The organism is Acidithiobacillus thiooxidans ATCC 19377, assembly GCF_009662475.1.
Lineage (GTDB): Bacteria > Pseudomonadota > Gammaproteobacteria > Acidithiobacillales > Acidithiobacillaceae > Acidithiobacillus > Acidithiobacillus thiooxidans.
Genome location: NZ_CP045571.1, coordinates 1 through 115343, shown reverse-complemented (window position 1 = coordinate 115343; position 115343 = coordinate 1). Strand labels below are relative to the sequence as shown.

Annotated in this window: 113 protein-coding genes and 3 pseudogenes (1 of these 116 running past the window's edge); 30 read left to right on the top strand and 86 right to left on the bottom strand. The window is 54.4% G+C overall.

The features are described 5' to 3' along the window. On the bottom strand, positions 1-1448 hold the 5' portion of the coding sequence (polA, locus tag GCD22_RS00570) for a DNA polymerase I (protein ID WP_024894521.1). 1279 nt of this gene lie to the left of the window's left edge; only the first 1448 of its 2727 coding nucleotides appear in the window; it begins with the start codon at positions 1446-1448; the stop codon falls past the left edge of the window. Positions 1449-1517: 69 nt separating this feature from the next. Here polA and GCD22_RS00565 point away from each other — a divergent pair, with 69 nt between their 5' ends. Genes GCD22_RS00565 through GCD22_RS00555 form a run of 3 tightly spaced genes read left to right on the top strand, consistent with a single transcriptional unit; the run spans position 1518 to position 3577 of the window. Beyond that, complete coding sequence (locus GCD22_RS00565; protein ID WP_024894520.1) at positions 1518-2237, top strand: LOG family protein; 720 nt, start codon at positions 1518-1520, stop codon at positions 2235-2237. Positions 2238-2254: 17 nt separating this feature from the next. Continuing rightward, positions 2255-2617 (top strand): DUF2782 domain-containing protein, encoded by a 363-nt coding sequence (locus GCD22_RS00560; protein ID WP_024894519.1) that lies wholly within the window; start codon positions 2255-2257, stop codon positions 2615-2617. A gap of 27 nt (positions 2618-2644) precedes the next feature. Then, positions 2645-3577, top strand: a complete 933-nt coding sequence (locus tag GCD22_RS00555) for a homoserine kinase (RefSeq protein ID WP_024894518.1) — start codon at positions 2645-2647, stop codon at positions 3575-3577. Positions 3578-3593: 16 nt separating this feature from the next. Here GCD22_RS00555 and GCD22_RS00550 read toward each other — a convergent pair whose 3' ends face one another. Both GCD22_RS00550 and GCD22_RS00545 read right to left on the bottom strand, forming a co-directional pair. Continuing rightward, positions 3594-4034, bottom strand: a complete 441-nt coding sequence (locus GCD22_RS00550) for a ComEA family DNA-binding protein (RefSeq protein WP_024894517.1) — start codon at positions 4032-4034, stop codon at positions 3594-3596. A gap of 79 nt (positions 4035-4113) precedes the next feature. After that, positions 4114-6243, bottom strand: a complete 2130-nt coding sequence (locus GCD22_RS00545) for a UvrD-helicase domain-containing protein (protein WP_031575890.1) — start codon at positions 6241-6243, stop codon at positions 4114-4116. 116 nt (positions 6244-6359) lie between these two features. Here GCD22_RS00545 and GCD22_RS00540 point away from each other — a divergent pair, with 116 nt between their 5' ends. The 6 genes and pseudogenes from GCD22_RS00540 to GCD22_RS00520 all read left to right on the top strand — a co-directional run. Further along, positions 6360-7322 (top strand): DnaJ C-terminal domain-containing protein, encoded by a 963-nt coding sequence (locus GCD22_RS00540; protein ID WP_024894515.1) that lies wholly within the window; start codon positions 6360-6362, stop codon positions 7320-7322. A 15-nt stretch (positions 7323-7337) separates the two neighbouring features. Next, positions 7338-7625 (top strand): chaperone modulator CbpM, encoded by a 288-nt coding sequence (locus tag GCD22_RS00535; RefSeq protein ID WP_010640796.1) that lies wholly within the window; start codon positions 7338-7340, stop codon positions 7623-7625. Between the two features lie 22 nt (positions 7626-7647). Beyond that, a complete protein-coding gene (locus GCD22_RS00530) occupies positions 7648-8178 on the top strand; it encodes a methylated-DNA--[protein]-cysteine S-methyltransferase (protein WP_024894514.1) in 531 nt (176 codons plus the stop codon). Between the two features lie 27 nt (positions 8179-8205). Next, positions 8206-8421, top strand: coding sequence for a nitroreductase family protein (locus GCD22_RS18680; protein WP_280527711.1), 216 nt, complete (start codon positions 8206-8208; stop codon positions 8419-8421). A gap of 516 nt (positions 8422-8937) precedes the next feature. Next, positions 8938-9060, top strand: coding sequence for a hypothetical protein (locus GCD22_RS18675; RefSeq protein ID WP_272945094.1), 123 nt, complete (start codon positions 8938-8940; stop codon positions 9058-9060). A gap of 60 nt (positions 9061-9120) precedes the next feature. Beyond that, a pseudogene (locus GCD22_RS00520) lies at positions 9121-10902 on the top strand (diguanylate cyclase domain-containing protein); the annotation flags it as partial. 37 nt (positions 10903-10939) lie between these two features. Here GCD22_RS00520 and GCD22_RS18300 read toward each other — a convergent pair. The 6 genes and pseudogenes from GCD22_RS18300 to GCD22_RS18110 form a co-directional block, all read right to left on the bottom strand. After that, positions 10940-11455, bottom strand: a pseudogene (locus GCD22_RS18300) (IS110 family RNA-guided transposase); the annotation flags it as partial. A 182-nt stretch (positions 11456-11637) separates the two neighbouring features. After that, a complete protein-coding gene (locus tag GCD22_RS00510) occupies positions 11638-12195 on the bottom strand; it encodes a hypothetical protein (protein ID WP_172437567.1) in 558 nt (185 codons plus the stop codon). A gap of 22 nt (positions 12196-12217) precedes the next feature. Continuing rightward, complete coding sequence (locus GCD22_RS00505) at positions 12218-15328, bottom strand: efflux RND transporter permease subunit (RefSeq protein WP_153940355.1); 3111 nt, start codon at positions 15326-15328, stop codon at positions 12218-12220. Then, on the bottom strand, positions 15321-16700 hold the full coding sequence (locus GCD22_RS00500) for an efflux RND transporter periplasmic adaptor subunit (protein WP_153940354.1): 1380 nt from the start codon (positions 16698-16700) through the stop codon (positions 15321-15323). Before GCD22_RS00500 ends, GCD22_RS00505 begins: the two co-directional genes overlap by 8 nt. Next, positions 16697-17974 (bottom strand): TolC family protein, encoded by a 1278-nt coding sequence (locus GCD22_RS00495; RefSeq protein WP_153940353.1) that lies wholly within the window; start codon positions 17972-17974, stop codon positions 16697-16699. The genes GCD22_RS00500 and GCD22_RS00495 overlap by 4 nt, the downstream gene beginning before the upstream one ends. A gap of 70 nt (positions 17975-18044) precedes the next feature. Continuing rightward, positions 18045-18419, bottom strand: a complete 375-nt coding sequence (locus GCD22_RS18110; RefSeq protein ID WP_153940352.1) for a hypothetical protein — start codon at positions 18417-18419, stop codon at positions 18045-18047. 384 nt (positions 18420-18803) lie between these two features. On the opposite strand from GCD22_RS18110, the gene GCD22_RS00485 reads away from it, so the two are divergent. The 5 genes from GCD22_RS00485 (at position 18804) to GCD22_RS00465 (ending at position 22596) form a co-directional block, all read left to right on the top strand. After that, positions 18804-21314, top strand: a complete 2511-nt coding sequence (locus tag GCD22_RS00485; protein ID WP_153940351.1) for a heavy metal translocating P-type ATPase — start codon at positions 18804-18806, stop codon at positions 21312-21314. Between the two features lie 230 nt (positions 21315-21544). Continuing rightward, positions 21545-21733 carry a DUF302 domain-containing protein gene (locus GCD22_RS18295; RefSeq protein ID WP_244947552.1) on the top strand — a complete coding sequence of 63 codons (189 nt, stop codon included), beginning with the start codon at positions 21545-21547 and terminating at the stop codon, positions 21731-21733. Positions 21734-21794: 61 nt separating this feature from the next. Then, positions 21795-22001 (top strand): CopZ family metallochaperone, encoded by a 207-nt coding sequence (locus tag GCD22_RS00475; protein WP_153940350.1) that lies wholly within the window; start codon positions 21795-21797, stop codon positions 21999-22001. A gap of 21 nt (positions 22002-22022) precedes the next feature. Next, on the top strand, positions 22023-22268 hold the full coding sequence (locus GCD22_RS00470; protein ID WP_153940349.1) for a glutaredoxin family protein: 246 nt from the start codon (positions 22023-22025) through the stop codon (positions 22266-22268). Positions 22269-22431: 163 nt separating this feature from the next. Beyond that, positions 22432-22596, top strand: a complete 165-nt coding sequence (locus GCD22_RS00465) for a hypothetical protein (protein WP_153940348.1) — start codon at positions 22432-22434, stop codon at positions 22594-22596. 54 nt (positions 22597-22650) lie between these two features. Here the strand turns inward: GCD22_RS00465 and GCD22_RS00460 are convergent, their stop codons facing one another. The 9 genes from GCD22_RS00460 to dsbD all read right to left on the bottom strand — a co-directional run bounded on the left by GCD22_RS00460 (position 22651) and on the right by dsbD (position 28673). Beyond that, positions 22651-23352, bottom strand: a complete 702-nt coding sequence (locus tag GCD22_RS00460) for a hypothetical protein (protein ID WP_081577668.1) — start codon at positions 23350-23352, stop codon at positions 22651-22653. Then, positions 23349-23867: a MerR family transcriptional regulator gene (locus tag GCD22_RS00455; RefSeq protein WP_244947551.1), complete on the bottom strand. Its 519-nt coding sequence runs from the start codon at positions 23865-23867 to the stop codon at positions 23349-23351. The genes GCD22_RS00460 and GCD22_RS00455 overlap by 4 nt, the downstream gene beginning before the upstream one ends. A 4-nt stretch (positions 23868-23871) precedes the next feature. Next, positions 23872-24105 (bottom strand): ATP-binding protein, encoded by a 234-nt coding sequence (locus GCD22_RS00450; protein WP_153940347.1) that lies wholly within the window; start codon positions 24103-24105, stop codon positions 23872-23874. 236 nt (positions 24106-24341) lie between these two features. Continuing rightward, a complete protein-coding gene (locus GCD22_RS18670; RefSeq protein ID WP_280527710.1) occupies positions 24342-24476 on the bottom strand; it encodes a hypothetical protein in 135 nt (44 codons plus the stop codon). Beyond that, a complete protein-coding gene (locus GCD22_RS00445; protein WP_211371681.1) occupies positions 24473-24769 on the bottom strand; it encodes a zf-HC2 domain-containing protein in 297 nt (98 codons plus the stop codon). Before GCD22_RS00445 ends, GCD22_RS18670 begins: the two co-directional genes overlap by 4 nt. Beyond that, on the bottom strand, positions 24766-25449 hold the full coding sequence (locus GCD22_RS00440) for a sigma-70 family RNA polymerase sigma factor (RefSeq protein ID WP_244947550.1): 684 nt from the start codon (positions 25447-25449) through the stop codon (positions 24766-24768). Before GCD22_RS00440 ends, GCD22_RS00445 begins: the two co-directional genes overlap by 4 nt. A 112-nt stretch (positions 25450-25561) precedes the next feature. Continuing rightward, positions 25562-26194 (bottom strand): thioredoxin fold domain-containing protein, encoded by a 633-nt coding sequence (locus GCD22_RS00435; RefSeq protein ID WP_153940346.1) that lies wholly within the window; start codon positions 26192-26194, stop codon positions 25562-25564. A gap of 26 nt (positions 26195-26220) precedes the next feature. Beyond that, positions 26221-26826 (bottom strand): thioredoxin fold domain-containing protein, encoded by a 606-nt coding sequence (locus GCD22_RS00430; RefSeq protein WP_244947549.1) that lies wholly within the window; start codon positions 26824-26826, stop codon positions 26221-26223. Positions 26827-26855: 29 nt separating this feature from the next. Further along, a complete protein-coding gene (dsbD, locus tag GCD22_RS00425; RefSeq protein ID WP_483396366.1) occupies positions 26856-28673 on the bottom strand; it encodes a protein-disulfide reductase DsbD in 1818 nt (605 codons plus the stop codon). 39 nt (positions 28674-28712) lie between these two features. Here dsbD and GCD22_RS00420 point away from each other — a divergent pair, with 39 nt between their 5' ends. Then, a complete protein-coding gene (locus GCD22_RS00420; RefSeq protein ID WP_065972780.1) occupies positions 28713-29798 on the top strand; it encodes an IS630 family transposase in 1086 nt (361 codons plus the stop codon). Between the two features lie 227 nt (positions 29799-30025). Here the strand turns inward: GCD22_RS00420 and GCD22_RS00415 are convergent, their stop codons facing one another. The 12 genes from GCD22_RS00415 to merT all read right to left on the bottom strand — a co-directional run bounded on the left by GCD22_RS00415 (position 30026) and on the right by merT (position 38351). Beyond that, positions 30026-30742 carry an HvfC/BufC N-terminal domain-containing protein gene (locus GCD22_RS00415; RefSeq protein WP_153940344.1) on the bottom strand — a complete coding sequence of 239 codons (717 nt, stop codon included), beginning with the start codon at positions 30740-30742 and terminating at the stop codon, positions 30026-30028. After that, entirely contained in the window at positions 30735-31613 is an 879-nt protein-coding gene (bufB, locus tag GCD22_RS00410) for an MNIO family bufferin maturase (protein ID WP_153940343.1), read from the bottom strand. The genes GCD22_RS00415 and bufB overlap by 8 nt, the downstream gene beginning before the upstream one ends. A gap of 92 nt (positions 31614-31705) precedes the next feature. Then, positions 31706-31843, bottom strand: coding sequence for a BufA1 family periplasmic bufferin-type metallophore (gene bufA1, locus GCD22_RS18865; protein ID WP_404812587.1), 138 nt, complete (start codon positions 31841-31843; stop codon positions 31706-31708). A 250-nt stretch (positions 31844-32093) separates the two neighbouring features. After that, positions 32094-32582, bottom strand: a complete 489-nt coding sequence (locus GCD22_RS00400) for a DoxX family protein (protein ID WP_153940341.1) — start codon at positions 32580-32582, stop codon at positions 32094-32096. 110 nt (positions 32583-32692) lie between these two features. Next, the gene (gene bufA1, locus GCD22_RS18665; RefSeq protein WP_226852311.1) at positions 32693-32920 is read right to left on the bottom strand and encodes a BufA1 family periplasmic bufferin-type metallophore; all 228 of its coding nucleotides are present in this window, start codon (positions 32918-32920) and stop codon (positions 32693-32695) included. A 198-nt stretch (positions 32921-33118) separates the two neighbouring features. After that, positions 33119-33457, bottom strand: a complete 339-nt coding sequence (locus GCD22_RS00390; protein WP_153940340.1) for a DsrE family protein — start codon at positions 33455-33457, stop codon at positions 33119-33121. A gap of 15 nt (positions 33458-33472) precedes the next feature. Next, a complete protein-coding gene (locus tag GCD22_RS00385) occupies positions 33473-34738 on the bottom strand; it encodes an MFS transporter (RefSeq protein WP_153940339.1) in 1266 nt (421 codons plus the stop codon). After that, on the bottom strand, positions 34735-35097 hold the full coding sequence (locus GCD22_RS00380) for an ArsR/SmtB family transcription factor (RefSeq protein WP_153940338.1): 363 nt from the start codon (positions 35095-35097) through the stop codon (positions 34735-34737). The genes GCD22_RS00385 and GCD22_RS00380 overlap by 4 nt, the downstream gene beginning before the upstream one ends. Then, entirely contained in the window at positions 35094-35831 is a 738-nt protein-coding gene (locus GCD22_RS00375; protein ID WP_153940337.1) for an MBL fold metallo-hydrolase, read from the bottom strand. The genes GCD22_RS00380 and GCD22_RS00375 overlap by 4 nt, the downstream gene beginning before the upstream one ends. Positions 35832-36010: 179 nt before the next feature. Further along, positions 36011-37699, bottom strand: a complete 1689-nt coding sequence (merA, locus tag GCD22_RS00370) for a mercury(II) reductase (RefSeq protein WP_153940336.1) — start codon at positions 37697-37699, stop codon at positions 36011-36013. Continuing rightward, complete coding sequence (merP, locus tag GCD22_RS00365; protein WP_153940335.1) at positions 37692-37988, bottom strand: mercury resistance system periplasmic binding protein MerP; 297 nt, start codon at positions 37986-37988, stop codon at positions 37692-37694. Before merP ends, merA begins: the two co-directional genes overlap by 8 nt. Positions 37989-38000: 12 nt before the next feature. After that, positions 38001-38351, bottom strand: coding sequence for a mercuric ion transporter MerT (gene merT / locus GCD22_RS00360; protein ID WP_153940334.1), 351 nt, complete (start codon positions 38349-38351; stop codon positions 38001-38003). Positions 38352-38428: 77 nt separating this feature from the next. Here merT and merR point away from each other — a divergent pair, with 77 nt between their 5' ends. Further along, positions 38429-38854 carry a mercury resistance transcriptional regulator MerR gene (gene merR, locus GCD22_RS00355; RefSeq protein WP_024895062.1) on the top strand — a complete coding sequence of 142 codons (426 nt, stop codon included), beginning with the start codon at positions 38429-38431 and terminating at the stop codon, positions 38852-38854. Positions 38855-39152: 298 nt separating this feature from the next. Here the strand turns inward: merR and GCD22_RS00350 are convergent, their stop codons facing one another. From GCD22_RS00350 to GCD22_RS00330, 5 genes are read right to left on the bottom strand one after another with little or no spacing between them, the layout of a single operon-like run. Continuing rightward, complete coding sequence (locus GCD22_RS00350; RefSeq protein ID WP_153940333.1) at positions 39153-40745, bottom strand: Tn7-like element transposition protein TnsE; 1593 nt, start codon at positions 40743-40745, stop codon at positions 39153-39155. Further along, the gene (locus GCD22_RS00345; protein WP_211371680.1) at positions 40720-42267 is read right to left on the bottom strand and encodes a TnsD family Tn7-like transposition protein; all 1548 of its coding nucleotides are present in this window, start codon (positions 42265-42267) and stop codon (positions 40720-40722) included. The genes GCD22_RS00350 and GCD22_RS00345 overlap by 26 nt, the downstream gene beginning before the upstream one ends. 5 nt (positions 42268-42272) lie before the next feature. After that, positions 42273-43928, bottom strand: a complete 1656-nt coding sequence (locus tag GCD22_RS00340; RefSeq protein ID WP_153940331.1) for an AAA family ATPase — start codon at positions 43926-43928, stop codon at positions 42273-42275. After that, positions 43925-46000, bottom strand: coding sequence for a TnsB C-terminal domain-containing protein (locus GCD22_RS00335; protein WP_153940330.1), 2076 nt, complete (start codon positions 45998-46000; stop codon positions 43925-43927). The genes GCD22_RS00340 and GCD22_RS00335 overlap by 4 nt, the downstream gene beginning before the upstream one ends. After that, entirely contained in the window at positions 45984-46802 is an 819-nt protein-coding gene (locus GCD22_RS00330) for a TnsA endonuclease N-terminal domain-containing protein (RefSeq protein ID WP_081577512.1), read from the bottom strand. Before GCD22_RS00330 ends, GCD22_RS00335 begins: the two co-directional genes overlap by 17 nt. Between GCD22_RS00330 and nfsA the strand changes: the two genes are divergently transcribed. After that, positions 46759-47514: an oxygen-insensitive NADPH nitroreductase gene (gene nfsA / locus GCD22_RS00325; RefSeq protein ID WP_342353864.1), complete on the top strand. Its 756-nt coding sequence runs from the start codon at positions 46759-46761 to the stop codon at positions 47512-47514. The two genes, GCD22_RS00330 and nfsA, sit on opposite strands and share 44 nt — an antisense overlap. Before the next feature lie 130 nt (positions 47515-47644). Here the strand turns inward: nfsA and GCD22_RS00320 are convergent, their stop codons facing one another. From GCD22_RS00320 to moaB, 35 genes and pseudogenes are all read right to left on the bottom strand, one after another. Continuing rightward, the gene (locus tag GCD22_RS00320; protein WP_024894512.1) at positions 47645-48928 is read right to left on the bottom strand and encodes an alpha/beta hydrolase family protein; all 1284 of its coding nucleotides are present in this window, start codon (positions 48926-48928) and stop codon (positions 47645-47647) included. A gap of 241 nt (positions 48929-49169) precedes the next feature. Continuing rightward, entirely contained in the window at positions 49170-49760 is a 591-nt protein-coding gene (locus GCD22_RS00315; RefSeq protein WP_081577511.1) for an SDR family NAD(P)-dependent oxidoreductase, read from the bottom strand. Beyond that, positions 49760-50155: a VOC family protein gene (locus GCD22_RS00310; RefSeq protein ID WP_024894510.1), complete on the bottom strand. Its 396-nt coding sequence runs from the start codon at positions 50153-50155 to the stop codon at positions 49760-49762. The genes GCD22_RS00315 and GCD22_RS00310 overlap by 1 nt, the downstream gene beginning before the upstream one ends. Positions 50156-50281: 126 nt before the next feature. Next, complete coding sequence (locus GCD22_RS00305; RefSeq protein WP_024894509.1) at positions 50282-50710, bottom strand: type II toxin-antitoxin system VapC family toxin; 429 nt, start codon at positions 50708-50710, stop codon at positions 50282-50284. Further along, complete coding sequence (locus GCD22_RS00300; protein WP_024894508.1) at positions 50707-50961, bottom strand: type II toxin-antitoxin system Phd/YefM family antitoxin; 255 nt, start codon at positions 50959-50961, stop codon at positions 50707-50709. Before GCD22_RS00300 ends, GCD22_RS00305 begins: the two co-directional genes overlap by 4 nt. Before the next feature lie 174 nt (positions 50962-51135). After that, entirely contained in the window at positions 51136-51468 is a 333-nt protein-coding gene (locus tag GCD22_RS00295; RefSeq protein WP_010640808.1) for a helix-turn-helix domain-containing protein, read from the bottom strand. Beyond that, positions 51465-52394, bottom strand: a complete 930-nt coding sequence (locus tag GCD22_RS18105; protein ID WP_198926363.1) for a type II toxin-antitoxin system RelE/ParE family toxin — start codon at positions 52392-52394, stop codon at positions 51465-51467. Before GCD22_RS18105 ends, GCD22_RS00295 begins: the two co-directional genes overlap by 4 nt. Positions 52395-52398: 4 nt before the next feature. Beyond that, positions 52399-52773, bottom strand: coding sequence for a VOC family protein (locus GCD22_RS00280; protein ID WP_010640811.1), 375 nt, complete (start codon positions 52771-52773; stop codon positions 52399-52401). A 150-nt stretch (positions 52774-52923) separates the two neighbouring features. Beyond that, complete coding sequence (locus GCD22_RS00275; protein ID WP_211371678.1) at positions 52924-53577, bottom strand: helix-turn-helix transcriptional regulator; 654 nt, start codon at positions 53575-53577, stop codon at positions 52924-52926. 31 nt (positions 53578-53608) lie between these two features. After that, a pseudogene (locus GCD22_RS00270) lies at positions 53609-53755 on the bottom strand (GNAT family N-acetyltransferase); the annotation flags it as partial. Positions 53756-54074: 319 nt separating this feature from the next. Further along, positions 54075-55922: a glutamine--fructose-6-phosphate transaminase (isomerizing) gene (glmS, locus tag GCD22_RS00265; protein WP_024894410.1), complete on the bottom strand. Its 1848-nt coding sequence runs from the start codon at positions 55920-55922 to the stop codon at positions 54075-54077. 156 nt (positions 55923-56078) lie between these two features. Beyond that, positions 56079-57452, bottom strand: coding sequence for a bifunctional UDP-N-acetylglucosamine diphosphorylase/glucosamine-1-phosphate N-acetyltransferase GlmU (glmU, locus tag GCD22_RS00260; RefSeq protein WP_153940891.1), 1374 nt, complete (start codon positions 57450-57452; stop codon positions 56079-56081). A 102-nt stretch (positions 57453-57554) separates the two neighbouring features. After that, positions 57555-57980 (bottom strand): F0F1 ATP synthase subunit epsilon, encoded by a 426-nt coding sequence (locus tag GCD22_RS00255; RefSeq protein ID WP_010640819.1) that lies wholly within the window; start codon positions 57978-57980, stop codon positions 57555-57557. A 3-nt stretch (positions 57981-57983) separates the two neighbouring features. Continuing rightward, complete coding sequence (atpD, locus tag GCD22_RS00250) at positions 57984-59393, bottom strand: F0F1 ATP synthase subunit beta (RefSeq protein WP_010640820.1); 1410 nt, start codon at positions 59391-59393, stop codon at positions 57984-57986. A gap of 41 nt (positions 59394-59434) precedes the next feature. After that, complete coding sequence (atpG, locus tag GCD22_RS00245; RefSeq protein ID WP_024894408.1) at positions 59435-60301, bottom strand: F0F1 ATP synthase subunit gamma; 867 nt, start codon at positions 60299-60301, stop codon at positions 59435-59437. Between the two features lie 9 nt (positions 60302-60310). Next, on the bottom strand, positions 60311-61855 hold the full coding sequence (atpA, locus tag GCD22_RS00240; RefSeq protein ID WP_031572784.1) for a F0F1 ATP synthase subunit alpha: 1545 nt from the start codon (positions 61853-61855) through the stop codon (positions 60311-60313). Between the two features lie 18 nt (positions 61856-61873). Next, positions 61874-62413 carry a F0F1 ATP synthase subunit delta gene (locus tag GCD22_RS00235; protein WP_024894406.1) on the bottom strand — a complete coding sequence of 180 codons (540 nt, stop codon included), beginning with the start codon at positions 62411-62413 and terminating at the stop codon, positions 61874-61876. Between the two features lie 9 nt (positions 62414-62422). Next, entirely contained in the window at positions 62423-62902 is a 480-nt protein-coding gene (atpF, locus tag GCD22_RS00230; protein WP_081577509.1) for a F0F1 ATP synthase subunit B, read from the bottom strand. A 42-nt stretch (positions 62903-62944) separates the two neighbouring features. Next, positions 62945-63199 (bottom strand): F0F1 ATP synthase subunit C, encoded by a 255-nt coding sequence (atpE, locus tag GCD22_RS00225; protein WP_009561114.1) that lies wholly within the window; start codon positions 63197-63199, stop codon positions 62945-62947. Positions 63200-63244: 45 nt separating this feature from the next. Continuing rightward, a complete protein-coding gene (gene atpB, locus GCD22_RS00220; protein ID WP_024894404.1) occupies positions 63245-63994 on the bottom strand; it encodes a F0F1 ATP synthase subunit A in 750 nt (249 codons plus the stop codon). 2 nt (positions 63995-63996) lie between these two features. Continuing rightward, positions 63997-64395 (bottom strand): hypothetical protein, encoded by a 399-nt coding sequence (locus GCD22_RS00215; RefSeq protein ID WP_244947546.1) that lies wholly within the window; start codon positions 64393-64395, stop codon positions 63997-63999. Between the two features lie 63 nt (positions 64396-64458). After that, positions 64459-65307: a ParB/RepB/Spo0J family partition protein gene (locus GCD22_RS00210; protein WP_024894402.1), complete on the bottom strand. Its 849-nt coding sequence runs from the start codon at positions 65305-65307 to the stop codon at positions 64459-64461. Then, positions 65304-66065, bottom strand: a complete 762-nt coding sequence (locus GCD22_RS00205) for a ParA family protein (protein WP_153940329.1) — start codon at positions 66063-66065, stop codon at positions 65304-65306. Before GCD22_RS00205 ends, GCD22_RS00210 begins: the two co-directional genes overlap by 4 nt. Positions 66066-66130: 65 nt before the next feature. Further along, positions 66131-66793 (bottom strand): 16S rRNA (guanine(527)-N(7))-methyltransferase RsmG, encoded by a 663-nt coding sequence (gene rsmG, locus GCD22_RS00200; protein ID WP_065974962.1) that lies wholly within the window; start codon positions 66791-66793, stop codon positions 66131-66133. Continuing rightward, positions 66793-68667: a tRNA uridine-5-carboxymethylaminomethyl(34) synthesis enzyme MnmG gene (mnmG, locus tag GCD22_RS00195; protein WP_065974966.1), complete on the bottom strand. Its 1875-nt coding sequence runs from the start codon at positions 68665-68667 to the stop codon at positions 66793-66795. Before mnmG ends, rsmG begins: the two co-directional genes overlap by 1 nt. Before the next feature lie 50 nt (positions 68668-68717). After that, entirely contained in the window at positions 68718-70433 is a 1716-nt protein-coding gene (locus GCD22_RS18100) for a type I restriction endonuclease subunit R, EcoR124 family (protein ID WP_211371677.1), read from the bottom strand. Then, positions 70430-71815 carry an HsdR family type I site-specific deoxyribonuclease gene (locus GCD22_RS18095; RefSeq protein ID WP_211371676.1) on the bottom strand — a complete coding sequence of 462 codons (1386 nt, stop codon included), beginning with the start codon at positions 71813-71815 and terminating at the stop codon, positions 70430-70432. The genes GCD22_RS18100 and GCD22_RS18095 overlap by 4 nt, the downstream gene beginning before the upstream one ends. After that, positions 71812-72357, bottom strand: coding sequence for a Fic family protein (locus GCD22_RS00185; protein WP_065974964.1), 546 nt, complete (start codon positions 72355-72357; stop codon positions 71812-71814). The genes GCD22_RS18095 and GCD22_RS00185 overlap by 4 nt, the downstream gene beginning before the upstream one ends. Further along, complete coding sequence (locus GCD22_RS00180; RefSeq protein ID WP_065974965.1) at positions 72347-73354, bottom strand: virulence RhuM family protein/type II toxin-antitoxin system death-on-curing family toxin; 1008 nt, start codon at positions 73352-73354, stop codon at positions 72347-72349. The genes GCD22_RS00185 and GCD22_RS00180 overlap by 11 nt, the downstream gene beginning before the upstream one ends. Then, positions 73351-74583, bottom strand: coding sequence for a restriction endonuclease subunit S (locus tag GCD22_RS00175; RefSeq protein ID WP_153940328.1), 1233 nt, complete (start codon positions 74581-74583; stop codon positions 73351-73353). Before GCD22_RS00175 ends, GCD22_RS00180 begins: the two co-directional genes overlap by 4 nt. Further along, positions 74580-75620 carry a PDDEXK nuclease domain-containing protein gene (locus GCD22_RS00170; RefSeq protein WP_081577507.1) on the bottom strand — a complete coding sequence of 347 codons (1041 nt, stop codon included), beginning with the start codon at positions 75618-75620 and terminating at the stop codon, positions 74580-74582. Before GCD22_RS00170 ends, GCD22_RS00175 begins: the two co-directional genes overlap by 4 nt. Beyond that, positions 75617-77173 carry a type I restriction-modification system subunit M gene (locus tag GCD22_RS00165; protein WP_065974751.1) on the bottom strand — a complete coding sequence of 519 codons (1557 nt, stop codon included), beginning with the start codon at positions 77171-77173 and terminating at the stop codon, positions 75617-75619. Before GCD22_RS00165 ends, GCD22_RS00170 begins: the two co-directional genes overlap by 4 nt. Next, the gene (locus GCD22_RS00160) at positions 77170-77646 is read right to left on the bottom strand and encodes a copper resistance protein NlpE (protein WP_065974750.1); all 477 of its coding nucleotides are present in this window, start codon (positions 77644-77646) and stop codon (positions 77170-77172) included. The genes GCD22_RS00165 and GCD22_RS00160 overlap by 4 nt, the downstream gene beginning before the upstream one ends. 30 nt (positions 77647-77676) lie before the next feature. Beyond that, positions 77677-78246, bottom strand: coding sequence for a class I SAM-dependent methyltransferase (locus tag GCD22_RS00155; protein WP_065974749.1), 570 nt, complete (start codon positions 78244-78246; stop codon positions 77677-77679). Positions 78247-78254: 8 nt separating this feature from the next. Then, positions 78255-78797, bottom strand: a complete 543-nt coding sequence (gene moaB / locus GCD22_RS00150; protein ID WP_065974748.1) for a molybdenum cofactor biosynthesis protein B — start codon at positions 78795-78797, stop codon at positions 78255-78257. A 143-nt stretch (positions 78798-78940) separates the two neighbouring features. Here moaB and GCD22_RS00145 point away from each other — a divergent pair, with 143 nt between their 5' ends. From GCD22_RS00145 to GCD22_RS00130, 4 genes are read left to right on the top strand one after another with little or no spacing between them, the layout of a single operon-like run. After that, positions 78941-79876: a magnesium transporter CorA family protein gene (locus tag GCD22_RS00145; protein WP_065974747.1), complete on the top strand. Its 936-nt coding sequence runs from the start codon at positions 78941-78943 to the stop codon at positions 79874-79876. Between the two features lie 30 nt (positions 79877-79906). Beyond that, positions 79907-80848: a magnesium transporter CorA family protein gene (locus tag GCD22_RS00140; protein ID WP_024894364.1), complete on the top strand. Its 942-nt coding sequence runs from the start codon at positions 79907-79909 to the stop codon at positions 80846-80848. 7 nt (positions 80849-80855) lie between these two features. Next, on the top strand, positions 80856-81758 hold the full coding sequence (locus tag GCD22_RS00135; RefSeq protein ID WP_065974746.1) for a CorA family divalent cation transporter: 903 nt from the start codon (positions 80856-80858) through the stop codon (positions 81756-81758). A gap of 13 nt (positions 81759-81771) precedes the next feature. Then, the gene (locus tag GCD22_RS00130; RefSeq protein ID WP_081577506.1) at positions 81772-82686 is read left to right on the top strand and encodes a CorA family divalent cation transporter; all 915 of its coding nucleotides are present in this window, start codon (positions 81772-81774) and stop codon (positions 82684-82686) included. Here the strand turns inward: GCD22_RS00130 and glcF are convergent. The 11 genes from glcF to def all read right to left on the bottom strand — a co-directional run bounded on the left by glcF (position 82683) and on the right by def (position 97062). Beyond that, entirely contained in the window at positions 82683-83933 is a 1251-nt protein-coding gene (gene glcF / locus GCD22_RS00125) for a glycolate oxidase subunit GlcF (protein ID WP_081577505.1), read from the bottom strand. The two genes, GCD22_RS00130 and glcF, sit on opposite strands and share 4 nt — an antisense overlap. An 8-nt stretch (positions 83934-83941) precedes the next feature. Then, positions 83942-85006, bottom strand: a complete 1065-nt coding sequence (glcE, locus tag GCD22_RS00120) for a glycolate oxidase subunit GlcE (protein ID WP_176212036.1) — start codon at positions 85004-85006, stop codon at positions 83942-83944. A 1-nt stretch (position 85007) separates the two neighbouring features. After that, entirely contained in the window at positions 85008-86480 is a 1473-nt protein-coding gene (locus tag GCD22_RS00115) for an FAD-linked oxidase C-terminal domain-containing protein (RefSeq protein WP_081577504.1), read from the bottom strand. Positions 86481-86492: 12 nt separating this feature from the next. Next, positions 86493-87833: a four-carbon acid sugar kinase family protein gene (locus GCD22_RS00110; protein WP_241781508.1), complete on the bottom strand. Its 1341-nt coding sequence runs from the start codon at positions 87831-87833 to the stop codon at positions 86493-86495. After that, positions 87823-90042 (bottom strand): phosphoketolase family protein, encoded by a 2220-nt coding sequence (locus tag GCD22_RS00105; protein ID WP_065974740.1) that lies wholly within the window; start codon positions 90040-90042, stop codon positions 87823-87825. Before GCD22_RS00105 ends, GCD22_RS00110 begins: the two co-directional genes overlap by 11 nt. A gap of 86 nt (positions 90043-90128) precedes the next feature. Beyond that, a complete protein-coding gene (locus tag GCD22_RS00100; RefSeq protein WP_010640895.1) occupies positions 90129-91532 on the bottom strand; it encodes a sigma-54-dependent transcriptional regulator in 1404 nt (467 codons plus the stop codon). Between the two features lie 21 nt (positions 91533-91553). Continuing rightward, the gene (locus tag GCD22_RS00095; protein WP_065974739.1) at positions 91554-93764 is read right to left on the bottom strand and encodes a sensor histidine kinase; all 2211 of its coding nucleotides are present in this window, start codon (positions 93762-93764) and stop codon (positions 91554-91556) included. Beyond that, on the bottom strand, positions 93734-94339 hold the full coding sequence (locus tag GCD22_RS00090) for a DUF4390 domain-containing protein (protein ID WP_065974738.1): 606 nt from the start codon (positions 94337-94339) through the stop codon (positions 93734-93736). Before GCD22_RS00090 ends, GCD22_RS00095 begins: the two co-directional genes overlap by 31 nt. Then, a complete protein-coding gene (rsmB, locus tag GCD22_RS00085) occupies positions 94336-95634 on the bottom strand; it encodes a 16S rRNA (cytosine(967)-C(5))-methyltransferase RsmB (protein WP_065974737.1) in 1299 nt (432 codons plus the stop codon). Before rsmB ends, GCD22_RS00090 begins: the two co-directional genes overlap by 4 nt. After that, entirely contained in the window at positions 95631-96566 is a 936-nt protein-coding gene (fmt, locus tag GCD22_RS00080; protein WP_065974736.1) for a methionyl-tRNA formyltransferase, read from the bottom strand. Before fmt ends, rsmB begins: the two co-directional genes overlap by 4 nt. Next, positions 96559-97062 (bottom strand): peptide deformylase, encoded by a 504-nt coding sequence (gene def / locus GCD22_RS00075; protein WP_010640902.1) that lies wholly within the window; start codon positions 97060-97062, stop codon positions 96559-96561. Before def ends, fmt begins: the two co-directional genes overlap by 8 nt. Positions 97063-97152: 90 nt before the next feature. Between def and GCD22_RS00070 the strand changes: the two genes are divergently transcribed. The 8 genes from GCD22_RS00070 to minE are packed head-to-tail and all read left to right on the top strand — an operon-like array spanning position 97153 to position 104467. Continuing rightward, the gene (locus tag GCD22_RS00070) at positions 97153-98220 is read left to right on the top strand and encodes a LysM peptidoglycan-binding domain-containing protein (protein ID WP_065974735.1); all 1068 of its coding nucleotides are present in this window, start codon (positions 97153-97155) and stop codon (positions 98218-98220) included. After that, on the top strand, positions 98220-99317 hold the full coding sequence (dprA, locus tag GCD22_RS00065; protein ID WP_024894352.1) for a DNA-processing protein DprA: 1098 nt from the start codon (positions 98220-98222) through the stop codon (positions 99315-99317). The genes GCD22_RS00070 and dprA overlap by 1 nt, the downstream gene beginning before the upstream one ends. A gap of 10 nt (positions 99318-99327) precedes the next feature. Continuing rightward, positions 99328-99765: a Smg family protein gene (locus GCD22_RS00060; protein WP_024894351.1), complete on the top strand. Its 438-nt coding sequence runs from the start codon at positions 99328-99330 to the stop codon at positions 99763-99765. Positions 99766-99768: 3 nt separating this feature from the next. Further along, complete coding sequence (gene topA, locus GCD22_RS00055; RefSeq protein WP_081577503.1) at positions 99769-102288, top strand: type I DNA topoisomerase; 2520 nt, start codon at positions 99769-99771, stop codon at positions 102286-102288. Further along, positions 102285-102611 (top strand): ferredoxin FdxA, encoded by a 327-nt coding sequence (gene fdxA / locus GCD22_RS00050; protein ID WP_081577502.1) that lies wholly within the window; start codon positions 102285-102287, stop codon positions 102609-102611. Before topA ends, fdxA begins: the two co-directional genes overlap by 4 nt. Positions 102612-102641: 30 nt before the next feature. Next, entirely contained in the window at positions 102642-103385 is a 744-nt protein-coding gene (gene minC / locus GCD22_RS00045) for a septum site-determining protein MinC (protein WP_081577501.1), read from the top strand. Positions 103386-103404: 19 nt separating this feature from the next. Further along, complete coding sequence (gene minD, locus GCD22_RS00040) at positions 103405-104214, top strand: septum site-determining protein MinD (RefSeq protein ID WP_010640913.1); 810 nt, start codon at positions 103405-103407, stop codon at positions 104212-104214. A gap of 1 nt (position 104215) precedes the next feature. Then, positions 104216-104467, top strand: a complete 252-nt coding sequence (gene minE, locus GCD22_RS00035; RefSeq protein WP_010640915.1) for a cell division topological specificity factor MinE — start codon at positions 104216-104218, stop codon at positions 104465-104467. Positions 104468-104748: 281 nt separating this feature from the next. Here minE and GCD22_RS00030 read toward each other — a convergent pair whose 3' ends face one another. Beyond that, positions 104749-108237: an FAD-dependent oxidoreductase gene (locus GCD22_RS00030; RefSeq protein ID WP_153940327.1), complete on the bottom strand. Its 3489-nt coding sequence runs from the start codon at positions 108235-108237 to the stop codon at positions 104749-104751. Between the two features lie 104 nt (positions 108238-108341). Here GCD22_RS00030 and GCD22_RS00025 point away from each other — a divergent pair, with 104 nt between their 5' ends. Then, positions 108342-109133 carry a UDP-2,3-diacylglucosamine diphosphatase gene (locus tag GCD22_RS00025; RefSeq protein ID WP_226852382.1) on the top strand — a complete coding sequence of 264 codons (792 nt, stop codon included), beginning with the start codon at positions 108342-108344 and terminating at the stop codon, positions 109131-109133. 14 nt (positions 109134-109147) lie between these two features. Here GCD22_RS00025 and gyrB read toward each other — a convergent pair whose 3' ends face one another. From gyrB to dnaA, 4 genes are all read right to left on the bottom strand, one after another. Beyond that, positions 109148-111550 carry a DNA topoisomerase (ATP-hydrolyzing) subunit B gene (gene gyrB / locus GCD22_RS00020; RefSeq protein WP_065974730.1) on the bottom strand — a complete coding sequence of 801 codons (2403 nt, stop codon included), beginning with the start codon at positions 111548-111550 and terminating at the stop codon, positions 109148-109150. Continuing rightward, positions 111547-112602, bottom strand: a complete 1056-nt coding sequence (gene recF / locus GCD22_RS00015) for a DNA replication/repair protein RecF (protein ID WP_065974729.1) — start codon at positions 112600-112602, stop codon at positions 111547-111549. Before recF ends, gyrB begins: the two co-directional genes overlap by 4 nt. Before the next feature lie 24 nt (positions 112603-112626). Continuing rightward, positions 112627-113724, bottom strand: a complete 1098-nt coding sequence (gene dnaN, locus GCD22_RS00010) for a DNA polymerase III subunit beta (RefSeq protein ID WP_065974728.1) — start codon at positions 113722-113724, stop codon at positions 112627-112629. Between the two features lie 253 nt (positions 113725-113977). Beyond that, on the bottom strand, positions 113978-115336 hold the full coding sequence (dnaA, locus tag GCD22_RS00005) for a chromosomal replication initiator protein DnaA (protein ID WP_010640941.1): 1359 nt from the start codon (positions 115334-115336) through the stop codon (positions 113978-113980). Between the last annotated feature and the right edge of the window lie 7 nt (positions 115337-115343).

The window sequence follows — 115343 nt, the reverse complement described above, 5'->3', positions numbered from 1 at the left end:
ACGTCCGCATCTTCAGCCGCATAGGGTAAGGCCTCAGATACGGGCACGTCGGCAAAATTGCGTGCCGCTTTGCCTTTGCCCGCGACTTCTTCGTAGGTAATGTTCTGGTGCTGCAGATGGCGCTGCGCCAGAGTATCCAGATCGTGGTTATTCTGGCTGCTGTCCAGGATGTAACTTTCCAGCAGGGTATCCCGGCACAAGCCTGCCGGATGAATGTCGTAACGCCAGAACACCCGCCAGTCATACTTGGCATTTTGCGCCAGCTTGGCGGCCTGCGGATTTTCCAGCCAGGGGCGCAACGTGGCTAAAACATGATCCAGCACCAACTGTGTACTGTCATCCCGATGTCCTACCGGAATATACACTGCTTCAATCTGATCGCCTTCCTGCCAGGCACAGGAAATACCCACCAAATCAGCATTCAGTGGGTCCAATGCCGTCGTTTCCGTGTCCAGTGCCACCAAGTCCGCCTGCTGCAGCTTTTGCAGCAGGTTTTCCAGTGCTGCGGGGGTCGTAATCGCCCGATAACGGCTGCGATCAATGGGCATCAATCCCCCCGCAGCGCTTTCATTTACCGAAACCTCGGTATTATTCTCGGTACCCGGTTCGGCTGGATATTCCTTGAGCCAGGCATGAAAGCCCAGGCGTAGGGCGAGGCTGCGCAATTTTTGGGTGTTTTCGGGAACACGTTGATAAGATTGCTCCGGCAAATGGAGATTGCGGCGAATCGTGGTCAGATCCAGGCTGAGGGGCAGATAATCCAGAGAGGCCCGCAGTGCCTCGCCTATTTTGCCACCGATTTCATCGGCGTGGGCCAGAACGCCATCCAGACTGCCATATTGCTGAATCCATTTGGCCGCTGTTTTCGGCCCCGCTCCGGGCACCCCTGGAATGTTATCGACCTTGTCACCCGTAAGCGCCAGTAAATCGGCGATACGTTCCGGGGCCACGCCATAACGTTCCCATACCCCGGCCACGTCGGTTTTGACGCCCTTCATGGTATCCAGCAGGGTGACCTGATCATTGACCAACTGGGCCATATCCTTGTCACCCGTCACGATAATCACCTGCTGGCCCGCCTGCGCCGAGCCCGCGAGCGTCCCGATGACATCATCGGCTTCCACATCCGGTACCAGCACCAGCGGCAGACCGGTTGCCTGAATCCATTCATGCAGGAGCGGAATCTGGGCGCGCAAATCCTCCGGCATAGCTGGACGCTGGGCTTTGTATTCCGGATAAAGCCGGTCACGAAAAGTCCCTCCGGGAGCATCAAAAACCACAATGATTTCATCACTGGGATATTCTTTCGCCAGGCGCCGCAGCATGTTGGCCACCCCGAATATCGCCCCGGTAGGCAGATTATCCGGCGCGCGCAAGTCCGGCAGGGCATGAAATGCCCGGTACAGGAAACTGGAGGCGTCAACGAGAATACGAGGGTCTTGGGGCATGATCTGGGACTTGTTAGCGAATTTCCGTCATAATACGGAAAATCTCCATCATTGACACGGGAATGAGACATGCGGGCGCATCTTGAGGAAGAAAAACTACGGGACGGGGGAGAAGGACGACTCACCCGCGAGGCCTGGAAAATCTTCCAGATCATGGCGGAATTTGTGCGCGGCTATGAAAAACTGGTGGACGTGGATCCCTGCGTCAGCATTTTCGGTTCCGCCCGCCTGGGTCCCGACAATCCCTGGTATCTGAAAACCGAGGAAATTGCTGAAAAACTCTCCAATGCGGGCTTTTCGGTTTTGAGTGGCGGCGGCCCCGGCATCATGGAAGCGGCCAACAAGGGGGCTTTCCACGGCACCGGCTACAGCATCGGGCTGAATATTGAGCTTCCCCATGAGCAGCACAGCAATCCTTATCAGGACATTGCCATTTCCTTTGAGCATTTTTATTCCCGCAAGGTCATGTTCATGAAATATGCGGTCGCCTATGTCGTCATGCCCGGCGGCTTCGGGACATTGGACGAGCTGGCAGAGTGTCTGACCCTGGTGCAAACCGGCAAAACCCGGCGCATGCCCATTATTCTGGTAGGCTCGGATTTCTGGAACGGGCTGATTGTCTGGTGGCAGGAGGCCATGCTCGGCCTTGGCACTATCAACCCTGAAGATCTGCATCTGATTACCGTCATTGATGATCCTGACGAAGTCGTATCGGCTATATTTAATCATTATGAAAAGCGCGGTTTTGCCCCATCGGCCGCCGAAACAGAAGCCCTTCTCAACCTTTAGATATTCAGGGAGTTCCCATGTCTACTCGTATCATGATTACCACCATGGTTGCCGCCCTTGCGCTGGGTGTCGCCGCCACTGCCCTGGCAGATACGGATGCTGCACTACCCAATTCGGCACAACAAAACATCCAAAAACTGCATCTGCCCAAACTTGCCCCGCAAAAAATCGGTCCCAATGCCGAGATCAAGGCACCGACCGGATCCAAAATCGAGGAATACAAGGTCAACGGCAAGGTTTACATGGTCAAGGTCATTCCACCCAAACCCTTCCCGCCCTACTATCTGGAAGACAAGGGCGGCACCGGGCGTTTCACGGAAGTTCCGCAAACCGCTGCGGAGCACCTGAGTGTTCCGCAGTGGATTATATTTCGCTGGTGAAGCGCCTGTTAGAGTAAAACTGCATCTATGTCTGTTTACACCAATGTCTCCGATCAGGAGCTCGCGCAATTTCTGGAAGACTATGATCTGGGAAAAGCGATCTCCCTGACCGGCATTTCTGCGGGCGTCGAAAATAGTAATTATTTTCTGGATACGGACCAGGGCCGTTTTGTGCTGACCCTGTTTGAGCGCCTTTCCGCCGCCAAAATTCCCTATTTTCTGGATCTTACCGACTGGTTGAGCACCCATGGCATTCCCTGTCCGCGCCCTATGCACGCCCGTAGCGGGAAAAGCCTGAATAGCTTATGTGGCAAACCTGCCGCCATTGTGCAGTGCCTTCAGGGCCGGTCCATTGAAGGGCGAGCCCCCACGCTAACGGAAATTCGTGCTTTGGGGCAATTACTGGGGCAAATGCATCTGGCAGGCGAAGACTTTCCCCAGCGTCAACCCAACCCTGCGGGACTGGCCTGGATGCAGGAGACCGCCCGTCATCTGGTGCCGCATCTGGATCCTGCCGACAACCAGATAATTGCCGATGAACTGGCATATCAAAGTCACATTCAGCGGGAAAAACTACCGGGAGGAGTCATTCATGCAGATCTTTTCCCCGACAACGTGCTCTTCGCAGAACAACAGATTTCCGGCACCATCGACTTCTATTACGCAGGCGATGATGCCTGGCTTTATGATCTGGCGGTCGTCGCAAACAGCTGGTGCGCACGCCCTGACGGCCAGCTGGATCCTTCTCTCAGTGTGGCACTGTGGGAGGCTTATGTGGCGACCCGTCCGCTGCGGGATGACGAAGCCCCCCTGTGGTTTGCCATGCTCCGGATAGCCGCCTTGCGTTTCTGGCTGCTCCGGCTGGATGCGGTGCACTTCCGCCGCCCCGGCGCCATCACTTTCTGCAAGGATCCTGAAGAATATCACCGGATTTTGTTACAACGCCGTCAAGGGCTATAGCCACTCGTTTGCGGGTTCAGGACGATTCCTGCAGGGAAAAATGCCGGTAATGAAAGGCATTACTGTCGGGGCCACCATCGAGAATATACCCGTGACTGCCTTGTCGTATGGCCCGTTCTTCTCCTGCTGGTATCGGTTTTTTTCGCGAAGCCGCTTTCCCGGACGAACAACCCGCAACGGACGATAGAGCCGTCGTTTGACCATCCAGTGCCAGAGAGGGGCGCAATCTTTCCAGCAGCTTGCTGCCAATGCCATGCACCCGGGCAAGATCATCGAGAGTTTTGAAAGATCCGTGCGCCTTGCGATATTCCACAATAGCCTGTGCCTTGGCGGGACCAATACCCGGCAAACTATCCAGTGCAGCAACATCTGCGGTATTGATGTTGACAGATGCCCACAATGGCAGGGCAAACAAGGACAAAATCACACCCAGCAGCATACCCATCCATATTTTCATCACGCTCCTCCCATTCTCCTAAAAACGACTGTTGCTTTGACGGCTTTGCAGTGACTTTGGCAGTTTTTGCTTTTGAATGTCAGGGTAACTGCTGTAATTGCACAACACCCAAAGCCAGCCACTTGGCCCCCGAACTGAACTGCACCTGGATTCGACCCTGACGACCGCCTGCCTCGTAATCCAGCACCGTCCCCTCGCCAAATACCGGGTGCTGTAAACGGGAGCCCAGCGGATACGGCATTTCCGGGGCTGCAGGTCGTAGCGCCATGGCGGGACGACTGATGCGCGCGCGCGGACGCAAATCCTGCAAAAGCTCCTGGGGGATTTCCCGCAGAAAACGGGAGGGCATGCTCATTCTTTCACTGCCGTGCAAACGCCGGCTTTCAGCATGACTGAGCACCAGCAGGCGCATGGCCCGGGTCATGCCCACGTAACAAAGGCGGCGTTCTTCCGCGAGACCCTGACCATCTTCCAAAGAACGTTGGTGGGGAAACAGACCCTCTTCCAACCCCACCAGAAAAACCAGAGGAAACTCCAGGCCTTTGGCGCTGTGCAAACTCATCAGCTGGACGCAGTCTTCCCAGGCATCTCCGGCCCCATCGCCCGCTTCCAGCGCGGCATGGGTGAGAAACTCGGAGAGCATGTTGCCGGGTTGCGGTGCCAGCTCACCCAGTTGCGGATCAGCATGCCAATCCTGGCCGTACGCACGCGCGGCATTGATGAGTTCATCGAGGTTTTCGAGGCGGCCTTCAGCCCGGTCGCCCTCACGACTGTGCCATTCGCGCAGGGCGGTATGCTGCAAAATAATTTCCACGCGCTTGTCGAGGTCCTGCTCTTGGGTCTGCTCGGCAAGCGTATCGACCAGATTCAAAAATCCATTGATTTTTGCCTGATTCAGCGCTCCGGCCGCCTGCCAGAGCGATAGACCCTTTTCGCGGGCAAGATTGCGCAGCCGTTCGACACTGACCGCCCCGATGCCACGCGAAGGGACATTCACAACCCGTTCGAAGGAAGCATCATCATGACGATTGGCAGTCAGACGCAAATAGGCGAGGGTATCCTTGATTTCCGCCCGCTCAAAAAAGCGCAGGCCACCATAAACCCGATAAGGCAAACCTTCACGCACCAGAACTTCTTCAAAAGCGCGGGACTGGGCATTGGAACGATAAAGAATGGCGCAATCAGAGCGACGCCCGCCCTGATCCTGCCACTGCTGAATCCGCCCAATCACATAACGGGCCTCATCAAATTCATTGTACGCCGTGTACAGGTGCACCGCTTCGCCACCGGACTCGGCGGTCCATAGGGTTTTACCCATGCGCTCGGGATTGTTGGCAATTACGGCATTGGCTGCCTGGAGAATGGCAGCGGTAGATCGATAATTCTGCTCCAGACGCACCACCCGGGCACCCGCAAAGTCTTCCCCGAAACGCAACAGGTTCTCGACCCGCGCACCGCGCCAGGCATAAATGGACTGGTCATCATCCCCAACCACAAAAATCTGGCCATGCCGCGCCAGCCCTTTCAGCCAGGCATATTGCACCGCATTGGTATCCTGAAACTCGTCCACCAGAATATGTTGAAAACGCCGCTGATAATGATCCAGAATCTCGGGAGACGCCCAAAGCTTCAGGGCATACAGAAGTAAATCACCAAAATCGAGTAGCCCGGAGCGTTGCTTGGCGACTTCATAGGCCTGATAAATCGGCACAAAAGCCGCAGCCGCCGGTCCTTCGTAGCGCAACACCTGCTCCGGTCCCCAGCCTTCGTCCTTCCAGCGGCCAATGCGCCCCGCCATCGCCCGGGGTGGCCACTGCTTTTCGTCCATCTGCGCCTCGCGCATGAGGCGGCGCAACAAACGCTGACTGTCTTCGGAATCCAGCACCTGAAAATCAGCGGGCAACTTCAGTGCTTCATGATGCAGGCGAATCAGGCGATGTGCGAGGCCGTGAAATGTCCCCATCCACAGGCCGCGCAGTTCCATGGCGACCATTTTATCAAGGCGTTCGCGCATGGATCGTGCCGCCTTGTTGGTGAAGGTGACGGCCAGAATTTCTCCGGGATGCACCCCCTCTTCGAGCAGATGCGCGATGCGGCTGGTAAGCACCCGGGTTTTACCGGAACCGGCACCAGCCAGCACCAGTGCCGGACCAGGGGGAAGCGTCACCGCCTCCAGCTGGCGAGGATTCAGGGTTGACCAATCAGACAAAAAACATTCCTCCCACCCGACCTGGCGGGCTTGAAAACACGGTATAATGGCCGCATTGTGAGAGCAGACTTACAGGCTTGGCCCTGTCTGCTATAACCCATGATAAGGGGGAACCATTGGAATACAAAGACTACTACAAAATTCTCGGGGTGGAACGCGGGGCCGATGCCGATGCCATCAAGGCCGCGTATCGCAAAATGGCCCGGAAATATCACCCTGACGTCAGCAAGGAAGCCAACGCTGAAGACCGCTTCAAGGATTTGCAGGAAGCCTATGAGGTTTTGAAAGATCCGGAAAAACGGACGGCCTACGACCAGCTGGGCAGCAACTGGCGCGCCGGGCAGGATTTCCGTCCACCGCCCGGCTGGGGTGGGCAGCCTGGCGGTTTTGGAGGTGGTGGATTTGGCGGCGCAGATTTTGGGGGCAATGGCGGCTTCAGCGACTTTTTTGAATCCCTGTTTCGCCAGCAACATGGCGGCGCTGGTGGTTTTCATGGCGGCGGCGGAGGATTTCGCAGCCAGGGCGAAGACAGTGAAGCCAGCATCCAGATCAGTCTGGAGGATGCCGCTCAAGGAGCGCAACGCGACATCAACCTGGAAATGCCCACGCTTGGACCCGATGGCCGGATGCGCCGGGAAGCGCGGCGCCTTACCGTCAAAATCCCCAAGGGCATTCGCGAAGGCCAGCGATTGCGCATGGCAGGACAAGGCTCACCGGGCATGGGCGGCGGACCCAATGGCGATCTTTATCTGCAGGTCCATTTTCAACCCCATTCCAAATTCCGGGTAGAGGGGGCCGACCTGTATCACGACCTGCACATCACCCCCTGGGAAGCAGTGCTGGGTGCCAGCGTTGAGGTTCCCACTCTGGAAGGCAGTGTCCGGATGAAAATCCCGGCGGGCAGCAGCAGCGGCCAAAAACTGCGTCTCTCCCAAAAAGGACTGCCAGGAACCAGCAGCAAACCAGCGGGTGATCTTTACGCTATTATTCAAATAGTCGTCCCCAAAAATATCAGCGATGATGAAAAGGCTTTGTGGACCCAGTTAGGAGAAATATCCAGCTATCATCCCCGCCGTTAGAGAGGAGAGTGCACGATGGTCTCAACACCCATTCAGGTTATTGAAGCGGAACTGCTGGAGGAGGGGGCTTTCTGCTTTGATTTGTCGCGCTTCTGCACCTTGCTGCATTGTGCCGAAGGCGAAGCCGTGCAACTGGTCCACTATGGCGTCATTCATCCCGAAGGCAGCGGTCCCCAGCACTGGCGCTTCCGCAGCCTGGATCTTTATCGGGCCAGGCTGAGCCGCCGTCTCGCCCGTGATCTGGAAATTGATCTGGCCGGAGCCGCCCTGGCGGTGGATTTACTGGAACGCTTGCGGCATTAGTGGCTCTTGCAGGGCTGAAAGCATGTCTCTCAACGAATCCTTGGACTGGCATATTCATAGGTGCAATACCCCTTTGGGGGAAATGCTCCTGGTAACTGATCCGCAAGGCACTTTGCGGGCGTTGGATTACTGGGAAGACAGCCAGCACAGTATCCTTGCAGATCTCGGTCGATTGTACGGCACGGACCGGATCACGCTGACCAGCGGACCCCTGCCCACGTTGATACGTCATAGTCTGGAGGCTTACTGGGCGGGAGATTTGCAGGCACTGACGGTCATTCCTACAAAATCTGCCGGAACGCCCTTTCAACAGGCAGCCTGGGCATGGTTACGCACCATTCCCGCCGGAGAAACCCGCAGCTACAAGGAACAGGCTCAGGGCATGAACCTTCCTGCGGCTGTTCGCGCGGTAGGACACGCCAACAGCAAGAATCCCATTGGTATTGTCGTACCCTGCCACCGGGTCATTGGCAGCAATGGCACCCTGACTGGCTATGCGGGCGGCATAGATCGCAAACGCTGGTTATTGCAACATGAAGGCGCCCTATCCTGATTCGCACCATTCATTTGGAGATTGAATATGAACGACACACTCAACGTGTTAAAGCAACATCGATCCATACGGCGCTTTAGCGGGCAACCCGTTGAACAAACCCTGGTTCAGGATATCGTACGCTGTGGTCAACATGCTGCAAGTTCCAGTCATATCCAGGCCTGTTGTAGCATACAAATAAAGTTGGTAACTTTTTCAAGTCCTGGGCCCCTAAAATTGGCGCATCGAGATTTTCAAAAATAAATAAAGTTGGTAACTTTTCATCCGCTCAAGATCAAAGCCCCTAAATTTTGTGCAAATAAAGTTGGTAACAATCGTCATGACTATCCTCCACGAATAAAAGGTCGTTGTGAAACAACTATGACCTATAGTTGATTATTTCAATAGGGTATTCCTTGAGCTCGATCAAGAAACAATGAATTTTTCCATTAGACATCATCCGGTTTGGAGGGTATTCGCTTTGGTATTTGCTGAAAGCTGAACGATCTCAAGCTCTGACAATGCACCGACCCGGTGTCAGTCATGGGTAGGCTAGCTCGGCATCCACTACCAGAAGAAATATGTTCCCAGATTTGACCGGAGTTAGACGCAGTCATAACATACTGATTAGGCGGTTAGCCTGACAGGAACTGACCATGAATACCGACAGTACCCATAAAACGACCCCCTGCGTCCGTAAAAAAACGCTACCGAATCGGAACCATCGGGTCAGTGTGCGGGTGTCCGATGCCGCATGGCAAGCCTTGCAGGCTGCAAGCCTTGCAACAGTTGAATATTCACTTTGGGACCGCTCTGAATGACACCATTGAGACTCTGGCGATGGATGCGGAGTTCCGTATTTTGCTGGAGGAAGGGCGGGAAGATGATCTCGAAACCGGATAACTCCCCGTATGGCGCAGCCAAACCCGCGCACAGCTTCCATCCAGGTCCGGACCGCATCTGGTGACGACGACATCCGCAGGACCCGAAGGTGCCGCAACAGTTGCATTCTCCGAACAGGACACGCTGCGCCTGAAACAGCTTGGGACTACCCTCCGCCCGCGTCTGGCGCAACTGACCGAAGATCTGTACAACCACATACAAAGCCAACTCGAAACATCAAACCTGCCCGGCGACGCAGATCAGGCTGCCCGTTTGCGGGCCATGCAAAAAGACTGGCTGGAGAAACTGCTTGCCGGTCCCTATGATGGCGCTTTTTGGGATACCCAGCGGCATATGGGAGAGCGGCATATCGAGTTGACCATCCCTTTGCCACAAATCTGGGCTACTTTCACTTTTCTGCGCACGTCTCTTACCGGTGAAGCCATTCGTGCGGCGGTGACGGAACAGACCGACCCGGTAGCCGGGATCACGCCCCTGCTACGTTTGCTGGACGCCTGCCAATATGTGATGAGCACGGCCTATGAACGCAAACGCCTACACGATGCCATTCTGGCGCTGCGTCAACTGGCCCGGGTCTATGATCTGGAGGCATTTTTCCATGAAGCCGCGAAACAGGCCATTATGGAGGCCCAGGCCGACGGTGCCGGTCTACTCTGTCAAGAGGACGGGCACCAACTCCAGTATCGTTTTTTTCACGGTCTGCCAGCCTCCTACCAGGCTTTTGCCCGCTGGTCATTCCCGGATCACCTGGGCACATCCGGTGCCGCCTTGCAGCGGGGAGAGCCGGTTTATGTCTCCGACTACCCCCAGTCCATTTACGCCATGCCCGAATTTGTTGATGCCGGTCTGCAGGGTAGTCTGGCCATCCCCATACCCGGCCCAGAAGGCCTTCAGGGCGTTTTGGCGATCTCCTGGTTTCAGAGCCAACCGCCAGTACGTATTCCGGAAGATCGCTGGGATCACCTGCGCCTCATCACCGACCTGCTGGGGGCCAATCTGCACCGCGAAAAACTCGAAATGCGCATGGAAGGACTCGCCACCCGGGATATGCTGACGGGTCTACCCAACCGCCGCGTGGTCACTGAACGGATCACGACCGCCATGGCCCGCGCGGAACGCCACCAGTGTTTATTTGCCCTGCTCTTTCTGGATCTGGATGGCTTCAAACCTATCAATGATCGCCTCGGGCATCATGTCGGCGATGAAACCCTCCAGCAGGTCGCGCACGATTTACGCAGCGCCTTGCGCGGCGAAGACAGTGTCTTGCGCTATGCGGGCGATGAATTCATGGTGCTCGCGCAAGATATGACCCACATCAGCGAAGTGGAGGCCATCGCCCAAAGAATGGTGGAAACCGTACACCGGGATGTCCATAAGGGGGAACTCACTCTGCCGCTCAGCGCGAGCATCGGGGTCAGCGTCTATCCTTTCGATGACGGAAGTGCCGAAGAAATCGTCCATCATGCCGATCTCGCCATGTATGCCGCCAAGCAGGCCGGCGGCGATCAATGGCAGTTTTACGATAATGATATTGGCGAGGCTCTGGCCGAAAGGCAAGCGCTCGTCCATGATTTACGGCATGCCCTTGACCGGGGGGAATTCCGCTTGCACTGGCAACCCATTGTCACTCTGTCCCCGCGCCAGATCAGCGGGGCTGAAGCGCTGTTGCGCTGGCAACATCCGACCCGAGGCTTGCTGAGTCCCGGGGAATTTCTGGAAATCCTGGAGTCTCTGCCCCTGATGCAGGCGGTCGGGCACTGGATCATCGAGACGGCCTGCGCTCAGGCCGCACAATGGCATCGCCAGGGGCACTGCCTGGATGTGCACATCAACCTCGCAGCCACACAACTCGAAGACAAGGCCTTACTGGGTTTTCTCAAAGACACTCTTCCAAGTCGGCCAAAGCATCCGGCACTTCTTTCAGGCCCTTCTGGCGATCTTGCGGCAGATCGGCGCCAAATTCATAGAGCAAGCCTCGGATCTGGTTCACCTGCATCGTGCGGACCTTGATGAGTTGCTCCCGGATACGGTGGAGCGACAGGATGGATTGCTGCTCTTCACTCTTGACCGCCACAAAGCGCATATCGGGCCGCTGTACGGTTTCCCAGATGGCTGCTGCATCCGCTGCATCGGTCTTGTTGGTCTTCACGAAAGGCCGCACAAATTGCGCCGCTACCAGACGGACCTCATGACCGAGCTTGCGTAATTCCCGGCCCCAATAATGCGCACTGCCACAGGCTTCCATGGCCACGATACTCGGTTGCCGATTGGCAAAAAACTCCAGAAGTGCCCGACGCTTCATCTGTTTGCGATGAATCTCACCGGTCTCCATGTCTATCCAGTGCAGCTGCATGACCCTTTTTGCCAAATCCAGTCCATAAGTTGTAATCTGCATGACGAGCCCTCCTTGTCCTTACCGTGGATAAATTTCCACCTTGGCACCTTGATGCCGTCCGGATCAAGCGGGGACTCCCTTCCGAAGCACCCCGCTGCCGGTCCTGTAGGGGGAGGCATCCATGCCATCTATAAGGGTCTACCAGACACGCCTGATCCCGCGTCAATCAGCATCCCTGCATCTCATGAGGACATCATTCCCCGCATCATCGCAGGCATGCCCTCTTTGACAAAGCGCGTAATTTCACGCGCGTGGGCATGAATCACCTGGATCATTTCCGGATCTGATGATGTTTCTGTCACCGCCACCCCATCCTTGAGATAGTCCAGTTTTCGCTGGTATAGCGTTGGATGAGCAAACATGACGGGAACGCTTCGACTGGCCGGATAGGGAAAAGGTTGGTCTTCCGCCAGGCGCTGATACATCTGGGTCACATGTGCCTGGAGTAATGCAACCGTATGTGGCACGGCTGAAATCGTGACCGCGTGTATCCCATTGGGCAAAAAAGTTACTTTGCGATGCACCTCTGCATGCACCTGGAACAACTCCATCCCGGTACGCATGGGTCCACGATTCTCCGGTGACATCATGGCACGCATGCCTTCGTGGTCATGGTCATTACCCTCCATCATGTTTCCCATCATGCTGCCCATACCAGAAGCATTAGCCCGGTCTGCCTGTACATAACCTGCTATAGCCAGTGCCGACAATATCGACTTCAACAACTGTCTTCTGTCCATGACATTTCTCCTTTTCTGAGTATTACCGCAATCTTAGACGACGCCGTTGCCATAAGGCATATAGAGCAGGGATAACGAGCAAGGCTAGCAGCGTTGCGCTCAACATGCCGCCGATAATAGGTGCTGCAATCCGTTTCATCATATCAGCGCCTGTGCCCTCGCTGAGCATGATGGGCAGCAGTCCCACAACGACCAAGGTAAACGTCATGACCAGCGGACGCAGGCGAAGCATACTCCCCTCCATAATCGCCAGCTGCAGATCGTGCCAGTTTTGCAAGGCATCGCGGGCCCGCCGATGCTGCAGAGCCTGGTCCAGATAAAGGAGCATGACTACCCCAAATTCGACGGCCACACCGGCGAGAGCGATGAAGCCCACGACCACCGCTACCGAGAGCTTGTAATGAAGTACATAAACCAGCCAGAGGCCACCTACCAGAGAGAATGGTAAAGTGACCAGGACAATAGCCACCTCGACCACATTACGAAAATTGAGATAGAGCAGTAAGGCAATCAGTAACAAAACCATCGGCACGACAATCTGCAAACGCTGATTGGCGCGATGCATACTCTGATATTCGCCGACCCAGTTTATGGTATATCCCGGTGGCAGATGGACCTGATGCGCGAGCATCCGTTTCGCCCTGGCCACATAAGTGCCAATACTCGTCCCCGGTTTCAGATCAATGGTGACCCAACTGTTCAGTTGGCTATCATCACTGGTGAGCATGGCTGGCCCATTGACCATGTCTACCTGCGCCAACTGTGCGAGGGGAATCTGCGCACCATTGGGCGCTGTCACACGACTGTCCATCAGCGCTGAAAGTGATTGCCGACGATCGCGAGGATAGCGCAAATCCACCGGAAAACGTTGCACACCCTCTACGGCCGTAGTCAGAACTTTACCGCCGATAGCCGTTTCCACCAGCCGGTTCACGTCGGCCACTGAAATGCCATAGCGGGCGGCGGCGGCCCGATCCGTATGGACGACGATATAACGGCCGCCGGTTACTCTGGCGGCATATGCGGTCTGGGTACCGGACACTTTTTGGAGCACTGCTTGGACTTTCTGCCCCAGAAGACTCAAGGTGGCCAAATTCTGTCCCGTAATCTTGAGGCCGAGAGGGGTTTGCAGTCCGGTCGTCAACATGTCCACCCGCCCCTTGATGGGTTGTGTCCAGTTATTACTCAGACCGGGAATCTGCAAGGCCTGATTCAGCTGGTCACGCAGTTTGTTCATGCTGATGTGAGCGGGCCAATGATCGGGCTGTTTAAGGGTGACCACGGTATCAAACATGGAAATGGGTGACTGATCGGTGGCGGTCTGCGCCCGTCCCGCTTCTCCAAAAACGGTTTTCACTTCTGGAAAGGTTTTGATAATGCGATCCGTCAACTGCAAAAGCGCCGCAGATTCACCGTAAGAAATGGCAGGATTCTGGGCAACGGGCATATACAGCAGCGTCCCTTCATCCAGGGGCGGCATGAGCTGGGTACCCAGTCTTTGCCAGGGATAAACGAGCGTCGCAGCCACCAGTACGGCCCCGATAACGACCATCCAAGGGGCTTGCAATACGCCGTGTATGACAGGACGATACCACCTCGCCAACACCCGGTTTAAAGGATTCTTTCGTTCAACGGGAATCTTCCCCCGAATAAACCAGGCCATCAGGACGGGCACCAGTGTGATAGCGAGAATGGCGGCGGCGGCAATTGCAAAGGTTTTGGTAAAAGCGAGCGGCGCAAACAATTTACCTTCCTGTCCACTCAGCGCAAAGATGGGCAGAAAGGAAACCGCGATAATCAGTAAGGAAAAAAACAGCGCGGGGCCAACTTCCATCGCCGCTATCCCGGCAGTCTGCCAAGGATTGAGGGCTTCTCCTTTCTCCATATGTTTATGCATGTTCTCGATCATTACCACGGGCGCATCGACCATAATGCCAATCGCAATGGCGATTCCCCCAAGAGACATGATATTCGCCGGTATATCGAGAGCATACATCACGATAAAAGCGCCAAGTATACCGATCGGCAATGCAATCAGGACCACCAGCGCCGAACGGATCCGTAATAAAAACAGCAAAGTCACCAGCAGGACGGCTACACACTCTTCCAGCAGTTTGCCACTGAGCGTCTGAATGCTGCGTTGAATCAGGGGGCGCTGGCTGTAAGTGGTCACTACCTTCACTCCAGCCGGCAGCGAGGCCTGCAAGCTTTTAAGTTTTTGTTGAATCTTTTGTATCAGGGCATTGGCGTTTCCCCCCTGATTCATCATGACAATGCCACCGACCACTTGACTCTGACCATTCAGTTCGGCAATACCACTGGGTAGAACCGGGCCTAATTGTACCCGTGCCACTTGCTGCAGTGTCACGGGCACGCCGTCGCGCACACCAAGCGGGGTCTGTTGTAAATCTTTCAATGAGTGAATGTAGCCGGAGGTGCGCACTATGTAGCGCGACTCTCCCATGTCCACAACGGAACCACTGGTTTCGCCATTGGCCGCACGAATAGCCGCTTCGACCTGTGGCAGGGTGAGGTTGTAGGCCAGCAGACGATTAGGGAAGACAACCACCTGATACTCCTGCTCCATCCCGCCCACCGTCGCGACCTGGGCCACACCGGGAATACCTTGCAAGGCAAATTTCAGAAACCAGTTTTGCAAGGTAGTAAGTTGTGCAAGGTTCAGTGAACCACCGGGATCAGTGAGGGCATATTCATAAATCCAATCCACCCCCGAGCTATTCGGCCCCAGAGCTGGGGTTACCCCGGCTGGTAACTGACCCTGGGCCTGGTTGAGATATTGCAGGACCAGATTCCGTGCCTGATAAATCGGGGTCCCCCCTTTGAACAGCACGTAAACATAGGAATCCCCGAACATGGAATAGCCACGTACGGCTTTGGTACCGGGCACTTCCTGCAAAGTCGTTTCGAGGGGATAGGTGATTTGATCCTGAATGATTTGTGGAGCCTGTCCCGGATAAGAGGTTTTGACAATGACCTGGGTCGGCGAAATATCAGGAAGCGCTTCCAGTGGAATGCTCAGGATGGAGAGGACGCCTGCAACGATCACGACCAAGCTGGCAATGACCACCAACAATGGGTTGTTGAGACACCAACGCATCACGGCCTTAATCATGGCTTTTGCCTCCCATATTCATGTTGGTCATGGACGCTGGAGTAGATTTTTTGGGTTTTTTCGATACAGGCGTTGACCGGTTCTTTGCCACAACGGGCGACGCAGAATCCACTCGGGCAGTATTAGCGCCCAACATGCGCGCCCGTACGGATTGGAATTGAGATTCGGAATAGAGCAGGAACTGCGCACTTTCCACAACCCGATCGCCTGGTCGGAGGCCCTTTGGGATAGCTACCCATCCCCGGTACGCTGGCCCTAAGCGGACTTGTACCGGTAGGAAATGCCCATGACCCTCGCCGAGCATCACGAAATCGCCCTGAGAGCTATGCAGTACGGCGCTGCTTGGTACGGCCAGCGACTTCTCAGGGCGGGCTAAAATAGTGGCATCCGCGTAGGTGCCGGGGCGGAGCTTCCCCTCCGGATTGGGAACGCTCAGGCGTGCTGTAACCGTCCGGTTTTGGGCATTCAGCGTCGGATACAGGAAGCTCAAAGACCCTTTCCAGCGCTCCTCCGGGTAAGCAGGTAAATGCAGGCGGGCAGAGTCACCCGTCTGTATCCAGGGTAACTGATAGGTGTAGAGCGCCACGTTCACCCAAACCCGGTCGAGATTGGCAATTTGATAAAGTTCGGTCTGCGGTGCGATATAGCTGCCCTGATGCACGTTGAGCTTCTCGATGACGCCAGAAGCCGGCGCCCTTAATGCGACATCCCGCTCAGCATGACCGTGCAGGGCGAGTGCAGTAATCTCGTTTCTGGACATCCCGAGTAATTGCAATTTCGTCCGAGCAGCCGCCAGCAGGGCGGGATCTGCCGTTCGTCCCTGTTGGCGCCGCGCAATGAGATACTCCTGCTGGGCACTGTATAATGCCGGAGAATAAATCTCGGCAAGCACCTGACCGCGTTGCACCGTGTCCCCCACCGCCCTGACACGCAACTGTTCCACCCAACCGGAGAAGCGCGGGTTCACTGAATATACCCGGTTTTCGTCTACGGCCACGGTTCCTACGGTGTGAATGGTATGACCCATCTGCCGTTCCTGAACCTGCACAAGACGGACCCCCAGGTTTTGCGCCATCTGTGAATTGATATGCAATCCCGAGGGCTTTTGTGCATTGGTACCGGGAGCGTAGACCGGGATATAGGCCATGCCCATGTTGTCTTTCATCGGGTGATTCGAATGAATCTTGGGATTCATGGGGGAAGCCCAATAGAGAATATGGCGCTGGTCGGTGCTGTTGTTCGGGGAAGGCCGTTGGCTTTTGGTGAGATTCGGCACGGCACTGGGCGTTCGTAACCACCAAGCCCCGCCGGCACCCAAGGCTACACCCAGCGCAAGGAGACCCACAGGGAGGGTCCATTGACGGAATTTCATGACGTTGTCCTCCCTTGCGTGGTGAGGAAATCCAGCTCCGCGACGCTCAGAGCGAGATCACGGCGGTACTGCAGACGGGTCAGCGCATAGCGCAATACCGCATTTTGGGTGCGCAACACTGCATCCATGTGGGCCTGTCCCGAGGTGTAAGCAGCGAGTGTCGCTGAAAATGCCTGCTGTGCCCTGGGCACTAGACGCTCATCGGTCCGTGTCCATTCTTTTTTCAGCGCAGTATAACGGGCGAATGTGCTGCGCAGCTGCTGGATCAGCGCTAAATGCTGGTCGTCAAAACGATATTGGGCCTGCAGCGCCCGCGCTCGGGCGGCGTCCACATTCTGATCCTGCCGGTCTTCCGGAAAGATGGGCAGGCTCAGGTTGACGCCCACAGACAACCAGTTCGGACTGCCCGGATAGAAATCCTGACCATAGGCAGCACTGACGGTAACATTGGGCCAATAGCTCCGTTGAGCGACTTGTACCCCGATTTGCGCAGCGCGCGATTGCGCCTGTGCAGAGCGCAAGAGAGGCTGCCCCAAAAGACGGGTTTCTGCGGTTCGCAAGGTTTTGGGCGACGGGAGATGCGGCCATCGGTTTTGTATGGAAGGTGGCTGCGATAGATTCAGGATCTGGGCAATTTGTGCAAGATAGTGCGTTCGTTCGGCTTGTAATTTGCTGATGTCATTCGCTAGATCGTCTCGTGCCAGTTGGGCCCGGAGGACATTGGCCTCCGATCCCCGTGCGGATCGATAGAGCGCTAGTGCGGCCCGCACGCTCTCGGCTTGCAACTGTTCCTGATGCCGGACCGTCATTATGGCTTTGTCGGTATAGAGCGCTTGCAGCCAGGCGCGGCGTAACAACAACACCAATTCGGCGGACTGGCCTTGCAGGGTGTCAGTGGCTGCTGCAGCTTCCACGCGCGTTTGCCGGCCTTCCAGCCCCAGTTTACCGAAAGAGGGAAAAGTCTGACTCAACCCCACACTCAGCATACTCATCTGCTGCTGGTTCATGGAGAAACTGTTGAGGGGTAAATTTTCAGCACCCAGAGACAGATGCGGATCAGGCAACTGGGCTACGGATACGGCCTGATGTTTTAGTTCTACAATTTTTTGGGTCAGTGCGCCGAGCCCCGGGTTCTGACGCAAGGCAATGGTTTGCGCGTTCTGCAAACTTAACGGATCAGCGCAGGCTGTGGTCGTTGAACAGCAAAGCACTATCCCGGCCAAGAGCCTTATTCTGTTTTTGGCTAATAATCGCTCGAATAGATTGACATCCATGAAAATCTCCATAGCAAATCAATGACATTATCTCCTTTGAAAAAAGGAGTGCCCACTTGCTGAGGAGAACTTAAAGGGTCAATCGTATGTGAAGAAGCGGTGGAGGATGGTAAGAGGATTCAGGGAGGAAAAAACTGGGACGATCCTTCGCGACAAACTGAGAGCGGGTCCATGTCACAGAACCAATCCACATGGGAGTCTGCACAGAGATTCCAGAAAAGCGCAATCCGCCTGGCGCATGCGTCTCTGCGCAGAGCGCCATGCACTGACTACTCATCGCTTCGGAATGGGGATTCATCAGCATCATGCCCATGCCCATGCCCATGCCCATGCCAGGATTACCCTGGCAACAAGGCATGTTCGCCATCGACATGCCCATCATGGACATCCCGTGCATTTCAACACAGGATATACCCTGTGGCATCGCCACCGCAGCATTGCTCATCCAGGTTCCAATAAGGAACAAGGACAATATTGCCAGCGAACGAAAGTAGCGGCGAAGTTTTAACATAACTCGACCAGAAGATCTCAATCAGAGTAACTACTCTGACAACATTTTTTAAAAATGTAAAACAGAGCGCATGGAGGGCGTTGTGAGGAAATGGTCAAACTCGCTTCTCCTCAGTTTTAAGTCGAAAATGTTTTCGGAATTGTATTGGTCAGTCAGTGACAGAACGTGCAGTCCTAAACACAAAAAACACTCTTGACCTTGTAGTTGGCCTTAACGTTTATCATGGACCGATGGCGGTGGTAGATAGCTTTTACAGGAACCCCCTGTAATGAGGTAATCCACTAAACGTTGCGGGTATCACCGTGAGGGGGCATGTTTATGGATGAAAAAACTCGTGGACAGCTTGAGATTGGCATAGACGGGATGACCTGCGCCTCTTGTAGCGCTAGGGTGGAGCGGGCATTGGGAAAGCTGCCCGGAGTCACCTCGGCCAGTGTAAACCTGGCGACCGAGCGCGCCGAAGTATTTTTCGACCCACAGCAACTCAATGCCGCCCGCATTGCCGGAGCGATCCGCGAGACCGGCTACACACCGGTGACCGATGAGATTGATCTTGTGGTGGAGGGCATGACCTGCGCTTCCTGTGTGGGTCGCGTAGAGCGTGCACTCAGAAAGCAATCTGGTGTGCTGGAGGCTGTGGTGAATCTGGCTACCGAGCGTGCGCATGTACGCTACATCCCAGCCATGATCAGTACGGAGGAGTTAGCCAGCATTGTAAGCGCGGCGGGTTACGCCGCGCATCCTGTTCAGGAAGACGAGGGACAGGATGGCAATGAGACAGACCAGCGCCGTGCGAGTTTGCGCGCCATGGGCCGTGATGTCATCGTCGCTGCAGTGCTGGCTATGGCGATTCTGGTGTTGTCCATGGGTGCCTCCTTCTTCCCCGCTTTTGACCGCGCCCTAATGGTCACCAGCCCTTTTGCACATTTCTGGGAGTGGGTGCAGTTTGTGCTTGCCAGTATCGTGTTGTTCGGTCCCGGTAGGCGGTTTTTTAGGCCAGGACTGATCGCCTACCGTCACCTGTCGCCAGACATGAATTCCCTGGTGGCCACCGGCACGGGTGCCGCGTGGGCTTACAGCGCATTGGTGTTAGTAGCACCCGCGTGGTTTCCGCTCGATGCACGACATGTGTATTTCGATTCAGCCGCAGTCGTTATCGCAGCCGTACTCGCTGGCAAGTACCTGGAGGGGTTAGCCAAGGGCCGCACCTCATCGGCCATTCGCAAGTTGGCTGGCTTGCAGGCAAAGACCGCGCATAGGTTGGATACAAACGGTATTGAGCACGAGGTACCAATATCGCGACTGCGCACTGGCGAGCGCATCGTAGTGCGCCCTGGCGAACGCATTCCAGTGGACGGACGCGTAGTCGAGAGGCGCGCACATGTAGACGAGGCTATGCTGACCGGCGAACCACTGCCTTCGGTCAAGACCATGGATGACAACGTAGTGGGTGGCACCATCTGCCAGGATGGGCGATTGGTCGTAGAGGCCACCTCCGTCGGGCATGATACGGTTCTGGCCCATATCATCCATCTGGTTGAGAGCGCCCAGACTGGCAAACTTCCAATTCAGGGGCTGACCGATCGCGCGGTCCGGGTGTTCACTCCGGTCGTATTGGCCATTGCGCTGGCAACTTTTGGCGTCTGGATCGTCTTGACAGGCAATGTCAGCATCGCACTGGTCGCGGCAGTCGCCGTGCTGGTGGTGGCTTGCCCCTGTGCCATGGGATTGGCAACACCAGCGGCGATCATGGTGGGCACCGGACGCGCGGCGGAACTCGGCGTGCTGTTTCGCAAAGGCGAGGCTCTGGAGACGCTATCGCATGTCGACACACTGCTATTTGACAAGACCGGCACGTTGACCGAAGGTCGTCCTGCCCTCGTTGATCAGGGTGGTTCCGATCCCGCTAAAGCACTGCGTCTGGCTGCAGCGCTGGAATTGGCTTCCGAACATCCGCTCGGGCGGGCTATTGTCACTGCGGCCGACGAGCGCGATATGCACTTGCCTACGGGCAAAAATTTCCGCTCTATTGCCGGCTATGGGATCGAAGGTGAAGTGGAAGGCCGTATGGTGCGTGTTGGCGCCCGACGTTTTATGGAGCGCGAAAATGTGCTGTTGGGGGATAGTGCCGAGACTGCGGCACAAAGAGAGAATGGCGGGCGCACAGTGGTGTTCGTCGCGATCGACGCAACGCTGATCGGGTGGCTCGCCATTGCCGATCGCATCAAACCGGAGGCGTATGCGGTTGTACAGGCATTACGCGCGCGTGGGCTGCAGGTGGCCATGGTCACTGGCGATGGGCGGGCTACCGCTCAGTCTGTTGCCAGGCAATTACATATCGAGCAGGTGCATGCCGAGGTGCTGCCTCAGGATAAGGCGAAAGTCGTCTCCCAATTGCAGGAACAGGGCCGCCGGGTCGCCTTCGTCGGCGATGGTATCAATGACGCTCCAGCTCTTGCACAGGCCCATGTCGGTATTGCACTGGCTTCAGGCACGGACATCGCTATCGAAGCCGCAGACGTGACCCTCACGCGCGGGCAACTCGGCGAAGTGGTCACGGCACTGACGGCAGCACGACGCACCCTGAGTAATATCCGTGGCAATCTGTTCTGGGCCTTTTTCTACAATATTCTACTGATCCCTGTCGCGGCTGGCGTGGCCGTGCCTATCGGCATTCATCTGAATCCGATGGTAGCTGGCGTAGCCATGGGGCTGTCCTCCATCTTCGTGCTCAGCAACAGCTTACGCCTTAAACGGCTCAAGGCTTATGTACCAACGGTAACGCCGGGTGCTGTACAGAATACCGCACTCAAACCTGCTCATTCCTGAGCGATTTGTTCAAACGAGGAGAAACCATATGGGTCAGTTCGTTTTCAGCGTACCCGCCAAGGGCGATTTTGATACCACCGTAGAGCTGGTTGAACCGAGGCCCTCAAGGTGGAAGGCTTTGGTGTGCTCACCACGATTGACGTCGCCGCGACGCTCAAGGCCAAACTGGGCATTGATGAGCGGCCTTTGTCATTCTCGGTGCTTGCAACCCGTCCTACGCTCATCAGGCGTTGGAGGCCGATCCCGACATCGGTGCCTTGCTGCCCTGCAACGTGGTGGTGCGCACCGAAGCCGATGGCAGCGTGGTATTCATGGATCCCGCCGCCGTACTTGGCATGGTGGACAAGCCGCAAATTGCCAAGCTCGGCATCGAGGTGCGCGACAAACTCCAGCGTGTAGCTGATGCTATGCGCGGTTGAATAATATCTATACGAGTTTATTGAATAGCCCTTTTACCTCATTTCCAACAGGAGAAAACCCATGAGCGATATCCATCTGAAGATCACTGGCATGACTTGTGAACACTGCGTGCGTGCCGTAGCGAAGGCGCTGGAAGGCGTGCCCGGCGTGGAAAAGGCGGATGTCACGCTGGAGCCAGGAGAAGCCGTAGTGCACGGTAAGGCCGACACTACCGCATTGACCGCAGCGGTCAAGGAAGAAGGCTATGTTGCGGAGGTGCAGGGCTGAAGCCCTGCACGCCGATCCGCAATGTATGATCCCGTGTTGCTTTACACGAGTCCCGGCTGCCCCGACTGCGCTGCCGTGCGCCGTTACCTCGAAGAACACCATGTCGCATATGAGGAACGTGACGTGACGGCTCCCGGCGTGGCTGAGGAAGCCAAATCACGCTATGGGGTGCGGGTCGCGCCAATCACGGTGATCGGCTGCGAGGCTGTATGGGGAACATTTGCTCATCAAAAGCCACGACTTGATGAGCTGCTGACCAAGCCCTAACGAATAAGATTAGATCGTGCGAAACCACGATCTAACCCGTTTGTTTGTCGATCAGCGTCATTGGTTAACCATCTTTCAGCATCAGGTTTACCACCCCATATCGTGGAATATGAATCTTTATCTCTTTGAAATGTTTTGCATATTATCAAAATACTGATGTTTTATGGATGAGCAATCCAGCCGATTTCTGCTGAAAACTGATAAATCTCAGGCGCAGTTGGAGGATACAAATAAAGTTGGCAAGAGGGCACCACACCCTCCAAAGTTCTTTTTGATTATGCCGCAAATAGAGGTGATCTTTGCAGCCAACCATTCAAACAGCGCTTGACAATCTCGTATAACATCAATGCGATCTGTGCACTAAAAAACATGGTAGCTCCCTTTACACAAGCTTGCTAAACATGATGTTGATGGGCTTGTCCAAGGTGATCTGGCAGGCATGGTTGCCGATCTGAAAAAATCCAGTAGCGAAAGAAAAGGATCCGTTCACAAGAATTCGATCGGCTTCCTTAAGAAGCCATTGTAGGCAAATCCCGATGGCAGTATTGCGATCGTAACCCAGGCCACGCCTGTTCCAACTTGCTTGCGCCAATGGAACACCCCGATATCCCAGATCGAAGAAGCGTTCTAAAAAAAGAGTACGCAGCGAGTCATGGCCCATAATGTTTACAAGAAAACTAATAATTTCTTTTCCAGACAAGACCGCTGGTGGAAGCAGCCGCACCGCACACGGCGGCAAAAACGACCGCATGGATTCGCCATAAACTACCCCGTGTATCAGATCCTCATCGATCATTTGTTCGTAATCCGACCGGGGATCGGATCCAGTGCGAGTACTCAGCTGAATAAGCGCCATCGCCTCGTTTCGATGACCGCTCGGGGGAAAGCCGGAGACATAGTGATCCAGAATGTCATGTACCAGCACAGAAGTGTTTATCCTCTCACCAGGGCTGGGGGTGGAAGCAATTATTTCTGGATCGTCGAGCGCTATGTCCAGCTTCCAGCCCCGCGCGCCAAATCCATCCGGCCATTCACTTCGATAGGTGACGCGGACAACAACATTGGGGCTCTGGAAGAGTCTCATGACACCCTCCTGTCCTTATCCCAAATCAGCTGTAGTAAGCGTGAATCACCGACGTTGCTGGCGACCGGGCATTGCGCGCAGCCAAGATATGTCGGCGGATTTTCGCAACCAAAACATTGTTTCACGAGTCGAGTTGTCTTGGCAATTTCTTCCAGCACGAGCTCGCATTCCTTCTTTTTCCATTCCGTACTTCGCTGCAATGCTTCAAGCAAGTCGAATACTTTATGACTCGCCTGATGCCCGGTCTGACTGCAGGAACGAATGGTTGCTAGTTCGGCGATGTCCCGCAGCGCGACACCCAGAGCAGCCAAGCGCTGAACTACGCGGATGATCTGAATATCATCATTTGTGTACAGACGCACACCTTTTGCCGTCTTCACCGGTGCCAGGATTCCCTGCTCCTCATAGAAACGAAGCGTACGGGTTGAGGTGCTGAGCAGACTTGCTGCCTCACCAATCTTCAAAGGCTTCATCTTCTTAGCCTGAGTTAAATCTTGACTGTTGCCCAGCTTCATTGGCCTACAATCCTATCAACTGAGCCTGATGACCGCTCTTCAAAACACCTTGCAGCAGATCCTTTGACGATGTGATGTTCGGTTGATACTGCACAACAACCAGATGTTCCTGTTTGGGATCGAAGCTCACTTGGATAACCCCTGGAATTTCACGCAGACAAGTCAATAGAGGACCTGAAGCGCCTTCATCCAATGCGCTGTTAACGTGGATCACGACTTCAACTTGGGATGCAATCATCGGTATAACTCCTATTATTGTGTGAAGCTAATAACATCACATGCGCCGCTCTAGCAGCCCGTCGCAGCTCTTTTTTGAGATTATGCAATTTATTAACGTTAACGTTAACGTTAACATATTATAATCAGGTGCCATCAGTCAACTGCAAATAACTGTCCAAATCCACCGTGAAGAGTCGTGACTAAAAAGTTGCTTAGCGCCCTTTCACAAGGACGGGCACTCCCTGCATTCAATATTTATTGGTGCTGAAAGGCCAGATCCGGGTGCAACGGATTTCTGCAGGCGGGCACGAAATCGTCTTGTACCGCATTGGCCCCGGAGAATCTTGCATTCTCATTACTGCTTGCCTGTTCAGTTATCGTCCCGTTCATAGGTGGTCCTCCTCTTTGCTGTGATCACAACCCAATCCTGGCTCGGCTTTTTTTAACGACTCACGAATACGTTCTTTAGCCTCGTGGCTCAGGTGATAGGTGTTCCATTGATGAGCGACCAGGTGAAAAACTTGGTCTATCCAACCGATTTGTCGGGCATAGTTGCGACAGGAGACACAGAAAAAAAGATGTATTTTGAGTGCCCAGCGTTCGCGAAAGGGCAATGTGTGTTCCTGACCTTTAGACAGGAGTCTTGAGGCATCCTGGCAAGTCAGCATAAAACGCTTTTTCAATGTTGTTCTCCTCCTGCAAATCGAAATTCCAGGCAGCGACTGATTTGGAGTCGTGCGCGATGGAGTAAAACAGAGAGATGATTGGCGGTGACAGCCAGCGTTTTTGCACAAAGTGCAATCTCTTCGCCATACCATTCGCGCAACATAAATGCAGAACGCTGCTGCTCTGGAAGCTCATTTAAACAGCCTTGAATAATGCGCATAAAGTCTTTAGATTCCGCAGCCTCTTGTGGGTCACGACCCCATGCGCCGGGTTTGCTGGCCCAAGTACCATTACTTTGAAACGCCGATGCCTCAATGTCCGAATCCTGATCATCGACTTCCAGATTACTGATTTTCGGGGTCCGCGCGTTCCGACGATAATAATCCTGAATTTTATGTTCCAAAATACCATAGAGCCAAGTGCGCTCCTGCGCTTCCCCGGAAAATTTTTCACGACATTGCCATGCCGCCAATAGAGCTTCTTGCACAAGATCTTCTGCCACTTCGGCACTGCTTGTTCTAAAAAGTGCCCGTCGGTAGAGGCCGTCACCATATTGATCCAACCATTGTTCAGGATGACAGGCGCGGGGCGACTGATCTTCTGGGGTATTTTTTTGGGTATTCACATTGTTTTTGTCATTCAAGACCAGACCCCGTCCATAGAAATCATCCATGCCCAAATGGGCACAAGCAAACAAAAGCGCTCTTTACATTGCCATTTCCTGAAAAAGCATTCTCTACCCCGGCAACAAATTTTCGGTGGCCATTTCTGGTGAGGAATAACCCAGCGTCCCAGCGTCCCTGTAATACTCACCGTAAATGCGGTAGCAGTCCGGAAAGCTGTTTTTCAGAAATCATTCCGGGGATGCTGCCAATATGGCCATTTTTGAGACGATACAACATGGCGGGCGTGCCATTGAAACCCAATGCACCCATCATTTCCAGATTATGCTTGAGATCTTCAGTTGTTTTTGCTGTGGGCGTGGCTTTGGGAAGGCTGCGATAGTCACCGCTCTGTAACGCCGGACCAACAATGGATTCAAAATGTTTCAACGTTGCCAGAGGATGGGAAGATTGCAGCCAAGCGGCGGCTTCTGCCGGGCTTTGCGGCGTCAGGAAGGCCACGGGGACATAACGGACGGTCAATTTTCCGGCCTTGATCAAGGGGGCCTCATGATTGTACATCACATGGCAGTAAGGACAATTGGGATCCTGAAAATCATAAATGATGGGACCGTGGTGGCCTTCCTGAATATAAGTGAGGTGATGCGCCAGAATATGCTTCCAAAGAACATTCGCCGTCAGTTTTTTGGGCGGTACCGCTGTAGCCGTTCCCGTGGCTGTCTGAGCTTCAGCGAAAGTCATGCCAAAAAGTAATAGACTACTGCCGAATAGCCCGATTCCCAGCCATTTCAGCCAGCGGGTTCTCATCCTGTTTTCCATGTCGCGCTATTCTCCTGGTAGATTGATTATTTCAGATTCGGAATAATTGTCAGCAGTTCCCCGCGAGACACCATGCCGGGCATTAATCCCGTCGTGCCATTTTTGCGTTCATACAAAATGGCGGGCACGCCCATGGAGTGGGCACTTTGCAGTACAGCCATGTTCACTTTTAAAGCGTGAAGCGTCTGTGGAAGTGCTTTGGCTTGCGGCAGACCAACAGGCCCCTGGGGTCCCATAGGTGCCGCGAAACTCTTGGCAGCCAATCCCTCAAAATGTTGCAGCGCCTGGACCCGATGCGGGGATTGCAGAATCGCGGCAGCTTCAGATGTGCTACTGGGCAGCAGATAGGCGACCGGCACATAACGCACGGAGAGTTTTCCGGCTTTGATTAGCGGTTGTTCCTCATCGTACATACCGTGGCAATAAGGACAATTCGGATCAAAAAAATCATAAATGACCGGTCCTTTATGCCCTTCCTGGATATAGGTCAGTCGCTGGCCGATGTCCTTCCAATAATTGTTCTGAGCCATTTTGGGTAAAGGCGGAAGTTCTGTGGCTGCCAGGGCAGATCCTATGCCCAAGATGCCGATCAGCATGCCGGTTAAAACGGTCAGTCTTGTGTTGCAGTTCATAGCGATCTCCTCAATTATTTTCTATAACATCAACGATCAGGCATCGTATGGCCCAGCTTCTGCCGCAGGTGCTGCAGGAGCGTTTCGGGTCCTTCATAGCCTTCATATTGGGCAACCAGATGCCCTTGCGCATTGACCAGCAATACTGCCGGTGGCCCAAATAACTGGAAACGATGAAGCAGGTGGCGCGATGCGGCATCACTTGCTGTCACATTCACCCGAATCAGCATGAGTGGTTGCAAGGCCTTTTCTACACGGGGATTGTCATAGGTTTCGACATCCATACGCTGGCACTCTACACACCAGGTTGCCCAGAAATCCACCAATACCGGGTGCCCTTTTGCTGCGGCCAAAGCCGATTGCAGCTGGGGAAGGCTGCGAACCACGGTAAACTGGAGGGGATGATGCTTTTGAAGTGCATGGTTCTGTAGAGGGGCGACTGAAACCTCTTTTGCCACGAAAGGTGCCAAAGGTTCAAGCACCAGGGAAGCACCCGCCGAGGCACCGACTCCGAGAACCACACCATAGACAACAGCCAGTATGCCGAGTCCCTGGAAGAATCGGGGCCATCCCCCGGAATTGGCTGCAAACGCCCCCAGAAAAATACCTGAGAGGATGGCGAGCGCTGACCATAAGGCCAGCGTAACCGGTCCCGGCACAATTCGTGATAGGAACCAGATGGCCACTCCCAGCAGAACCACGCCAAAGACGGCCTTTACGCCATTCATCCATGTGCCGGCTTTGGGCAGAAAATGTCCGGCAGAAGTCCCGATGATCAGCAGGGGGACGCCCATGCCCAACCCCAGAAGGAACAGGGCCAGTCCCCCCAGAACTACGTTGCCGGTGTGGGCAATGAACAGCAGAGCCCCCGCTAAAGGGGCCGCGACACAAGGGCCGACGATCAGGGCGGACAGCACACCCATCACGAAGGCGCTGAAAAAGTGTCCACCCTTCCCGTAACGGGACAGGCGCGATTGTAAGGCATTGGGCATCTGCAATTCGTAGAAGCCGAACATGGAGAGCGCCAGTACGACAAACAATGCACTGAATCCACTGAGCACCCAGGGATTTTGAAAAAAGGCCTGCAGATAGGATCCGGTGATCGCTGCAAGAACCCCGGCAACCGTATAGGCCAATGACATACCCAGCACGTAGGCCAGAGAAATCCAGAATGCATGCCTTCTGGACTGCTTCACGGTCAACTGAGTGTTCCCCTGACCGACCACCAGGGAGGACAGAATGGGAATCATGGGGAAAATGCAGGGTGTGAAGGCTAGTCCAAGGCCCGCCAGAAAGAAAAGCAGTAGCGTTAAGAGGACTTGTCCACCGGCTAATCCTGCTGCGAACTGCCCATATTGACCGGCCACCACTGAAGGTTGAACCGGCTTCTGCAGAGCAGGATGCGTGTCGGCCAAAGCCGGAGCATGCCGTACGGTGCTGGCAATAATTCCCGTCGGGCTTAGCGTATAGCTTTTCGTGATGATCGGGTAGCAGACACCGGCATTGGCACATCCCTGAAAACTGCTGGTGACTCGAAGTTGCTTGGGGGGCGTGCCCGTAAAATGTACGGGCACCCGAATCGTGGTGGTATCTCCCTCATAAACAGCCAGGGTTCCGACCCCTGGTATGTTCATCGGTTTGCCCGGTGGCAGGGTATAAGGTGCCAAATGGGCAGAACGGGGGCTCACCTGTAAAGTGATCCGATTGCGGTAGAGGTGATAATGAGGCGCGGCGATCCACTGGAGGACCAGGGTGTCGTTTGGGGCCATGCGCGCCTTAAAGCGGAAGGCTTTGGCCGGTGCTAGTGTAGTGTTGCATTCTTGGTGAACCTTAAGGTTAATGATGATAAAATAGCTCCATGTTGAGGGTATGAATGGAGTCGAGCCTTGCGAGTTGCGCCCACAGTCACTTTAACCAGCGAAGAGCGGTCCGAGTTGTCCCGTATAGTCGCCTCCCGATTAAGCAGTGTCCGCTTGTCATTACGGGCACGGATGATATTGCTGGCGGCAGAGGGCTTGCAGAACAAAGAAATTGCGGAGCGCCTGGGGGTGGATCGCCTGCAAGTCGCACGTTGGCGCAAGCGTTATCTGGAACACCGCTTGTCGGGCATTGAACGCGATTTACCGCGCGGCGCCCCTCCGGTGAAAGTGGATGTGGCCCGTCTGGTAGAATTGACCACGCAGAGTAAGCCGGAAGCGATGACGCATTGGAGTACGCGTAGGATGGCGGCAGAACTGGGTGTCAGTGCCGCCAGTGTGTCACGGCATTGGCGCAAGCATGGCCTCAAGCCTCATCTGCTGCGTGGTTTCAAGGTGTCACGTGACCCGCATTTTGTGGAAAAGCTGGAAGATATTGTGGGGTTGTATATGTCTCCCCCGGAGCATGCCTTGGTGCTCTGCGTGGATGAAAAAAGTCAGGTACAGGCCCTGGACCGGACCCAACCGGGACTCCCCCTCAAAAAGGGCCGCGCAGAAACGATGACCCACGACTACAAACGTAATGGCACTACGACCTTGTTTGCCGCCCTCAACGTGCTGGATGGTCAGGTCATCGGACAGTGTCAACAGCGCCATACCCATGTGGAATGGCTGAAGTTCCTGAAGAAAATTGATCGGCAGACGCCCAGGGACAAGGCTCTGCATCTGATTGCCGACAACTATGCGACCCATAAACACCCGGTAGTACAGGCGTGGCTCGACAAGCACCCGCGTATTCACATGCACTTCACGCCCACTTCGGCATCCTGGCTCAACATGGTCGAGCGTTTCTTTCGGGATATCACGACCCAGCGGTTACGTCGTGGGGTGTTCACCAGTGTGCCTGAACTCATCCAGGCCATTGAGGGGTACATCGACCACCACAACACCCATCCCAAACCTTTCATCTGGACCAAAACCGCCCGCGACATCCTGCAAAAAGTCATTCGCGCCAACAGCCATTTAAGCAGCAAACAGAATGCAACACTACACTAGAAATGGTGAGCGATGCACGCTATTGGTGGACGACATCAATGACGAAGCGCTGAGGCTTGTCACTGGAACCACTGTACCGGCAAAGGCAGAAGTAGATAGCATCAGCAGCAATGCGATGAGCGGTGCCCACAGCCCAAAAAAGGAATTTCCCGCTAGTCTGATGAGATGATCTCCTCGTTCCTGATAAGTGCGGCGTAAAACTGGATGCTTCATTCGTGTTCGCTACCTCAGTGCTGTTGTTGTAAAACCCCATCACCGACTGCTGTTTCCCAGTACAACATGGGGTCACAGTCCGGTTCAACTGTTCGGGCGGCAGCAGCGGCCTGATCGGGTGGATGTCCTTCCAGTAAGGCCCGATACCAGGCCGCCTCGCTTGGGGACAAGCTGCGCATTAGTACGTTTTCCTGTGGGCGCACAACCAGGACGCTATCACCACCAAGTGCATCCAAATCCAGCGTACCTTCCGCATCGGGGTGCTGGCACAGTTGCCAGAGCGCCATTAACGGATAGCTCGACTCCACCAAGCGCAGGGAAGCATGTAATCCATGACCAAGAAAGTATTCTGCTGTAGAGTAAGCTTCATGACTGGCCCATTCCAGCCGTGCCATATCGGGTAAATAGACTATCTCCCGGGTGAGTGGATGGTGGGCGAGAAAGGCAGGCATGTGCTCGCCATAGGCATTGCGGTCGCCAGACAAAGAGGGAATGGAGCGGCCGTAGGAATAGGCGATTTCACGAAAACAATCCTCTCCAATCAGCACGAAGATCGCACCGTAAACATTTTTGAGGCTTTCGTTGAAGCCTTCCAGAATATTGTTGCGATAAATGGCAGTTGCAACAGCCGCAGAAATTGATCCGCTCAGTCCGGAAATAACACGGCCCTCTTCCGGTGACATGACGGCATTTACAAAGGATTTTTGCCAGTCCAGTGCGTCATCATTCATGGATATTCTCCAGGATATACTGGGCTTTCTGTGCCTCGCTCAACAAGACGTCAAGTGGCGGAATATTGGTATCCCATTCAATTAAAGTAGGCACCCTGCGTCCGAGGATGTGCAAGGCACGACGATAAAGAGACCAGACCTCAGGCCAGACTGCCTGACTGTGGGTATCAATGAGTACTTCCTGACCCAACGCGGTTTCCACCGAAAACCCGGCCAGATGAATCTCCTGGACCGCATCCGCTTTGAGGTTTACCAAATACTCATCACTGTGGATTCCAAGATTCCGGCTGCTGACGTACAGATTATTGATATCCAGCAATAACCCGCATCCCGTACGCCGTACCAGGGCATTTAAAAAAGCCCATTCCGTCATCTGATCATCGGCAAAATGTAGATAGGCCGAAACATTTTCGATCAGAATTTGTCGTCGAAGAACATTTTGCACTTGATCAATCCGATCACTGACATGCTGCAGCATATCTTCGGTATAAGGTATGGGTAATAAATCGTGAAGATAACGCCCCTCCGATGCCACCCAGCAGAGATGTTCGGAAACCAGTCCCGGTTCATAACGGCTGATCACTTGCTGCAGTTGTTGGAGATGTTCCTTATTCAAAGGGTCCATACTCCCCAAAGACAGGCCGACGCCATGAAGGCTCAAGGGATAATGACGGCGCACCTGCTGCATCACCCGATGGGGCAAGCCTCCCGCAGCAAACAGATTTTCACTATGTGCCTCGACCCAGGCTGTTGGCGGTTTGCCGCTTTGGAAATCGGGATAATGGCAGGCACGTAGACCAATTCCTGCATCTACAGGAATCTCTCCATTGGATAAGCTGCTCGTGTGATTTGCCGTAGTGTCCTGGATCATGAACTTGTTCTCCTGGCTACCAAAATGCTCAAAAATGGTTTTTTCAGCATTCTGCATATATGCCGAGGCCAGAAAGACCTCGGCACCCCTAGTTATTTCTTAGCGGGGGTCTTTCCGGGGGTCAGGCTGCTACCCACGATTTTCAGGCAAACCCCTTTGGGTACGGCCAGCCAGGCATCCGGATTACCATTGGTTTTTGCGGAACCACGCGTAACACCACCTATGGACATGCACTGGTTTTGATGCGCACGGGCAATGCCGTAACACTTGACATAGCCCTGTGGCATCATTCCGGCCATCGCAGTCCCGGCAAAACCCACTCCAGCCATAGCGACAGCCCCAGCAAATAGTGCGCGCTGGAAAGTATGTTTGCGATTTATCATTTCCTTACTCATGATTAACTCCTTTTTCATAACAACCATGTGGTTTTCCCCAAAGGGAAATATGTCTTACACCCCAATGGTGCGAGACAATGCTTGATCAGACAGCTTTATGGACGGCAGGTGGCGTACGTTTCCAGATATGACTCAAACCATAATCCAAAGAAAAGAGGCCAGGACCATAAACCGTCGTAAAAAGCAGGAAAATGCCCCAAGGCACCTGATCCATCATTCCGGCAGCACCCATTTGCGGATAAGAAAGCACCGTAATGATGTTGTAGATGAATAAAAAACCGGCAGCAAAACGACCCGCCAGACCCAACGCCAACAGTATGGGAAAAAAGATTTCAATGCCCGTACCCAGATAGGCTGCCCACACGGGAGGAAGCAATGGCACGTGATACATATATCTGAATAGGGCGACAGTAGCTGTCATGCTTTGCAGTTTGACCATGCCTGCCATCCAGAATATCCGCGCCACCCAAAGTCGTGCCGCCAGATCTGCCACGGGTGCGAGATAATGCAACCAGTGCACAATACTTTCGTACCATTTTTCCATTTTATGGAAAGCAATAGAGCAAGTAGCCATGCAAATTCCTCCTGATGAAAACTGATCGTTTTTCATAGCTCACCCGCTGCTTGTTGATCCATTAGCGCAAAAGCGGAATGCATGAATAGCTAGCGGTGGGTGATCTGGTCTTATTTGCCAGGCGTCAGACTACCTCCGACTATTTTTTGACATAGTCCCTGTGGGATCAGCAGAAAGGAATACTTGCCCCCATTATGGATAGATTGGCCTGCACAGGAATGGGTGGTGGTGGCGCAATCATTCATGTGTGCTCGGGCAATACCGTAACATTTGACCCATGGGGCATGGCTCGCGAATGCTGGAGTTGTCGCCCCGACAGTCCCGGCAAGAGCTAACATGCCAGCCAAAATCAGTTGCTTAGACAGATGATGATCGTTATTTGTGGATTTCATTGTAGCCTCCTCTTAGAGATTGAAATAATGGCCCTCAATCACTTAGTCGTGGCTGTGCTGAAATTCTTACAGAGTTGCGGAATTAAATTTGTTCGGCTAGAGATCGGCGCCCCTTTATTTTTGCAGCCTTCGAGTCATTCACCGTCAAAAACACACGACTTCATCTGCCATACTGATCCAGCTGGACAGACCTTTCATGGAACTCCGGTTGACCCCAGCCAGTAATGTTTCTATGGCCTGTGCCTTTAAAGAGCTACCGCAGCACTGGACCTCCAGGCCCAATTCCAACAGTTCACCCAACAAAATGCGTACATTGTCGCGGGTTTTACCCCAGTCTCTCAGGATCAGCACGCCCTGACCGGCAAGAAACAAGCGAACGTCTTTGTTGTCTGCCAACATGGCGCCAGCGAGACGAACGGCCGTATCGGCACGAGGGTTCGCCTCATCAGGACCTGCATGCAGAATGATTAATGCTTGGCTCATGGGAGATATTCCTATTCAGATACTTCGGGGATGCGTTTCTTTCACCGCAAAAGCAATCCATAAACCCGACAAGGCAACAATGCCAGCAGTCAGCCAGATCGCGGGGAGGATCTTGTCACTCCATTGGGCCACCAGACCCAGAATGACCCCGCCGATGGCGTAACCCGTGTCGCGCCAATAACGATACGTGCCCAGTATCCGACCCCGTTGCATGGCTGGAGCAATATCCGACATGGCGGCAATCAAATTGGGATAAAGCAGTGCCATGCCGAGCCCCATCAGCGCAGCGGTGACCATCCATGCAGCAAAGTGGTTCACCAATGCGGTTCCTGCCAATCCTGCGGATAACAGGGCAAAGCCCAACAAAACCGGTGGCTTGCGACCAATGTGATCGGCCAGATGCCCGGTCCAGAACTGGCAGAGCCCCCAGACCATGGCATAAACGCCGGTAATCCAGCCGATATAAATAATGCCGAGGCCGTGGAATTTGAAAAACAACGGGAACAGCACCCAGACCAGAGTGTCCGCAATCTTGTTGGTGACACCGCCCTGGCAAAGCGCCCGGTAGGTCCGATCCTGAAAGGAAACTTGCAGGAAAGTGCTAAACATACTTTGTGCGGGTACCGCTGCCGGGGTAGCCGCCTCTTGCTGTATATGCTCGGCACGTACCCAGTGAATGGTGTCTTTTATCCACAGCAGCAACACCAACGCCAGCGCAATGACCACTAGCCCAAAGAGCAGCAAGGACCAGCGGGGACCATACAAAACGGCCAGATACCCCGTGGCCAGACCCGCTGCACCGACGGCAATGTAACCCATGGCCTCATTGATGCCGACCGCCAGACCGCGCTGATGGTTGGCTGACAAATCAATCTGGCTGGTGACGGTCATAGTCCAGGTGAAGGCCTGGTTGAAGCCCAGGAAGACGTTGGCACCGATAATCCACCACCAGTTGGGGGCAAAGAAAATCAGAATCGGAATGGGAATGCCGGCTATCCAGCCGAGCAGCAAAACCCGCTTGCGGCCGATGCGATCAGAAAGTCCACCCGCCACAAAGTTCAGGGCACCCTTGACCAGGCCAAAGGAAATCACAAAAGAAGCCAGGAAGAAAAAGGCGTGGCTATCTACACCAAAGTGCGCTGCCATGGTGGGCAACACATTGCGTTCCATGCCGATGATCAGACCCACAAAAAAGACCTGAACTGTCTGCAGCAGAAACTGTCCACGGTTACAGCCAATGCCTCGGATGTAAGCGCTTGCATGGTCCGCCGTGACGTTCATGCGGTGCCTTTTTTGTGGAGAGGGACCACGGTACTCAGTACCTCATGGTTATGCGCGGTAATCTGCATCTGGTCGAGAATGAGCTCCCGAACAATCTCGCAGACTTCCAAAACCTTGGGGCTGGTGAGGCGGTAATGACAGAAAGTACCGCACTTGTCGCAGTGCACCAGACCTCTCGCCTTGAGAATATTCATGTGCTGTGAAACATTGGCTTTCGACATGCCCGTCAGTTCGGTGAGCTCGCTGGCAGTTTTTTGCCCTTCACCCAAATAGTGAATGATCTCCAGACGCTTGGGGTGGGCAATGGCCGCAAACACTTCCGAAAACAGCGCAAAGCGAATAGTTTCCTGATTTTTCATGCCACCCGCCCCAGATTGCTGGCGACAATGCGCGCCATCTCCGCCGGTCGTTCCGGAATGTTGGCGGTCAGCTCGTGCATGAAGGTCATCCGGTCCATACTCAAATACGGGTCCCAGCGCTTTTCGAAGCCGATCGTCGACGAGGGTTTTCCCGAAAGGCCGGCCCCGCAGACACTGCCGGCAGCATGACCCGGAAAGATTTCCAGATCATCCGGAAGGGGTAGCAGTTTCTGCTGGAGGCTGTCATAGAGTTTCGCTGCCATTTCCTCTGGCGTACCCCCCAGATCCGGTCGTCCCACGCCGCCCACAAAAAGGGTATCGCCCGTCAGGGCAAACCAGGGCGCCTTGCTGCGCCGGATATCGCTGACCAAAAGACAAAGGCTGTCAGGGGTATGACCAGGAGTATGCAGCACTTGGGTGATCACATTGCCGGTCTCCAGTATTTCGCCGTCTTTGAGACCCCGGATCGGGAATTGTACCTGATCCTCGTCACTTTCGTGCATGCAGTAAGGCGCTTCTGCCAGCGCCGCCAAGGCTCGCCCGCCCGAAAGATGGTCGGCATGAATATGCGTATCAATGACAAAGCTGATGCGCACGGCCGCTTTCCGGGCCTCGGCCATAAACCACTCCTCATCACCAGCCACCACATCTACCGCGACGGCAAAACCTTTACCACCACAGCCGTAGAAGTAAGACAGGGTTCCATCGTCACCACGTCTTTGCTGGAAAAACATGAGGCACCTCCATATGTATAATAGTTAATAAGTCTGTTAACTATCTCACCGTGGAATCTGCCAGTCAAGATTGACATTCCATGGGTGGATAATCTTGAAGCTTACTAATGAAACTTGAATAGTCATAAGCGCTGATTAACAACGTAGTTATAAACAAAACTTTGCTGCACTCCCCCTCTCTACCCCGCGCAACAGGACAATTCACGAACATCCCTGGTGAAAGTCTGGGCGCAGAGTTTGATCCCTTCCACCATAGTGAGATAGGGGAAGAGCTGGTCAGCAAGCTCTTGGACAGTCATGCGGGCACGCAGGGCCAGGGCCGCCACCTGGATGACCTCGCCGCCCTCCGGGGCCACGACCTGCGCACCCAACAACCGGCCAGAACCCTTCTCGGCGATCAGCTTGATGAAGCCACGGGTGTCGAAATTGGCCAGCGCCCTCGGCACGTTGTCGAGCGTCAGCGTGCGGCTGTCGGTTTTGATACCGTCGTGGTGCGCTTCCGCTTCGCTGTAGCCCACGGTCGCCACTTGCGGATCGGTGAACACCACGGCAGGCATTGCCGTCAGGTTGAGAATCGTATCGCCGCCGGTCATGTTGATGGCGGCACGGGTGCCGGCCGCTGCCGCCACGTAGACGAATTGCGGCTGGTCGGTGCAGTCGCCAGCGGCGTAAATGTTCGGGCTATTCGTGCGCATACCCTGGTCGATGACGATGGCCCCTTGCGCATTTATGGCCACGCCCGCCGCTTCCAGATTCAGGCTGCGTGCGTTCGGTGCGCGACCAGTGGCGATCAGCAACTTGTCGACACGCAGTTCGCCGTGCCCGGTGGTCAGCACGAATTCGCCGTCCGCATAAGCGATATGGCTGGCTTGCGTGTGCTCCAGCACCTCGATGCCTTCGGCGCGAAACGCGGCCGTGATGGCTACGCCAATGGCCTGGTCTTCCCGGAGGAACAAGGTGCCGCGTGCCAGAATCGTCACCTGGCTGCCGAGCCGGGCGAAGGCTTGCGCCAGTTCCAGCGCGACCACCGACGAACCGATCACGGCCAGCCGCTCAGGAATCGTGTCGCTGATCAGCGCCTCGGTGGAAGTCCAGTAGGCTGTGTCCTTCAAGCCGGGAATCGGCGGAATCGCCGGGCTGGCACCGGTGGCGATCAGGCAGCGATCGAAGGCCACTTCGCACTCGCCGCCATCGTTCAATTGGACGTTGAGGCTATGACCGCTCATGAAACGAGCCTCGCCGTGCAGCACGGTGATGGCGGGATTGCCGTCCAGGATGCCTTCGTATTTGGCGTGGCGCAGCTCATCGACGCGAGCCTGTTGCTGGGCCAGCAGTTTGCCCCGGTCAATCACAGGCACCGCCGATGAGATGCCGCCATCGAATGGGCTTTCCCGGCGCATATGCGCGATGTGCGCCGCTCGGATCATGATCTTGGACGGCACGCAGCCTACATTGACGCAGGTGCCGCCAATGGTGCCGCGCTCAATCAGCGTCACGCGAGCGCCCTGCTCAACGGCTTTAAGTGCCGCCGCCATCGCCGCGCCGCCGCTGCCGATCACGGCGATATGCAGCGCCTCTCCATCGCCAGTACGCCTCGTTTCACTGTCCTGTCCGTCCAGCGACTTGTCCAACAAACCAGTGGGCTTATTCGGCGTGTCAGGAAGCCGAGCGCGGTAGCCCAGCGCTGCCACTGCGGCAACCAGCGGGTCCAGGCCCACGCTGGCGTCCACCTCGATCTCCGCTCGCCGCTGGGGATAAAATACTGAGGCCGAGCGCACGCCGGGCACCCTCTCCAGCGCCTGCTGCGCATGCACCGCGCACGAGTCGCAGGTCATGCCCTCGATTTGAAGAGTGATCGTGTCAGCCATGATCTCGCTCTCCCTGCTTGATGCTGGAAGGGTAGCCAGCATCCTTGGTTGCCCGGGTCAGGGCCTGCACGTTGGTTTTACTGTAGTCGTAGGTTATGGTGACCTGTTTTTTTGCTTCGTCGATGCCGACCTTTTCCACTCCAGGTACTCGCTGGAGTGCAGTGCGAACGGTAATTGGACAGACACCACATGTCATACCAGAAATCGAGAGTGTGACAGCCTTGGTTGCGGCCCAGGCGGGCGCGCTCAGGGCAACGGACAGAGCAAGAAGGATCGCGATTTTTTTCATGACAATCTCCTTTCAATAGAACAGCCGCAGGACGTAGGGAAAAGCAATGGCAACCAGGATCAAGGCGACAACAATCCAGAAAACAGGCTTGTAGGTTCTGCGAACCTGCGGCATCGAACAGACTGCACCCTGTGTGTAGGCGTGTACCGGGCGGTAGATGCGCCGCCAGGCGAAGAACAGCGCTACGAGTGCCGCAGCGATGAAAAACGGACGGTATGGTTCCAGCGCAGCCAGGTTGCCAATCCATGCCCCACTGATTCCCAAGGTGACCAGAATCAACGGTCCGAGACAACAGGTCGAAGCAAGTATGGCGGCTAGCCCACCAGCGAAGAGCGCGCCGCGCACGGTTTTTGGTTCAGACATAGGCTTAGGCTTACCCTTTCGGATCTATATGCGTTAACATAACCTTACTCCCGTAGTTGTATACGGAATCAAGTGATATGAAAAACTATTTGGAGAACTTGACCATCGGCGTTTTCGCCAAGGTAGCCGGGGTCAACGTGGAGACGATCCGGTTCTATCAGCGCAGGGGCTTGTTGCCGGAACCGGACAAGCCCTATGGCAGCATCCGCCGCTATGGCGAGGTGGATGTAACACGGTTGCGCTTTGTGAAATCAGCCCAGCGGCTGGGCTTCAGCCTGGACGAAATTGCCGAGCTGTTGCAGATCGACGATGGCACCCATTGCGAGGAAGCCAGCAGTCTGGCCGAGTACAAGCTCCAAGACGTGCGCGAAAAGATGGCCGATCTAGCGCGCATGGAGGCCGTCCTTTCCGAGCTTGTATGTGCCTGCCAAGCCCGAAAGGATAATATTTCCTGTCCGCTGATTGCGTCGCTAAAAAATTGCGCAGAGTGTCCGGGTGACTGAGCCGCTTGCAATCCACGAACGACGCCACGGCCGACGTGTCGTCGGGTTCGCTGACCACCGCTATGTTCAGGTGTCCTCCCAAGCGGTTTATACAATGTGGGCACTAGAGTTTACGAATCAACCCAAGTTCAGGTGACTGATATCAGCTTAGACAGTACAGCAAGTGTTCGTCTACAGGTAATGAGGATAAACAAAGCACTGACACTGCTATGGAAGAAAACGGCAGCGCAAATCAGTGGATAGGTAAAAGGATTATTGCAAACAACGCGTTCAGGCGCGACGAAAAATGCTGCTGAAATTATTCCATATCCTCGTAAACTCTCTCTGCCCAACGCACTATGGCGTCCTGATCCAAAAGCAATTTGTTTTCAGGCGAGGACATCGGATGGGAAATGCGCCTTCCTCCATTACCAAAGATTTTTTTAATAAATTTGCTTGGCCAGACTAAAGAACCCTTTATTAATCGTATTTCTAGTTCTCGAATAGTCCGCTCCCAGTCAAACTGCATATCCTGATGCCTCAAGAGCAGAGTTGATAAACTGTTTTTATTATCAGAAGTATCAACCTCCATCAATGCGTACACCTGGTCATCTTTTCTGATTATATGGAAGGTAAGATAACGCGGATTACCATCCGCAAGCATGTGTTTCGAGTATCCGTCAATAGCAGGAAGTTTTCTGGTCTCCCTATGGATATGGTGGCAATTTGGCTTACTAACCAGTTGCAATATCATTGTATTAAAGGCTTTAAACTTGCCTACGTAGAAATCCGTATCATCGCTCCTATCCCTGAGACCATCATAGTCTGCTGACGGTAGAATACCTTGTGTACTGGCTTCGTCAGTGCTCACCAGTAATCTCTTATTTTCTGGAAAGGCTGACTGAGTTCCTCCTTGTCCTCGGCCAGTGGCCTGACCTTTACCCTTGGCTATGCGCGTGGTCTGAATGGGATTAACAAACTCAAATGTAACGGCGGGTGTTTCAATCCGGAATTCAGTTTTATCCGTTTTCGGTTCTTGTTCGTCATCGATTTCCAATTCCGGGCCTGTTTGTAGGCCGGATAGAACAGCTCGGCCCTGGCCTGGTCGCTTCACGGCAAATCGGGGATCAACAAAATCGACGCTGGCGGGGCAATGGCAAGTTAAATTGGAAACACCATGAATTTCATACACAAAAAACGCTTCCAGTTCATGACGGTAGTGGCCTCGAAGTGTCAGTGCAACACCGGCGAGCGGCGGCGGTTCAAACTGAAATTGCCACAGACGATACTTGTCTGTATCGTATCCGTTCTGCAGTTGGTAACGGGCAATACTTTCAAATGATTGCCGTGCATCATCATCCAGCAATATCCAGGCTAACGCCCGCCTTAACTCATGGTCTCCTCTGACATACAGTGGCAGAGTGCAGTTTGGCAAAATATTGATAAGCGCTCTGCTCAAGTTATCGATGCGCTGAACATCGAACTCATGCGAGAGTCCGCCGGGAATTAATGCTAAACGCGTTATATAAGCATGATGCAAAAACAATGCTCGCGCCAATTCAAGCTGGGGAAGATAATACCGTGTTCCGCCAAATTCAAAATTAAAACACCATTGCCGTCCATCCCCCTGCCGACTCACCACGGGAATCGGACAGGCATCGATAGGTTCCGCAAGCCAAAGGCGCGTATTTTCTATCACTACACGTTTCAGGAATCCGGCAGGCAGTGGTTGTTCGGTTGCATTCACCACCCTGCGTCTAGCTAAAATCGGAATTTGAGAGACACCCACATGTTGTTTCTTCTGCCCAGGCTCCAGTTTAACATTGATATGCCAACCAGAATCGTCATGACGACGGAATAAAGAACCAATCTCCCGAATAACGCTATTATTTTCCACTCCTTTTAACTTCATATTCTGTACTCCGACTCACTAAAACTTCCAAATATTGTCTGGCAGATCCTGTCATTCGTTCTTCACTTAATTTGGCGTTTCGCAGCAATCGCCACTTCGGTTGTGACTCAAACAGATTTCGCAACTCCGCATAGGCATTTTGCAAACGTCGGATCTGGTACTGGGAGATGCTTTCCGAATTCACTGCCAGAAACGCCGAAGTACGTGGCATTTGATGAAGGTTCTTTTCAAGAGTCGAAAGATTGCCGAGAAGCCGAAGATAGAAGGTTCTTGAGCGTCTGGGCCCTTGTTCGTTTGCCTTCAAAAAAGTAGCCAGTTGTCGAAGTGCTTGCAAATATTCCCGGTCCCGTTTGTCCCAATCGATGCGTGGTACGTTAGTATTTGTCTTACCTTCTGCATGACGATAATTTATGTCCAATAGCCAGTCACGATGATTTCGATATAGCCTGGCATACAAGGCTGATGCAGTTTTTCTGGCTTTCTGGGGTGGATGGGAGGACAACAATTCGCGCCAGGCCTCCTGATCTGACGTTTGGCTGCTGGACTTTTGTATAGCCACCTGAACTTGCGAGGACTTTTCGCAGATTGGCGTCCTGCTTACCTCATTGAGCACGTCATCTATCTGCCAGTGACGACCCAACAGCGCCTGATGAACTACAATATGCTGAAGATAATTGAAGCTTTTTCGATGCTTGCGGAAGATTGCTTTCAGCCAGTCTGATTCATCAACAAACGAAGATCGTGGCATCAGACGATTTCTGGTTAACCAAGTAGCGGGCCAAGCCATTAATACCCTATCTCTTATCGACGAGTGGTCAATTTGAGCCTTTCCTCGGGAAAAGCACAGACGGCAAGCAAGGTTACGGTAGTAGGCTGTCCATTGCTCCAAACTTGGGGACACTTGCGCAGGCCGAACCAACAACTGACGCACCTGAGTTGTTATCCAGTCAGAATCCCTCATTCCCGTTTGCTGTTTAATCAAATGGCAATATTCAGGTGCGGCAGCGATAAAACGATGTCTTTCAATCAGTGGGCGAGCTATTCGCGTATCGATCAACGTACCATGTTGGGAGCAAGATTCCACCCCGGCGACCTGCCATTCTCTCAGCCAAAAATACTCACCATATTGTTCACGCTGAGCGGTTATGCAACCTGGACAGTATCGGACAAAACGTGGAGACTTAATGCGAGAGGCTACAATCCCCAATACCAGATGTACGGCTCCCTGAGTTCCTTGATGCAACCCGCTCATGCACTGACGCCGTCGATCCTCTGAAATAAAAGGGGCATAAAGCGGAAATAAGGTATGGCTATAGATGAGTTTCTCAGGCGTATATTCATCAGGAAGCCAGCGTGAGACCATAGCGATATGGTTCGGCAAGTCTATCGTTGCAATAATACTACGAGATTCGAAAACTTCATTCAACAGTTGTTTGGGGCTAGTATGCCCTAGCCGAACACCCGCTCTTGCGACGGTGCTATACAGCAATTCCTCTGCGTAAGGTATAGGAAAATTCAACATGACCATCACTCAAAGGAATTGATCCAGTTCTGGGCATCGAAAAGCAACTCTTCGCGACTCAGTGATTCTAGGAAGGCTTTCTCATTGGCGGACTGCGAAAATAAAAAACGCAAATCGTTTGAGTCCAGGGTATGCCAGTCAGCTCTTTTCATCGTCTTCATTTTCGGCTTTGATGATGCCGTCTTTTCTATCTCTGCGCTTTGATACCAAGAGAGAATCAGCGGCATAAGATCCTTCATCACAAGGCCCGGGTGATCTTCAAAAGCCCTATTGATCAGAGGTTCAAGCAACTCAGAGACATACCCCATATCGACCAGCATATTGTGTAAGCGAATGGCTTGTTCATTTCCCCCATACTTGATGACAGTATCAATGCGTTCATGATTGGAACGCAGCAGATGGCCTAGTTCGAGTATTTTTCTATCCACGTCGGGAATGGTCAGGTCGGAGTAACGGGCTATTTTTGTGACATCACCGGACCGCAATGCATCGATCATAGGATGGATGGGCTTTAGCTCATCCTGATAAACTTTTTTCATCAAGCTCTGGGTAATGCGTTCAACGCCTGTGACAACAGCCCGGATTTGTGACAGAACAAATAGCTTGATGACGACATCCATAATGCCTTGAGAAAGATCATACCAGGTATCACGAATTTCATCGGTCACATCAGGTGATGCTTTGGTCAGCCACTGATACTTCCACAAACGGCTGGTGAAGGCTCCCCATTCGGTCCGTGATATTACTTGCTCACTTGAAGGCTTGCTCAATGGCTCCCACAGAATTGCACCAAAACCAGCACCGCGACGCGCGGATCGCAGGTCCAGCTCAAAGACAGATCTGGCTTTTGGTGTCCCCACCATGACAACCGGGACTGAAATTTCATTCACCAGAGTGACAAAAAAATTGAGCATACGCTCTGCACCACCGGAATGTTTAACACTCAAATGCTGGATTTCATCAATCACCAACAGGCCAATCGCGTGCGTATTAGCAATATGCGCCATTACCGCAATCAGGGTTTCCACACTGTGCCGTTTTTCCACATAGCGACGCACGTAATTGGTGGCGAGCACCGCGTCGATTTCACGAAAAAAGTTATGACAAAGGCTTTTCAGGGAGCCGTCATGCGGGCAGTCAATTTTGAGGAAAACAATCTGGGTGAAGTTGTACGTTTCGTGATAAATCGATTGCGGATAGGTGGCCAAAATACGATTCAACGAACTTGTCTTGCCTGACCCGGAACAGCCAATGAAAGCCAGACTTTTAGCCGTAGACTCCACATGCTCGAACCGGAAAACGGCTAAATCACCCTGCATGACACGCTCATAACCATTCTGGATGTGAGCATTCAGTTCGCCGGTTGCCAGGTTTCTGCCAACATACCCTTGTCGAAGCATGACCGACAATTTCGACTCCAGCTCGATGTGACGGGATAGCGGCTGGAAAAAATTATCGAGTAATTGGGAGATAACATGAATGCGGGTCGGACCATCAAGATAAATATCCGTTGGACGAAACGCAATTTGGCCTGATAACCCCTCCTTTAACTGACGCCTGTCCAAGATCGGCGGCAGCGCTTCAATGAGTGGATTCCCTTGGTATTGACTGATCCCGGTATCCTTGTAAATAGCCTGAACCATACCTTTGGGTAGTGTCATACATCCTCTCCAAACAGATCATCCAGAAAATCTGGGAAAGCAACATTTTCGGGTTGTTCAGTCAAATACCTGGCCTCTGCTTTGGGTTTCGGCTTCGTTGACTGGCTATCCACGCGTCGTTGCTGGCGTTCCTGCTCACGGACATCCCGGCGGTTTTGGTTGATGCCAGCCAAAGTTTCTGTTTTCGATTCGCCAAAATAAGAAGGACGTAATTTTTCCGCTCGTTGGATCGTTTCCTGAATCACATTTTCCAGCGCCCTTTTACTTTCTGCTTCCTCTAATTTAGCTGTCGCTGTTGATTTTCGTTGTTGCTGCTGACTATCCCATAGCTCCCACATCGTTCGGCCCCTGAATTCCCTTGAGCGATCGGTGAGCGAGCATTCCCAATAATCCGATTTGGATACATCAGGGAAGACATAAATGATATCGGTTACTGAAGGATCGTAAGCAGCCACAAATGGGCCAGGCCGCTTTCGCCCGCTTCTATGTAACCAACCGGATGCCAGCAACTCATTACAGGTGTAATAGGCACCAAAACACCGAATACCAAAATCGGAAACAGTCGCCTTTTGACGCGGCAGCATTGCCAGCCTCAGTGCCGCCTCAGACGTGTTACGCAGTCGTCCACTGCGATTTTGAATACCCCAGCGCCAGATATTGAGTGGCACCGGAGCGAGGGTGTCAGGCATATCCGGATCGCGATCATATTTGACCAATACCGAACTCTGATTGCGATGCAGAATGGAGCCGATAATGATTTTGGTGAAATCTGTCAAGGTGAGTGTTGCGTCCAATCGATAATCTTTCCCGCCCCGCTTCTTAATGATAGTGCCCGCAACTACTCCTGGTGCAAATGGTTTGAAGTCCGCTTGAATGGTCCGGAAGTGCCGTTCAACGATACCCTTTGCATCCCCACGATACGGCGGCGTATTCTCAATTCGGACTCCAAAGGACTGCTCCAGGTATTCAATCTGATGACCAAGCAGCTCTCCGCGATCTGCCAAAATGGCGTCCGGTAGCCCCATGGATGGCCAATCTTCTGACTCTATGTCATAGCCGAAAGAATGGCATAGCTGAGACTTATCAGTCATGGCCGTCACCAGTGCCAACATGGCGGTAACATAAGAGGGATTTTCAAGCCCCACATAAAAACCGGCGATCAATCTGCTGTAAACATCGACAACTACATACAAGGTTGGTCGGCCAATGATCTTTTGTCGGTCAGCGGAAAGCAGATAAATATCCGCAATAGTAGCGTCGATTTCGTATCGCGCACCAGGACCGTGAACTTCGGCTGTAGCTGTTCCCTGTAACGGCCTGATGTCCTTCTGATACTCGATCTTATTGACCCTCAGCCGGATACGTTCAGGCCGGACATATTCCCGTTCATAGAAATATCGCAGTTGGGCGACGGTCGGGAAATTCTCTTTCGATATATCCGGGTGAGCTGTTTCGAACATATCCTCGAAGCGCCGATGAGCATAAGGCAGAGAATGGCTTTTTTCAGTCAGATAATGCCGATCAAGCACAATGCGAAACATGCGTTCAATGCTGTCATCTATTATTGCCCCCGTACCGTGCGCTATACGTCTCGGACGCCCTAATTTTTTCTTCGTGGCTGTTCTTTTTTTTCCGCGCCCACCTGATTTATAATAATCTGGCAAAAGTGCGTTTGGTGTGCAACCTCGCTGCCAATATTGGCGAAGATAGGCATATATTGTTTTTTTAGCCGTCCCGGAGTCATTTGCGACCTGCTGAATCAGTGCGCCTCGGCCACTTCGAAAACAGATGTCCGGCTGATGTATTAAAGGCTCGATAATCGCGAAACGTTTGTCGCGGGTTTGCTGTGCTCCCGAGCCATGCTCCGGAAGCTGAACTGCAAGATGCGAAAAGGGATCGTCAATTTTTTTTAGTGCCTCAGCATGGATAAGCTCATCTACTTCCGCCAGTGAAATCCGTTCCGGCAAAGACTTATCGGAGTCGATATTAATCCAGGTATATCGAATTTTCGATACATCAAGAATGCGATACCGGGTTCCTTCGAATGTTACGACATCATTGATTCGCAACATAAGAGTTCCTCAGTGAATCGAGATCTGAAGATGCTTGTAGATCTCCAACAGCCAGCTTTGACCAAGGTTTTCTGAGGTCGAACAAGAAAACTCTCAGAGCTAAAAGCGAGCGGATCCTTTGCAAGGACTCTCCTGGAGACAGTGCATAAGCTTGATCAAGCATCATTGCAGCCTGAGAAATCTGTAACATCGGATGCTTTGTAAAGAAGCCTAAATAAATTGGTGCCATATTCAGAGTATTTTCGATCTCATCCAGAACCAGTTGGGCGGGATACAGCCAGGCAATGTTCTTGGTGACGGTCTTGGGTATTTGTTTTTCCGTCAGCAGATACCATGGAACTCCCTTTAATGCCCAATATTGTCGTTCAAGTTCCAGTTTTTCTATGGTTCTAGGGTTGGAAAGATCTGAAGATGTTTTTACCTGAATGGCCATTCTTGGAAGATCTGGCTTGTTGGTGTCCACTAGAAAATCCGATGACATGATCTGAACTTGTCCTTGTACCTCTGGATGGCGAATGTGTGCTTGCGTGGCAAGCTCACTGGTATCCTCTAAGCGGAGAGGATATTGCTCGCGGATATCAGCGACAGATGGATTCCAGTCAAATAGAAAAAAAGCTGCCAGTTCGAGATCCGACAGCAGATGGTGGGTTCGTTGAGTCAGGACTCCCCAGATTCTATGAGATCGTCCTGCAGAAGGCAGGTCTCTGACGGTCAACCAGGGTTGGTAATCTTTTCCTGAACCAATTCCCCGACCTTGTTTGATCCATTTCAGTGAACGAGGGTCAAGAGGTAAGCAGGTCAAGATCCGTACCTCCAACTTTGGGCATAAGTATACGGAGCAAAGTTACCATCTTTATTTGAAAGTTACCAACTTTATTTCGTTGTTACCAACTTTATTTGCATCCTACACCTGTACGGTCATTCAGATAAGCGATCCGCATTTGCGGGATAAAATCGCACATCTGGCTGGCGACCAGGAATATATCCGCAGTGCTGGCGCTTTCCTGGTATTTTGCGCAGATTTACATCGTGCAGCCCGTATTGGCAGCCGGGAAAATCAAACATTTGTGGCGGGCATGACCGAGCACTTCATTATTGCCACCGTTGATGTCAGCTTGTTCGCCCAAAATTGTGTAACAGCGGCTGAATCAATGGGATTGGGCACTTGCTACATTGGCGCCGTACGCAACCATCCGCAGGAAATCAGTGATCTGCTGCATTTGCCTGAACAGGTTTACCCTGTTTTTGGACTCTGCATCGGTTATCCCGACCAGAATCCTGATCTGAAACCACGACTGCCCCTGTCCGTAGTGCTTAAGGAAAATAGTTACGATGAAACCCGTGATGAAGCGGAAATCAGCCAGTACGATCAGCAGATGGCCGAGTACTATCGCAATCGCAATGCTTCGCAAAAAAACAGTCGCTGGACCCAGGAAATTGCTGCTCTGGTAGGCCGGGAAGCACGGCCCCACATGCGCGGCTTTTTGGAACGGCGCGGCATGAATACCCGTTAAAAAATCTTTGCTGCCTGGCCTTGCGAAAGGCTCTCGTTTTATGTCTTGATGATGAGGTGCGCTGTGCAGTCCGCTGCTTCCTTGCGTCAGACTTTGCGGGGTATTTATGCTCTATCCGTCAGGCTGCCAGTCAGGCTGATTCCCCCATCTCTTTGAACCAGTTACTCCATCCTAAAACTGCACGGGCGAATGTTCCCCGATGCGTCGCATCGCTTCCGGCAGAAATTGCCAGGACTTTTCTATTGCCCATCCCTGTTTGATAGGACATGGCCAATTTTCCCAGACCGACAGTAATTGCTTCGTCTGCCTCACCATAATAATTGCGCGTAGGGGTTTCGATCACCCACCGATAGACCTGATTCCTATGGACAAGACGACCGAACTCCGACTGCATGAAATAATTGGGATTAAAATATTCTGAGCGGATCAAACGATGTAGATCGGTTGGTATCTTATTAAGATCACTTAGCTGCCTAGAATATAGCGCACTACAAAGATCGTAATACTTCGGATTAAAGAAAGATCTTGCCAAGCCAGGCACATCGTAATAACTTTCGTAGGCAAATGCTGACAATACAAAAATAGAATTAAGCCAGGGAGCATCATTAGGACGTGGAAAATTTAAATACCCACTCATTCCGGCAAAGAGATCAAGAGGTGCAGACGCCGTGGCTGCCGCTTTTACCGCTAGGTTTTCACGTTGCAAAAACTCGAGTAGAGCCATAGTAACAAAGCCACCTTCAGACCAACCACTCAAAAATAAATCGTTAGTCTGAACGCCACGATCAGCGAGTACGGCCTGCCCAGCACGGATCATGTCGGCACAGGCCTGTTGCTGGCTTTCCAAAACCAGGTAGCTCTCCGGCTCCTTAGATAGTCCCATGCCGAAATAATCTGCACCTATTAAAACATCACCACGACCAGCAAAAGCAGCGATCATCAACTGGGTTTCTGGTGACTGATCGGGAAACGAAGGAACCTCCTGCCTCCCATAAACGGTTCCATGCTGATATGAGATCAGTCTTGGAGTTGTTTCGGCGTTGACAGGAATTGCGACCAGGCCGGAGGCTGTCGTTGGACGATTATTTCGCTCAGGAATAACTGACGGATAAGTAACACGAAACAAATCTACCGCATTCAGTGCCGGTTTATAGTCTACTTTGAATCCAGTGAAAGCTGGTGCCTCAACGCTTAAAATATGATTAAGACGGGATACTTCCCACCGACCTATATGCTGATAAGTTATCCCCGATACTACCGGGGTCATCCTTGAATTCAATAATTCAGGCCCTTCTTGCGCCGCAGCCTGAGATATGGAAATGGTATTCGCCGCGACCGTGGCACCAACTAATGTTGCAGTTTTCATTAAAAATGAACGACGACTAAGAGAGCTTTCTTGAATTGTTTTCGGCATCAGAGTATTCCTTTATATTAAAGTTTAGTAACTATAAGACTTACGAGCCATCGCTTGTAAAAAAGCGTCATTCGTTTCGCATCTGTTAGCACCAGATGTCTATCATCCCGTATGGCGTATATAGGCTACTCTTGACTCTTTGCCACCTCAGCCCATTCACTAATCACGCCTTCCGCATGCTTACCGTATCTTGATAAGCCATGGTAGCCTCCCTTCACGCGAAGCATAAATCCAAGCCTATCTAATGCAGAGGCGGCGTATCCACCAATCCTGGAGCAATGGCGTTTACCCGAATATCGGGTCCCAGGGTTTTTGCCAGTAAACGGGTAACATGATTCAGCGCGGCTTTGCTGGCAGCGTAAGGAATAGAAGCACCTTTGGGCCGCACCCCGGCATGAGAGCTGATGTTTAACACGGATGCCGGTTGTTCATCTGTCGATGCAGCGCGCAGGTAAGGCTCGCCAAGCGCAATAAGCTGCCAGGGTGCGACCACATGGAGCTCGTAGAGGTGATGCCAGATATCCGGGGTTGCGGCCCATAAATCATCATGCGGAATCACGCTGGACGCACCCGCATTATTGACCAACACATCCAGCCGACCATAGTGCGCAACCACTTGATGGATCAGTTCACGGCGTGCGGCCTCGTCCAGAAGATCCGCCTGAAAATAATGGGCGCCCGCCAATGTCGCTGCTGCTTGAAGGCCTGCAGCTGAGGAAGCGCGGGAATGCAGGGCCACCCGATATCCGGCCTGAGTCAAACGCTGTGCAATGGCGAGACCAATGCCGGAACTCGCACCGGTGACCAGTGCGACACGCGCCCGATCAGTCATTATCGTTTAATTCCCGAGTCATAAATGGACACCTCCAGCAGATTCCCATCGGGATCCCGAAAATAGACCGAAGTAATCGGACCTGCGGCCCCAGTGCGGAGCACGGGACCCGCTTCAAGGGCAACACCACAGTTCCGGAGATGGGCGAGCAACTCGTGAATGTCTCCCTGAGCGATGAAGCACAAATCTGCTGATCCAGGAACAGGATGAGCCGCATGCGGAGCAATGGGACATTCTGCCGGATGCAGATTAATTTTCTGCTGCCCAAAAACCAGGGCGTTGCGCCCCTCGCCAAAAGTGACAGCCTGCATACCTAACACCTGCGAATAAAAGTCTATGGTTGCAGACATATCCTGCACGGTCAGCACCAGATGATCCAGTCGGTCGATTTGCATGGGGGAGTCTCGGGCAACAAAGATGGACAACTAATTTAGCAGCTGGAAACGTTGCAATATAGCGCTGGAATCACCAATACTGCATTAGTAGGCGTTTTTGCAGATGGAACGCCCATGGCCTGACCATCACTGCGACCGATCCCACGGATTGATGAGGGGCACACCCGTAGACTTAAAATCCGCGACGTTGCGCGTAAACACCGTCATGCCATGCACCAAGGCGGTTGCCGCGATGAGTGCATCGCGCTCTCCACGCTTGTCGGGTACATGCAGCCTGGCGCAGCGTTGTGCCACAGCGGTATCGACTGACAACGTGCGCCTGGAGAACTCAGGCAATACGTGCTGCTCCAGCCATGTGCGCAACAAGGCCCCCTGCGTAGCGTCCTTTCGCTCAATCGACAGCACGCCAAGCTCAAGTTCCATGATGGTGATGGCCGACACAAAGAGGTCGGTGGCATCCACACTTTCCGCCCATGCCGTCACGTTCATATCGGCCTTACCAAACCGCACCTTGCGCAATTCAGAAACCACGTTGGTATCGAGAAGCAACATCATGAAAAATCAGCCGGACGCCTTTCAATAGCCACGCGCGGCGGATCAAACTCGATGTCAGCAATACCCGGCATAGCGAGTGCATCGGCAATGTTGCGGCGCTGCTGCGTGAGCCGCTGATAATCCTCAAAGCTCATCAGCACATGGGCCGGTCGGCCTCGATCCGTGATGAACACCGGCCCGTTGTTGGCGGCCCGTTTGGCCTCGCTCGCCCTTTGGTTGAACTCGCGACTGGTTAAGGTGGTAATGGTCATGATGACACCCCGCACGCTGGATGAATGTAGAAACGTTACTACGCCGATCCAGCGGGTGCAAGCGTTTCAGAAGTTGTAACCAGTAAGCAATTAATCCACGCTCGGCAAACCGGTTCGGGTTTCGTGGGGATTTTTTGCCTCAAAGGAGTATCACTTGTTGGGCATTGCTGAGCGTTACTGAACAGACAACTGGACGTGTTTGCCTGCTCTCGCCAGCATATCCACCAACGCGTCAATGGTGAATTTGATGGCCTTCTTGTTGACTACGTCAGAAACACGCGGACGGGTCACGCCCAGGATTTCCGCCGCTTCAGCTTGCTTGAGCTGCTTCGCTTCAATCCATTCTGCCAGCTCTGTCATCAGTGAATCCTTGATGGCCAGCTTTTCAGAGATGATGCGTTGTGATTCGGCCTTCAGGGCTGCCGCTTCTTCTGGTGCAAATCCCAAGTCCGCGAACACGTTGCCGCCGACAGGGGTGATGTGCATGGATTTGGTTTCGATGCTCATTGCTTACTCCTTTCCTGGATAACAGACTTGTAACGCGCAGCCGTGATGTCCTTGTCGTGTTTGCTGGTTGAACTCGTCTTCTTCTTGAAGCAGTGCAACACATAAACCGCCTCCGGAAACTTGGCGACGTACATCACGCGGAACCAACCATCGTCGAGATTGATGCGAATTTCTTTGGTTCCCGCGCCTACCACGTCAAAGGGCTTCCAGTCATCAGGTTCAAGTCCTGCCTGCACCTGACTAAGCTGGTGTCCAGCCTCCTTGCGCGCATTAGGGGTGAAGATGTCGTCGTCCTTGATGTCTCGCAGCGAAGATCCTCGCCAGTCAATCGGTTTTTCGCTCATACACCTCCCCAACAATAATGTATCATATTTTATACACAGCGCAAGATAACTGTCTACTTGCCCACCATCAAGGCTCAGTGGCGGCTGGGCAGAGGGACGGTCATTTGGCGGATTGACTACCTGTTTGGTCTGTCGGTCCGTCATCGATAGAGCGAAATCAGCCCCCATTGCCGCAGCGATTACATTCATATCGTGCTCGCTAATGACGAAAACCCCAAAGCGGAATTGGTAGCCCCAGTTTTGTTTTTCGGCGGAGAACTCCAGCATCCCAAGGATGGGCCGAATGGGGGCTTCTTCAGCAGGGAGCCAGTACACGCCCCGTCGATAGGGTTGGAATCCTCCTCCCATATCCACCTGGTATGGATCACCGCCCAGCACGAACCCGATTGCCGTGAAAGCCTGTAATTTATTCTTACTGCCGAATTCAACAGTAGGGGAATAATAGGCAACACGATCACCGGGTTTTATGCGGCGAAGGCGTGCCGCTTTACCGTGGCAGACTTGCATAAATCCGGCGGCGCGTCCGATTCGTACATGCTCGGCGGAGACCACCGCAATCCAGTTGCGACGCATGGCTGACATTGGTTCAGGCGCTATGAAAAGTAATGTTGCGCCCATCGGGTTCCCGGATAACCACCATACGGCCAAACGGACCGTCCTGAGCAGGTGACACCACGATTGCGCCGGCCTCACGCACACTGTGCTCCAGTGCATCGACATCCTTGCACCGAAACCATATTGCGATGCCGCAGTTTTTTATAGAAGCGGATGTTGCCAAATCGGGCATCCATCGCAGCGCAAAAGCACCCAGATTCTCTTCGGTCTGCATGACAACAGCGTTGGGCCTGGCGATAGGTGCGACCTGAAAACCCAGAATGTTTTCAAAAAAGGTTTTCGATTTTTCGAGGTCTCGGACCTCCAGTGATGCAAAGCTTAACCCCAGCACTTCGTTACCAGCCATAATGTGTACCTCCTGTCAGACGTTGAGTGACCGCAGCGCCACAATAGTGGTAGCCGCTGTCAGTTTCTGTCAGTAGTGTTGCTACTGCGGAGGGATACTTTCGATTGCGCGCCATTCCTTGAGCAGAGATTGCCTACGTCGCGGGTAGCGCTAATCTTCCACGCTCAAGGCAAAGATGCGATCTGTTCGGAAGTGCCGAAATCCCTGGCGAAATTCGCACCAGGCTATGAGTATCCGGACATGATCAAAATACCCCAGTGCAAATGGCCAGACAGTCCGTTTGGTTTCTCTGTCCTTGAGATCCCGATAATGGATGGTGACCTTGTGTTCGGCGCGGATCGCCAGGCGGAGCTCAGACAAGTCAACGGCAACCGTAGGGATGGTCTTCCCCGGTCCAATCAGTAGCGCAGAAGCATCCAGCATTTCCCGCAAATCACCGGGTAAAACCGCTGCAATTTTGCTGACAGCACTCCGGGCAGCAGCACCAAGCCGTTCATCACCACGATCAGCCACCCAGCGAGCCCCAAGGACCAGTGCCTCAATTTCCTCTTTCGAAAACATCAACGGCGGAAGCATGAAGCCAGGCCATAGCACATAGCCGATTCCAGGTTCTCCCTCTATGTTCGCCCCCTGTTCCTGCAATGTCGCAATGTCGCGATAGAGCGTGCGCACACTGATCCCGAGCTCTTCAGCGAGACTCGTCCCGGTAACTGCAAATCGGTGTCGGCGCAAAATTTGAATCAGGGTAAGGAGGCGTTGGGCGCGTGACATAGGGGAAATTTCCGTCAGAAAAGTGAGATTCACGAGCGCCTTTGGGAGGCCGTGTTCCTATGCTTTACGCTACAATTGACTGGTAAATTTTCGCTGCATGGGTCGGGGTGTCAAGCACCTGATAACCCATTCGCTCATAAAACCGGCGTGCCGAATGGTTGGTGACATACGCATCCAACACCATGATTTCGCAGCCTTGCTGACGGGCATATTGTTCTACCCAGTGTTCAGTGACAAAAAAGTATCATCCTGATTGGCATGCAACTTATTGATTATGGGTCGCCGTTTGGTTGGCCTAGTGGGGTAAGTATCATCCTGAGTTGCCTATCAAACACGCCACTGACGGGGGCGCAGAACAATAAAGTGTCATCCTGATAGCAACTTAACTCGTTGATTCTTTGTCCGATACATACTTTCTTTCACGTTTTTGCTGTACTCTAGGATGATACTTTATTGTTCAGGATGAAACTATTTTGTTCGGGATGATACTTTTTTGTCCTTTAACAACATCCGTAACAGCACCTACCCGATCATTCCACCGTAACCGCCTTGGCCAGATTGCGGGGACGGTCCACATCGGTGCCTTTTACCAGCGCGGCATGATAGGCTAGGAGCTGTACCGGAATGACGTGTACCACCGGTGAAAGCAGACCGGTGTGGCGGGGCAGACGCATGACGTGAATACCCGCGCTGGCGCTGAAGTGACTGTCTGCATCAGCGAACACATACAACTCTCCGCCTCGGGCATGCACTTCCTGCATGTTTGCGGCCACTTTTTCCAGCAAACGGTCATTGGGGGCAATAACCACGACGGGCATATTGCTGTCCACCAAAGCCAGTGGGCCATGTTTGAGCTCCCCTGCGGGATAGGCTTCGGCGTGAATGTAGGAGATTTCCTTGAGCTTGAGGGCGCCTTCCAGGGCGATGGGATAATGCAGTCCACGTCCCAGAAAAAGCGCATGTTCCTTGCCCGCAAAACGTGCTGCCCAACCCTGGATTTGTGGTTCCAGATTCAGGGCATGCTGGACGCTGCCGGGAAGCTGGCGGAGAGCCTCCAGATGGGTAGCCTGGGTATCCGCATCCAGTTTGCCCTGCGCCTTGGCCAGAGAAATCGCCAGCAAATACAAAGCGACCAGTTGGGTCGTAAACGCCTTGGTGGACGCCACCCCGATTTCGGGGCCGGCGCGGGTCAGAAAACGCAGTGCCGAGGCTCTGGGGATGGCACTTTCCGCGACATTGCAAATGGACAGGGTATAGTCGTGACCCAGCTCCTTGGCCCGTTTCAGGGCTTCAAACGTATCCAGCGTTTCGCCCGACTGGGAGAGGGTCACAATGAGCTGACGCGGGTTGGGAATGGAGTCGCGGTAGCGGTATTCATGACCGAGCTCTGCCTGAGCGGGAATCCCGGCAATGCTCTCCAGCCATTGCCGTCCCACCAGGGTCGCGTAATGACTGGTGCCGGAAGCCAGAAACAGCACGCTGTTCACATCCTTGAAAATGGCTTCCGCCTGCGCTCCCCACAAATCGCCCAGATTCAACTGGCTGTTCAACGCCCCTTCCAGGGTATCCGCCAAGGCCCGGGGCTGCTCGTGGATTTCCTTTTGCATAAAGTGCCGGTACGGTCCCAAATCGACAGCGGCAGCACTGAGTTCACTCCAATGTTCTTCACGTTTCTGGGGCTGCCCCGCCTGATCGGTAATGGACAGCTTGTCCCGCTCCAACAAGGCTACGTCGCCATCATCCAGATACAGCACCCGACGGGTTACGGGCAACAGGGCGGCCACGTCCGAGGCGAAATAATGGCCTTCATCCGCAATCCCCAGCAACAGAGGGCAACCCATCCGCGCCACACAAAGCCGGTCCGGGTCTGCAAGCGACAAAACGGCAATGGCATAAGCGCCGCGCAATTCCGCCACGGTTTGCCGTACCGCTGTAAACAAATCAGGCGCTGTCTGTCGATAAAAATGGACCAGATGGGCAATGACTTCCGTATCTGTTTCGGAAGTGAATACATAACCTGCCTGTTCCAGACGGGCACGCAGGGCATGAAAATTTTCGATAATACCGTTGTGCACCACCGCAATTTGTTCATGAGACAACATGGGATGGGCATTACATTCTGCCACCCCCCCATGGGTCGCCCAACGGGTGTGACCAATGCCCAGCATGCCTTGCAAAGCCCGCTCGCTGGTTGCCGCCGTCAATTCCGCCACCCGACCCACGCTCCGCACGCGCTCCAGGCTTGGCTGCTGTCCTGGAACCTGTTGGAGCATCGCCAAACCCGCCGAATCGTAGCCGCGATATTCCAGGCGCCGCAAACCTTCCAGAATCATGGGCACCAAATCCGTCTTACTGACACCACCGACAATACCGCACATAAGCTCTGTCTCCCGAAGACGAGGGGCATCCTGCCCGCACTGAATTTATCCTGACATCAGCCCACCGGCTGGATGGTTTCCTCTTGGACCCGTTGTGCTGCCTTAGGCTACGCGCCGACTTAGCCCTTTCGTCAGGAACAGGCACACCTGCTGCCGTCAGCTTTCCTTGATTTTTCGTTGCGGGCGCTGCCAATCCGGAATGGAACGCTGGGGGCTGCGGCTGAGGGTCAACCCACCGGCGGGCACATCCTTGGTGATCGTGCTTCCGGCACCAATAGTCGCGCCGTCACCCACACTGACTGGCGCAATCAACTGCGTCGCCGAACCGACAAACACATCATTTCCGATCACGGTCTTGTGCTTGTTCACCCCATCATAATTGCAGGTGATGCTCCCTGCGCCCACATTTACTCCGGAACCGATTTCCGAGTCACCAATATAGGTCAGATGATTAGCCTTGGAACCATTGCCAATGGTCGAGGCTTTCACTTCCACATAATTACCGATATGTGCCGCCACGCCAATATCACTACCCGGACGAACTCTGGCGAATGGGCCGATCCGTGCACTAGCGCCTATACGGGCGCCTTCGAGTACACTGTAGGGCAGTACTTCTGCATCATCGCCAATTTCCACATCCTGCAGAACCACGCCCATACCGATGCGCACCCGATCTCCCAGACGCACCTTGCCGATACACAGAACATTGGGGTCCATCCAGCAATCCTGACCGCATTCCAGAGTTCCGCGAATATCCACACGCTCCGGATCCGCCAGGCGCAGCCCCTGAACCTGCAAATGACGCAGCTGCCGGCGCTGATAAATTCTCTCCAGCGTCGCCAGCTGAACCGGGTCATTGACGCCCAGGGCTTCGCTGGCATCGCTAAAAGTAAAAGGCCAGACCTCGTGATGACTGCTCCGGGCGATGGCAACCACATCCGTCAGATATAACTCACCCTGGGCATTATTGGCTGACAAGTCCGATAACCAGCCCTGAAGTGAAGCGACTGGCAATATCATCATGCCTAGATTCACTTCCCGGATAGCATGCTCTGTGCTGCTGCAGTCTTTCTGTTCACGAATGGCCTGTACCTGGCCTTGGGCGTCGCGGACAATACGACCGTAACCCTGGGCCTGTTCAAGAATGGCGGTACTCAGTCCCAGAGCGTTTTGCGGAGTTTTTGCCTGAAATGCGCGCAAGGTGTCAGCGGTGAGCAAGGGAACATCCCCATACAGCACTAGTACCCGGTCAGCACCCCGCAGACCGGGTAAAGCCGCTTTCAGGGCATCGCCGGTGCCACGTTGCTCCTGCTGATGCCACCACTGCACGGGCCACTGACTGAAATGCTCTTGAACAAGCTCAGCGCCATTGCCAATCACCACATGCAAGTGTCGCGGTTGCAAGGCCTGCGCCGTATCCAGCACATGCTCCAGTAAAGGCTTGCCGCCCAAAGCCTGCAACACTTTGGGCCGGGCAGAACGCATGCGGGTACCCTGACCGGCCGCCAACACGACAATATCGGTAATCACCTGATCCATGATCTCTTCCTCAAAACGCACAAACCCCAGTCACCATGAGCGACCGGGGTTTATGAAACCTGCCCAAAGACAGGAGCATCGCTGCTTTCGAAACTAGCGCAGCAGGCCTTGCTCGCGCAAGCGCTGAACGGCTTTCAAACGGGCAATCTGAGCCAATAGTTCACCCTGAGCTGCAGCATAATCCATCTGATCCAGATTACCGGCCAGACGCGCCTCAGCCGCCTGTTTGGCAGCAAGCGCCTTGGCTTCGTCAATATCCGTAGCCCGTTCTGCTGAATCTGCCAGAACCGTGACCACGTCCGGCTGGATTTCGAGCATGCCGCCGTTTACGAACAAATATTCGGTGTTTTCACCGTTGATAATCCGTAACTCGCCGGGACGTAATCCGGTCAGCAAGGGAGCGTGGCGCGGCAAAATACCCAACTCACCCATTTCACCGGGGGCTACCACCATGGTGGCAACGCCTTCGTAAATACTCCCTTCAGCACTGACGACCCGCACATCAATGGTCATGGCCATACCTTATCCCTGCTGCAGCTTTTGCGCCTTGGCAATCGCTTCATCAATAGTACCTACCATGTAAAAAGCCTGTTCCGGCAGATGATCATATTCACCGGCAACAATGGCTTTGAACCCGCGAATGGTATCTTTCAGTGAAGCATAGGTACCGGGGCTACCCGTGAATACTTCTGCCACGAAGAAGGGCTGGGACAGGAAGCGCTGAATTTTACGGGCTCGTGAGACCAGTAACTTGTCATCTTCGGAAAGTTCATCCATACCCAGAATGGCGATAATGTCCTGCAATTCCTTGTAGCGCTGCAGGGTCTTCTGACAGGAACGTGCCACATCATAGTGTTCCTGACCGACAATCGCCGGATCCAACTGACGACTGAAGGAATCCAGAGGATCCAGAGCGGGGTAAATACCCAGTTCAGCAATCTGACGGGACAACACCACCGTTGCGTCCAAGTGGGCAAAGGTCGTGGCCGGTGACGGATCGGTGAGATCGTCAGCAGGCACATAAACCGCCTGTACCGAGGTGATGGAACCCACCTTGGTAGAGGTGATGCGTTCCTGCAACTTGCCCATTTCTTCAGCCAGCGTCGGCTGATAACCCACTGCCGAAGGCATACGCCCGAGCAGAGCGGATACTTCCGTACCCGCCAGGGTGTAACGGAAGATGTTATCAATGAACATCAGAATATCGCGGCCTTCATCACGGAAATGTTCCGCCATGGTCAAACCGGTCAGACCGACGCGCAAACGGTTGCCGGGTGGCTCATTCATCTGGCCATAGCACAGCGCCACTTTGTCGAGCACGCCGGAATCGGTCATTTCGTGATAGAAGTCATTACCTTCGCGGGTCCTTTCACCCACACCGGCAAACACCGAATAACCGGTATGCTCAATGGCGATATTCCGGATCAGTTCCATCATGAGCACGGTTTTACCAACACCTGCACCACCGAAGAGACCGACCTTGCCGCCCTTGGCGAAAGGACAGACCAGATCGATAACCTTGATACCGGTTTCCAGCACTTCGGTGCTGGCCGCCAGTTCATCAAAGCTGGGGGCGGGGCGGTGAATGGCCTTGCGCTCTTCCGTCTGTACCGGACCCTTGCCATCGACAGGATCACCCAGGACGTCCATGATCCGTCCCAAAGTACCGTGACCAACGGGGACGCTGATGGGGGCACCCGTACGGGCAACCGCCAGACCCCGCTTCAAACCTTCGCTGGGGCCCATGGCAATACCGCGTGCCACGCCGTCACCCAACTGCGCCTGAATTTCAATGGTAAGATTTTTTTCCGTGATGACCACGGCTTCCATGATCTCCGGGACCTGCCCGCGAGGAAAGGCGACATCGATCACCGGTCCGATCACCTGGACAATGTGGCCGACGGCATTATCTTTAGCTACCGCTTCGCTCATGATTTAACCCTCAAAAAATCCAAAAATGCTGTGCTTAATCGTCAAACCGCCGCCGCACCGGCGCTGATTTCGGCGATTTCCTGTGTAATGGCTGCCTGACGGGCCTTGTTGTAAGCCAACTGCAGATCGCCCACCATCCGTTTGGCGTTGTCCGAGGCATTTTTCATGGCCACCATGCGCGCACTTTGCTCGCAGGCCAGATGCTCAATGACCGCCTGATAAACGACAGACTCCACATAGCGATGCATCAGCTTGTCGAGAACCGGGCGAGCCTCCGGCTCGTAAATGTAATCCCACATCTCCGCCGGTTTTTCGGCAGGCACTTCCGGCTTGGCTACGGGTAGCAACTGCTCCAGAGTGGCGCGTTGCAGCATGGTATTGACGAAGCGGGAAGAGACCATATAAACCACATCGACCTCACCCTTGGCGTAAGCATCGGCCATGGCCTTGATGGGTCCGATCATGTCCGCCAGATTGGGCTTGTCGCCCAGTCCATTCAGTTCAGCGACCAGATGGGCGCCATGCCGACGCAAAAAACCCAGCCCCTTGTTCCCCATGACCGCGAGATCCGAACTGACGCCCTGTTCGTGCAGGTCGTGCATTTTATGGACAACCTGCCGAAGCACATTGACATTCAGCGCACCGCAAAGGCCACGATCGGTAGTGATGACCAGAAAACCCGCTTTTTTAACGGGCCGAACCTGCATCAAAGGATGTTCATACTCCGGGTGTGCCAGCGCCAGATGGCCCAGTACTTCGCGAATTTTCTCCGCATAGGGCCGGGCAGCGCGCATCCGTTCCTGCGCGCGCCGCATCTTGCTTGCAGCCACCATTTCCATGGCGCGGGTGATCTTGCGCGTATTTTTTACGCTCTTGATCTGACCGCGAATTTCCTTGGCATTGGCCATGCTGCTCTCCTAGTACGTCGAACTGGACTTGAACTGCTTGACTGCCGCGTCGAGCTGCTTTTTGAAGTCATCGGTGAGCTCTTTTTTGTCTTCGAGCCCAGCCATCAGATCCTTGTTATTGCTGTGCAGATAAGCCAGCAAGGCCTTCTCAAAAGGCCGCACCTTGGCCACTTCCACGTCATCCAGGGCACCGCTGCTGGCGGCGAACAGGGCAACAGCCTGTTCTGCGACCGACATGGGTGAGAACTGATCCTGTTTCAGCAGTTCAGTAACCCGTTTGCCCCGTTCAATTTGTTTGCGGGTTATTTCATCCAGATCAGAAGCAAACTGGGCGAAAGCCGCCAGTTCACGATACTGCGCCAGATCCAGACGAATACCCCCACCCAACTTCTTGATGATCTTGGTCTGGGCAGCGCCACCGACGCGCGACACGGACAAACCGGCGTTAATGGCGGGACGGATACCGGAGTTGAACAAATCGGTTTCGAGATAAATCTGGCCGTCGGTGATGGAAATCACGTTGGTCGGCACGAAGGCAGAAACGTCGCCGGCCTGGGTTTCAATGATGGGCAGGGCGGTCAATGAACCGGTCTTACCCTTCACTTCACCATGGGTGAATTTTTCTACAAAATCCGTATTGACACGCGCAGCGCGCTCCAGCAAACGGGAGTGCAGGTAAAACACATCGCCCGGATACGCTTCGCGACCCGGAGGACGCCGCAGCAACAGGGAAATCTGCCGGTAGGCCCAGGCCTGCTTGGTCAGATCGTCATACACAATCAGCGCGTCCATGCCGCGATCGCGGAAGAATTCACCCATTGTGCAGCCGGAATAAGGCGCCAGATACTGCATGGCCGCTGATTCGGAAGCGTTGGCGGCGATGACCGTGGTGTATTCCATGGCGCCGTATTCTTCCAGCTTGCGGACCACTCCAGCCACGGTTGAAGCCTTCTGGCCCACCGCAACGTAAATGCAGTAAACACCCTTGCCTTTCTGGTTGATGATGGCATCCACTGCCACAGCAGTCTTGCCGGTCTGGCGGTCACCAATGATCAGTTCGCGCTGTCCGCGTCCCACCGGTACCATGGCATCAATGGATTTGACGCCGGTCTGCATGGGCTCGTCCACACTTTGACGATCCACCACGCCGGGCGCGATTTTTTCGAGAACGTCAAATTCCTTGGCATCTACCGGGCCTTTGCCATCAATGGGCTGTCCCAGGGCATTGACCACACGACCCAGTAATTCCTTGCCGATAGGAACCTGCATGACCTTGCCGGTGCATTTAACAATGCCACCTTCTTCAAGGCCGGAGAATTCTCCCAGTACCACGGCACCGACATTGTCCTGCTCCAGATTCATGGCCAGCGCATAGCGCCCGCCGGGAAGTTCAAGCATCTCGCCATACATGACGTCTTCCAGACCGTGAATGCGCAGGATACCGTCGCTCAGGCTGATGATAGTGCCCTGGGAGCGCGTCTCGACACGGCCTTCAAAGCCAGCGATGCGTGCGCGGATCAGGTCACTGATTTCCGATGGATTCAGTTGTTGCATACTTTGTTCCTCAAGACTTTAGCTGCGAAGGGTTCGGGCAAGTTGCTGCACTTGTCCACGCACGGAAGCATCTATGGTGAGATCACCCGTATGAATTACGAGACCGCCAATCAGCGAGGCATCTACCGACTCACGAAAAGCGACTTTGCGACCGCTGAAACGCTGTTCAAGCGCCGCCTGAACCGAGCTTTTCTGCTGCGCGTCCATAGCCACCGCACTGGTTACCAGAACGTCGACAATGCCTTCGTCATGGCGCAGAGCCTCAGCGAAGAGGACGGCAATTTCTGCTGCCGCTGCCCAGCGATCGTTATGCACCAGAAGAGTCAGAAAGGCCTGCCAGCCCGACTGTTCCAGAGTAACAGGAGCGGCGGCGAGCAAGGCCACCTTGTCCGCTTCCGGGCGTTCAGGGTCATTCAAAAATGCCTGGGCCTGGTCGTCTGCAACCATGGCGGTAAGCACCTGCAAAGCGTCTGCCCAAGCCTGTTGCTGACCAGACTCTTTGGCCAGCCCGTAAAGCGCCTCGGCGTAGGGTCGCGCCACCGTGATCAGATCTGCCATTTCAGATCCTCACAGTTGGCCGACCATACGGTCGATGATGTCGCGATGGGCATTCTGATCAATTTCACGATGCAGAATACGCTGGGTGCCGTCGACCACCAGCTCCACCACCTGACCACGCAGGACTTCACGGGCCCGGTTGGTTTCCACATCAATTTCTGCACGGGCTCCGGCAATAATCCGGTCGGCTTCCTCACGGGCCTTGACCTGAGCTTCTTCACGCAGCTCCACACCACGACGCTCGGCGTTGGCAATAATCTCTGCCGCCTTGTCCTTGGCCTCCCGCAGCATTTCTGCAGCGCGTTTCTGGGCCAGGGCCATTTCTTCCTTACCACGTTCAGCAGCGGCCAGCCCGTCAGCGATTTTCGCGCGGCGGGCGTCCATTACCTTACGCAGGGGACCATACATATACTTGTACAACAACACCACCAAAATGACGAAGGTGATCAGCTGTATGATCAGTGTTCCATTGATACCTACTGGATTCATGACTACCTCACTTGCAAGAGGGCCGGATCAACCGGGCCCGCATCAGCCCAGGAACGGGTTGGCGAAGAGGAACCAGAAACCGAAGGCCAGAATGATGAAGGGGAAAGATTCCATCAAGCCGGCAAAAATGAAGGTATTCACCAACAACTGGGGACGCATTTCGGGTTGACGGGTAATGCCTTCAATGGTCTTGGAGGTAATCAGACCCCAGCCAATGGCGGAACCCAGTCCAGCGGCGCCAAAAATAATACCCACAGCAATGGCTGTAGCAGCTACGATAATGGTGTGTGCGTCCATGATAACTCCTTACAAGTGTCGCAAAAGTGAAATATAAAAACTGTATTAATGATCCTGCATATTCGCCATGCCGAGGTAAACCACGGTCAACACGGTGAAAATAAACGCCTGCAGGACAATGATCAAACTTTCAAACAGGGACCAGACCGTACCCATCACCAGTTCGCCCCACCAGGGCAACATGGCCAGCAGCAAAAATACCAGCTCGCCGGCAAACATGTTGCCGAAAAGTCGCAGCCCCAGGCTTAACGGCTTGGTGATTTCTTCGATCAGGGACATGATGATGTTCATCGGAAACAGCCAGATACCGAAGGGATGGGTCAGGTAGGTCTTGAAGTAGCCGAAACCCTTCACCCGCAAATTGGTGGCAATCATCACCAGAAATACCGTGATGGAAACGCCGAGGGTGGTGTTGAGGTTGACGGTCGGGGTTATCCGAAATTCTGGAATACCAAACCAGTGCGCAATAATGCCGGGCAAGTAGGCAGGGATGACGTCCAGGCTGTTCATCAGCAGTATCCACAAAAATACCGTGATGGCCATGGGTGCAATCAAGGGGTCCTTGACCGGGAAACTGCCCTGGACCAGATCATCAATAAAATCGACGACGCCTTCCAGCCAGTTTTGCATGCCGCTGGGGGTACTGGTCTGCAATTTTGCGCCGACTACCATGCCGGTAATGACCAGAATGGCCGCCATGATCCAGCCCATGACAATGGTGTCCAGATCAAACGTCCAGAAACCGGAACCGATAGTCCAGTTGACGAGATGATGGGCGATATCGCCTGAAGCCACACTTAACTCCTTTGCCTGATACGTTCCCGCATCAGAAATGCCAAAAATACGAAATGGGCCAGCAAAAACCCGGCAACCAACCCGATAACAGGCAGATGCAGCCAGAAAATTGCCAAGATGAGACCCAGAATGGTGATGATCCAGCGCTGCAACACCGCCCCACCCAGCCGCCGTGCGGCAAGATGCGTAGAAGCGGGGAGCGCGATCAGGCGACCACCCAGGATGAGCATGTTGATTACGCCCAAAAATGCCGCAAAAAGCAGTGCGTAGGCTTCTTGTCGTCCCCAGAGCCATGCCAGCAAGGCAGCCAGGAACAGGGCCAACGTCAACACTGTCGCAGTGACTCGCCCTACATAGGACGAGAAGTTCACCATGCCCATTTGTTTTTCTTGCTCTTTCAATGGGCAAAACTCAAATACAGGCGGAGTCTAAACACGCAGATGCCCAGCGTCAAGAGTGATCCATCAGCTTTCGTCGTCATTGAGCGATACGCCCAGACGTTTCAGGAGCATGGCCTCCTGCTCCGGACTTTCCCAGCGAATACGCAGTTCCCCCCCCTGGCCACGGGCGCGCAAATCCACACCAAGTCCCAGACTGGATTGAATCAGTGCTTTGAGAGCGGCCGTGTTGGGGTCCGGTTCCGGCAGGGGTGCTGGCGGATTCAGGTCTTTTTGAGCCAGCTTTTCGGTGGCGCGGACGCTCAGGTTTTCCTGGACCACTTTTTCGGCCAGAACCTGTTGCCGCTCGTCACTGAGGGTCAACAGGGCGCGGGCATGTCCGGCACTGAGGGCACCACTTTCCACGTGCGGATGCAACGCGGGACAAAGGCGCAAGAGCCGGAGCTGGTTACTGATGGCCGCCCGCGAACGTCCCAGCGTTCCGGCCAGCGCTTCGTGGCTGAGGCCAAATTCATCCAGCAAGCGCTGCAGAGCCTGGGCTTCTTCCAGCGGATTCAGATCCTGACGTTGTATATTTTCGATGATGCCGATGGCCAGGGCCTGCTCATCGCCACAATCGCGGACTACCGCAGGTATTTGGGTCAAACCCGCCAGTTGTGCGGCACGCCAGCGGCGCTCGCCGGCAATGATTTCATAGCGACCGCCGCCCACGGCGCGCACCACGATGGGTTGCACCACTCCCTGATGGCGTATGGACTCCGCCAATTCCTGCAGGGATTCCTCGGCAATCACGCCGCGCGGTTGGTAACGACCACGCTGGAGCAGATCGACCGGGATTTCCCGCATGGATCCGGTACCCGAATCTTCATTGGCAAACAGTGCATCGAGACCCCGACCCAAACCCACTCGCTTCATTTTGGCCCCTCCCGTTGCAGGAATTCTTTGGCCAAACCCTGATAGGCCAGGGAACCCGCGCAGGAAGGATCGTATTCCAGAGCAGCGCGGCCAAAGCTGGGGGCTTCGGCAAGGCGAATATTGCGGGGGATAACCGTTTGATAGAGCTTATCCGGAAAATGCCGTTCCAACTCCTGACCGACCTCCGAGGAAAGACGGTTGCGGTTGTCGAACATAGTCCGCAACAGGCCATCCACTTCCAGATGAGGGTTCAGCTGGGCGCGCACCCGCCGGACGGTATTCAGCAACTGCGTGAGGCCTTCCAGGGCATAATATTCGCATTGCATGGGAATCAGCACACGGTTTGCCGCTACCAGGGCATTGATGGTCAGCATATTCAGGGCTGGCGGGCAATCAATGAGGACATAATCAAAGCCCGACGCCTCGGCCAAAGCTCTTTTCAGATGCTGTTCACGATCTGCGCGCGGGTAGATTTCCACTTCGGCCCCGGCCAGATCGGGGCTGGAGGGTGCGAGAAAAAGTCCGGCAGGGGATACTGCATGCAGCACCGCGCAGAGCGGTAATTCCCCCAGCAATACGTGATAAATGCTGCTCGCCGTATTACCCACCTGGCCCAACCCGGTGCTGGCATTGGCTTGCGGATCCAGATCAACCAGCAGCACCCGCTTGCCCGTCTGGACAAGTCCGGCAGCCAGATTGACGGCAGTCGTGGTTTTTCCCACGCCACCTTTCTGATTGGCAACAGCAACGATGCGCATGTTTTGGGGTGATTTCCCGATGAAGTCTACAATCGCGCAAGAATACCCTGTCAGCTCGCGGGGGGCTAGGGCATCTGCAGCGGATTCGTCCAAATCAAGAGCTTGCGCAGGGGTGAACCCGGTACCTGCAAGTCGTGACAACGCAGCTCCAGCGCAGCCGCGCGGGGCCAATCGGCCAGCTCTTCTTCGACACCGGGCCCCTTCATAGCCAGCACCCTGCTCTGCGGACCCTGCAGATGGATGGTCATTGCATCCAGGCGCGCGAGAGGGGCGGTAGCGCGGCTGATGAGGATGTCTGGCAACTTTTCAGGCTCGTATTTTTCGCTGGTCGTGGGGACCACCTGCACATGGCTCAGGCCGAGCTCGGCCAGCACACTGCGCAAAAAAGCCACGCGCTTGCTGGCGGGCTCCACCAGCGTAAAGGCCTGAGTGGATCGGCAAATGGCCAAGGGGATTCCCGGCAAACCCGCACCACTGCCAATATCTGCCACCCGCCCGGCATCCAGAAAAGGCAGCACGGCAAGACTGTCCAGCAGATGACGGGAGATCATTTCGAGCGGGTCGCGCACGGCGGTCAGATTGTGGGTACTGTTCCAGCGCTGAAGGAGTAACACATACTGAATCAGCAACTGGCGCTGATCGGGATGAACTGAATCCAGTTGCATGAGCGCAAGACCGGCGTCCAGAGCCTCGGCCAGTGGTTCTGGCAGGGCAGAAGCGGACGGCATCAGCCTGCCTGCAGCAAGCTGCGGCGTTTCACGTGAATCAACAACAGCGACACGGCTGCCGGAGTGACGCCCGGAATGCGGCTGGCCAGACCAATGGTTTGCGGACGCTGGCGACTCAGGCGTTGCCTGACTTCCGTGGACAACCCGCGCACCGAGGCATAATCCATGTCCTCAGGAATGGCCATGCCCTCCCAGCGGACGGCCCGCTCAATTTCGTCCTGCTGCCTGGCAATGTAACCCGAATATTTGCACTCAATCTCCAACTGTTCGCTGACACGTGGGTCCGCACAAACCGGGATGTCCAGAGCCGTCGTCAGGCTGGCGTAATCCCAATCCGGACGGCGCAACAATTCCAGCGCGGTTACGTCCCGGTTCAGGGCCTGACCCACATGCGCGGCAACCCGCTGCGCTGCTGCATCTTCGGGGCGAATGCGCACACTCTGGAAACGCCCGCGCTCGGCTTCCAGATCATCCTGTTTGCGGCTGAAGCCCGCCCAGCGTGCATCATCCACCAACCCAAGTTCGCGACCCTGCGGGGTCAGGCGAATATCGGCATTATCTTCACGCAATTGCAGGCGATATTCGGCCCGGCTGGTAAACATCCGATAGGGTTCATCCAGCCCCCGGGTGACCAGATCGTCCACCATTACGCCCAGATACGCCTCATGACGCCCCGGCACCCAGGCAGACTGTGACCGCGCCCGCCGTGCGGCATTAAGGCCCGCCAGCAGGCCCTGTGCGGCGGCTTCTTCATAGCCGGTGGTGCCGTTGATCTGGCCGGCACAAAAAAGTCCGGGCAGGCGCTGGCTTTCCAGACTGGCGTGCAAATCACGCGGATCGAGAAAATCGTATTCAATGGCATAACCCGGACGCAGCAAAACGGCATTTTCCAGACCGCGCATGCTCCGCACCAAATCCACCTGCACGGGAAAAGGCAAACTGGTGGAAATGCCGTTGGGATAGACTTCGTGCGTATCCAGTCCTTCAGGTTCGAGAAATATCTGGTGCGAGGTTTTTTCGGCAAAGCGCACCACTTTGTCCTCAATGGAAGGACAGTAGCGCGGCCCTACGGACTGAATGTGCCCGCCATACATGGCCGACTGGTGCAAGTTGGCGGCAATGATTTCATGGGTGCGCGCATTGGTGTGGGTGATATGGCAAGCGCGCTGGGGGATATCCACCTGCCGGGTCATGAAGGAAAATGCGGGGAGTGGATCATCTCCGGGCTGGGCTTCGAGCACGCTATAGTCGATGCTGCGTCCATCAATGCGGGGCGGCGTGCCGGTTTTCAGACGGGCAACCGGAAAAGCCATTTCCCGCAGGCGCAGGGACAGGGCGTTGGATGGCGGATCGCCTGCCCGTCCGGCCGCATAATTCTGGTCACCCATGTGCACGCGCCCGCCGAGAAAAGTCCCGGTAGTCAAAATCACCTGACCCGCACGCAGCTCCAGGCCGGTTTCCGTGCGCACACCGGCCAGATGCCCGTTTTCCATTAACAAGTCGCCCGCCATGCCCTGAAACAATTGCAAATTGGTAATGTTTTCGAGAAGACGACGCACTGCGCGTTTATACAAACTCCGGTCGGCCTGGGCGCGGGTCGCCCGCACCGCTGGCCCTTTGCTGGCGTTCAGGGTCCGAAACTGGATGCCCGCCTGATCAATGGCGAGGGCCATGATGCCCCCCAGGGCGTCGATTTCCTTGACCAGATGCCCTTTGCCAATACCGCCAATGGCCGGATTACAGGACATCTGCCCAATGGTATCGAGATTCTGGGTCAGAAGCAGAGTACGCACACCCAAACGGGCTGCGGCAGCGGCAGCCTCGGTGCCGGCATGACCTCCACCGACAACAATGACATCAAATTCGTTTTGCATCCGCTGATTATCCGCGCCCGGGGGTGGTTTTTGCAATATCCAAAAAAGTGTTAAACCTGTCCGCCCACGCCTTTGAACTTCTCGACAAAGGCTGCGATTTTCTGGAACACACTCTGCTTTTTACTCAGGTACTGAGGATTCAGTGGGCTCATTTTGGGGAGCAGGGCATTGAGCTCGGTGCCATTATCGCTGGCAAACTCCCGTTTCAGGGAAACGCTGATATAGCGGCGCGCGGCTTCGACATTCAGGTTTTCGTCAGCGATAAGCGCATCGGCTTCGCGCCGCTGTTCGCCCTGGGCAAAGGTAAAAAAGGCCTCAATCAGGCTGGTTTTGTCACCAAGCTGATCCAGATCGGTTTGATTGATGAAATCCACCAGGAGCGTTTCTTTGGCACGATTCCCGAGGCTGGCACGGATCACCCGGCGCACATCTTCCACCAGGGCCACCTTGTCTTTGATTTTTTTGTTGTTCTCAAAAATCAGCTCGAGAATGTAATCCAGATTGATTTCCTGAGATTTGAGCAAATCTACCTCAAACACCACGTCATCCCAATCGATGCTGGACTCTGCTTTTTCCGAAGCGGATTTTTCCCGCCGCAACCAATCGCGCACATCATTGTAGGTAGAACGGTAGTCCTGGGTTTTGCGTTCGGATGGGATTTGAACAGCCTGCAACGCAGGCAACTCCTCATCCGTCACATAATACTTGGCCTTGAAGGCTTCTAAGGCTGCGGGGTCATCCATATCGACATTTTGCAAAGCTTTCAGGCTGGCGAATTCATCAAAGTTTTGCAGCACATTTTCCACGCGCAAAAATTCGCCAAACAACTTCACAAAGGCTTTTTTATCCGATTCTTTTTCAATGGCAGCAGGATCAGGAAAACGCTGCTCCAGTTCTTTCACCACATCCACAAAGCCGCGCCGCGCTTCGCCAGTGACCACATCGGTAAAGCCTTCCATGTACTCCCTGAAGCTTTTTTCGAGCACGACATTTTTGGTGTTTTTGTCCCCAAACAGGGTGATGGCGTCGATAGTCGCCTGTTCGAGATTGCGGAACGTGATGATATTGCCAAAGGTTTTGGTCGCATCATAAATGCGGTTGGTGCGTGAGTAAGCCTGAATCAAGCCGTGATAACGCAGGTTTTTGTCGACAAACAAGGTGTTGAGCGTCGGCGCATCAAAACCGGTCAGAAACATGCCCACCACAATCAGCAGATCAACTTCCCCGGCCTTCATTTGCTTGGCCAAATCGCGGTAGTAGTTCTGAAAACCGTCGCTATCCAATCTGAAGCTGGTTTTGAACAGTGCGTTATAGTCGGCAATTGCTGCCGCCAAAAACTCCTTGGCACTGCTGTTCATGGCCGAAACATCAAAGCTTTCATCAATAATATCGCCCACGGCATCTTGTTCTTCGTTGGCTGCAAAGGAGAAAATGGTGGCGACCTTCAAGGGTTTTTCGCGGTCTTTTTGCACGGTTTTGAAGGACTCATAATACCACTTGGCGGCTTCTACGCTGCTGACGGCCAGCATGGCATTAAAGCCTTTACCACCGGCCTGCAAACGATGGGTTTTTTGCCGGAAGTTATTCAAAATGTACTGGGTAATTTCGCGGATACGGTCGGGATGCAACAAGGCCTGGCGATTTTCGGCGGCACTGAGTTTTTTCGCATCCTGCTCGGCTTCCAGCGCCTTGAACTGGGGACGGACATCGTTGTAGTCCACCTTGAACTTCAGCACTTTTTCGTCGCGGATAGCATCGGTAATCACATAGGCATGCAGTTCGCGGCCAAATAGCTGGCCGTGGTATCGGCTCCCAGGGCGTTTTGCGGAAAAATGGGGGTGCCGGTAAAACCGAACTGATAGAACTTTCTGAAGCGTTTTTTCAGGTTTTTCTGGGCTTCGCCAAACTGGCTGCGATGGCATTCATCAAAAATAAACACCACCTGCTGGTTATACACCGGCAGGTCATTTTCGCTTTTGATCAGCCGGTTGAGCTTCTGGATGGTGGTGACGATGATTTTGTTATCATTTTTATCCAGATTGCGTTTGAGTCCGGCGGTGCTATCCGAGCCATTGACGCTATCGGGCGAAAAACGCTGATATTCCTTCATGGTCTGATAATCCAGATCCTTGCGGTCCACCACAAAAAATACCTTGTCGATAAAGTCCAGCCCGGTGGCCAGACGCGCCGCCTTGAAACTGGTCAGGGTTTTGCCGGAACCGGTGGTATGCCATACATAACCGCCACTTTCCGTGCTGCGCCAGTTTTTCGCCTGATACGCGCTGTTGATTTTCCACATGATGCGTTCGGTGGCGGCAATCTGGTAAGGGCGCATCACCAGCAGGGTATTGTTTACATCAAATACCGAATAATGCAGGAGCACATGCAGCAGGGTGTTTTTCTGAAAGAAAGTAGCCGTAAAGTCCTTCAGGTCTTTGATCAGACTGTTATCCGCCTTTGCCCAGTTCATGGTGAAATCGAAGCTGTTTTTATTGCGCTGGGTGGTGTTGGCAAAGTAGCGGGTGTCCGTACCGTTGGAAATCACAAAGAGTTGCAGATACTTGAACAGGGAATGTTCACTGTTAAAACTCTCCTTGCTGTAGCGATGCACCTGATTAAAGGCCTCGCGGATGGCCACTCCGCGCTTTTTCAGCTCTACCTGTACCAACGGCAGGCCGTTGACCAGAATGGTCACATCGTAGCGGTTGGCGTGGCTGCCAGATTGCTCAAACTGATTGATGACCTGTACCTTGTTGCGGGCGATATTCTTTTTATCCAGCAGGTAAATATTCTGAATATGGCCATCATCAAACACAAAATCGTGAATATAGTCATCGTGAATTTTGCGGGTTTTGTCCACGATGCTGTCGCTGGGTTTGTCCAGCCAGGTTTCCACAAAACGCAACCATTCACCTTCCAGAAACTCCAGATTATTCAGTGCCTGCAACTGCACACGCAGGTTGGCGAGCATTGCCTCGGTATGATTCAGGCCGGGCAGGTATTCATAGCCCTGATTCGTCAAATCCTGAATCAGTTCGCGTTCCAGGTCCCCTTCGCTCTGGTAGCTATCGGCCACCTTCCAGTCCCGGTTGTATTGATCCAGAACAATGAAGTTGTTGGATTCGGCAATAGTTTTGTAGTCTGTCACGGCTGTACCTCCCAATGGCCGGTTTTATCGGAACCGACGCGTTTAATTTTTCCCGCCTGCTGCAATTTGGCTAAAGCCCGGCCAATGGTGCGCAGGTCTTTGCCCATCAGTTCGGCGAGCTGCTGGCGTGTCCGCTGCGGGTTATACGCCAGTAACACCAGAATCGCTTCGGGGGTTTTGAGTCCACGTACATCACGCTCCGGATTTGCAGAGGCGTTTGCAGGGGCGCTTACAGAGGCGTTTTGGGTTAGCGTCCGGGCAATTATCGACAACATGAAGCGAATAAACGGCGTACTATCGGCTTGCTCGTCACCCTGTTCAAGTGCCTGGTAATACGTCTGTTGATGATCTTTAATCACGCTTTCCAAGGGTAACGACAAAAACAGCGGGTGCCACCGAGACAAAATTAAGGTTTGCCACAAGCGCCCCATACGGCCATTGGCATTTAACGCACTGGCGTCCAGCCGCCCTACTTGCTGGCTGATCTCTGCTACCAGATTCAGGATTTCGCTGGTAATGGTAAAGGGCGGTTTATAAGGCATTGCCGTCCTCTTTCAGCAAAATAAAATGCTCGATCAGGCGAATCATCAGCGATTTTTGCGCTGGATCGCTTTCCGCGACCAGCAAGGCCAAGGCGACCAGCGTGTTGTCGTTAATCAATCGCTCCACGGGCCTGGCCAATAAATGCTGATTGCGGCGCAAGTACCATAAAAACAAAAATGAACCGCTGCGCTTATTACCATCAGCCAACGGGTGATTTTTAATCACAAAATACAGCAGGTGCGCGGCGCGACTTGCGACATTCGGATAAAAAAGTTCGTCACCATAACCCTGCTCGATGGTGGCAATAGCCGATTCGAGGCCATTGCCGCGCAACTGACCAAATAATTCCGTGGCTTCACCCTTGGTGATCAGTGCTTGTTTTAATTCATGGATGGCGTTTAGCGCCTCGTCCAGATTCAGCGCCAGCATGGCCGACTGTTTACTGTTCAGCTCCCCCAGACTTTGTTCATCATAGCCCTGCAACAGACTCCAGCTCCGGGCATAGTCGCTGATCACCGAAAGCACCGCTGCGCCTTCAGCGTTCACCAACTGCTGGTTGCTGAGGGTCTGGGATAAAAGCGCCATCGCTTGCTCAAATTCGATGCCGCGCTCTTGCAAGCGGCGTTGATTAAGGGTGTACCCCTGCACCAAATGTTGTTTGAGGGTGCGAGTGGCCCAGATACGAAATTGAGTGGCGCGACTGGAGTTAACGCGATATCCCACCGAAATAATGGCATCAAGATTGTACTGTTTGGTTTTGTAGCTTTGGCCATGGTCAGCCATATGTTCCAAAATGGAACAGGTGCTATCTTCAGACAACTCACCCGATTTATAAATATTGCTCAAATGTTTGGTAATGGCTGGTCGCTTGGTGCCGAACAAATCAGCCATTTGTGATTGCGACAACCAAACGGTGTCTTGGTCAAAGGCCACCTTCAGCTCAAGCTGACCATCGTCGGACTGATAGATTTGAATCTGCGTGTTTTCATGATTCATGGGCATTCTCCTGCTTGAGTTGGCTTGGGAAAGCGGAGCAGCAGATCGCGGTAATAATCGTATTGCTTTTGGCGCAGTTCGATTTCGCAGGGTAGGCCTTCGGTGAGGGAGGTGGTCAGTGCGTCGAACTTGTCGAGGATGGCGACGATGCGGGCTTGTTCGGCCAATGAGGGGAAAGGTAATTTTAGATTTTCAAATGTGCCTAGATTTATATTGCTTTGGGCACTGCCCTGGCCTTTTTCTTCTAGCTTTGTTTTTAATGAAGACAGTAGGTATTCAACATAACCTGAACTGGTCTTTTCAGGATTAGCTATAAAACCGATGACGCTATCAGGAAAACATGCATCAAATCCTAAAATGGATGTTTCAGCAATATTAGCAGCAATAGTTACGCACAATGTCCCTTTAGGCCACAATTTGCTTTGTATTAGCCCAAGCTCGCTATAGGTCTGGCTATATTGTGTAATGACATGCGCCGCATTTCTAATATCTCCGGTCTGGATGAAAGGTATATCACCGCCATACAATTTTTCATCATTTCTAGGACGATGTTTAGATTTGCCTCTACCAAAATCTAAGGCCACTTCTCCCAACGTCTTCCACTCCACTTCGCCGTTTTCAAAACTCAACAATTGGTCGCGGTAGTGGTTGTATTGTTTTTTGCGTAGATTAAGCTCGGTGGTCAGCTCGGTGGTCAGCTCGGTGGTCAGCTCGGTGGTCAGCTCGGTGGTCAGCTCGGTGAAGGTGTCCAGAATGCGAACGATTTCGGCTTGGATTTCCAACGATTTTTTGGGGTTTTCTGGGCAGGGGATGGGGATTTTTAGCTTTTCAACCGCAGCTATTGATAGGCGAGGAACACTTGTCCTGCGTACTTGAGATGAAATTTCATGCTGTTTCGTTAGAAGAAAGTGATACAGATATTTGTTATTAACAGCATTTGCTTCTGGGAAGAAATAGACATCATCTGCGGCCCAGAAAGCAACATCGCTAAAACCAATCTCGCCCGCCGCGCCGGCAACAATCACAAAGGTTGCCCCGGCTTGAGCATTACTTTTATGGTAGTAGCCGAGCGGCTTCATGCTGTTCTGATAGACAGCATAACTACCGACTTCTTCTAATTGGCTTTTGACGAGTCTTCTCCCGCGCTGGGGTGAAATTAACTCGCCCACCTCGATCCACTCCACCGCCACCCCATCCAGCAGCTTGTCCAAAAAATTCCCGCTGCTCATGCCTCATCTCCCTGCAATTCCCGCTCTATCTGTTCAATGCTGGGCAGGTTGGTTTTAAGGTTTTCGGGGAGGGCTTCCACGAGTTTATATTCAGCTATGCCCATGGGCTGGGTTTTATCGCCCAGGGCATATTCAGCCACCACTTTGTTTTTGCTTTTGCACAGCAGCAGGCCGATGGTGGCGTTATCGAGTTCATGCTTGATTTGCTTGTCCACCGCCGTCATGTAAAAACCCAATTGCCCTAGATGCTCGGGCTTGAATTTACCGGTCTTGAGTTCAATCACGACATAGCAGCGCAATTTGAGGTGATAAAACAGCAGGTCAATAAAGAATTCGTCACCGCCTACATCCAGCAACACCTGCCGCCCCACAAAGGCAAAGCCTGCGCCTAATTCCAGCAAAAAGTGGGTAATGTGCTCGACTAGCGCCGATTCAATTTCGCGTTCGTCGGCTTCTTTGCCCACATTGAGAAAATCGAACAGATAGGGGTCTTTGAGCGATTCCCGCGCTAAATCACTACCCGGCGGGGGCAGGCGTTCGGCAAAGTTGGTAACCGCTTTGCCGGTGCGTTCAAGAAGTCGGGTTTCAATGTGGATATTCAGCACATTGCGCGACCAACCCTGTTCGATGGCGGCCTGGGCATAGGCCAGACGCTGTTCCGGTTGCTTCAGTCGGGTCAGCAAGACCAGATTGTGTCCCCAAGGCAATTGTCCAACAGCCTGTTGGACAATTTGCTCGTCTGGCCAGGCCTCGGCAAAGGCACGCATATACATGAGGTTGGCGCGGGAGAAGCCCTTCATCTCGGGAAAAGCGTTGCGCAAATCATGCGCCAGCCGCTCGATCACTTTCGCGCCCCAGCCTTGTGCGGCCTGCCGTGTCAGGATGTCTTGGCCAATTTGCCAGTACAACAAAACCAGTTCGCGGTTGACGGCGAGCGTGGCGTGTTGTTGGGCGCGGTGAATGCGCGCTTTTAATTCGGCCAGCCAGTCGGCATAGCCTGCGGGCGGTTGTGTGAGTGCGATGGGGTGATCGTTCATGCCTCAATCTCGGCCACAATGGCATCTATCTCTTTGCGTAGCTGGTCGATTCTTGCCACGGTGGTTTTCAAATCGCTATTGAGCTCTGCAATATCCACCACCTCGCGGGTGTCGCGGGCTTCGACATAGCTGCTCACCGAGAGGTTGTAATCATTGGCGGCAACCTGCTCAAACGGTACGGAACGGGCAAAGTGCTCGACATTCGCCTTGCTGTCGAACACGGCCATGATCTCGTCGATGTGGGTATCCAGCAGCAGGTTGTTGTTGGTTTCTTTTTTGAACAGGCCACTGGCATCAATGAACTGGGTGGTGGTGTCTGTCTTGTGTTTGGAGAGCACCAAAATGGTCACGGCGATGGTGGTGCCATAAAACAGGTTGGGCGCGAGTGAGATGACGGTTTCGACGAAATTGTTATCCACCAGATATTGACGGATTTTCTGCTCGGCACCGCCCCGGTAAAAAATACCAGGAAAACAGACGATGGCGGCGCGGCCACGGCTTGAAAGGTAACTGAGGGCGTGCAGTACAAAGGCAAAGTCGGCTTTGGATTTGGGGGCCAGTACGCCCGCCGGGGCAAAGCGGTCGTCGTTGATGAGGGTGGGGTCGTCACTGCCGATCCATTTTACGGAATAGGGCGGATTGGAGACGATGGCATCAAAGGGCTTGTCGCCGTCAAAATGGGGGGCGATGAGGGTGTCCCCCAACTGGATGTTGAATTTGTCGTAATTGATGTTGTGCAGGAACATATTCATCCGCGCCAGGTTGTAGGTGGTGTGGTTGAGTTCCTGCCCGTAAAACCCGTCTTCGATAATGTGCGCGTCAAAATGCTTTTTGGCTTGCAGTAGCAGGGAGCCGGAGCCGCAGGCAGGATCGTAAATCTTGTTGACGCGGGTTTGCTTGTGCATGGCCAACTGGGCGATGAGTTTGGAAACATGTTGTGGTGTAAAAAACTCACCGCCCGATTTACCGGCATTGGCGGCGTAGTTGGAAATGAGAAATTCGTAGGCATCGCCAAACAAGTCGATGTGGTTACTTTCAAAGTCACCGCTATGCGCATCACCAAAATCCAGACCGGCAACACCTTTGAGCACGGCAGCGAGGCGGGTGTTTTTATCTTTGACGGTGTTGCCCAGACGATTGCTGGTGGTGTCGAAGTCGGCAAACAGGCCTTTGATGTCGCGCCCGGAGGGGTAACCGCTGGCAGAATTTTCGATAGCGGCAAAAATATCGGCCAAATCCGTATTCAGGCTTTCGTTGCTGTTGGCGCGGGCGGCCACATTGGCAAACAACTGGCTGGGGTAAATAAAATAGCCCTTGGTTTTGATGGCATCGTCTTTGATGTCCGGGGTGATGATGTTGTCCGGCAACTCGGCGTAGTGGATGCTGTCGTCATCGGCTTCGATATAAATAGCGAAGTTTTCGCTGATGAAGCGGTAAAACAGGGTGCCTAGCACGTATTGCTTGAAATCCCAGCCATCGACTGCGCCGCGTACATCATTGGCAATCGCCCATATTTGTCGTTGCAGGGCGGCGCGTTGCTGGATGCTGGTCATTGGATTTTTCCTGTTTGCATTTTCTTCAACACCATTTTTGCCGCCATTGGTCCGGTAATGGGCTGGCCATCCATTCCCAACTGAATAAGCTGGTTTTCTCCTACCCGAAAGTACATGGGTTGTTGCATGCCTTCCAGCCGGATAGTTTGACCATTGATCCAGGTGAAGCTGTTACTGCGCGAAAAGGCCGAACCCGGACGGTCTACATAGTGAGTGCTCAGGGCATAGGTTTGGTCTTTGTGCAGCACCAGGGTTTCGCGCACTCCGGGACAATCGGCACAGGGCAGGGTCCCCACGTAGGTTCCGGCCCAGTCGAGGGCCGTCTGGCTGCTGTGCATGTCCGGCGCGGCGGCCTTGGTATTTGCTTTGGCTGCTGGCGCAGCGGGTTCAGCCACCTTGACGGGCAGCTTGGCGCAGGCACTCAGGGAAATGATGGCGAAGACAATAATGCTCAAACGGCCATTCCGGGTCATTGCTGGTCTTCCTCTTTGTAGATCAGTAAATTACGTCAGTGTAACAGGGCGGGCAGGCGCTCTCCAGACGCCAGCGCTGCGGTCGGCGTCTTCCTCCAGCATCAGCAACTTTAAGCCCGGAAAGGCATGGTTCAGTTCACCCGGACGCAGACGAAAATCCGGATTTTGTGGTCCGCGCCCGGCATAAGGCCCGGCCCAGGTTTCGTAGAACAGCAAACCGTGGGCTTTTATGGCCTGCGCCAATATCGGGAAAAGCGGGCGGTGTAAAAAATGGGCAACCACGATCACGTCGAAGCAGTCCGGCTCCGGTGGCTGCGCCAGCACATCCCGGCATTGGGCATGGAGGGACAGCCCCGCCGCTGCCTGCTGGACGGCGGCAATGGCCGGGTCGGCGTAATCCCAGGCCCAGGTTTCCAGGCCCCGTCTGGCGAGGAACAAGGCATTAGCCCCCCGACCACAGGCAAGATCCAGCGCCTTGCCCTGTGCGGGTAGCAAAGCCGCCTGCGCCTTGAGCAGGGGCAGAGGCGGTGCTTGTTGGGGGTCGCTCCGGGCATAGCAGTTATTCCAGCGCGCCTGCCGATCTGCTGCGTCTTCAGACATGAAAAAGATCAGTGTTCATGACGAATACGCGGTAACAACTCACTGAGATTGCAGGGGCGATGCCGGTTATCCAGTTGCGGAATGATGATGGCTTCCATACCCAGGCGGACGCCTCCGGTAGAACCGGGCAGCAGAAAGACGATGGTGCCCGTACAAATGGCGGCTTCGGCCCGGGACTGAATGGTGCTAGTGCCAATTTCTTCATAGGACAACATGCGGAATAATTCACCAAAGCCCGGAATGGGTTTGCTGATCAGGGGTGCGAGAGCCTCCGGGGTTACGTCCCGTCCGGTGACTCCGGTGCCGCCGGTGGCGATGATGACGTCAATGGCCGGGTCGCTTATCCAGCTTTGCATCTGCTGGCGAAGGGTTTCCGCCGTATCGGGCAGGATGCAGCGCGCCGCTATCTGGTGCCCAGCGGCCAGGGCCAGCTCCGCAATTTTGTCGCCGGATTTGTCGGTTTCCGGGGTGCGGGTATCGGAAACAGTGAGGATGGCAATGGCGAGAGGATTAAAGACTTTACTATCAGTTGCAGAATGCACATTACTCACAGCGGAATTTCCTTTACAGGCGACACGGAAGTCCAGTATAAAAGGCCTCGTCCCGTGCTCCAAATGTGCCGGCTGATTACCCCTGACCGGGAACAGGCCAGACACTGGTGCCCTAACGCCCGCCTCTGATCTGGAGAACATCCATGGATGTATTTCCCCCGGCAGATCATCCCGTAACCGCCTATTCGGAAGAGCAAATTATTCCGGATCAGGTGAAGGGCTGGCAACATCTGACGGCGCCGAAACCCGCCGACTGGGTGCAGGCCGGGCAGCTTGCGGATGACTGGGATTTTGCCCAGGACATTCTCGACCCCGATGAACGCTCCTGGCTGCGGCGCGAAGAAAATCGGGTGTTTCTCACCTTGCAGTTTCCGGTGCGGGGCATCGTCGACGATGCCTGGACTTTGCGGCCATTGGGAATGGTTCTGCACCAGCAAAGCCTGACTACTTTGCTGGCCGAAGACCTGCCCTCGCTCTCGCCTTTTTTTGAGCAGATGGAGCATCTTTCCAGCCCTCCGGAAAGCATCGAGATACTGGCGGCGATTCTTAAAATACTGGCCCAGAGTTATGAAGACGCCCTGCATCAACTGAACATGGCCATCCATGAAAATGAACGGCAACTGGACTGGACGCAAAGTAATGGTGACTTTTTCACTTTGCTGGAAATCAGTAAAAGTCTGACCCGTTTTGAAGTGGCTCTGGTCGGCAACATTGCCACGGCCTTCAAGATTTCGCGTCTGGCGGAAATTCGCGATGACCTGCCGGCGACTCGACAGGTCGATACGGCCTTACTGGAGTTGCAGGTGGCCCATGAACGCGCCCGGGTGTATGCCGGAACCAGCACGTCGATGATGGATGCCTATGCCGGCATGGTCCAGAACAATATCAACCACGGGCTCAAGGTGGTGACCGTACTGGCCATGATATTTTATGTACCGAGTATGCTGGCCACCCTGTATGGGGTGAACACGACCCTGCCCTTTCAGAAAACCCACTGGATTTTCTGGGTGATAGTGTGTTCGGGGCTGGGTATTTCCGGGGGATTGGCCGCACTTTTCAAGCGCAAGGGCTGGATATGATCGGGCAGGAGTCTATAAAGGAGAGGCAGGATGCTGCACTGGTTTGACGATAAAACGGATGCCCAGCTGGAAATCACCAGTGATTTTCAGTGGCCCCCCCGTGCCACCTGGATTCAGGTGGTTGCCCCCAGCCAGGCCGAACTGGAATTTGTCGCCAAGCATCTGCAGGTACCCGACTATCTGTTTCAGGACGTTTCCGATGAAGATGAACGCCCGCGTCTGGAACGCGACGGCGATGTGGCCCTGATCATTTTGAAAGTACCGGCCCCCATGCAGGACGATGCGGAACTCCGCTTCCGGACCCTGCCGGTTGGACTCTGGCTGCTGCCCCAGCAGATGGTCACCGCCAGCGCGCATCCCCTGGCATTATGGGACGAACTCCGCAGTCAGCGTCAGCGCGGCAAAATCCTCCATGTCCGGGGCCTGCTCGCTGAAATTTTCCAGGCTATTGCCCGGGATTTTCTGCGGGCATTGCGCATCATCAACGCAGAAATAGCCGCCACCGAAAAAATCCTCCGCCACTCGCAGAACAATAATGAATTTTTCCGGCTGCTGGCGCTGAACAAAAGTCTGATTCTGTTTTCTGCCGCGCTCAAGGGCAACATTTCCGTGGCCCAGCAAACCCTGCGTCTGCCCATGCTCCTTCAGGATGAAGGCGATCTGGAAGACATTGCCGATGCGCTGATTGACTTGCAGCAGGCCCGGGACATGACGGAAATTTATGCATCCACCATTACCAACATGATGGATGCTTATGTGGGCGTACTCCAGAACAACATCAGCAACACCCTGAAAATCATTACCGCCTGGACCGTGGTGGTGGCATCGCCCGCTACGGTGGCCAGTATTTACGGGATGAACGTTCCTTTACCCCTGCAGGACTGGACTTATGCCTGGCCGGTACTGATGGGCGGGGGTTTTCTCATTTCCGGGCTGCTCTTTGTATTTTTCCGCAAAAAAGACTGGATCTGAGGCAACGATGACGGCCCGTTATTTCGACATGGCGGTTGGTGACTGGAATTCCAGTACATCTTGCACGGGTCCGGGATTATTTCTGCTCAACCCGGAACAGGCCCCCTCCTGCAGCGGACTGGGAAATCTGCTGCGCCATAGTGAAGACCAGCGCCTGTATTGTGAAGGCGAAGAAATCATCCTGCGGCTGCCCGTTGCCCTGCTGGAAGAAGATGCCCGATTTGGGACTGTCGCACGGGTAAGCCACCTGATTGTGCAGCACGACAGCCCCGGGCGCCTGGTCATCATCGCTGAAGACGCCCTGCTGGCAACCCTGCAGCAGGATTGGCTCGGCAGCCTGCAGCAAAATGCCCGTGGCGATCTTCTGCAAAGAATTCTGCTCAACATCATCTACAGTCATGAACGGGTCGCCCGGGTGTTGGTGGACCGTCTCCAGGAACTGCGTATGGCCCTGAAAACCGCCATGGGTAACCGTGAGCTGCGCGAAATTGTGGTCCTGAACCGGGATCTGGGAGAACTGGTCATCGCCTTGCGCGAAACCGGACTGATTTTGCGCGACGCCTTGCGGGCCACGCCCGGCGATGCTTCGACTTATCCCTTGCTGGATGCTGCCCTGCGCGAACAACGGCGCATGGAAGATGTCGTCAATCTGGTCTATGAGCGTTATTTGACCGTCACCAATGCCTACAACGGCATCATTCAGAATAATGCCCATACCGTCATGAAAGTCATGACGGTATGGCTGGCGCTGCTGATGATGCCCATTGCCTTTATCATGCCTTTTCACATGATGACCATTCTCCCGCTGGAACACTGGCATTATCTGTGGTTCGGCCTGCTTGCCTATGTTTTCGGAGCCACCCTGATGTTTGCCATCTGGGCCAGAAAACACGGCTTTTTTGCGATGTAGGGAGAAGCGAGCCATGCTGCGAATTACCCGCGACTGTCTGCTGTCGGGCAACGCCAACCGGCGCAGCTGGATGGCCCTGGTCAACCCTTCGGCCCTGGAACTGAGCCAGGCGGCCATGACTCTGGATATTCCCGAAAGCTTCTTGCGCAAACGCCTGGAAGGCGAGGCATCGCGGCCGCTGATCAAGGAAGAACGACTGATTTCCCTGCAATTTCAGGTGCCGATACCGGAAGATGGGCGCATCGGCCAGTTTTCCCTGGTGCCTCTCAGCGTTTATTTTGTACCGGGTTATTTCGTGACCCTGGCGGATCAGGAAATCCCCTTTCTCAACCAGTTGATTGATCCAGATAAACCACGTAAACGCTGGGAACTCGTCCTGCGTATTATCGCCGAGGTGACCCGCCTGTACCTGCCCACCGCGCGCGCTGTGGCCAGGGAAATGGCCATGGTCGAACGGGATTTACGGCAGGCCCAGCGCCATGATGTGGTGTACCGGGGCCTGGATATCCACGACCGCCTCCTGGCCCTGGATCTGGGCTTGTTGCAGCTGGAGTACGTAGTCAGTGAAATTGGTCTGTTCCTGCCCAAGGAAGACCATGATCTCATAGAAATTCATGAAGATACGCGCATTGAACTGTCACAGGTTCGTGATCAGGTGGATAGCGACCAGGAAACCATCAATGAATTACTGGAATCTTACGCTTATGTGGTGCACAACAATGTGAATCATTTGTTCAAGTTCATGGCGGCACTGATTATTCTGGTCACCATTCCGTTGTTCATACCGGGCGCGGCGGCCATGAACGTCCCCCTGGGACCGCTACCCCACTGGCGTTATGGATTTGTCGCCGTCACCGGTGGCCTGGTACTGGTGGAAGCGCTCACTGCCTGGATCTTTTACCGCAAGGGCTGGTTGCGGCTGGATTAGGATTTTTCAGGCAGCAAGGTCTCCGCCAGCAACTCCAGCCAATGGCGGACCGGCAGCTCCGTACCCCCCTGTAAATGCAGCTGGCAACCGACATTGGCGGTAGCAATAGCGCAGGGTTCGCCCTGTTGCAGGGCGTCCAGCTTTTGCTGACGGAGTTGCCGGGATAAATCCGGCTGCAAAATGGAGTAGGTGCCGGCTGAACCACAACAAAGATGCGCATCGGCAACCGCCGTCAACTGGTAGCCTGCGCGTTCCAGCAAGGCTTCGACCTTACCCTGCACCCGTTGCGCATGTTGCAGTGAACACGGCGCGTGAAAGGCCAACGGGCCACGATTTTTGTGCTCCAGGGGCAGGGCTTCCAGGTGTTCGAGCAGCCATTCACTGGGGTCCCGTGCCAACGCCGCTACTTGCCGGGCTTTTTCGGCATAATCGGGGTCGTTTTGCAGAGCCTCGGCATACTCCTTGACCATGCTGCCACAACCACTGGCGCTCAGCAGAATAGCCTCCGCACCGGCTATGATATGCGGCCACCAGGCATCAATATTCCGACGCATGTAATCCTGCGCTTCGGCGCGGGCGTTGAGATGCAAACTCAGGGCACCACAACACCCCGCCTCGGGGGGAACTTCCACGTGATAACCGAGCCGGTCAGCAATCTGCTCCAGAGCCGCTTCGGTTTGCGGAGTCATGACGCTTTGCACACAACCCGCAAGGGCAAGCACCGTGGGCCGGTGGTCGGACGTCGCGGCTTGCAGCGGATGCGGCACCGGAAGCGCTGTGCCAGGCCATTCGGGGATGTTCCGGGCCAGGGCTTCCGGCAAAAAGGGTTTGAACAGAGTCCCCAGTTGCAGCGCCAGACGAAAACGCGCGGGATGAGGAACCACCGCACGCAGCATACTGCGCTTCAGGCGCTCGAGGTCCGGACGCGGAATTTCGTTTTCCAGATGTTCGCGGCCAATTTCCGCCAGGCGGGCATAGCGTACCCCGGAGGGACAGGTCGTTTCACAAGCGCGGCAAGTCAGGCAACGATCCAGATGCTTGAGTGTTTCAGCGCTGGCGGGCGTGCCGGCCAGGAACTCTTTGATGAGATAAATACGGCCACGGGGACCGTCCAGTTCGTCACCCAGTAGCTGATAGGTGGGACAGGTTGCCGTGCAAAAACCGCAATGGACGCAACTCCGCAAAATACTGTCCGCTTCGACAATGTCGGCGTCATTCTCAAAACGGGGAGCAATCCGGGTTTGCATAGGCTTCTCTAAAGGGCCGCGTACAGGCGACCAGGATTCAAAATACCGTGCGGATCAAACGCATTTTTCAGGCGTTGATGCAGGGCGAACAGGGCTGGCGGCAAAGGCTGGAACACCTCTTTGGCATGGTCACCGCCGCGAAACAGGGTGGCGTGTCCGCCATGCTCAGCCGCCAGCGTCTGCAGGGCGCTGGCATCCCGTTGACCGCGCAGCCAGCGCTGTCCACCACCCCATTCAATAAGCGTCTGTCCGGGCAGAGCCAGGGGGGGCGTGGCGGGCGCTACGGCCAGCCGCCAGAGTGCTGCGCTTCCCTGAAAAAATACATGGCGATGTTCACGCAGATTTTTCCAGAAAAGGATGCCGTCGTTTTCGTCCAGCACCGCTCCACCGATTTTGCTCTGCGCCGCTGCGACGGCTTTCTCCGTCCCCGACAGACGCAGGTACAAGTGGGCCCCATCCCAGGCACTGGCTGACAAGGGCAGGGGCTGGCCCGCCCATTGATTCATCCGGACAATGGCTGTAGCCATGTCGGTGTCGTGTACCAGTGTCAGCTCCCGCTCGGGACGCGGCAACACTTTGAGCGTCACTTCCAGCAAAATGCCGAGGGTACCCAAAGACCCTACCAGTAGACGGGATACATCATAGCCCGCCACATTTTTCATGACCTGTCCGCCAAAGCGCAAGGATTCTCCCAGACCATTGAGCATGTGCACACCCAGCACGTAATCCCGGGCAGAACCCGCATAAGGCCGCCGTGGTCCGGAAAAACCACAGGCCAAGGTGCCACCGATGGTAGCTTCCGCCCCGAAAAAAGGCGGCTCGAAGGGCAGCATCTGGCCGGCTTCGGCCAACTGTTCCTGCAAGGTCTGCAGGCTCGTCCCGGCTCGCAGGGTCACAAACAGTTCACTGGGTTCGTAATCCACAATCCCTTGATGCTCCCGCAATAGCAACGGTTCCGCATCAGCAGTTTTTCTGCCGTAAAAGCGCTTGGTCCCGGCCCCCTGAATCTGCAGGGGGCGCGACTGCTGACAGGCTTCGCGGACCTGTTCCTGCAAACGCTCGCGCTGATCCATCTTAAAAGCGCTCCAGTTCCGGGAAAGGTAATTGACCATGATGCACATGCATGGCACCCAGTTCTGCGCAGCGATGCAGACTGGGGACGGCCTTGCCCGGATTCAGTCGCCCTTCGGGATCAAAGGCCGCCTTGATGCGGTGCAACTGAGCCAGCTCGGTAGGCGTAAACTGGGCGCACATGCTGTCCAGTTTTTCTACGCCGACACCGTGCTCTCCGGTGATACTGCCACCGACCGCCACACACAGTTCGAGAATGCGTTGACCAAGGGCTTCTGCAGCATACAACTGCTCTTCCACATTGGCGTCATAGAGGATGAGCGGGTGCAGGTTGCCATCGCCAGCATGAAACACATTGGCGACCCGCAAACCATATTCGGCCGACCAGATCGCGATTTGTTCGAGCACTTCCGCCAAACGCCTGCGCGGGATGGTCCCATCCATACAGTAATAATCCGGGGCCAGACGACCCACCGCCGGAAACGCGGCCTTGCGGCCTTTCCAGAGTAACAGCCGGGTTTCGGCATCAGCGGCAATACGGATGCTGGTAGCCCCTTGCCGCTGTAACAGCTTTTCCACGGCGCGCAGGCGTTCCTGAAGTTCTGCCTCGGTCCCATCCAGTTCGCAGAGCAAAATGGCAGCGGCATCGCGGGGGTAACCGGCATGCACAAAATCTTCGGCGGCTTCTATGGCGAGTTGGTCCATCATTTCCAGCCCGGCCGGAATGATTCCCGCCGCAATGATGGCACTCACAGCGTCTGCCGCCGCAACCACCGAGGCAAAAGCCGCCAGCAACACCAGGGTATTTTCGGGAACCGGCAGCAAGCGCAACGTACATTCCGTCACGATACCCAACAATCCTTCCGAACCCATCATCAGCGCCAGCAGATCATAGCCGGGACTGTCGGGCGCCTGACTGCCGATTTCCAGACGTTCACCCGATACATCCAGCACTTCCAGAGCCAGCACATTGTGGACCGTCAAGCCGTATTTCAGACAATGTACCCCACCGGAATTTTCTGCCACATTGCCGCCAATGGTACAGGCGATCTGGGAGGAAGGATCCGGCGCATAGTACAGGCCCATGGGCCGCGCTGCTTCACTGATGGCCAGATTGCGCACCCCCGGCTGCACCCGGGCCGTACGGTTGCTGGTGTCCAGCGCCCGAATCTGCTTGAGTCGCGCCAGGGAAAGCACAATGGCCCCGGCGCTGGGACGAGCGCCACCGGACAATCCAGTACCCGCCCCTCTGGGAACCACCGCTACACCATACTGCTGACAGATTTTCAGAACAGCCTGTACCTCTGCTCGATGACGGGGGAGGACCACCGCCAGAGGCAGCTCCCTGAGCACCGACAAACCATCACATTCGTAAGGATGCAGGTCCTCGCTCTGCGTCAGCAGGCCATCGTCCGGCAATAGGGCGCGGAGGGCGCTGAGAAATGCGGCATGCTCGGAATCAGGACTGCCCGCCATGAGTTGCGCCCGTCACCGACCGCGCAGGCGACGGCGTGCCAAGGCAAGACTTTCGGCATCCCCGACATTACCGGGAAATATCACCACCGGCAGATCCGGATAGCGTGGATGATCATGCGGACACTGAACCACAGAGCAGCCGGGCAAAATCTGCCCCATGACCCGCGCCTTGCGCAGCGCCAGCCCGCTACTCAGAACATCATTGGACGTGATACCACCCTTGCTGATGAGGAAACCCAGATCTTCGGGCAGACCACGCAACAGATCCATGAGAAAAGCCGATACGGTTTCACCGAAAGCCAAACGTGTCGCCTGATCGGCAAACTGGCGTTCACTGCGGCTGGTAAAAATCACCAGATCCAGGCCCTGAGCGTGAAGCCTGGCAGCCTGATCGAGAAGATGGGTTAACTGCTTCTTGCCCGCCTCCCCGCTGCAGGCATCCACCTCTACCTCCAGTCCTTGCAGACCCGATTCCTCCAGCAAGCGGCTGAGCTGCTCGGTGGTTTTACGCACATGAGAACCGACCAGAATGGCTCCGGCTTTACCCCCGCGTACCAGTTGTGCCATGTTTTCCGCAGATACCGGCTGGGGCGGCAGATCGGCCAGTGCGGTCAGCAAGCTGGCCGCACTCCGGAACAGAAAACGCTTGCCCTGCCCGGCAGCAGCCCGCAAATCCCGGGCAAAGGTGTGCAGATCTGCCGCTTCCACGGCGTCCACGACCACACAGGTATTATTTTTGAGTGCCAAAAGCTGCGGTAGGCAACCGGCGCGCAAGTCCGCCAGACGCAAGCGTTGCACCTGCTCCGCAGGAATGCGTCCGTGGGTTTTTTCGGCCACATAATCGGGCAGATAACTATGCTGAAAGGCAAACACCGAATCCCGGGCAAATTCGGTTTCATGGGCGGGAACTTCTACCCCGTTCTGGATGACATAATGGGTGCTGTCACGGGTAATGCGCCCTCCTTCAAAAAATGCCGGAACCAGAAAATGCGCATCAAAAGGTCCCAACTCCTCAGCCATCACATCAGTTTCAACCGGATAATGGCCGCGCAAGGTCGAATCCGAACGGCTCACCAGCAACGGTTGCACCGGCTGTCCGTTATTGGCCACCTGCACCAGAGCCACATGCAGGTTGCGGCAGATTTCCCGGGTGACCTGTTCGGCACGGACGGCGCTCATGCCCCGGGTATTACTCAAAACAAAAAAGAGCGGGGAATCATCCTGCAAGGCTTCCCGCAGGGTCTCAGGATCCCATCGGGTCAGCAGCAGGCAGGAATGGACCGTCTGCGAGCCGGTGGGATCATCATCAATGACGATGATTTTGGTACGGGTTTCCCGGGGATTACTGCCCACCAAAACTCCGCACCTTGCTGAGAATGGCATCCGCCGTAATCCCATTGAAAGCCATCAGTTCACCCGCGCTGGCGGTGGTTTCACCGCGCTGCCAGGCCAGGGTATCGCGATACGCCGCGCGACTGCGTAAGAGCACCGGCTCCAGCGCTCCGGAACCGCCACCGCCGATGGTCAGTAACATGTCGCCGGCAAACAACTGGTGGAATTCCGCATCAGCCATGAAATCCGTATCCGGCTCGGATACGGTATGCGCAGCCACATCCGAGGGGCGATACAACTGACGGGGATTGATGACGGAAACAATGCGCACCCCGTACCCTTCTTTTTCCAGGATCTCGCGGGCGGCGAACACCGGCATCAACACCATGTCACCGGTGACGGCAAAAGTTACCGTGCCGCGCGTGCCGCCAGCCCCTTCATATAGAACTGCCGCGCCCTTGCGGACTGCCGCACGCGCTTCGGCCATGCTCAGATGCACGGGCAGCGGGCTTTTCGAGGCAATGATAATCATCGACTTGTTGACGCTATTCACGGCGTATTCATAGGCGGCCTGGATGACGTTGGCATCCGTGGGATAGAGCAGAAACACATTGCCATTGCGCATTTGCGCGGCGAAATAGTTTTCGATTTCCGGACGTTGGTGAGTCCAGCCGTTGCGACCCTGCTCCAGAGCTCCCGCCGTGAACATGCATACCGTAGAGGGAGTCTTGCGGCGTAGCTCGGCCATCGCCTGACCCACTGTCTGCATAATCGGCCAGCCGTTGATGGCAAAGGACTCATAGGATAACCACAGGGAACGACTGCCAAACAGGGCCAGACCCGCTGCCAGACCCGCGCAGGCATCTTCGTTGAGGGGCTCGTAAACCTGCCCTCCGGGCTGCTGGTTGTAGAGCGGATCTTCCGTGGGATGGCGGATTTTCAGGGCATCGTTAATGTTCTTCATGGCTGAAGCTTCATTACCATCGGCATTGCTCACCACAAAGCGCGGGTCCTGCTGTCCCAGCCAGGCGACCAGTGCGCCCATGGCGGTGGCCGGCACGGCCTGTTCTCCGACGGGAAAATCCTGCAAAGGAAACTCACCCAATTGGGCGATTTCCAGCACATGCTCGGTCACCGCTGTTTTGGCAGCAGGACCCCCTCCGGCACGGGAGAAATTGTCGCGGACCAGCGCCCAGGCCTCCGGACTCAGCGCGCGCTTTTGCAAAGCAGCTTTGATTTCCGGTGACTCAAAAGTGTCTTTGGGATACAAATTGTGGGATTTGGCACCGGAGACATGCACCCCGGCACCCTTCAACTGTTTGAGGATGAAGGCGGTGTGACGACCATTCAAGGCATTTTGCGCGGCCTTGGCGGCAGCACTCAGGACCGCTTCCATGAAAGCCATGCGTTGCCCGAAAGAGAAGCGCGTGGAATCCACATAGGCGCCTTCCTGTCCGGCGTCATCATAATCCTTGGCATCAATCAGAATGACCTCATCAAAGTCATGCGCCCGCCAGTAGGCCATCATTTCCGCGTTGCTCATCAGCGAAACCATGGAATGATGTTCCTGGCTGAAACCATTCCAGACCAAGATCGGCAGATAGTTGGTCACCCGGGGATAGGCAAAGTGAAAATGTTTCATGGAGCTCAGTACATACGGTTCGCCAAAGCCGCCATCGCCGATGGTGACCGGGAACAGCGTGCCGGGATGCAGCAGTGCTCCGGCCATGGCGAAATGTTGCCCCTGTCCCAGCGGACCGGCAGGCGCCAACAAACCCGGAATGGCGCCGGAGAGATGACCCAGCAGACCATGCTGTTCGCGGAAGCGCGCCATCATGTCATTCATGTTCTGAATACCCATGGCTTCCAGGGAGCGGTCGAGAAACATGGCACTGTAAAAGCCGGGCGCGTGGTGCCCCACTTCCGTGACAATGTTGGTATGACCAAGCATGACCATGGCCGCATAGGCCTCCGCGCTGGAGGCAAAACCCCCGGGATGGCCGGACGACTTGGCGGTACAGACCTGCAGCGTGCAATAACGCAGAGCATCGGCCAACAACAGCGACTGGTACACCGCCTCCCGTGCCTGGGGGTTCGCAATCGCCTTATGATCCGCAGCAATGGCAGAGGATTTGCCATATTCGTGGAAATCCGGCCAGTTCTCACCAAAGTAGAGCATTCCCGCACAAAACTCGGGGGCATTGGTGGGCAAAGTATTTTGCTGGGTCATAACGGGCTTCCTGTAGCTAAAAATATTGCGCCCACTCTAAGCAGGATCACAGGAATCCGCAATAGAGCGGGTTTTTGGTATTGAATTCAATCCTCTTCTTCGCCGTCTTCGCCAACTCTTCTTTCGCCCTTGAGGGCAATGCTGAGATTTTTCAGCTTACGATACAGATGGGTCCGTTCAAGCCCGACGATTTCAGCGGTGCGGGCAATATTCCAGTCATTGCGCGCCAGATGATACTCAAGAAAAGCCCGTTCAAAGCGTTCGCGGGCCCGTTTGAGGGTGCCGCCGAAGTCGTCCTCGTCGAAGTTGCTGTTGGCGAGAGCCATGCGGTTATCCAGACCCAGCGCGCCTTCGATTTCTGCCGCGCTGATTTCCGGACCTTCAGCCAGAATCAGCAGGCGTTCCACCAGATTTTGCAGTTCGCGAACATTCCCCGGCCAGGGATAGTGGTTGAGAACATCCATGCTGTCCGGCGCAAAACGGCGGCCGGGCAGACCATCCCGGGCACCATAAAAACGCACAAATTCTTCAATGAGTACCGGGATATCCGCCGTTCGCGCCGCCAAGGGCGGGACCCGCAAGGGCAAGGCACTCAGCCGATAGTACAGGTCACTGCGAAACTGGCCGTTTTGTACAGCCTGGGATAAATCATGGGCACTGCCGGCAATGACCCGCACATCGACCGGTACGGGGGTACTGCCCCCCACCCGGATGATGCGTTTTTCCTGCAAGGCTGAAAACAGACGGGCCTGGGTTTCCAGATCCATATCGGCTATTTCGTCGATAAACAGAGTCCCGCCATGGGCGACTTCCAGACGTCCACGAATGAGTTTGCCCTGGGTTTCATTACCAAAAAGTTCCGTAGCCACATTGGGCCGGGCAATGGCGGCAGCACGCAGGTCCACAAAAGGCCCCTGTGCCCGACGGCTCTGCCGGTGCAGATAACGGGCCGCAACTTCCTTGCCGCTTCCCGCTTCGCCGAGCAACAGGGCCCAGGAGTCTACCGCAGCGACCCGGGTGAGCTGCTCCCGAAACTGGCGGATAGCCGGACTATCCCCGCTGGGCCGTTCTACCCAGCCGGTTTGGGCACGCAGGTCGCGATTTTCGCGCTGCAGGCGGCTGGCCTCCAGGGCGTGGGCAACCGTCAGCAGGGTTTTGTCCAAAGACAGCGGCTTTTCGACAAAATCATAAGCACCCAGCTTGGTGGCCTGGACGGCGGTTTCAATGGTGGCGTGTCCGGACATCATCACCACGGGCTGCTCCAGACCCGCATCCGCCCAGCGCCGCAACAGGGTGATGCCATCTTCACCGGGCATCCAGATATCCAGCAGGACCAGATCCACCATCTGGTCGCGCAGAAATTCCTCTGCCGCCGCTGCGCTGCCTGCCGTTTGTACCTGATACCCTTCATCTTCGAGAATATCCGCCAGGGTCTGGCAGATATCGGGTTCATCATCGACGATCAGAATCTTCAATCTTGCCGCTTCCATGCCACCTCCAGAAAATCCAGGTCAACCCAGGGGGAAATCCATCACAATCCGCGCGCCACCATTAAGGCCCTGATTATCGGCAATAATCACTCCGCCATGCTCTTCGACAATGCGGCGGACAATGGCCAGGCCCAAGCCCGAACCTTTGACCTTGCTGGTCACATAGGGCTCAAATACCCGGGCCAGGAGTTCTGCCGGAAAACCAGGACCGTCATCCATTACGCTCAACTCTAGCATCTTTGCCGAGCCGCTGTCCGTCAAGCCGGTGCGAATCAGAATATGTTTTCCGGCAGGACTTTGTTCCGTACCTTGCAGGGCATCCATGGCGTTACGCAGTAAATTGTTGAGAATCTGGCGCAGGCGATGCACATCCGCGCGAATACTGGGCAGATCCGCAGCCAGCTCCGCACGGATTTCAATACCATTTTCCTGCCCTCGATAGAGGTCCAGAACATCGAGAATCAAAGGATTGATCTCCAGCGGCCGAAGCTCGATTTGCGGTTGCCGGGCATACTCGGAGAAAGCATCTACCAGCACTTTCAGGGCATCCACCTGATGAATAATGGTTCGCGTCGCCCGATCCAGGGTTTCACCTTCATCACCCAGACGCTCCAGATATTTGCGGCGCAGGCGTTCGGCCGAAAGCTGGATGGGCGTCAGCGGATTTTTGATTTCATGGGCCAGACGGCGGGCTACCTCGCTCCAGGCGGCGCTGCGCTGGGCGGAAACCAGGGTGCTGATGTCATCAAATACCAGAACAAAGCCTTTACTGCCGGCTTCGTCGGCAAATTGCGCACCATGTACAATCAGGGTTTGCGGTCCATCACTGCGTTCCAGTTGCAGCTCTTTTTGCATACCGGTGCGGGGATGTTCCACCCACTCGGTCACCAGCTTCCAGAGCGGTTCGAGAACGGCCCCGTCCTGCAGTTCTTGCAAAGCCCGGCCCTTGGGTAAATCTTCCTGCAGAATCTGGACAGCTGCCGCATTGATTTCTGCCAGGCAATGCTCGCCATCAAAGGTGAGAATGCCGCTGGATAATTGTCCCAACATGGTTTCCAGATAGAGCCGGCGCTGCTCTGCCTGCTCCTGAGCGGCGGCCGCCTGCTGTTTGGCGCGGGCAAGCTGGCGCGTCATATTGTTGAAGGAGTGCAGCAAAACGCCCAACTCATCCTGACTGGCAATGGTTTGCAGGGGGATAAATTCGCCCCGGGCTACGGCCTGGGTGCCTGCAGCCAGCCGGGCAATAGGGGCCGTCAGCCGCCTGGCCAGATGCAGCCCCATCCACACCGCAGACAAAACTGCCAGGAGCAGCGCTACGGCCAGACTGAGCTGAAAAGCCGTTTTCATGGGCTCACGCATCAGCATGAGCTGATGGTAGCGGGTATAGGCCACCTGTACGGCTTCTGCCGCCTTGGTAAGCTGTTCGGGAATGGGCTGCTCCACATAGAGCATGCGGTTACTTTCACCCAGATGTGGGCTCAGAACGGGAATCAGCGCCTTGACCAGCAGGCTGCCATCCGCTTCAGGCTCAATATTTGCGGTTGGATGCCCTTCATCAGACAGAATTTCCTGACGCGGCAGGCGCGGTGCCAGGGCCAGATTATTACTGCTGGTGGCAATAATCCGGTTATCACTGGAAAACAGGGTGACACTGCTCAAATGGTACTGATCACGCAAGGCAATGACGGTGAGGATGGCGTTACTGTCTGATTCACCCACCAAAGCCTGGGCGATGCTCTCGGCAGCCAGCAGCGTCGAATTGCGATAACGGTCAATGCCGGCCTTGGCTACATTCAAAGCCTGGTCCAGAGCACTTTGCACGGCCGAACTAAACCAGGAATCGACCCCCCGATTCAGATACTGCCAGGAAAATCCGAAAACCACGGCCGCAGGCAGAAAACTCAACAGGGTGATGATGATCACCAAACGCGTGGCGAGCTGACTGCCTACTTCTCCCCGACGCAGCCGGACCAATAGCGCCACCACGGAAACGAGCACCAAAATCAGTAGAAAAAGGACAATACCCGCTGAAATGACCAGCATAGGGACAAAATAGCGGCTCAGGGGCCCGCCCGCGCTGGTAAAAAAATTGATCGCCAGAAAGCCTAAAATGGCCAGAAGCAATAAAATGGCACCCCAGCGAGGGCCAACCTTCTGGCGTTCCGGCGCCGCGCCGGCACTGAGGGCGCGTAACCAGTTTCTCAGTTTGAAAGGAGCGCGCTGACGGTCCATGGGGACTCCAGTTTCCAGTGATCCAGCAATGCACGCAGGCGCAGAGGGACAGGCAGAGCCTGTATATCCACATAAACCCGCAGCGCTACCCGTCCCCGTGCCGCGCCCTGTTGCAAAGGCAACTCGAAATCATGAATCTGCTTCAGGACGCTGACAACATCCTGCCAATGATTGAATAAGCGCATGGTGCCTGCTGCATTTTTCAGTGCGTATTGATTGGTCAGCGGATAATAGTGAATTTGCCAGCGGGCTTCTTTTTGCGCATGGGTGCCCAGACCGGTAATAAAGGAAAATGGTTCGGGTTCCCGCCATTCCGCTTTTACGACCCAGATCAGGGTCTGGCCCTGATCGAGAATTTCCTGCAGCAGGTCTTCTTTAGTGATTTGCACCTGAGCATTGATTTTCACCCGGTTCATTTCTGGCGCGACCTGTAACTGTTCCACGTGAAACGCGGTACCTGCCAAAGCCCAGCCAGAACCCACAAAACACCACAAGCCCAGGATCAGGCCCAGCCAAACCGCGCCGCGCTTGCGCATCATGCCACCCGCTCGCGCAAAAACCAGCACAGAGGTCATCCAGCTTTCACCAGGAGGGCATAGTAAAAACCATCCATGTCATTCTGACCCGGCAAATGTTGTCCGGTGAGGGGATGGGCCTGCTGGCGGGCATCCTCGTGGCGTGCCAGAAACGCCCGAATCTGCAACAGATTTTCTTCGGGCAGAATCGAACAGGTCGCATAAAGAAGACGACCGCCAGGGCGCAAACAACCCCATAATGCCTCTAGAAGGCGTTGCTGTTGGGCCACGGCCTGCTGGACATCTTCGGCTTGACGGCGCAGGCGGATATCGGGATGCCGGCGAATGACGCCAACGCCCGTACAGGGCGCATCCAGGAGAATGGCGTCATATGGTTCACCATTCCACCAGCTTTCCGGATCACCCGCATCGGCAGCCTGGAGATGGGCAATAGCCCCCTGCCGGAATAGCGCTTCCCGTAATTTCTGGAGACGTTCTGCAGAGCGGTCCAAGGCATCCAGACGGCGTGCGCCCAATGCCCAAAGATGCGCAGTTTTTCCTCCCGGTGCGGCACAAGCATCCAGTATTCGTTCTTCGGATTGGGGAGCCAGAATGTGCGCGGCCATCTGGGCCGCCGCATCCTGCACGGCCACCCAGCCCGCGTCCCAACCCGGAAGCGTGGCGACCGGAATGCTTTCGGGAAGACAAAGAGCGGCGTCACTCCAGTCCACCCCATGACAGGACAAACCTTGTGCCAGCAGCAACTCGCGGTAGTTTTCCGGGCTGACCCGCTGCGTATTGACGCGCAGCCAGAGGGGTGCGGGACGATTGTTGGCGGCGGCTATGGCTGACCATTCTTCCGGATAGGCTTCCCTGAGGCGCGCGGCCAGCCAGGCCGGATGACTCAGATCAGGATCCGCTAATTGCGCTTCCAGGGCTTCACGTTCACGCAGAAAGCGGCGCAAAACCGCATTCATCAGACCCTTAGCCCAGGTTTTCTGGAGGGTTTCGACCATCTCCACCCAATCGTTCACCACCGCAAAAGCGGGGCGCTGTCCATGCCGCAATTCAAAAAGTGCCAGATGCAGAAGAAAACCCAGATTCTGGTCTTCTTCCCGCCAGCTTTTGCGCAGCAGTAATCCGGATAATTTCTGCAGTAACAAATATTCCCGCAAGGTTCCCAGCACCAGCCACTGCAATGTGGCGCGCTCCGGGCCGCTGACTGTCGTAGCGGCCAGGGCCTGATCCACTTTTTCGCCTTCATCCACGGCTTGCAATACCTTGATGGCTGCTTGCCGCAGCAGGGTTCCGCCGGGCATGCCGGGGCTTCCCTGGTGATTTGGTTTTTTACTCATCCCAACTTTTCTCCCTGCACAGGATGATATCCACGGATGAAATCTCCCGCGCTGAGTTTTCCCTTGCCCGCCGGTTGCAAAAGCAGCAATTCGAGTTGCCCGTCACCACAGGCTACCGTGAAACTCTCCTTGTGGATGGCGGTGATGCTTCCTGGCGCAATATCCACCGTTGTCGCTATCGGTCTGACTTGCCAGACGCGCAATCCTTTCTCCCGAAACAGCGTATGCGCAATGGGGCTGGGATTAAAGGCGCGCACCTGACGGTCCAGCATTGCAGCGGGAAGCTGCCAGTCCAGCAAGGCTTCTTCTTTCTTCAGCTTACGCGCGTAGCTTACCCGGCTTTCATCCTGAACCAGTGCTGTTGCGGTCCCTGCCCAGAGCGCGTCCAGAGCCTGCCGCAAGGCGGCTTTGCCCAGCAGTGCCAGACGATCATGGAGGCTGGCCGCCGTGTCTTCAGGATGTATGGGACAGGTAAGTACGTTTAGCACCGGTCCAGAATCCAGCCCGGCTTCCATTTGCATAATGGCCACCCCGCTTTCCGCGTCTCCGGCAGCAATGGCGCGGGCAATGGGGGCGGCACCACGCCAGGCGGGTAACAGACTGGCGTGGACATTAATGGCGCCAAGGCGGGGTGTATCGAGAACTGTCTGCGGAAGTATCTGTCCATAGGCCACGACAATCAGGAGATCCGGCTGCAGGCTGCGCAACAAATCCAGAGCCTCGGGAGTTTTGCAGGACTCCGGCTGAAAAACCGGAATACCCGCCTCCCTGGCCAATTGCTTGACCGGGCTTTCCTGCAGATGGCGGCCGCGCCCGGCAGGTCGGTCGGGCTGCGTCAATACCCCCACCAGAACCTCTGGACCGACCAGTAATTCTTCAAGAACGATGCGGGCGAATTCTGGAGTTCCCGCAAAAACAATGCGTTTACTCACCCTGACGCACCCGCTTTTCCGCCTTGCGACGGATCAGATTCTGTTTCAGGCGCGACAGATGATCCACAAACAAGGTGCCATTGAGATGATCAATTTCATGCTGAATGCATACCGCCAGCAGGCCATCAGCTTCGAGCTCAATGAGTTTCCCCTGTACGGTCGTTGCCCGCAGGGTAATTTTTTCGGCCCGCCGAACCGTTTCCAGAACACCGGGAACCGACAGACAACCTTCTTTCATTTCTTCCTCGCCACTATGGGCGATGATTTCGGGGTTCACCAGCACCATCAAATCATTGCGATTTTCAGAAACATCCACGACAATCAGGCGTTGTCCGGCGGCCACCTGAGGAGCCGCCAAACCGATCCCCGGAGCATCGTACATGGTTTCCGCCATGTCATCGGCAAGCTGCTGAACCTGCTTGTCCACCCGGACAATAGGCTGCGCCATATTCTTGAGGCGCTGATCGGGAAATTCGAGTATTTTCAGGAGCGACATTTTTACCACCAAATTAATGAAGGGCTATCCGGCAAAAAACGTATCTTGGACTAATACTATCCCCTGCGGAAGTCCAGCGGAGATCATTACATGTACAAACACATATGGCGCAACCTTGTTTTTACCCTCGGCCTGAGCGCCCTGGCTCCGGTAATGGCCCAGGCGGCGCCTGCCGGTATTCAACTGCGCACACAACAAAGTTATACCGTAAAACCTGGAGATACCCTCTGGGGCATTGCCGGCCATTTTCTGGTTCATCCCTGGCAGTGGCCACAGATATGGCATAAAAATCCCTACATTCAAAACCCCAACCTGATTTATCCCGGCGATCGCATTGTCATCCACTATGGGGCCAATGGTGAACCCGAACTGGGTCTCGCATCGTCTTTCAGTGAAAACGGAAGCAATTTTGTGGAGCTGCGTCCACAAATGTCGAAAGAGGCTGTACCCTCGGTTTCTACTGGTGAAGTGATGCCCTTTCTCGGTACTCCCGGAGTAATCGACAGTAAAAAAGTCTTCGCGCAACTGCCTTATCTGGCTGCAGCCGCCAAGCAAAGACCCACCTATGTGACCGGGGATACGCTCTACACAGTCGGACTGGAAAAAGCCTCTGTTGGCAGCCGCTACCAAGTCGTCACCCTGGGACCGGAGTTATTCCAGGCCAAAACCCATCGTTCTTTAGGCTATGCTCTGGAAGACCTGGGGCAAGTGACGGTCACCCAGAGTGGTCATCACGCTGCGGTGCAAATCACCAAACTCCGCAAAGAAATTGATCTTGGTGCACGCCTGGTACCCGTCGTCACAACGGCAATCCCTCATTATTTTCCCAGTGCACCCCTCCATGCTGTCGCGGGTCATATCATTGGCCAACTGGATGGGAACCCGGCGCTGACCGTCGGTCAGGTAGTCATCATTGATCAGGGTGCCCGGGATGATCTCAAGCCCGGTAATATCCTGCAGATCCAGCGTAGTGGGGTAACGACCAATGCGGTTACCGGCAAGGCCTTTACACTGCCGGACCAAACCATCGGCGATATCATGGTGTTCCGGGTTTTCCCCTCGGTTTCCTATGCAGTCATCACCATGGCCAGTCAGAGCATCCGCCTGGGAGATGCAATTCACAGTCCTGCCTCAGCCGATGGCACTGTGCAAAAATAATGTCTGATGCCGCCTGGCTGGCACTTTGCCGAATTAACGGTTTGGGGCCACAGCGGCAACAGGCTTTACTGGAGCGATTTAGCCATGCCGCCGCCTGCTTTCAAACGGGGGCCGGCCTGTTACAAGACCTCGGTTTGTCCGCAAAGCAGATCCAGGCTCTGCAAAAAGACCCCGAAGACCTTATCCGTCCTGCTGACCGGCGCTGGCTGAATAGTCCCGATACGGATTTATGTCGCTGGACGGATCCCGATTATCCGCCTTTGCTGCGACAAATTCCCGACCCACCGCCCCTGTTATTTATTCGGGGACAGCGTTCCTGTCTGAACCAGCCCATGCTGGCTATTGTCGGCAGCCGCTCGGCAACGGCTGTAGGGGCAGCTACCGCCGAGGCTTTTGCCCGTAGTCTTGGTGAAACCGGGCTGATCATTACCAGTGGCCTGGCCTTGGGCATTGACGCTGCCGCCCATCGCGGTGCACTAGTCAGCGGCACTGTTGCCGTACTGGGCACCGGTGCCGATCTGATTTATCCGCGCACGCATTTACAGTTAGCGCACCAGATTATCGAGCATGGCCTGCTCGTCAGTGAACAGGCCCCGGAAACCGGACCGCATAGTGGCCTGTTTCCACGTCGCAACCGCATCATCAGCGGACTCAGTCTGGGGGTACTGATTGTTGAGGCGGCAGAAAACAGCGGCTCCCTGATTACTGCCCGCCTGGCTATGGAGCAGGGGCGAGAAGTATTTGCGGTACCCGGTTCGATCCACTCACCGCTGTCCCGAGGTCCGCATCGTCTGATTCGTGACGGTGCCAAACTGGTGGAAAGTGCCGAGGATGTGTTGAGCGAGCTGGGGCCGCTATTTGGCGCATTATGCCAGGCCCGACCGGTAACAGCAGCGGATCATTGGCAACCTGACGATCCCCATCAGGCGAAAGTCTGGGCAGCCATGAACTTTGATCCGCTGACAGCAGAAGAAATTGCTACGCGTTGTGGATTGACGCTGGGCGAGCTTTCGGCCATCCTCTTGGAAATGGAAATATCAGGTTACCTCACGGCCAGCCCCGGCGGCCGGTTCTGTCGCCTCCCTCCTGCACCCTGAAGGCTCTGGCATGGAAGACGTCATAGACATAATTACATACCTACTGGATCACCTCGACGACGAAGACGACGCGGTCATTGAAGATCATCTTCGTGCCGTGGGTTTTCCCGACGCGGACATTCAGCGCGCCCTCGACTGGATGGAAGGTTTTGCTGTTGAAGAACAGGAAGATACCAGTCCCCGAGCGCTGCGCGCCTATCATCCCTACGAGCTGCAGAACCTTTCTGTGGCAGCACGCGGTCAACTGCATGACTGGGAACGCCTAGGCGTCATTAACGGCGCCATGCGGGAGCGGATCATTGATCGCTTACTGGCCCTCGACCTTGAGGATATGGATATGGAAACCCTTGACTGGGTTGCCTTCATGGTAATGGCCAACGATCCCGGCCCGGAAGCACTCTGGGTAGACGCCTTACTGGACACAGACGGAACCCGGATACTGCACTGACCTATGGCCCATCAGCTCGTAATTGTCGAATCTCCTGCCAAAGCCAAAACCATCCAGAAATATCTCGGGGATGATTTTGAAGTTCTAGCCTCTTATGGTCACGTTCGTGATCTTCGCCCCAAAGAAGGGGCCGTTGATCCTGAGCAGGATTTTGCCATGCGTTATGAAGCCATCGAGCGCAATGAACGGCATGTAGAAGCCATTATCAAGGCATTGCGCAAGGCTGATAAACTCTGGCTCGCCACCGATCCGGACCGCGAAGGCGAGGCCATTTCCTGGCATTTGGTAGAACTGCTGCGCGAGCGCAAGCAGTTGGGAAACAAGCCCGCCCAGCGCGTGGTTTTTCACGAAATCACCAAAAAGGCCGTGCAGGAAGCCATTGCCAATCCCCGCGAAATCGCCATGGATCTGGTCAATGCCCAACAGGCCCGGCGCGCCTTGGACTATCTGGTGGGCTTCAATTTGTCGCCGCTGCTGTGGCGCAAAGTGCGTCCCGGGCTTTCTGCCGGTCGGGTGCAAAGCGCCGCTCTGCGTCTGATCTGCGAGCGGGAAGACGAAATTGAGGCATTTGTCAGCCAGGAATATTGGACGATTGCGGCACGCCTGCTGCACGCCGACAGTGAGTTTTCCGGGCGTTTGACGCACTGGCAAAACAAAAAACTGGAACAATTTGATATCAACAATGAAACCCAGGCAGAATCCATACGCAGCAGTATGGAAGCGGATATGCAGCAGCAAGCGCTTCAGGTCCGCGAAGTGGAGCGTAAAAGCCGGCAACGTCAGCCTGCCGCGCCTTTTACAACCTCCACCCTGCAGCAGGAAGCCTCCCGCAAACTGGGTTTCAACGCCAGCCGCACCATGCGCGTCGCCCAGCAGCTTTATGAAGGCATAAACATTGGGAGTGAAACCGTCGGCCTGATCAGTTACATGCGTACGGATGCCGTCAACCTTTCCGAAGAAGCCATTGCCGATATTCGCGGTTTCATCGACGGGCATTATGGTCATGAATTTGTCCCTGAAAGCCCACGTCGTTACAAAACCAAAACCAAAAATGCCCAGGAAGCCCATGAAGCTGTGCGCCCGACGGACATCAGTCGAACGCCGGAAATGCTGCAGGGTATTCTCGAAAAGGATTTGTGGCGGCTATATGATCTGATCTGGAAACGCAGCGTCGCCTGTCAGATGGCTCCGGCCCGCCTGGATATGGTCGCTGTAGACATGGATGCCGGGACCCACTGGACGCTACGTGCCAACGGTTCGACCGTTACTTTCCCCGGCTTCATGGCGGTTTATCTGGAAGGGAAAGATGATACGGACGAAGATGAAAATAATCGTATTCTCCCGCCTCTGGAACAAGGCGACCAGCCGCAAGTTCAGGGCGTAGATCCGGAACAGCATTTTACCGAACCGCCACCCCGCTACAGTGATGCGACGCTGGTAAAAACTCTGGAAGCCCATGGCATCGGGAGGCCCTCTACTTACGCCAGCATTATTCAGACCCTGCAAAATCGCGAATATGTAGAAACGGAACAACGTCGCTTTAGGCCCACCGATCTGGGCAGAGTCGTTGGACGCTTTCTGTCCAATCATTTTGAGCGTTATGTGGACTACAACTTTACCGCAGGTATGGAAGATGAGCTGGATGCCATCTCCCGTGGCGAAAAGCAATGGCGGCCGGTACTGAACGAATTTTGGGGACCATTTCGCTCCTTGCTGGATGAAAAAGCCAACGTCAGTCGCGCCGAAGCCACCAGCGAAGCCATGGACGAAAATTGTCCTGAATGTGGAAAGCCACTATTTCTGCGCCTTGGACGGCATGGTCGTTTTGTCGCCTGTTCAGGATACCCCGATTGCAAGTACACCCGTCCTGTGGACGGGCCCCGGGAAGCCCCTGAACCCGTTGGACGCGACTGTCCCGACTGCGGAAAACCCCTGGTGTATAAAACCGGGCGCTACGGGCGCTTTATTTCCTGCAGTGGTTATCCGGAATGTAAGCACATTGAACCGTTGACCCAGCCCAAGTCTTCCGGCGTCACCTGTCCTCAATGTGGAGAAGGCGAACTGGTAGAAAAGCGCAGTCGTTATGGCAAAGTATTTTATTCCTGCAACACTTATCCAAAATGCACTTACGCTGTCTGGGGGCCTCCGGTTGCCAAAGCCTGTCCACGTTGTGCCTGGCCGATCATGATTGAAAAAAGTGGAAAACGACTGGGAGAACAACTCGCCTGTCCTCAGCCAGAATGCGGATTCCATTTTCAGGTAACCGCCAGTGAAGCAGAAATTGCTGCACTGCTGGTTGACTATACGCCGCCTCCTCCCCGGGAAAAACGCGCCGCGCCCGCCAAAGCTCCAGCGCGCAAAGCCGCCAGCAAGACAGCGAAAAGTACCGCGAAAAAGACCACGAAAACGGCTTCTGCAAAGAAAACCACAGCCAAAAAAACCACCAAGGCCTCAACAACTACCGTCGACAAACCCGCGCCCGCAGCACGCAAGCGCGCCAGTAAAAAAGTAGACAACCCATGACTTACGTCGTTACCGAAAACTGTATCCAGTGCAAATACACTGATTGTGCAGAAGTGTGTCCCGTAGAATGCTTTCATGAAGGCCCCAATTTTCTGGTTATTGATCCTGACGAATGTATTGACTGCGCCGCCTGTATTCCCGAATGCCCGGCAGATGCCATTTTTGCCGAAGACGATGTGCCGGAAGACCAGCGCGACTTCACCGCCATCAATGCTGAACTCACCAAAAAATGGCCTGTCATTTTGCGCAAGAAAAGTGCTCTACCCGATGCAGAAACCTGGAACGGCAAAACCGATAAGCGTCCACTCCTGAAAGAGGTATAAACGGAGATCATGAAATGTTTCACGTGAAACATGTCTGCTAAAAAAACAGAAGTGGGCTCTCACGAATTTTCCCCCTTACGCTTGAGTGGACGCGTCTTTACGCTTTCTGTTTTACAGTTGGAAAGTAATGATCCGACCTTGCTCAAGGCGCGCATTGACGAAGAACACCGCCGTCATCCTGCTGCTGCGGCATTCCATCAGGAATCACCGCTGGTCTTGGATCTGAGCGGCATTCCTGAAGAAGCCCCACTGGCTCTCGAAAAAATCATTCAGGTATTAAGGGATGCAGGCTGGATGCCTGTAGGCATTCGCAATGCCGCAACAACGCATCAGTTGCTGGCCACATCCCTTCACCTTCCGGTATTGCGTGGACAAGCCCAGCGCGCTCCGGCAAAACCCGAAGCAACCTTAAGCCAGCCGTCCACTGCTCCCAGCCCAGCACCATCTGCCAGCCTGCTGATTGAACACCCGGTGCGCAGTGGGCAACGAAATTACGCGCGTAATGGCGATCTGGTCTGTATGGCAACCGTCAACGCCGGAGCGGAAATCATCGCTGACCGCAACATTCATGTTTACGGACCGCTGCGAGGTCGCGCTTTGGCCGGAGTCAACGGAGATGAAAATGCCCGTATATTTTGCATGGCACTGGAGGCAGAACTGGTTTCCATCGCAGGATTATATCGGACCCTCGAACCGGACCACCCCCTTTGGGGAAAACCTGCGCAGGTTTACAGCCGGGACGAGCAACTGCATATTACCCCCTTAAATTCATAATGATCCGGAGAAAAAAAACGTGGCCAAAATAATCGTCATAACTTCAGGGAAAGGTGGCGTCGGCAAAACCACCACCAGCGCAGCTTTTGCCAGCGGCCTCGCGCTGCGCGGGTATAAAACGGTCGTCATAGATTTTGACGTGGGTTTACGCAATCTTGATCTCATTATGGGTTGCGAGCGTCGGGTAGTTTACGATCTCATCAACGTCATTCAGGGTGAGGCAAAGCTCCAGCAGGCCCTGATCAAAGACAAACACTGCGAAAACCTGTATGTGCTCCCCACATCACAAACCCGCGATAAGGATGCCTTGACCGTTGAAGGGGTTACCACGGTTATGGACGAACTGCGCAAAGACTTTGATTATATTGTCTGTGATTCGCCGGCTGGCATTGAATCAGGAGCGCTGATGGCCTTGTATCATGCGGATGAGGCGATTGTCGTCACCAACCCGGAAGTTTCTTCAGTACGCGACTCCGATCGGATTCTGGGGATTCTTGCTGCACGCTCACGTCGAGCCGAACAGGGAGAAGAACCCGTCAAGGAACATTTGTTGTTGACCCGTTATTCCGCCAAGCGGGTGGAAGACGGTGAAATGCTTTCCCTGGAAGACGTCAAGGAATTATTGAGGACACCACTGCTGGGTGTCATTCCCGAGTCAGAAGTGGTGCTGCAGGCTTCCAACCAGGGTATTCCCGCCGTGCATATGGGAAACACCGATGTGGCTGAAGCCTATAAGGATGTAGTAGCCCGCTTCCTGGGCGAAGAGAAACCCCTCCGATTTATTCAGGCTCCGAAAGTGGGTTTTTTCAAAAAGCTTTTTGGAGGCTGACATGTCCATACTTGATTATATTCTCGGTTCCCGGAAAAAAACGGCCAATGTGGCCAAAGACCGTTTAAAACTTATTCTTGCCCATGAAAGGGAAGAAGGGGGACCTGATTTTTTACCTGCCCTGCAAGAAGAATTACTAACGGTTATCGCCAAGTATATTCCCGTGGATAAAAACAACATCAAGGTCAGTATGGAACGCAAAGGCGACTTTGAGGTGCTGGAGCTGAACATCCTATTTCCTGATCAGCATTAAGTTTTTATCAAAGACTCGGGGCAAAGTCGCTGCAAAACACTCTCCAGGCCAACTGCTGCTTTCGGGTTTTATTAGCTTTAATCCTAAAAATGGCAGTTGCTGTGGGTGCTTTGCAGCGACTTTTGTTTCGAGCCGTTGTTGTTCTTGGTGAAATCCTGCGCCCGTCAGGAGAGCTGTTTGAGCCCGCAGGGCGAGTTCTCTCCTGACAGCAGGATGAGCCCTAGAACAACAGGCAAGGAACAATGGAGCAAAAAGCACCCATGGCAACTGCCGTTTTTAGGCTAATTACTCTCAGCGCGTAAATGATCCAGCCACTGACTGGATATCCTTTCCAGCAAGCGATTCTGGCTCTGGCGTGCGGTCAGATTATCCAGATCCACCCATGCCAGGGGCTGGTCCTGGCCGGCGCAGGAAAATACCGCTTTGGTCCGTTTGCCGGTTTCCGGATCAATCTGCCACTGCAAACATTGGGCGCAGACGCCTTTGAGCATACACTGCATCGGGCTACCTACTGTGGCTACCGCTTCCAGATCACTGCGGAAATAAGCACTGAGAGATCCTTTCAGGGCCTGCTGAAAGCCTTTTAATAATCCAGTAGAGCCCATGACCATCAAGCGATCCACCTGATCCAAGGCTACCGCCCCCGGCACCTTACTCTGACCGGGAAGTTCGGCGGCTCCGTAAGCACGTAACAACTCCACCATATCACTGGCTTCGACACTCAAGTCCTGAGGACGATGGGTTGCAATCAGCGGACCACTCCCCGTGCACCAGATAATCTGATCCGCCGCTTCTTCCAGTTCCGCCTGATTATCCAGTTCGCTGGCTTTACCCAAAGCGGCGACATACAGGACCCGATTACCCGCAGCGCGGAGCGCGGGACCGATATCCAGCATGACCGCAGCGCCCCAGCGTCCTGCCACCACCAGAATGGTTTTATTCTGGGGAATATCCGTCGGTGCTCCAGTGGGACCCATTAATATCAAGGGATCACCGGGTTCCAGGCTCCCTACCAGACGCGGCCCGGTTCCCCATTGCAGTACCATCAGACGCACCGCATCCTCTTCAACGCCAGCACCACTGACGGTCAGAACCGGAATCTGCAAGCGGGTATTATTCACAACCGGGCTATGGCTTTCAAAAGTCTGCAGCCGGAAAAACTGGCCCGGCCGGAAATTGCGGGCGGCCAGAGGGGCTTTAATCCACATTTCGGTTACCGCCGGATTACTGCGATCCACGCGCAGGACCCGCATGGTCAGCAAATCCCGCAAGCTTTCCTGAAAGTCCGGCAGCTTATGTTGGGCTACCGGAGCGAGAGCGCTAAGACTGTGCATGACCTGCGGATAACTGGCTTTTGCCGAGGCAATAGCTTTGACCACGCTGCCATGAAACACCGGATGGGTATCACCAATGAAACTGACACGATGCGCCTGCTCATCTGTATAGGAAGTAAACGGGCCGGCTTCGGGTGCCTTGCAGTGTTCAGCCACCTGCACAGCCTGAAGAGCACTCTTGCCGTGGGCCACATGGGTCTGAAAATGATCCCCATCCAGCAGCAGGGTACCGGGATACTCTCTTTCATAAATGGTATTCGGTACGGTTCCCGCCGCAATAAACACCGCACGAGCTGGTAAACGCAACTCCTGGTCACTGCTCAGCCAACGACCTTCTGCTTCACGCATCTGCCGGAATACCATGTGGGAGATGTGTCCATAGGTATCCAGTTCGGCACGCAGAGGATCCAGACCCTCTGCGTAATACAGGCCTTCTTCCATGGCCTTGATCAATTCTTCATGGTTGCGCGTATAAGCCGGGGATTGCCGCATACCCTTGCGATAAGCCAGCGTGACCCCGCCCCAGGATTGAATCAGGGGGACAAAATTCGGGGATTCTCCGCTTTCCTGCGCGCGTTTCCTTTCCTGGCGAACGGCGCGCCCGTGGGCAAGAAATTCTTCGAGAATTTCCGTGTCTTCGGCAGAAAGTCCGGCACGCATTTTTTCCTCCCCGCCGCGCTGGGACATCTGCTCATAACGCTCAAGGACTTTTTCAACCTGACGAATGTAATAGGCCTGCACTTCGGTGGCAGTATCCACCGCTGTGAGACCACCACCAATGACCACTGCGGGCAAGCGTACCTGCAAATTGGCGAGACTGCTCTTTTTCCCGGCACCAGTCAGCTGCAGGGCCATGAGGAAATCACTGGCCTGACGCATGCCCCGCGCCAGACTTTCGCCCATAGGAACCACTCTGGGCAAACCCGCACCCGTGGCAATACAGACATGATCAAACCCCAGAGACCAGGCATCTTCCAGGGTGATGGTGCCACCCAAACGCACGCCCCCGAAAATCTGAAACCCAGGACGCCGGGCTAAAGTCAGATAAATGAGTTTGAGAAAGTTCTTGTCCCAACGCACGGTGATACCATATTCCGCCACCCCGCCAAAACCCAGCAGAATCCGCTCGTCCAGGTCTTCCTGCAAGGTGCTCCAGTCACGAATCGGCGCGGTCAACCAGGTTTCCGGCAGCGGTTCGATTTTCAGTCCATCAATACCCACTACCGCACAACCTTCCTGCAGCAGATGTTGGGCCATAGTGAACCCCGCCGGCCCCATGCCTGCCACCAGCACCTTGCGCCCATTATACGGTTGTGCCGCAAATTGCACGGCGCGCAAGGGATTCCAGCGGGTCAGCAAATCATACAGCTCAATCCCCCAGGGAAGGTTGAGGACATCCGTCAAAATGCGGGTTTCAACCTGCGGAATGTTGACCGGGTCCTGCTTCTGGTACACACAGGCTTTCATGCAGTCATTGCAGATGCGATGGCCGGTAGCGGGAACCATGGGATTATCGACCATGGCCATGGCCAATGCCGCCAGATTCAGTCCGTCCCGTTTGAGAATCTGCATTTCCGAAATTTTTTCTTCGAGGGGACAGCCCGTCAGGGTCACGCCCAGAGGATCAACCTTCAGGCCCAGTTCCGGCACCCCTTTTTTCTCGGGGAATCCCCTGGAGCAAAAATCGCCATCATGATCATGACAATACAGACAATAATGGACTTCACTCTGCACGCTGCGCGGGTCCATGCGCAAATCCGTCAGATGAAAGCTGTCGCGGCGACGCAGGGTACCGTCGGGCGCTACAAATGGCGTACCGGGCACCTGATCGAGCTTTTTGAGTGGCACGAGGGCCTCATGATCTACGCGCTGGGGCAAACGGAAGCTCGACCACCCCGTAACCGCCAGAGCTGCCTGTGGGTCCTGAAGAATCAGGGCACACCATTGGGTCAGGCGCTGAATCTCCTCAGCATGGGTATTTTCATCCTTGAGCCAATCTTCACCAAGCCGGGAAATCGCCCACTCACGATCCGTATCGGGCCAGGCGCGTTGGCGTATCTGGCTATCCAGCCATTGATCCAAATCCGCAAAAGTCTCCGGAAATTCTCCGCGATAACGCCGGGCGCGACGCAGCACAAAATGCTTTTTGAATTCCATGACCACATCATGACTGCGGGTTTGTGTATGTAATTCAGAGACTTCTTTTTCCAGGGCGAATAAGCGGGTAATAAACTGTTCCACATGGGGAGCCAGGCGCAGCAGAAATTCGCTTTGTGCCTTGCTCGCCGGAAGCAAACCCTGAGCCCGGTAATCATGCAGGGCTTCGGCGAGTGAACTATCCGCTTTGTTCAGACTGTCGAGAAATTCCTGATCCAGACGCGCAATGCCCTCATCTGTAAAAAGTTCTTTATATTCAAAACCAACCAAATTCAGCACCCGTATCTCCCCATTCGCGCAGAGGCATACACGCCATCCACTTTCATCAAACTGTCACATTTTGCTGGCATTATAGACGTATGTCACGTTTTCAGGACGAAACTATGCCTCATTACCGCAGTATTTTCCTGTCCGATGTCCACCTCGGGACCCGAGGCTGTCAGGCAGAAAGTCTGCTCGACTTCCTGCGCCACAATTCCTGCCAGCAATTATATCTGGTCGGCGACATCATTGATTTATGGCGACTCAAAATACGCTGGTACTGGCCGCGCAGCCACAATACTGTCGTCCAGAAAATCCTGCGTCTGGCGCGTTCGGGTGTCGTGGTCCGCTATATTCGCGGAAATCATGACCCCGTCTATGAGCTGCTCTCTGATTATGTTCAGGGTCAGGATGATGAGAGCATTTCCCTGGGCGATATTGCCATTCTCAGTGAGACCGTTCATGAAACCGCCGATGGAAAAAAACTCTGGGTGATTCATGGGGATCAATTTGATGCGGCCATGCGTTATGCTACCTGGCTGATTCATCTCGGTGATCATGGTTATATCCTGTTGCTCTGGCTCAATCGCCTGCTGCAGTCCGTCTTCCGTCGTCTGGGTCTGCGCCGGCACTGGTCCCTGAGTGCCTACATCAAGTACCGGGTCAAAAAGGCCGTGCAATTTATCAACGACTACGAACATCTGCTTGCCGAAGAAACCGCCCGCCGGGGTTATGCCGGGGTTATTTGTGGTCATATTCATCATGCTGAACAAAAAAGCATTGAAGGCATACTTTACTATAATGATGGCGATTGGGTGGAAAGCTGTACGGCGCTGGTAGAACACATGGATGGCCGGATGGAAATTATCCACTGGCCCATCACATTGCGTTTTGATCAGGACGTCGCCGCCTGAAGCCGGTTTACCGGCTAAATATCCAGTCGCGATACAAAGCGGGCGTTTTCTTCTATAAAACGCCGGCGCGGTTCTACAGCGTCCCCCATCAACATGGAAAATACTTCATCTGCGGCAATGGCATCTTCCACATCAACCCGAACCAGTCTGCGGTTTTCCGCATTCATGGTGGTTTCCCAGAGTTGCTCCGGATTCATCTCACCAAGACCTTTGTAGCGCTGAATTTCCACGCCCTTGCGGGCATCTGCCAAAAGCCAGTCCATCGCCTCCCGGAAACGCTGAACCACGCGATTTTTCTCGCCCCTCTTGATCACGGCGCCGGGATGCATGTTGCCTTCAATATTTTTGGCATATTCAGCCAGATGCCGGTATTCACCGCCTGCGAAAAAGTCCTGGTCAAAAAAGCGGAGTTCCTGACTGCCATGATGTTCACGCCGGACCACCAGGCGTAATCCGTCCGCTTCGCCGATTTTCTCGACTTGATAGTGTTCTGCGGGTAAAGCGGTTGCGCTCAGGGCCGTTCGTAGTCCTTCCGCAAACTGGTCCCAATCATCATTACGGGCGGTTTCTGCAGCAATGGGCGGCAAGGTTGCCAGCGCCCAGAGCAGGGTGGCGGGATAACGCCTTTCCAGACGCTGCACCAGGGCTTCAATATTCTGGTATTGCCGCATCATGCCAGCAAGCTGATCCACACTGACGGCTTCACTATTTGCGGAAAGATGAAATTCAGCACCATGCATGGCGATTTCACGCAGATAAGCTGCCAGTTCCGTATCATCTTTGATATAGCGTTCTTCTTTACCTTTTTTAACCTTGTATAAAGGGGGCTGGGCAATATATACATGACCACGATCCACCAGATCCGGCATCTGCCGGTAAAAAAATGTCAGCAACAGGGTACGAATATGACTGCCATCCACATCCGCATCGGTCATGATGATGACGCGGTGGTAACGTAACTTGGCCAGATTAAAATCTTCCTTGCCGATACCGGTGCCCAGCGCGGTAATGAGGGTGCCGATTTCATCCGAAGACAGCATTTTGTCGAAACGTGCCCGTTCGACGTTCAGAATTTTTCCTTTAAGCGGCAAAATGGCCTGATGACGACGATCCCGGCCCTGTTTGGCAGAACCCCCTGCCGAATCTCCTTCCACCAGATAAATTTCGCAAAGACTGGGGTCTTTTTCCTGACAATCGGCCAGTTTACCCGGAAGGTTGGCAATATCCAGAGCCCCTTTGCGGCGCGTCAATTCACGCGCCTTGCGGGCGGCTTCCCGGGCCCGGGCGGCGTCGACGATTTTCGCGGCAATAGCCTGGGCTTCCTTGGGGTGTTCATCCAGAAAAATGGTGAGGGCCTCGGCCATGGAAGATTCGACCACCGGTTTCACCTCACTGGAAACCAGTTTGTCCTTAGTTTGTGAAGAGAACTTGGGATCTGGCACTTTTACGGAAAGTACCGCCGTCAATCCTTCCCGGGCATCGTCACCAGTGACGGAAACCTTGGCTTTGGCCAGGGTTCCTTCTCTTTCCATATACTGGTTGAGGGTACGGGTCAGGGCGGCGCGAAATCCGGCCAGATGGGTTCCACCGTCGTTCTGGGGAATGTTGTTGGTGTAGCACAGCACCGTTTCGTTGTAGCCCTCATTCCACTGTAGCGCTGCTTCTACAACAATCCCGTCGCGTTCGCCGGCAAGGCTGATTACATGCGGATGAATGGCGGTTTTACTGCGATTGAGATGTTCCACAAAGGCGCGAATGCCGCCGTGGTAATGGAAAATTTCTTCCCGGTTCACACGTTCATCCAGGAGCGTGATGTGTACTCCGGAATTCAGAAAAGCCAGTTCGCGCAGGCGCTTGGCGAGAATTTCAAAGTGGAACTGGGTATCGGCAAAAACCTCCGGAGAAGGTTTGAAACGGATGATGGTACCATGCCGGGTGGATGCTTCGCCCCGGGCAATAGGCGCCAGAGGGGCGCCATCCGCATAGGACTGGGTCCAGACAAATCCATCCCGGTAAATGCGCAGTTGCAGGGAAATGGACAGCGCATTCACTACAGAAACGCCGACACCGTGCAATCCACCCGAGACTTTGTAGGAGTTATCGTCAAACTTGCCGCCCGCATGCAGGATGGTCATGATGACTTCAGCGGCGGAACGACCTTCTTCGGCATGAACATCTACCGGAATACCCCGTCCGTTATCACTGACACTGACCGAATCATCGTCATGAATGGTGACCACAATAGTATCGCAATGCCCACCCAGCGCTTCATCAATGGCATTATCTACCACTTCAAAAACCATATGATGCAAGCCACTGCCATCATCGGTGTCGCCAATGTACATGCCCGGGCGTTTTCGTACCGCTTCCAGCCCTTTCAACACCTGGATACTGGAAGAATCGTACTTTTGCGTCATATTACTATTTCCTTTTCAAGCTGGCCCTGGGCCAGATAAAAATGACTGCCTTGAACACCTGCCGGTATTTGTCCGGCTGCAGTCACCGCAGCAAAAACCTGTACATTCAATACATTCAGTTGTTCAACCCACCAGTTTCTAGCGGATTCATCCAGTTCGGCCGCAAAATCATCTATCAATAGGGTCGGCAAAGCAAAACCGGCTTCCCTGAGCAGGAGCAACTGCGCAATGCGATAGGCAAGACCCAATATGCGCAACTGCCCACGGGAAAGAATATCCAGGGCCATTCTCTGGCGAACCCGAAAAACCAGATTGGCCCGGTGTGGTCCACTATGGGTATATCCCATTTCCCGATCCTGTCCCAGATCGCGCTGCAAACTTTCCTGCAAGGCCAATCCTTCTTTCCAGCCGCTCTGCAGATGTAAACTCAATATCTCAGTAGCGCCAGACCAACTGGTCCAAAGTTTCTGCAGATAAGGTTCTATGCGTGTCAGATAATCCTGACGGCGTTGCTGAATACCTTCTCCGGCCATAGCCAATGCCGAATCCCAGGGACTTTTGCCTTGGGGTTTTTTCAGCCAGGCATTACGCTGTGCCAGGGCTCGACGATACTCCCGAAAAACCGTGCCGTAGTATGGATCCACATAATAAATTCCCCAATCCATGATCCGTCGCCGATCATCCGCCGTGCCGGCAACAAAATGACTGTTATCATCATGAAGACTTTGCAGAGGCAGGATATCCAGCAATTCCCAGGCTGAATGGACAGACTCCCCATCATAACGTATTTCCCGCACTTCGCCACGTCTGCGCAAAGCCAGGAAATGATCAGACATCCGCGCACTGAGCAGGTATTCCGCATCACCTTCGCGCAGAACGTGGCGTGGTCCATGCCGCCAGGTTTGTCCGGTACCCAGAATGTGGAGGGCTTCAAGGACCGTACTTTTTCCTGCGCCGTTCGCACCAATCAACCAGTTCCACCGGGCATGGGTAGAAAGTTGTAAATTCTGAATACAACGCAACGACTGAATTTGCAGAGTCTCCAGGGTCATCAGGCAGGGATTTTCAGGACTGGATCAGAGCCGCACCGGCATCAAAATGTAAACCGGATTATCTGAGTCCGGCGGTGTGAAAACGGCTGCACTGTTGCCGTCCTTGATGCGCATGCGAATATTTTCCTGAGAAAAAATCTGGATGCTATCGGTGAGATAGCGACTGTTGAAGGCAATGTTCATTTCATCATTTTGATATTCTATAGAAAGTTCGATTTCTCCTTCTTCCTGTTCTTCGTTACGACTGCTCAAGGTCATCAGATTTTTGCCCAGATGGACCTGGGTGGTGGGATTACGATCACTGACCAGTACTTCACTTTGTTGCAGGGCGCATTTGAAGTTTTGGCGATCAAGCATTGCGGAAAAAGGATGTCCCTGAGGAATAACCCGCCGATAATCAGGATACTTGGCATCAATCAGTTTACAGGCAAATTGTTGATCACCATCATCCAGTACAAAACTGGTATCAGAAAGCGAGAGATGAATATTTCCACCGTTGACAATGCGCAGTAATTCCATGACGGCCTTGCGGGGAAGAATGCACTGGAAACTTTTTTCTTCCAGACTATTGGCAAATGGCAAAGTCATCATGGAAAGGCGATGACCATCGGTGGCTACCAGGCGCATTTCCTGACCTTGTACTTCGAGAAGCACCCCATTCAGAAAGATGCGGGCGTCATTTTGCGCCATGGTGTTGGCGGTTACTGCCAGTGCTTCCCGAAATAAAGTGGCTTCGCAATCACCCTGGCAGCGACTGCTGTGAATATTGAGATAAGGAAATTGTTCAGCGGGGAGTACATGCAGGGTAAAGCGGCTTTTAACTGCTTTCAGTAACAGTTTTTCGCCATCCTTGTGAAACTCCAGAGGGGTGTGTTCGGGTAAGGCCCGGCAAATATCATAAAGTTTACGGGCAGGAACCGCGCAGCTTCCGGGAGTATCTACCGGATGATCCTTGTCCACACTGAGCTGTACTTCCTGATCTGTGGCGATGAAACGGCAATGTTGTCCGGCAGCTTCGATCAGCACATGGGCAAGAATGGGTTGGATGGGTCTGCGATCGGCAATATTCGCCATATTCGCCAAAATGGGCAGTATATCTTCACGATCCATGGTGAGTTTCATCAGGAAATGCTCCTTATGGTGTTAACTAAATAAATTATATTCTTCTTTTTAACTACTATTATTATTAAGGGCCTGAAGGCCTGTGGGAAACCGATATAAGCCCTTGTTTGGCATATTTTTATTGCATTAGACAAAGCGCCGGCAAGCTGTGGATAAGCAGGTATGATCGGGGATAAAAATGAGCGGTAGTTTTCATACATGCTCAGCACCGTACTTTTCCATGGGCTTTTCCACAGCTTGTTCCCTAATCCGGTCATGCGCCGAGTATCCGCAGTAAATTGTTATAATCTTCATTGATTTGAGAGTCTTCCTGACGAAGTTTTTCAATTTGTCGGCAGGCATGCAGTACGGTGGTGTGATCGCGACCACCAAAGGCCTCACCGATTTCCGGCAGGCTGTGATTGGTGAGTTCCTTGGTGAGCGACATGGCGACTTGGCGGGGGCGGGCAATATTACGACTCCGCCGCTTGGACTGCATGTCAGAGCCACGTATATGAAAATATTCGGCAACGACTTTCTGGATATTTTCCAGGCTGACCATGCGTTTCTGGACGTCAATGAGATCCCGCAGGGCTTCCCGGGCAGTATCCAGATTGTACGGCTTATGGGTAAAGTTAACGTGGGCGACGACCCGCCTTAACGCCCCTTCCAGTTCACGAACATGGGAGCGGATTTTTTCGGCAATGAAAAAAGCTACTTCTTCGGGCAGTTCTATGCCAATTTCTTCAGCCTTGCATAGAACAATCGCCATACGGGTTTCCAGATCATGAGGCTGAATGGCGACGGTGAGACCCCAACCGAAACGCGACTGGAGTCTTTCTTCGAGATGTTCGACTTCCTTGGGGTAGCGATCACAGGTAATGATGATTTGTCGGCCACCATCAAACAGGGCGTTGAAGGTATGAAAAAATTCTTCCTGGGTGCGATCCTTGCCAGCAAAAAACTGAATATCATCAATAAGTAGGGCATCGAGTTTGCGATAACGCTGCTTGAAATCGTTGATGGTGTTATGTTGCAGAGAACGCACCATATCCATGATGAAACCTTCGGCGCTGACATAAAGCACCTTGGCGTCGGCGTTGCGCTGGAGGATGGCATTGCCAACGGCTTGCATGAGATGGGTTTTACCCAGACCGACTCCCCCATATATGTACAGGGGATTGTAGGATTTACCCGGATGCTCGGAAACTTGTCGCGCTGCTGCTACGGCGAGCTGGTTGGACTTGCCCTCAACGTAGGATTGAAAGGAAAAGCCGGGATTGAGGCGATTGCCGTTACGCGGATCTGTACTGACCGGGCTGGGCGCAGCGCTGCTTTGGGGCTCCGGTGCAGGAGCCGCCGCTGTCGTATCCAGATTGAAGCGGAGCAGCATTCCTGGAGCCAGCTCGGCGAGAACCGCTTCCAGCAAATCCATCAGCCGTTCCCTGACCCACTGCATGACAAAAGGGTTGGGGGCAAACAGATGAAATTCGTTACCATGCAGCTCGCCACGCAAAGGGCGAAGCCAGGTATTGAACTGCTGAGGTGTTGTCTGTTCCTGCAGCTGTATGCAGAGCGCTTCCCAAAGGGCATCTCCGTTGTGCAGCGCGGATAAGTTTGAATCACGGCTCATACGTAAC

What these genes read in the sequence shown, in the direction of transcription:
- GCD22_RS00090 (WP_065974738.1), bottom strand. Translation starts at nt 94,339, where the DNA reads ATGACCTCTGTGCTGGTTTTTGCGCGAGCGGGTGGCATGATGCGCAAG.
- GCD22_RS00335 (WP_153940330.1), bottom strand. Translation starts at nt 46,000, where the DNA reads ATGTTGCGAATCAATGATGTCGTAACATTCGAAGGAACCCGGTATCGC.
- GCD22_RS00320 (WP_024894512.1), bottom strand. Translation starts at nt 48,928, where the DNA reads ATGCCGAAAACAATTCAAGAAAGCTCTCTTAGTCGTCGTTCATTTTTA.
- GCD22_RS00385 (WP_153940339.1), bottom strand. Translation starts at nt 34,738, where the DNA reads ATGAACGTCACGGCGGACCATGCAAGCGCTTACATCCGAGGCATTGGC.
- atpD (WP_010640820.1), bottom strand. Translation starts at nt 59,393, where the DNA reads ATGAGCGAAGCGGTAGCTAAAGATAATGCCGTCGGCCACATTGTCCAG.
- GCD22_RS00100 (WP_010640895.1), bottom strand. Translation starts at nt 91,532, where the DNA reads ATGGAAGCGGCAAGATTGAAGATTCTGATCGTCGATGATGAACCCGAT.
- GCD22_RS00530 (WP_024894514.1), top strand. Translation starts at nt 7,648, where the DNA reads ATGTCTCTCAACGAATCCTTGGACTGGCATATTCATAGGTGCAATACC.
- GCD22_RS00535 (WP_010640796.1), top strand. Translation starts at nt 7,338, where the DNA reads ATGGTCTCAACACCCATTCAGGTTATTGAAGCGGAACTGCTGGAGGAG.
- GCD22_RS00495 (WP_153940353.1), bottom strand. Translation starts at nt 17,974, where the DNA reads ATGGATGTCAATCTATTCGAGCGATTATTAGCCAAAAACAGAATAAGG.
- merA (WP_153940336.1), bottom strand. Translation starts at nt 37,699, where the DNA reads ATGGCTGACACGATCACTCTTCAAATCGAGGGCATGACCTGCGACTCG.
- gyrB (WP_065974730.1), bottom strand. Translation starts at nt 111,550, where the DNA reads ATGACGCAAAAGTACGATTCTTCCAGTATCCAGGTGTTGAAAGGGCTG.
- dnaA (WP_010640941.1), bottom strand. Translation starts at nt 115,336, where the DNA reads ATGAGCCGTGATTCAAACTTATCCGCGCTGCACAACGGAGATGCCCTT.
- GCD22_RS00555 (WP_024894518.1), top strand. Translation starts at nt 2,645, where the DNA reads ATGTCTGTTTACACCAATGTCTCCGATCAGGAGCTCGCGCAATTTCTG.
- GCD22_RS18105 (WP_198926363.1), bottom strand. Translation starts at nt 52,394, where the DNA reads ATGTCAGCCATGCGTCGCAACTGGATTGCGGTGGTCTCCGCCGAGCAT.
- atpG (WP_024894408.1), bottom strand. Translation starts at nt 60,301, where the DNA reads ATGGCCAATGCCAAGGAAATTCGCGGTCAGATCAAGAGCGTAAAAAAT.
- GCD22_RS00565 (WP_024894520.1), top strand. Translation starts at nt 1,518, where the DNA reads ATGCGGGCGCATCTTGAGGAAGAAAAACTACGGGACGGGGGAGAAGGA.
- mnmG (WP_065974966.1), bottom strand. Translation starts at nt 68,667, where the DNA reads ATGCAAAACGAATTTGATGTCATTGTTGTCGGTGGAGGTCATGCCGGC.
- minE (WP_010640915.1), top strand. Translation starts at nt 104,216, where the DNA reads ATGTCCATACTTGATTATATTCTCGGTTCCCGGAAAAAAACGGCCAAT.
- GCD22_RS00185 (WP_065974964.1), bottom strand. Translation starts at nt 72,357, where the DNA reads ATGCCTTATAAACCGCCCTTTACCATTACCAGCGAAATCCTGAATCTG.
- GCD22_RS00375 (WP_153940337.1), bottom strand. Translation starts at nt 35,831, where the DNA reads ATGTTTTTCCAGCAAAGACGTGGTGACGATGGAACCCTGTCTTACTTC.
- GCD22_RS00380 (WP_153940338.1), bottom strand. Translation starts at nt 35,097, where the DNA reads ATGAAAAATCAGGAAACTATTCGCTTTGCGCTGTTTTCGGAAGTGTTT.
- merP (WP_153940335.1), bottom strand. Translation starts at nt 37,988, where the DNA reads ATGAAAAAAATCGCGATCCTTCTTGCTCTGTCCGTTGCCCTGAGCGCG.
- rsmB (WP_065974737.1), bottom strand. Translation starts at nt 95,634, where the DNA reads ATGAGTAAAAAACCAAATCACCAGGGAAGCCCCGGCATGCCCGGCGGA.
- GCD22_RS00115 (WP_081577504.1), bottom strand. Translation starts at nt 86,480, where the DNA reads ATGGCGGGCAGTCCTGATTCCGAGCATGCCGCATTTCTCAGCGCCCTC.
- recF (WP_065974729.1), bottom strand. Translation starts at nt 112,602, where the DNA reads ATGACCCTGGAGACTCTGCAAATTCAGTCGTTGCGTTGTATTCAGAAT.
- GCD22_RS00435 (WP_153940346.1), bottom strand. Translation starts at nt 26,194, where the DNA reads ATGGAAAACAGGATGAGAACCCGCTGGCTGAAATGGCTGGGAATCGGG.
- dprA (WP_024894352.1), top strand. Translation starts at nt 98,220, where the DNA reads ATGTCTGATGCCGCCTGGCTGGCACTTTGCCGAATTAACGGTTTGGGG.
- GCD22_RS00465 (WP_153940348.1), top strand. Translation starts at nt 22,432, where the DNA reads ATGGATGAGCAATCCAGCCGATTTCTGCTGAAAACTGATAAATCTCAG.
- merT (WP_153940334.1), bottom strand. Translation starts at nt 38,351, where the DNA reads ATGTCTGAACCAAAAACCGTGCGCGGCGCGCTCTTCGCTGGTGGGCTA.
- GCD22_RS18680 (WP_280527711.1), top strand. Translation starts at nt 8,206, where the DNA reads ATGAACGACACACTCAACGTGTTAAAGCAACATCGATCCATACGGCGC.
- fdxA (WP_081577502.1), top strand. Translation starts at nt 102,285, where the DNA reads ATGACTTACGTCGTTACCGAAAACTGTATCCAGTGCAAATACACTGAT.
- GCD22_RS00300 (WP_024894508.1), bottom strand. Translation starts at nt 50,961, where the DNA reads ATGACCATTACCACCTTAACCAGTCGCGAGTTCAACCAAAGGGCGAGC.
- GCD22_RS00460 (WP_081577668.1), bottom strand. Translation starts at nt 23,352, where the DNA reads ATGAGACTCTTCCAGAGCCCCAATGTTGTTGTCCGCGTCACCTATCGA.
- GCD22_RS00510 (WP_172437567.1), bottom strand. Translation starts at nt 12,195, where the DNA reads ATGGACAGAAGACAGTTGTTGAAGTCGATATTGTCGGCACTGGCTATA.
- GCD22_RS00505 (WP_153940355.1), bottom strand. Translation starts at nt 15,328, where the DNA reads ATGATTAAGGCCGTGATGCGTTGGTGTCTCAACAACCCATTGTTGGTG.
- GCD22_RS00400 (WP_153940341.1), bottom strand. Translation starts at nt 32,582, where the DNA reads ATGGCTACTTGCTCTATTGCTTTCCATAAAATGGAAAAATGGTACGAA.
- atpF (WP_081577509.1), bottom strand. Translation starts at nt 62,902, where the DNA reads ATGAATCCAGTAGGTATCAATGGAACACTGATCATACAGCTGATCACC.
- GCD22_RS00500 (WP_153940354.1), bottom strand. Translation starts at nt 16,700, where the DNA reads ATGAAATTCCGTCAATGGACCCTCCCTGTGGGTCTCCTTGCGCTGGGT.
- GCD22_RS00145 (WP_065974747.1), top strand. Translation starts at nt 78,941, where the DNA reads ATGGATGTATTTCCCCCGGCAGATCATCCCGTAACCGCCTATTCGGAA.
- rsmG (WP_065974962.1), bottom strand. Translation starts at nt 66,793, where the DNA reads ATGCCGTCCGCTTCTGCCCTGCCAGAACCACTGGCCGAGGCTCTGGAC.
- def (WP_010640902.1), bottom strand. Translation starts at nt 97,062, where the DNA reads ATGTCGCTCCTGAAAATACTCGAATTTCCCGATCAGCGCCTCAAGAAT.
- GCD22_RS00025 (WP_226852382.1), top strand. Translation starts at nt 108,342, where the DNA reads ATGCCTCATTACCGCAGTATTTTCCTGTCCGATGTCCACCTCGGGACC.
- dnaN (WP_065974728.1), bottom strand. Translation starts at nt 113,724, where the DNA reads ATGAAACTCACCATGGATCGTGAAGATATACTGCCCATTTTGGCGAAT.
- GCD22_RS00350 (WP_153940333.1), bottom strand. Translation starts at nt 40,745, where the DNA reads ATGAAGTTAAAAGGAGTGGAAAATAATAGCGTTATTCGGGAGATTGGT.
- GCD22_RS00235 (WP_024894406.1), bottom strand. Translation starts at nt 62,413, where the DNA reads ATGGCAGATCTGATCACGGTGGCGCGACCCTACGCCGAGGCGCTTTAC.
- GCD22_RS00060 (WP_024894351.1), top strand. Translation starts at nt 99,328, where the DNA reads ATGGAAGACGTCATAGACATAATTACATACCTACTGGATCACCTCGAC.
- GCD22_RS00485 (WP_153940351.1), top strand. Translation starts at nt 18,804, where the DNA reads ATGGATGAAAAAACTCGTGGACAGCTTGAGATTGGCATAGACGGGATG.
- GCD22_RS00315 (WP_081577511.1), bottom strand. Translation starts at nt 49,760, where the DNA reads ATGACTGATCGGGCGCGTGTCGCACTGGTCACCGGTGCGAGTTCCGGC.
- GCD22_RS00455 (WP_244947551.1), bottom strand. Translation starts at nt 23,867, where the DNA reads ATGAAGCTGGGCAACAGTCAAGATTTAACTCAGGCTAAGAAGATGAAG.
- GCD22_RS00165 (WP_065974751.1), bottom strand. Translation starts at nt 77,173, where the DNA reads ATGACCAGCATCCAGCAACGCGCCGCCCTGCAACGACAAATATGGGCG.
- GCD22_RS00550 (WP_024894517.1), bottom strand. Translation starts at nt 4,034, where the DNA reads ATGAAAATATGGATGGGTATGCTGCTGGGTGTGATTTTGTCCTTGTTT.
- GCD22_RS18670 (WP_280527710.1), bottom strand. Translation starts at nt 24,476, where the DNA reads ATGAACGGGACGATAACTGAACAGGCAAGCAGTAATGAGAATGCAAGA.
- GCD22_RS00095 (WP_065974739.1), bottom strand. Translation starts at nt 93,764, where the DNA reads ATGGACCGTCAGCGCGCTCCTTTCAAACTGAGAAACTGGTTACGCGCC.
- atpA (WP_031572784.1), bottom strand. Translation starts at nt 61,855, where the DNA reads ATGCAACAACTGAATCCATCGGAAATCAGTGACCTGATCCGCGCACGC.
- GCD22_RS00180 (WP_065974965.1), bottom strand. Translation starts at nt 73,354, where the DNA reads ATGAATCATGAAAACACGCAGATTCAAATCTATCAGTCCGACGATGGT.
- GCD22_RS00430 (WP_244947549.1), bottom strand. Translation starts at nt 26,826, where the DNA reads ATGAACTGCAACACAAGACTGACCGTTTTAACCGGCATGCTGATCGGC.
- minC (WP_081577501.1), top strand. Translation starts at nt 102,642, where the DNA reads ATGTCTGCTAAAAAAACAGAAGTGGGCTCTCACGAATTTTCCCCCTTA.
- GCD22_RS00160 (WP_065974750.1), bottom strand. Translation starts at nt 77,646, where the DNA reads ATGACCCGGAATGGCCGTTTGAGCATTATTGTCTTCGCCATCATTTCC.
- glmS (WP_024894410.1), bottom strand. Translation starts at nt 55,922, where the DNA reads ATGTGCGGTATTGTCGGTGGTGTCAGTAAGACGGATTTGGTGCCCATG.
- bufA1 (WP_404812587.1), bottom strand. Translation starts at nt 31,843, where the DNA reads ATGTCCATAGGTGGTGTTACGCGTGGTTCCGCAAAAACCAATGGTAAT.
- GCD22_RS00140 (WP_024894364.1), top strand. Translation starts at nt 79,907, where the DNA reads ATGCTGCACTGGTTTGACGATAAAACGGATGCCCAGCTGGAAATCACC.
- GCD22_RS00560 (WP_024894519.1), top strand. Translation starts at nt 2,255, where the DNA reads ATGTCTACTCGTATCATGATTACCACCATGGTTGCCGCCCTTGCGCTG.
- GCD22_RS00130 (WP_081577506.1), top strand. Translation starts at nt 81,772, where the DNA reads ATGCTGCGAATTACCCGCGACTGTCTGCTGTCGGGCAACGCCAACCGG.
- GCD22_RS00155 (WP_065974749.1), bottom strand. Translation starts at nt 78,246, where the DNA reads ATGTCTGAAGACGCAGCAGATCGGCAGGCGCGCTGGAATAACTGCTAT.
- glcE (WP_176212036.1), bottom strand. Translation starts at nt 85,006, where the DNA reads ATGGATCAGCGCGAGCGTTTGCAGGAACAGGTCCGCGAAGCCTGTCAG.
- GCD22_RS00170 (WP_081577507.1), bottom strand. Translation starts at nt 75,620, where the DNA reads ATGAACGATCACCCCATCGCACTCACACAACCGCCCGCAGGCTATGCC.
- GCD22_RS00135 (WP_065974746.1), top strand. Translation starts at nt 80,856, where the DNA reads ATGACGGCCCGTTATTTCGACATGGCGGTTGGTGACTGGAATTCCAGT.
- GCD22_RS00475 (WP_153940350.1), top strand. Translation starts at nt 21,795, where the DNA reads ATGAGCGATATCCATCTGAAGATCACTGGCATGACTTGTGAACACTGC.
- GCD22_RS00255 (WP_010640819.1), bottom strand. Translation starts at nt 57,980, where the DNA reads ATGGCCATGACCATTGATGTGCGGGTCGTCAGTGCTGAAGGGAGTATT.
- GCD22_RS00175 (WP_153940328.1), bottom strand. Translation starts at nt 74,583, where the DNA reads ATGAGCAGCGGGAATTTTTTGGACAAGCTGCTGGATGGGGTGGCGGTG.
- GCD22_RS00205 (WP_153940329.1), bottom strand. Translation starts at nt 66,065, where the DNA reads ATGCGCATCGTTGCTGTTGCCAATCAGAAAGGTGGCGTGGGAAAAACC.
- bufA1 (WP_226852311.1), bottom strand. Translation starts at nt 32,920, where the DNA reads ATGTTAGCTCTTGCCGGGACTGTCGGGGCGACAACTCCAGCATTCGCG.
- bufB (WP_153940343.1), bottom strand. Translation starts at nt 31,613, where the DNA reads ATGATCCAGGACACTACGGCAAATCACACGAGCAGCTTATCCAATGGA.
- GCD22_RS00340 (WP_153940331.1), bottom strand. Translation starts at nt 43,928, where the DNA reads ATGACACTACCCAAAGGTATGGTTCAGGCTATTTACAAGGATACCGGG.
- glcF (WP_081577505.1), bottom strand. Translation starts at nt 83,933, where the DNA reads ATGCAAACCCGGATTGCTCCCCGTTTTGAGAATGACGCCGACATTGTC.
- atpE (WP_009561114.1), bottom strand. Translation starts at nt 63,199, where the DNA reads ATGGACGCACACACCATTATCGTAGCTGCTACAGCCATTGCTGTGGGT.
- GCD22_RS00280 (WP_010640811.1), bottom strand. Translation starts at nt 52,773, where the DNA reads ATGGCTGGTAACGAAGTGCTGGGGTTAAGCTTTGCATCACTGGAGGTC.
- merR (WP_024895062.1), top strand. Translation starts at nt 38,429, where the DNA reads ATGAAAAACTATTTGGAGAACTTGACCATCGGCGTTTTCGCCAAGGTA.
- GCD22_RS00450 (WP_153940347.1), bottom strand. Translation starts at nt 24,105, where the DNA reads ATGATTGCATCCCAAGTTGAAGTCGTGATCCACGTTAACAGCGCATTG.
- GCD22_RS00415 (WP_153940344.1), bottom strand. Translation starts at nt 30,742, where the DNA reads ATGAATGATGACGCACTGGACTGGCAAAAATCCTTTGTAAATGCCGTC.
- GCD22_RS00295 (WP_010640808.1), bottom strand. Translation starts at nt 51,468, where the DNA reads ATGAGCATCGAAACCAAATCCATGCACATCACCCCTGTCGGCGGCAAC.
- GCD22_RS00305 (WP_024894509.1), bottom strand. Translation starts at nt 50,710, where the DNA reads ATGATGTTGCTTCTCGATACCAACGTGGTTTCTGAATTGCGCAAGGTG.
- GCD22_RS00210 (WP_024894402.1), bottom strand. Translation starts at nt 65,307, where the DNA reads ATGAAGCGAGTGGGTTTGGGTCGGGGTCTCGATGCACTGTTTGCCAAT.
- GCD22_RS18110 (WP_153940352.1), bottom strand. Translation starts at nt 18,419, where the DNA reads ATGAGCAATGCTGCGGTGGCGATGCCACAGGGTATATCCTGTGTTGAA.
- topA (WP_081577503.1), top strand. Translation starts at nt 99,769, where the DNA reads ATGGCCCATCAGCTCGTAATTGTCGAATCTCCTGCCAAAGCCAAAACC.
- GCD22_RS00390 (WP_153940340.1), bottom strand. Translation starts at nt 33,457, where the DNA reads ATGAGCCAAGCATTAATCATTCTGCATGCAGGTCCTGATGAGGCGAAC.
- GCD22_RS00070 (WP_065974735.1), top strand. Translation starts at nt 97,153, where the DNA reads ATGTACAAACACATATGGCGCAACCTTGTTTTTACCCTCGGCCTGAGC.
- GCD22_RS00470 (WP_153940349.1), top strand. Translation starts at nt 22,023, where the DNA reads ATGTATGATCCCGTGTTGCTTTACACGAGTCCCGGCTGCCCCGACTGC.
- GCD22_RS00310 (WP_024894510.1), bottom strand. Translation starts at nt 50,155, where the DNA reads ATGCAAATCGACCGACTGGATCATCTGGTGCTGACCGTGCAGGATATG.
- GCD22_RS00345 (WP_211371680.1), bottom strand. Translation starts at nt 42,267, where the DNA reads ATGTTGAATTTTCCTATACCTTACGCAGAGGAATTGCTGTATAGCACC.
- GCD22_RS00105 (WP_065974740.1), bottom strand. Translation starts at nt 90,042, where the DNA reads ATGACCCAGCAAAATACTTTGCCCACCAATGCCCCCGAGTTTTGTGCG.